The following is a 113277-nucleotide window of genomic DNA, read 5'->3' as shown; positions in this document are numbered from 1 at the left end:
TGACGGCATCGGACTGGATCACCTGGCCCTGGCTGCTGCCGAGGGTGGTTAGGTTCTTCTTGATCTGGTCGGCGGCGCCCTTGTCCATCTCGATCAGGGTGACCTGCTCGGCATAGCGCGACAGCGCCTCCAGCCCCAGGCCGCCGCTGCCGGCGAACAGATCCAGACAGCGGGTGCCACGGACATGCGGAGCCAGCCAGTTGAAGATGGTCTCCTTGACGCGATCCGTAGTGGGTCTGAGTCCTTCCACATCCCTGACCGGCAGTTTGCGGCCTCGCCACTGACCGCTGATGATTCTTACAAAGCCCGATTTCCCCTGCGGGGCTGGGCTCTTGCTCGGGCCGTTACGGCTGGATTTCACTCTGGGCATCGCGTTTCGTCGTCAGAAAATAAAGTGGTAGTATAAGGCGGTTCATTTTTATGCCGACCCGCCGAGGGACGGCTATCTTAGCAGTCAGCCTTTGATGTGAGTATTTTTAGATGGCAAAAGGTTTGTTTTCCTGGCTGGGTTTCGGCCGCAAGAAAGAAGAGGCTGAGGCTGTCCAACCACAGACACCGCAAGCCACCCCGATTACCGCTGAGCCCGAGGTCGCTGCTGCCCCCGCTCCCGTTTCCGATCCTACGCCTGCCGTGGCGGCTGAAGTGCCCGCCAGCGCACAGAATTCTGTTTTGCACGATGATTGCTGCCCACCTGCCGAGCTGGACGACCATGGTCCGCTGGTGGTGGAGGAGTGTGCCTCCGATCTGGAGCCGGTGATCGTCAATGAAGCCCTGCTGGCCGAAGAGGAGCGTGCCGCTGCGAAAGCGCAGTCTCAAGAGGCTGCCCGTGTTGCTGCCGAGCTCAAGGCGGCGCAAGAAGTTCGTATTGCCGCCGAAGCCCGCGCTGCAGAAGAGACTCGCATTGCCGCCGAGGCTCGCGCCGTAGAAGAAGCGCGTATTGCCGCCGAGGCCCGTGCCGCAGAAGAGGCTCGCATTGCCGCCGAGGCCCGTGCCGCAGAAGAGGCTCGCATTGCTGCTGAAGCCCTTGCCGCAGAAGAGGCCCGTATTACCGCCGAAGCTCGCGCCGCAGAAGAAGCTCGTGTTGCTGCCGAGGCCCGTGCCGCAAAAGAGGCTCGTATTGCTGCTGAAGCTCAGGCTGCAGAGGAGGCCCGTATTGCCGCCGAAGCCCGTGCTGCGGAAGAGGCGCGTATTGCTGCCGAAGCCCGCGCTACGGAAGAGGCGCGCATTGCTGCCGAAGCCCGCGCTATGGAAGAGGCTCGCATTGCCGCAGAGGCCCGCGCCGCAGAAGAAGCGCGTATTGCTGCCGAGGCCCGTGCCGCAGAAGAAGCTCGTATTGCTGCCGAAGCCCGCGCCGCAGAAGAGGCGCGTATTGCCGCCGAAGCCCAGGCTGCCGAGGAAGTCCGTCTCGCCAAAGAGGCCCAGCGAGCGGAAGATCTGCGCCTGGTCGCCGCGATGGAGGCTGAGGCCGCTGCCCTGGCAGCCCTGCCGCTGGCCGCCAAGGTGGATGACGACACCCAGGAGAAGCCGCAACGGGAGGGTTTCTTCGCCCGCCTCAAGCGCAGTCTGGTGCGTACCCGGGAGAATATCGGCTCCGGTTTCTTCGGCCTGTTCCGTGGCAAGAAGATCGATGACGAGCTGTTTGAAGAGCTGGAGACCCAGCTGCTGACCGCCGATCTCGGCGTCGATACCACCAGCCGCATCATCGAGGGGCTGGTGCAGCATGCGGATCGCAAGCAGCTCAAGGATGCCGAGGCGCTCTACGGCCTGCTCAAGCAGGACATGGGCGAGATGCTGGCCAAGGTCGAGCAGCCACTGGTGATCGACACCAGCAAGAAACCCTACGTGATCCTGATGGTAGGCGTGAACGGTGTCGGCAAGACCACCACCATCGGCAAGCTGGCCAAGCAGTTCCAGGCCGAAGGCAAGAGTGTGATGCTGGCCGCCGGCGATACCTTCCGTGCCGCCGCCGTCGAGCAGCTGCAGGTGTGGGGTCAGCGCAACAACATTCCGGTGATTGCCCAGCACACCGGCGCCGACTCCGCCTCCGTCATTTATGACGCCATCGAGGCAGCCCGCTCCCGTGGCGCCGACGTATTGATCGCCGACACCGCCGGCCGCCTGCAGAACAAGAGCAACCTGATGGAAGAGCTCAAGAAGGTGGTGCGGGTGATGAAGAAGCTGGACGATGCGGCGCCCCACGAGATCATGCTGACTCTGGACGCCGGCACCGGCCAGAACGCCCTGAGCCAGGCCAAGCTGTTCAGCGAGGCGGTGGGCCTGACCGGCATCACCCTCACCAAGCTGGACGGTACTGCCAAGGGCGGTGTCATCTTCGCGGTGGCCGACAAGTTCCAGATCCCGATCCGCTACATCGGGGTGGGCGAGGGGATCGACGATCTGCGTCCGTTCGTCGCCAACGACTTCATCGAGGCGCTTTTCAGTCGCGAGGAGTGATCTCCTTCGCGATGAGCAAGCTCGGGCGCCGCGAGTCGTGCGCCCCCAACCCCGACCCAGGTCGGGGTTGGTCACTGTCAGGGAACCGTTATGATCCGTTTTGACAAGGTCAGCAAGGTCTACAGCGGCGGCCATCAGGCGCTGCAGAAGGTCAGTTTTCACCTGCGCAAGGGGGAGATGGCCTTCCTGACCGGGCACTCGGGTGCAGGCAAGAGTACCCTCCTCAAACTCATCAGCGTGATGGAACGGCCCACCGACGGCCGTGTTTTCTTTCATGGCGACGACGTCAGCCATATCAAGCGGGGGGAGATCCCCTACGTGCGCCGCCAGATCGGCATGATCTTCCAGGATCACCGGCTGCTGATGGACCGCACCGTGTTCGACAACGTGGCGTTGCCGCTGGTGATCGACGGCTACAGCCATGCGGACATCAACAAACGGGTAGCGGCGGCGCTCGACAAGGTCGGGTTGCTCGGCAAGGAACGCTACCAGCCGCGCATGCTCTCCGGCGGTGAACAGCAGCGGGTCGGCATCGCCCGCGCCATCGTCAACAAGCCGCCGCTGCTGCTGGCGGATGAGCCGACCGGCAACCTGGATCCCCAGCTCTCCATGGACATCATGCGACTGTTCGAAGAGTTCAACCGCTTCGGCGTTTCCGTGCTGATTGCCACCCACGATCTGGGGCTGATCGCCCGCATGCGCTATCGCACCCTGACCCTCAAGGCGGGTCGCATGTATTCGGCAGGGGAGGAGCTCTGATGGCTATCGTTCGCCATAAACAGCCACCGCTACGGCGCTTCATGATGTACTGGGTCGACCACGCCCGGCAGGCTTTTTCCAGCCTGGGGGAGCTGTGGCGCAACCCGCTCGCCTCGCTGATGACGCTGGCGGTGCTGGGGGTCAGCCTGGCGCTGCCCTCCTGTTTCCACGTGCTGCTGAAAAACGCCGAGGTGGTGGAGGGCAGCTGGCAGACCAGCTCCCAGATCTCCCTCTATCTGCGCAAGGATCTGCCCGAGCAGAACATCCTCGACATGAAGCAGCGGATCCTGCTCTACCCGGAGGTGGAGTCGGTCACCTACATGAGCCGGGATGAGGCGCTCAAGGAGTTTCGCGAGATCTCCGGGTTTGGCGATGCGCTCGATTACCTCGACAGCAACCCGCTGCCGCCGGTGCTGAGCGTGATCCCGGATCCGCGCTGGCAGAACCCGGAAGGGGCGGCCGAGCTGCTCAACAAGCTCAACAACGAAGACGGGGTGGAACAGGGCAAGCTGGATCTGCAGTGGCTGACCCGGCTGCAGGGGATCATGAACCTGCTGCGTCACACCATCACCGGCATCGCTGTGCTGCTGCTCTCCGCCGTGCTGCTGATCGTCGGCAACACGCTCAGGCTGAATATTCTCAACCAGCGTTCCGAGATCGAGGTGCTCAAGCTGGTGGGGGCGACCGATGCTTTCATTCATCGTCCCTTCCTTTATACCGGCATCTGGTTCGGGGTCATCGGCGGCATGCTGGCCTGGTGGTTGACCGAGGTGATGGTGATCTGGAGCGAGGGGGTGGTGAAGGAGCTGGCCGGCCTCTACAACAGCAACTTCCGGCTGGTGGGGATGGGGGCGGTGGACGGGATCAACCTGATCCTGCTGGGCGCCTTGCTGGGGCTGATTGCCTCCTGGTTTTCGGTCCATCGTCACATTCGCGACATCGAACCGTCCTGATTAATTTATCAGCGTTTTAAAGCGCTGGATTTTGCGACCTGGATCAAGTAAAAGAGTGGCCGTTTCTGGCACGGCCGCCGTTCTGGGAGTAATCTGAACATTGCCGATCTTCGGGATCTTCTCTGGATCCTGTGAACCTTCTGATTTATAAGCAGTCTACAAATGCTGAAGAATTTATACGGGTGTGGCCCCTATGCCTTGCTCGTCTGACTTGGCAAGCATGTGAAGGTTGCGAGCTCCGCAACAATGGACTTAGCATGCTACTTTTCGGGGGTCCTTTATTGTGACCCCCTTTTTTTGACTGTTCATTCATGATTCATCCTGCCGGCCTAAGATAACCCCGGTTCAAACATGTTCAGCATGTTTGATGCAGGCCGCAGAATGGCGTCCGGTCAGTAGACAGGCCCTCTCAGGGTGTTAGACTGATTCGATTGAAAAGTAAGAGGTAGAACATGGGAACTTCATTGCAGCGCACTATGGCTCTGATTCCGCAAGGTAGTCTGGAAGGCTATATCCAGGCAGTAAACTCGATTCCGGTGCTGAGCGCAGAGGAAGAGCGTGAACTGGCTGAGCGTTTGCAGCAGGGTGGCGATCTCGAGGCTGCCCGTCAGCTCGTTATGTCGCACCTGCGCTTTGTCGTTCATGTCGCCAAGAGTTATGCCGGCTACGGTCTGCCCCAGGCCGACCTGGTGCAGGAAGGCAACATCGGCCTGATGAAGGCGGTCAAGCGCTTCGACCCGAGTGTCGGCGTGCGCCTGGTCTCCTTTGCTGTGCACTGGATCAAGGCCGAAATTCACGAATACGTTCTGCGCAACTGGCGCATGGTCAAGGTGGCGACCACCAAGGCCCAGCGCAAGCTGTTCTTCAATCTGCGCAAATCCAAGAAACGTCTGGGCTGGCTGAACCACGAAGAGGTGCAGGCAGTGGCTGCCGACCTCGGCGTCTCCGCCGCCGACGTCACCGAGATGGAAGCGCGCATGAGCAACTACGATCAGGCGTTCGATCTGGTCGGCGATGATGAAGAAGAGGGCGGTTTCGCACCGGTTCACTATCTGGAGGACAAATCCTCCGATCTGGCCGCGACCATCGAGAACGACAACTGGGACGATCACGCGACCCGTCGCCTGAGCTCGGCCCTGGCTACCCTGGACGAGCGCAGCCAGCACATCATCCGTGCCCGCTGGCTCGATGATGACAGCAAGACCACCCTGCAGGAGTTGGCCGATACCTACGGCGTCTCCGCCGAGCGGGTGCGTCAGCTTGAGAAAAACGCCCTCAAGAAGCTGAAAGATGCCATGGAAGCCTGATGCTTCCTCCCACAAAAACAGGGCCTGATGGCCCTGTTTTTGTTTGGCGGGGATCTGGTCGGCCTTGCCTTGGTTACCCTTGTGTATGGTATGTTGCCGCCACTGCCACAGTAGGGAGAGCAGATAGTGAAACTCTTGAACGACTTGTTTACCAACAACCGCGAGTGGGCGGAACGGATCAAGGCCGAGGATCCCGAATTCTTTGCTACCCTCTCCGCCCAGCAGGCCCCCGAATACCTCTGGATCGGCTGCTCCGACAGCCGGGTACCCGCCAACCAGCTGATGGGGCTGCTGCCGGGGGACGTGTTCGTCCACCGCAACGTCGCCAACCTGGTGGTACACACCGACTTCAACTGCCTCTCGGTGCTGCAATACGCGGTCGAGGTGCTCAAGGTGAAGCACATCATCGTCTGCGGCCACTATGGCTGCGGCGGCGTCAAGGCGGCGATGCAGAACCAGGAGCTGGGGCTTATCGACAACTGGCTGCGCAACATCAAGGATGTCTACTTCAAGTATCGCGAGCAGCTGGATGCCATCGAGGATGAGCACGAGCGCTTCGACTACCTGTGCGAGCTGAACGTGGCCGAGCAGGTGGCCAACGTCTGTCACACCACCATCATCCAGAACGCCTGGCGCAAGGGGCAGGAGCTGGCGGTACACGGCTGGATCTACGGCATCAAGGACGGTCTGCTGCACGATCTCGATCTCTGCATCAGCGGGCCCGAGCAGATCCCGGACGTCTATCGCGCCTGGCCGGACATGCGTCCGCCCCACCGCCGTCGCTGAGGAGCATCCCGTTGGCACCGGCCCTCTATCTGCAGATCAAGCAGCACATCCTGGATGGGATCCGCGAACGCCACTATCAGGCGGGCGACCGGATCCCGACCGAGGCAGCCCTGTGCGAGCAGTTCGCCGTGAGCCGGATGACGGTCAACAAGGCGCTGCGCGAGCTGGTGGCCGAGGGCTGGCTGGTGCGCACCGCCGGCTCCGGCAGCTTCGTGGCGGACAGGCGCACCGAATCGCCGCTGCTGGCCATTCGCAATATCGCCGACGAGATCGCCGAGCGGGGCAGCGAGTACAGCGGCCGGGTGATCCGGCTGCAGCGTCAGGCCGCCGACGAGAAGGTGGCGGTGCAGCTGGGCCTGCGGGTCGGCGCCCCCATCTTCCACAGTCTCATCGTCCATCAGGCCGATGGTGAGCCGCTGCAACTGGAAGAGCGCTTTGTCGATGCCGAGCGGCTGCCGGCGTATGGCGAGCAGGATTTTGCCAGCCAGACCCCCAACCGTTATCTGATGGAGGTCTGCCCCCTCTCCGAGATGGAGCACGTGGTGGAGGCGGTGCTGCCAAGTGCCGGCGAAGCCGGCTTGTTACAGGTGCGGGTCGACACCCCCTGCCTGCTGCTGCATCGGCGTACCTGGTCCGATGGTTATCTGGTCTCCTATGCCCGTTTGCTCTCGCCGGGCTCCCGCTACAAGTTGAGCTCCAAGACCAGCCTCAGTTGATTGTATATACATATTGTTTTTGACAAAGCCCGCCTCTGGCGGGCTTTTTTGTGTTTAAGCTCTAATGAACACGCTGTTATCAAGATGTGAACTTGATCCTTTCTTTCCCGTCAGAGATCGGATATAAGTTAATGTATATACATTTAGAGGTCGGTATGAACAAGGAACTGTTGAACTGCGAGCGGGTCTGGCTCAACGTGACACCCGCCACCCTGCGCTCCGATCTGGCCGACTACGGTCTGCTGGAACCCCATGCCCTCGGCGTTCACGAGGGGCGGATCCACGCCCTGGTGCCGATGCAGGATCTCAAGGGCCCCTATCCCGCCCATTGGCAGGACATGAAGGGCAAGCTGGTCACCCCCGGCCTCATCGATTGCCACACCCACCTCATCTTCGCCGGCAGCCGTGCCGAAGAGTTCGAACTGCGCCAGAAAGGGGTGCCCTATGCGGAGATCGCCCGCAAGGGCGGCGGCATCATCAGCACGGTGCGCGCCACCCGCGCCGCCAGTGAGGATCAACTGTTTGAGCTGGCGCTGCCGAGGGTGAAATCCCTGATCCGCGAAGGGGTCACCACGGTGGAGATCAAGTCCGGCTACGGCCTCACCCTGGAAGACGAGCTCAAGATGCTGCGGGTCGCCCGCCGACTGGGGGAGGCGCTGCCGATCCGGGTCAAGACCACCCTGCTGGCGGCTCATGCGGTGCCGCCGGAGTATCGCGACGATCCCGACTCCTGGGTCGAGACCATCTGTCAGGAGATCATCCCGGCCGCCGCCGAGGCGGGCCTGGCCGATGCGGTGGACGTCTTCTGTGAACACATCGGCTTCTCGCTGGCCCAGACCGAACAGGTCTATCTGGCGGCAGATCAATACGGTCTGGCGGTGAAAGGGCACATGGATCAGCTCTCCAACCTGGGCGGCAGCACGCTGGCCGCCAACTTCGGCGCCCTCTCGGTGGATCACCTGGAGTACCTGGATCCGGAAGGGATCCAGGCGCTGGCCCACCGCGGCGTGGTGGCCACCCTGCTGCCCACCGCCTTCTACTTCCTCAAGGAGACCAAGCTGCCTCCGGTCGCCGCGCTGCGCAAGGCGGGGGTGCCGATGGCGGTCTCCTCCGACATCAACCCGGGCACGGCCCCCATCGTCTCGCTGCGGATGGCCATGAACATGGCTTGCACCCTGTTCGGCCTGACCCCGGTGGAGGCCATGGCCGGGGTGACCCGCCACGCCGCCCGGGCGCTTGGCGAGCAGGAGCAGCTGGGGCAGCTCAGGGTCGGCATGCTGGCGGACTTCCTGGTCTGGAACTGCGGCCATCCGGCAGAGCTCAGCTACCTCATCGGCGTCGATCAGCTGGTGAGCCGGGTGGTCAACGGCGAGGAGACGCTCCATGGATAAGTTCAACCCGGTCGACATGTCGGTCTGGCAGGGGCGCCAGGATCCGGAAGATGGCGAGCTGGCCCTGCGCTGGCACGACAAGGTGCAACCCTGGCCACAAGCAGGCCGCGCCGCCCCGGGCGTAGCCCTGGTGGGTTTTGCCTGTGACGAGGGGGTGCGCCGCAACAAGGGGCGGGTCGGGGCCGCCGGTGCGCCGCTGGCGGTGCGCAAGCTGCTGGCCAACAGCGCCTGGCATCTGGGTCGGCCCGTCTATGACTGCGGTGACGTGAACTGCGAGGATGGCGATCTCGATGCCGCCCACGGCCGTCTGGCCGAACGGGTGGCCCGCTTGCTGGACGAGGGGCACTTCCCGCTGGTATTGGGCGGTGGCCACGAGGTGGCCTTCGGCAGCTGGAGCGGCCTCAACCTGCATCTGGCTGGTCGTGGCCGGGTCGGCATCATCAACTTCGACGCCCACTTTGACCTGCGCATGAAGCTGGAGCAGGCGAGCTCCGGCACCCCCTTCTTCCAGATTGCCGAGCAGTGCGCCGCCCAGGGCACGCCCTTTACCTACGCCTGCCTCGGGGTGGCCGAGACCGCCAATACCCAGGCGCTGTTCGCGCGCGCCGAGGCGCTGGGGGTGTGGCACGTGCTGGACGAGGCGATGACGCCGGCCGAGCTGCCGGCCTTGCTCAGCGGGCTGGATGCCTTTATCGCCCGCTGCGATCACCTCTATCTGACTATCGATCTCGACGTGCTGCCGGCGGCCGTGATGCCGGGAGTGAGTGCCCCCGCGGCCCGCGGCGTGGAGCTGGCAGTCATCGAACCCCTGATCGCCCATATCCGGGCCAGCGGCAAGCTGCGGCTCGCCGATCTGGCCGAATACAACCCGAGTCTGGATCAGGACAACCGCAGTGCCCGCGTGGCTGCGCGGCTGGTCCATCAGTTAACCAAGTAGCGGTCTGCCACCGGCCGGCCGCCACCCTGCTGCATCGATAAACAAGGAGTGTATATGTCCCAGCAACACCAGGATCCCCGCCACGATCCCAATCGCGTGATCCGCGCCCCGCGCGGCACCACGCTGACCGCCAAGAGCTGGCTCACCGAAGCGCCGCTGCGGATGCTGATGAACAACCTGGATCCCGAGGTGGCCGAGCATCCTCAGTCGCTGGTGGTGTATGGCGGCATCGGCCGCGCCGCCCGCAACTGGGCCTGCTTCGACAAGATCGTTGAGGTGCTGACCCGGCTCGAGGAGGATCAGACTCTGCTGGTGCAATCCGGCAAGCCGGTCGGGGTGTTCCAGACCCACAAGGACGCACCGCGAGTGCTGATTGCCAACTCCAACCTGGTGCCGCACTGGGCCAACTGGGAGCACTTCAACGAGCTCGATAAGAAGGGCCTGATGATGTACGGCCAGATGACCGCCGGCTCCTGGATCTACATTGGTACGCAGGGGATCGTGCAGGGCACCTACGAAACCTTCTTCGCGGTGGCCAACCAGCACTTCAACGGCGAACCCAAGGGGCGCTGGATCCTGACCGGCGGGCTCGGCGGCATGGGTGGCGCCCAGCCGCTGGCCGCCACCATGGCCGGCTTCTCGATGATCGCGGTGGAGTGCGACGAGACCCGCATCGATTTTCGTCTGCGTACTCGCTATGTGGACAAGAAGGCCCACAGCCTGGATGAGGCGCTGGCCATGATCGAAGAGGCCAGGCAGAGCGGCAGCGCCGTCTCCGTCGGTCTGCTCGGCAACGCCGCCGACGTGTTCGCCGAGCTGGTGGCCCGTGGCATTACCCCGGACGTGGTGACCGACCAGACCTCTGCCCACGACCCGGTGCATGGCTACCTGCCGCAGGGCTGGAGCGTGGCCCAGTGGCGCGCGCTGCAAAAATCCGCTCCCCAGGAGGTGAACGTCGCCGCCCGCCACTCCATGGCTCGGCAGGTGGAAGCCATGCTGATCCTGCAAAGCCGCGGTGCCGCGACCCTGGATTACGGCAACAACATCCGCCAGATGGCGCTGGAGGAGGGGGTGAAAAACGCCTTCGACTTCCCCGGCTTCGTCCCGGCCTACATTCGCCCGCTGTTCTGCGAGGGCATTGGCCCGTTCCGCTGGGTGGCGCTCTCCGGCGATCCGGAAGATATCTACAAGACTGACCAGAAGGTGAAGGAGTTGATCCCCGATGATCCTCACCTGCACAACTGGCTCGACATGGCCCGCGAGCGCATTGCCTTCCAGGGCCTGCCGGCGCGGATCTGCTGGGTCGGGGTCAAGGATCGGGTACGCCTCGGCCTGGCCTTCAACGAGATGGTCAAGAATGGCGAGCTGAAAGCGCCCATCGTCATCGGCCGCGATCACCTGGATTCCGGCTCGGTGGCGAGCCCGAACCGCGAGACCGAGTCAATGATGGATGGCTCCGATGCCGTCTCCGACTGGCCGTTGCTCAACGCCCTGCTCAACACGGCCGGCGGCGCGACCTGGGTCTCCCTACACCACGGTGGCGGGGTCGGCATGGGCTTCTCCCAGCACTCCGGCGTGGTGATCGTCTGTGATGGCTCCGATGACGCCGCCAAGCGGGTCGGTCGGGTGCTGCGCAACGACCCGGCCACCGGGGTGATGCGTCACGCCGACGCTGGCTACGAGATTGCCATCAACTGCGCCCACGAGGCGAAACTGGATCTGCCGATGATTGACGGCGCCAACGGTGTCAAAGGAAAGGTGTAACACCATGTTTGAATTGACTATTACCCCGGGCGAGCTGGATCTTGCCACCCTGCGCCGCGTCAGCCGCGAGCCGGTACACGTTTCACTGGATCCCGCCGCGCTGGCGGGGATCCACGCCTCCGCCGCCGTAGTCACCAAGGTGATCGAGCAAAATCGGGTGGTGTATGGCATCAACACCGGCTTTGGCCTGTTGGCCAACACCCGCATTCCGGTGGAGCAGCTGGACGAGCTGCAGCGCTCCATCGTGCTGTCCCACGCAGCAGGGATTGGTGAGTACATGGATGACGCCACCGTACGGCTGATGATGGTGCTCAAGCTCAACTCGCTGGCGCGCGGCTTCTCCGGCATCCGGCTGGTGGTGCTGGAGGCCCTGATGCGGCTGATCAACGCCGAAGTCTATCCTGTGGTGCCGAAGAAGGGCTCCGTCGGCGCCTCCGGCGATCTGGCGCCGCTGGCCCACATGAGCTGTCTGCTGATCGGGGAGGGCAAGGCCCGCCACGCTGGCGAGCTCATCGACGCCGCCACGGCCCTGAAGATTGCCGGGCTCGAGCCCATCGCGCTGGCACCGAAAGAGGGGCTGGCCCTGCTCAACGGCACCCAGGCGAGCACCGCCTTTGCGCTGGAAGGCTTGTTCCATGCCGAGGATCTCTACGCCGGTGCCATCACCATAGGTGCCATGAGCGTGGAGGCGGCCCTTGGCAGCCGCCGGCCGTTCGATGCGCGGATCCACGCGGTGCGCGGTCAGCGTGGCCAGATCGATGCGGCCGCCTGCTATCGCCACCTGCTGGTGGATGGCAGCGAGATCGGCATGTCCCATCACAACTGCGAGAAGGTGCAGGATCCCTACTCCCTGCGCTGCCAGCCGCAGGTGATGGGCGCCTGCCTGACCCAGATCCGCCAGGCGGCCGAGGTGCTGGTGTGCGAGGCCAACGCGGTCTCCGACAACCCGCTGGTGTTTGCCGAGGATGAAGACATCCTCTCCGGCGGCAATTTCCACGCAGAACCCGTGGCCTTCGCCGCTGACAACCTGGCGCTGGCCATCGCCGAGATCGGGTCGCTGTCCGAGCGGCGCATGGCGCTGCTGATCGACTCGCGGATGTCCGGTCTGCCGGCCTTCCTGGTCAACAACGGCGGCGTCAACTCCGGTTTCATGATCGCCCAGGTCACCTCGGCGGCGCTCGCCTCCGAGAACAAGACGCTGGCCCATCCGGCCTCGGTGGACAGCCTGCCGACGTCTGCCAACCAGGAGGATCATGTCTCCATGGCCACCTTCGCCGGCCGTCGACTGGCGGACATGGCCGAGAACACCCGCGGCATTCTGGCGGTGGAACTGCTGGCGGCAGCGCAAGGGCTGGATTTTCGTGCTCCCCTGCGCAGCACCGAGCTCATCGAGCTGGCCAAGGGCCGGCTGCGGGAAGAGGTCAGCTTCTACGACAAGGACAGGTACTTCGCGCCGGATATCGAGGCGGCCGCCGCCCTGCTGGGCCGCGCCAGCTACAACGACCTGCTCCCGGCCGGCGTGCTGCCGAGCCTGTAAGCCTTGCTCCCCCTTCTCCCCTGGCGGGAGAAGGGTAGGGGATGAGGGGGAAGCCGCTTCTTTGGCGTCCGTGAGATCCCGGAGCAGATAACAAAAGACCGCCCAATCGGGCGGTCTTTGCGTTTCTGACGTTGGTTGAACGCGGTTATTCGTGCTCGAACATCAGGAACAGGTACACCACGAACAGCACTAGGTGAGTGGCCCCGTGCAGCACATTGGTGCGGCCGCTGCTGAAGGTCACCTTGCACACCATGAGGGTGGTGAACAGCAGTACCATGTCGGCGGCGGAGAGGCCCAGGCGCACCTCCTGCCCCAGCATGGCACCGATGAACAGCACCGCAGGCACGGTGAGGGCGATGGTGGCCAGTACCGAGCCGAAGTAGAGGTTCATGGCCCGCTGCAGCTGGTTGTTGAAGGCCGCCTTGATGGCGCCGACCGCTTCGGGGGCCAGCACGATACAGGCGACGATGAAGCCACCCAGCGCCGGCGGCGCCGCCAGTACCTTGACCCCGTGGTTGATGGGAATAGCCAGGGTCTTGGCCAGCAGGATCACCACCACCAGATAGGCGAGCAGCAACAGGGTGTGGTAGACGTTGCTCTGCAGCGGGCCGTGGTGCTCTTCGTAATCTTCGTGATCGCTGTCGATGAAGAAGTGGCTGTGGCTGCGAGTCTGGATCAGCAGGAAGACGCCGTAGAGCAGCACCGAGATGATGATGAGCATCCAGGACATGGCGCTCGACATGCTGCCGATGTTGCCCCCTTCGGTGAAGTTGGGCAGCACCAGGCAGAGCAGCGCCAGCGGAATGATGGCCACCAGATAGGATTTGACCCCGTCCAGATTGAAGCTCTGGGTGTGGTAGCGCCAGCCGCCGAACAGCAGGGTGAAGCCCACCAGGCCGTTGGTCACCAGCATGACCACGGCAAACATGGTGTCGCGGGCCATCACCGGATTGGGTTCACCGGTCAGCATGACCGAGGAGATCATCACCACTTCCAGCGAGATGACCGACAGGGTGAGGATAAGGGTGCCAAAAGGCTCGCCAAGCTTGATGGCAAGGGCATCCGAGTGGCGCACCACCGAGAAGATGGCCCAGGTGACAATGGCAAGCAGCACCGCCGAGACAGGAAGATAAATCCCGAGCGGAGTGGCCTCTGTCAGCAGGTCGCTGCCGAGCGTCTTGAAAAAGAGCAGGGTGAGCAGGCCAACGGGCAGGGCAATCTCTTGCCGGATAAATGACTTCATAGGCAATGGTTCTCATCATCAGGGCGGCGTGAGCCGACGGGTAAGGAACAGGGTGGCGGCGCCACACGAGGTGGCGCGCCTGTTCATGATAAAGGGAGTTGTCCGCTCAAGGGAAAATCATTTTGTTGCTCATTTTGTTGCAAGATATGAGCGGCCGGTCTCGGCAGTGTGGATCAGCGCTCACCCGTGTGGTTCTGATACCAGGCCAGCAGCCAGATCTTCAGCTTGGTCAGCGCCATGGGCTGTGCATAGACATAGCCCTGGATCAGGTGGACGCCGCGTTGGCCTAGATAATCCACTTGAGACTGACGCTCGACCCCTTCGGCGATCATCTCCATGCCCGATTCGCGGCCGAAGGCGATGGTGGCATCCAGCACGCTGCGCTTGAGGTCGTCGGTGCCTATGGTGTCGACGAACATCTTGTCGATCTTGATCTGGCGGATGCCGAGTCGCTGCAGGTAGGCGAAGCCGCCGTAACCGGTGCCGAAGTCATCCAGCTTGAAGTGGTAGCCCTGCTGCTGCAGGGCGCCGATCTCTGCGATCGCGGTCTCGATGTCGGTGATGGGCTTGCGCTCGGTCAGCTCGAAGGTGAGCTGGGCGGGGGAGGGCCAGCCGTGCAGCAGCAGCAGGTTGCGCAGGTGCGGGTGCTCGAGATGGGCGGCCACTATGTTGACGCTGACCCACTGGCCGGGGGCGAGTCTGGGCAGGTCCGCGATCACCTTTTCCAGCAGCTGGCTGGTCATCGGCAGGATCAGCTGCTGCTCCTCTGCATAGTCGATGAAGGCGCCGGGCGGGATCAGGCCGCCGCCCCGCTGCCAGCGCAGCAGCGCCTCGAAGCCCACCACCTGCTGGCTGCGGCTGTCGACCACGGGCTGATAGAAAGGCACGAACTCCCGCCGTGCCAGCCCGGCCTGCAGCAACCCCTTGAGCGAACGCCGGTAGTTGCGCAGCCCCCAGTAGGCGGTGACCAGCAGGGCCCCGACCGCCGCGCCGCCCCAGAGCCCGTAGTGGCGGGCCTGCTGCTGGGCGTAGCGCTCGAGCGCCTCGCCCGCCCACAGGGTCTGTCTGATCTCCTGATTGGGGTCGAAAAAGCTCAGGCTCTGGCTGCCCTCCTCCTGCTTGATGGCGCTGTCGCCGCGGGGAAAGATCGGGCTTGATGCTCCCGGCTGCTGCTGGCCGAACTCCAGATAGAAGCAGTTGGTGCAAGGGGTCTGCAACAAGGCATGGCTCCAGCTGTTGTTCAGCACCCAGTAGACGATGTTGCCGCCGGTGCGGTAGTAGGCGACCAGCTCCTGCTCGGTGTGGAAGCGGGCCTGGGTGGCGGCGATCCCGAACTGCTCCTGATTGGCGTAGGGCGGCAGTTCGGCCGGGGTGAAGGGCAGATCCAGTCCCAGACTGGAACAGCCACCACCGCTGGCGAGTAGGATCCCCTGGATGCGGATATGGCTGTTGTAGTAACGGGGATCCCGCAGCAGGGCCATGTCCTGACGTCCGCAATCAAACTGGAAGCGGGTCAGCTGATGGCGGATGTTGTTGTCCAGCAGACGGTGGCGTTCCGCCAGCGCGGTCTCGACCTCCATCTTCTTATCTTGCAGCAACTGACGGGCCAGCGGGCCGCCGAGCAGCTGACTGATGGGCAGACTGGCCAGCAGGGGCAGGCAGAACAGCAGCAGGCTGAGCCAGAGGGGGGAGATGGGTCGCAAGGTGCACCTGCCTGATGTGCGGATGGGATGCATATGGGTGGCATCATCATAGTGCATTAGCTGAATCGATTTGAGCGGAACCGATCACACTTGTGCAGTGAATTTATAATCTGCTGATAAATAATGGTTTTATAAAATCGGCTGCTGAAGATTCAATCGCTGACCTGTCATAAATGACAATTGTCCAGCTTATCTGAAGTGGCTAGAGTAGCCGTGCGGTTTGACTCACCGTGTGTTCAATACTCCTGTATCTGTTTTTTTGTCAGTAGCACAGAGTGTTAGTTTTGATATGAGTGTTTCTTTTGGTCCCCTTTGTGGGACCATTTTTCTGCCCGCCGTTCAGCCAGTGCGCTGAGTTCCCTCCCGTTTCTTCTCGTCATCCGTCATTTTTTGGCCGTCACCCCGCCCGGGGCTTGGTGTTCTCGTACCGGTTTGGGTATGCTCGCCCGCTTAATTCCAGAAGCGGGATCTTCGTCCATAGGCGCGCTTCGAGGTTGGCTGATACGATGAAGCCACATGGATGTTGTCGGGCATACGGAAAGGCACATGAAACTGACCACTCAGCTTGTCTCGTTTATTACCCTGTGTGTCATTGCGGCCATGGCCATGGTGCTGCTTGGCGGGGTGTTCAGCTTTCGTGAGCTGGGCATGGAGATGCAACAGAAGAAGGTCAACTCGCTGGTCGAGATCATCGACAAGCAGCTGGAGGTGGCCGACGATCATCAGGATCTCACCCGCTGGCTGCCGACCCTGCTGCGCTCGGCCCACGTGGTGGAGCTGGAGATCCGCCAGGAGAAGCAGCGGATCTACTGGTTTCGCGACGTGCAGCAGCCGACCGACGAGAGCCTGCTGATCCCCTATCACCAGCCCATGCCCCATCAGCCGGGCATGCAGGCCGACTTCAAGCTGGAGCGGCCGTTCAAGGAGTTCGAGTACTCCATCAAGGCGATGTCCGGCATCTCCCTCGGCGTCTTCATCGTGGTATTCGGCCTCTGGTACTCCATCCGCTGGCTGCGGTTGCAGTTGCGGGGGGCCGAGCTGCTGGCAGAGCGCGCCCAGCTGATCCTCGACAACAAGCTCACCAAGCTGGCCCATGATCCGGCCGACGAGTGGCCGCAGCCGGCCAGCCAGGCCCTCGACTATCTGCTGGCCGAGCTGGCGGATGCCCGCAAGGAGCGCAGCCGCTTCGACAACTTCATCCGCAGCAACGCCTTCGTCGACAAGATGACCGGCATCGGCAACCGGCTGTTCTTCGACAACCGGCTGGAGAGCGCCATCATGGAGGCGAGCGTGATGAGCGGCGGCGTACTGCTGATCGAGCTGGCCGGCCTGGAGGAGCTGGATCCCGAGCTGAACGGCCGCCAGAGCCAGGATCTGCTGATGGAGGCGAGCGCCTCCATCGCCGCCTTCGTGCGCAAGCACAACGGTGCCCTGCAGGCCCGTTATGCCGGCCAGGTGTTTGCCGTGCTGCTGCCCAACATGTCGGAAAGCGAGATGGTGGATGGCGCCGGCCAGCTGCACAAGAGCCTGCAGCGACTGCACTGGCCCGAGGCGGTCAATCCAGACACCGCCGTCTATCTCGGCGCGGTCTGTTATCAGGCCGAGGATTCCCTGCTCAAGGTGCAGGAGGAGGCGGAGCTGGCGCTCAAGAGCGCGCGGCTGCAGGGCCACACCGGCTGGTTCCTCTACGAGAAACAGCTGGACGAGGAGCAGAGCAGCAAGGGCACGGTGCGCTGGCGTACCCTGATCGGCCGGCGCATCGAGGAACACGGCATCGATTTTTATGTGCAACCGGTGCAGCAGGAGCGGGATCAGGTGGTATTGCAGCAGGATCTGCTGATCCGGATCCACGACGAGCAGGGGCGGGAGCTGCAGGCTGGCGTCTTCATGCCGATGGCGGAGAAGGCGGGGCTGTTGCTTCCGCTGGATCGGCTGGTGGCGGAGCAGACCCTCGGCCTGTTGCGCCAGCGCTCCGAACAGAGCTGCCCCATCAGCCTGACCCTCTGTGCCCAGAGCCTGCTGCACCGGGAGTTTCAGCGCTGGCTGTTCTTCGATCTGTTCCAGCTGCCGCGCAGCACCAACGAGCGCTTGATCCTGCAACTCTCCGAGGCTCAGGTCACCCGCCACTACGAGGCGCTCAAGCGGCCGCTGCGGGCGCTGCGCATGCTGGGCTGCCAGCTGGCCATCGATCATGCCGGCCAGGATGTGGTGAGCACCCAGTACATCAAGGAGTTCGAGATCAACTTCCTCAAGCTGCACCCCAGCCTGGTGCGCGAGATCCATACCCGCCAGGTCAACCAGATGGCGGTGCGCAGCCTGGTGGGGGGCTGCGCCAACACCCGCACCCGGGTCATCGCCGTGGGGGTGGAGAGCGGCGACGAGTGGAAGATGCTGCGCCACCTCGGGGTGCACGCCGGGCAGGGCCCCTGGTTCGCCGAGCCGGAACGGCTGGTGCTGGAGCCGGCCGGCGCCTGATGGTTGCAAGAGAGGGTCGCCTGGGCGACCCTCTCTTTTTGTGGCTCAGCGCCGGTATTGCGCCCGACCGCAGTCACAGGCGCCCCTGCTCTCTCAGCCCCGCCAGCCCCTGCATGCCACCGGTGTGGATGAAGACGATCTTGCTGCCGCGCGGAATGCGGCCTGCCGCCAGCTCGCGAAACAGCCCCCACATCGCCTTGCCGCTGTAGATGGGCTCCAGCGGCAGACCCGTCTCGGCGCTGAAGGCCTGCACCCACTGCCAGAGCGCCGGACTGAATTTGGCATAGCCACCGTCGTGGTGATCCAGCGCGATCCGCCAGCCGGGCGTGTGGGCGGCGGCGGGATGGAGCCGACGCACCTCGTCGGCAATGAAGCTGCCCCCCTTGAGCACCGCGATGGCGAGGATCTGCTGTGGTGGTCGCTTGCCGGCGATGAGTCCGGCCAGGGTGCCGCCGCTGGCACAGGGCAGCACCCAGAGATCCGGCGAGAAGGGCACTTCATCGACCAGCTCGGCCACCCCGGGAATGGCCAGCGGGCTGCTGCCCCCTTCCGGCACTATCAGGGTCTCTTCATCCTCGAATTGGGCCAGCCAGGCGGGCTCCTGCCGCCGCCGGTAGCTTTGGCGGTCGACAAAAACGAGATCCATGCCCCAGCCTTTTGCAGCGCTCAGAGTGCAGTTGCTGACGGCTTCCGGCTCCCCGCGTATGATGCCGGTAGTGCGCAGGCCAGATTGGCACCCCGCCGCCGCCAGGGCATGGATGTGATTGGAGTAGGCCCCGCCAAACGAGAGCAGATGGCGCTTGCCCTGCTCTCTGGCATACAGCAGGTGGTACTTGAGCTTGCGCCACTTGTTGCCCGAGATGGCGGGGTGGATCAGATCGTCCCGTTTGCACCAGAGCTGGACTCCATAGGCGCTCAACAGCGGGTGCGAGACAGCTTGCAGCGGCGAGGGCAACTGGGCGGGCGGCAGGGGCGGCAGCGCCATCGGGGGTGATTGGGGTGACAATGAGTAATCGGTCATTTATCTGGAGGCTAATGCTCTGTTTATGCTAAGGTTTAATCCGTTTTGGGCAGCCAGGTACGGGTTTCAATGAAACAACTTTTCAGACGTTCGACCCCCAGCCGTCAGGTAGGACTCCTGCTGGCCAGCGATCGGATCATGCTGGCTTCGCTCGGCAACCCGCCCATCTTCGCCACCCGCGCCATCAATGGCCCGCAAGAGTGGCCCCAGGCCATGGCCGAGCTGTTCAGCCGCCACGGCCTCGCCAAGTCTAAGGTGCGAGTCGCCCTCGCCGCCAGCCTTTATCAACAGGTCCAGATCGACAAGCCCGCCGTCCCCGATGCCGAAATGGCCGGTGCCCTGCCCTGGGCGATCAAGGATTATGTCAGTGAATCCGTGCTGCAGCTCGCCATGGATTATGTGGATCTGCCCACCCCGCCGGCGGGCCGGCCGCGCATCAATGTGATCTGTGTGCCCAAGGTGCGGGTGCAGCAGCTGGCGGATGCGGTCAACGGCATCGCCAGCCTGGACGCCATCGTCAGCGACGAGCTGGCGATGACCGCGCTGTACGAACCGGATCAGACGGTGCGCATGCTGCTGTGGCAGCCGAAGGGGCAGGATCTGCAACTGCTGGTGTTCCATCAGGGGGGGCTCTGCTTCTCTCGCCAGTTGCGCGGTTTCGGCGCCCTCACCGGCGAGCATGAGCCTGACGCCATGCTGCTCGATTCGCTGGCGCTGGAGATCCAGCGCTCCCTCGATTACCTGGTGGGCCAGCTCAAGCTGCCGGAACTCGGCCAGATGCAGCTCGCCATCGCCTCGCCCTTCATCGGTACCCTGGTGCGCCACATGGAGCAGACCTTCGGCTTTGCCGTCTCCGCCATGGCCAACAAGGCGATCCTGTCCGGTGTGGAATATCTCTCGGCTTATGCTGCTGCTCTGGGGGAGGATGCCTGATGAAACGCCAGATCAACCTCTACGGCGCCGAGTTTCGGCCCAGACGGCAGTGGGCCAGCCTCAACCAGATGGCGCTGGTATGGGGCGGCAGCGTGCTGTTGCTGCTGTGCGCCGCCGGCGTCATCGCCTGGCAGCAACACGCTGTCGAGCGCGAGCTGGTGCAGGTGCGGGCTGCACTGGAGATCAAGCGTGGCGAGGCGCAGCGGCTGGATGCCGAGCTGGCCCGCCATCAGGCCGATGGCCTGCTGCAACAACAGCTTGTCACCAAGCAGGAGGAGCTGACCGCCAAGCAGGGCTTGATGCGGCAGCTGGGCAGCCTGGCGCTGCAAAAATCCCAGGGCTATGCCGGGCTGATGGCCGATCTGTCCCGCATTCGCGATCCGCAGCTCTCCTTGCAGCGGATCGAGATCGCCGACGGCTACGTCAACCTGTCCGGCTTCGCCGGGCGCAGCCAGGATGTGCCGGCCTGGGTCAACCGTTTCAAGCAGACCCCGTCGCTGGCGGGCAAGCAGTTTGGTGAGCTGACGTTAAGCCGTGACAAGGAGGGCCGGCTGGCCTTCCAGCTCAGCGGCATCGAGCGGGAGAAGCCCTGATGAGCCTGAAAGAGCAGTGGCAGGCCTGGGCCGACAAGATCGCCGCCCTCAGCCAGCGCGAGCGAGTACTGATCCTGCTGACCGGGGTGGTCGTGGTTGGCGCCGTTGCCATTTATGGCTGGCTGGATGGGGCCGCGGTGCGGTTGGAGCAGGAGCGGCTGGCGCTGAGCACTGCCCAGCGGGATCTGGAGATCATGGATCTCGAGAACCAGGGCAAGCAGGCCAAACTGGCGCGGGATCCGGATCTGCACGTGCGTACCCAGCTGGCACAGCTGGATGGCGAGCTGGGCAAGCTGGACGCCGAACTCAAGGCCCAGACGGTGGATCTGATCCAGGCCCACGAGATGCCGGCCGTGCTGGAGGCCCTGCTGTCGCGATCCGCCAATCTGCACATGGTGGCACTCACTTCGCTGACGCCGGAGCCGCTGATGGCGGGCGAGCAGCGCATCAACCTGTTCAAGCACGGCATCCGGCTCAAGCTGGAAGGCGGCTATTTCGATGTGTATCAGTATCTCAAGGCGCTGGAGGGGCTGCCACGCCACTTCTACTGGAAGCAGTTTGACTACCAGGTGCAGGAGTATCCCAAGGCGGTGGTGGAGATGGAGATCTACACCCTCAGCACCAGCAAGGAGTTTATCCGTGGCTAGATGGTTTCCCCTGTGGGCGTGTCTGTTCAGTCTGCTGGCCCAGGCGCAGCCCGAGCTGTTGCAGGACCCCACCGCCCCTTTGAGCGGCGCGACCAGCGGCGCCAGAGCAACCGGCCAGCGCGAGGCCGGTCTGCCCAGGCTGCAGAGCATCATGCTGGGCAACGGCCCGGCACTGGCGGTGCTCAACGGCAGCAGTTATCGGGTCGGCCAGCAGGTCGACGGTTATCGCGTGGTGGCCATAGGTGCAGATGCCGTGGTGCTGGAGAAGGGGGGCAAGCGCCAGTCGCTGACCCTGTTTGCCAGCAAGGTCCGGATCTGAACGCGCTCCACCCGGGATGGGCGGAGCCAGGTTTGTCGAGTTTAATTGCAAGTCAGGGTGCACTTATTACATGAAAAAACATCATCTCTGCCTGATCTCCGCCGCCGTGCTGACGGCAGGCTGTACTAGCTACCGGCACCCCGAACCCGTGCAGGCCAAGGACGCACTCAGGCATGCCATGACCGAGCAGAACAAGGGCGGGGCGCTGACCAGCGTACCCAAGTCGGTACAGAGCGAACTGCTGCAGCTCAATCGTCCGCCCCAGGCCATCAGCATGCCGGAAGCGCGGCTGCGCATTGCTGCCCACGACGTAGATGCGGTGGAGTTTTTCGGCTCCCTGTTCAAGGGCTCCCGCTACAGCGTGGCGGTGCACCCCGGGGTGGCCGGCCAGATCTCGGTCGAGCTCAAGGACGTGACTCTGACCGAAGTGCTGGCGGTGGTGGGCGACATGTACGGCTTCGACGTGCAGCGCAAGGGCAACGTGTTCCACGTCTATCCGGCCGGGCTGCGCACCGAGACCATCCCGGTCAACTACCTGATGATGTCCCGGCGCGGTCTCTCCCGCACCTCGGTCAGCACCGGCGGGGTGACGGCCAACGACAACAATGGCAACAGCAACAGCTTCGACAATGCCAACAACAGCACCAATAACAACAGCACCAGCAACCGCTCCTCTAACGGCAGCTCGAACAGCGACAGCAACGGCACTCGCATCGAGACCGACACCAGCAGCGACTACTGGACCGATCTGCGCGACACCCTGCAGACCTTAATCGGCAGCGGCGACGGCCGCGCCGTCATCACCAGCCCGCAGGCGGGCCTGGTGACCATCCGGGCCTATCCGAAGGAGCTCAAGGCGGTGCGCGAGTTCCTCAATCAGTCAGAGAGCCACTTGAAGCGTCAGGTGGTGCTGGAGGCGCGGATCTTGGAGGTGGCCCTCAACGAGGGTTACGAGCAGGGTGTGGACTGGAGCGGTCTTTCCGCCAGCTGGGATGGCAACAAGGGCATTACCGGCGGTGGTTCGGCCGCGCCTTCTAAACTGCCCACCACCCCCAACCAGATCTTCAGCGCCCTGGGCGGCGGTGCCGGCTTCAAGATTTCTGACGGCAACTTCAACGTGGCGGTCAACCTGCTCAAGACCCAGGGGGACGTGAATACTCTCTCCAGCCCGCGGGTGACGGCGACCAACAACCAGAAGGCGGTGATCAAGGTGGGGACCGACGAGTATTTCGTCACCAACGCCTCCACCACCATCACCACCAACTCGTCCGGGGTGTCCGACAAGACCCCCAATGTGGAGCTGACCCCCTTCTTCTCCGGTATCGCGCTGGACGTGACGCCGCAGATCGACGAAGAGGGCAAGGTGCTGCTGCATATCCACCCCTCCGTCATCGACACCGAAGAGCAACAGAAGACCATCGACATGGGCACCACAGGCGGCAAGCTGCAACTGCCGCTGGCCAAGAGCTCGATCCGCGAGTCCGATACCGTGGTGCAGGCCAACAATGGCGACATCATCGTCATCGGTGGCCTTATGAAGACCGACAAGCAGGAGATCGTCAGCAAGGTGCCGCTGCTGGGGGACATTCCCTGGGTCGGCGAGGCCTTCACCAACCGTCGCGAAAGCACCAAGAAGGTGGAACTGGTGATCCTGCTCAAGCCGACCGTGGTGGAGAAGGACACCTGGCAGAACGAACTGCAGCGCTCCTCCGAGCTGCTCGACAAATGGTATCCGCCCAAGGGCTGAGTCATGATCCTGGACCGGTTTGACCACGTGCCGGGGGCCATCACGGGCTCCCTGGCAGAGAGGGCAGGGGATTGCCCATGTACCTGAACCACTTTGGTTTGCAGGAGGCGCCCTTCGGCCTCACCCCCAACACCGGTTTCTATTACGGGCTGCCCCCGCACGAGGAGGCGCTGCAGGTGCTCAACTGGGCGCTGGCGCAGGGGGAGGGCTTCATCAAGGTGACCGGCGAGGTCGGCACCGGCAAGACCCTGCTCTGCCGCAAGCTGCTGAGCGAACTGGGCTCCGAGGAGCGGCCGGTGCGTCTGGCCTGGCTGCCCAACCCCCATCTCAACCCGGCCGAGCTGCGTATCGCCCTGGCGCTGGAGCTGGGACTGGCGGTGCGGGATCAGAGCGAGCTGGACCTGACCGATCGCATCCATCGCCACCTGATCGCCTTGCATCAGCAGGGGAGCCGGGTGGTGGTGCTGATCGACGAGGCGCAGGCACTGCCGGACGAGACGCTGGAGGCGATCCGGCTGTTCGGCAACCTGGAGACCGAATCGAGCAAGCTGCTGCAGATCGTGCTGTTCGGCCAGCCGGAGCTGGATGCCAGGCTGGCCAAGCCCCATCTGCGCCAGCTGCGCCAGCGGATCGGCTTCTCCTACTGCCTGCGGCCGCTGCGTTTCGATGAAACCCGGGCCTACCTGGAGCACAGATTGCAGATTTCCGGTTATCGCGGGGCCCCGCTGTTTGGCGGCCGGGCGCTGCGCCTGCTGTGGCGCGCGTCGCGCGGCATTCCGCGACTCATCAACATACTGGCACAGAAGTGCCTGATGCTGGCCTATGGCCAGGGGGCGCGCCAGATCGACAGCCGGCTGGTGCGGCTGGCCGTGCGCGACACCGACGATGCCCGCCGCTTCGTGCCGCGACGCTGGTGGCCACTCGTGCTGCTGCTGGGTTGTGCCCTCGCCTATGGAGTCTGGCAATGAGCGTGATCAATCAGATGCTCAAGGATCTGGAGCAGCGCCAGCAGGGGGGCGAGGGGGCCGTCTATGTGCCACCCGTGCGCCAGCAGGGTTGGTGGATGTTGCTGTTGACCCTGATCTGCGGGCTGGCGCTCGGCATTCTGGGTTGGCGTACCTGGATCTACTGGCAGCAGAGCCAGCGGGTCGTCGAGGCCCGTCAGCTGCAGGCGGCCGGCGAGCTCACACCGGATGCCATCGCCCGCGCGGTTCCCGCAGCGGTGCCGGCCAGTGCAGAACAAGAGCCGGTGGATCAGGTGGTGGCGCTGCCAACCCCGCGCCACCTTGCCGCCCCGCCTGCCGCCGAGCCGCAGCAGGCGCAGGAGCGCGCAGCCGATGACGCCGACGTGGCCGTCATCGATGAGGAGGGGCCGAGCGACGAGGAGCTGCAACCTGACCTCTATGCCGAGCTCGCGGCGGAGCAGGAGGCCCCCGCGGCCGCGCCGCGCAAGCCTGGCGTGCTCAAGATAGAGACGGTCAACCTCTCCGAGGCCGAACTGGCCACCCTGGCCGAGCGCAAGGCCACCACCGCCATGGCCAAGGGGCAGCTGCGCGATGCCCAGGACAACTACTATCAGGTGCTGGCCCACGACCCGCGCAATCAGGGGGCGCGCGAACAGCTGGCGGGCCTGCTGTACGGCGAGGGTCGGCTGAGCGAGGCGAGCCAGTTGCTGGAAGAGGGGCTCAGATTCGATCCCGAACAGGCCGATTTCCGGCTGCTGCTGGCGCGGCTCGCCATCAGCGGCGGCGATCAGCTCAAGGCGCTCGGCTGGCTGAGCGGCCATCGACCGGATCTGGCCAGCAATCTGGATTATTACGCCACCTGGGCCGGGCTCAGCCAGGAGCTGGGTCAGCATGCCGAGGCGGCGGATCTTTACGTGAAATTATTGCGCCAGCAGCCGGATCAGGGCCGCTGGTGGCTCGGACTCGGCGTGGCCGAAGATGGCCAGGGCCACAGCCAGCGGGCGCTGGATGCCTATCGCAATGCCCAGTTGCACGGCAATCTGGGCGAGGCTTCGACCAGCTGGCTCGAACAGCGGATTGCCCAGCTTGCCCCCTGACGGGCGGCCGGGATCACTTTTTTGGAGTTTGCATGGCACAACCCAGACTGAAAATGCGCCTCGGCGACCTGCTGGTACAAGAGCAGATCATCTCGGATGATCAGCTGCAGCTTGCCCTGCAGCAGCAGCGTCAGACCGGTCGCAAGCTGGGCACCACCCTGATCGATCTCGGCTTCATCAGCGAGGTGCAACTGCTGCAGTTCCTCGCCCGTCAGCTGGATGTGCCCTTCTTCGATCTCAACAACCTCACCATAGATGCGTCGGCGGTGCCGCTGCTGCCGGAAGTGCAGGCGCGCCGCTATCGCGCGCTGGCGGTCAACCTCACCGACAACAAGGTGACGGTGGCCATGTCGGATCCGGCCGATTTGAGCGCCCTCGATGCCATCGCGGCGCTGCTGCGCCCGCGGGAGATGGGGCTGGCGGTGGCGCGGGAAGGCCAGTTGCTGGAGTATTTCGACCGCCTCTATCGCCGCACCCGCGAGATCGAGAGCTTCGCCGAACAGCTGCACGAGGAGTATCAGGACGCTGGCTTCGAGCTGGGCTCCAGCAATCTGGGGGCCGGTGACGAGGGGGAGGCGACGGTGGCCAAGCTGCTGCGCTCCCTGTTCGAGGATGCGGTGCAGGTGGGGGCTTCCGATATTCACATCGAGCCGGACGAGAAAGTGCTGCGCATTCGCCAGCGTATCGACGGCATCCTGCACGAGAACATCCTGAGCGAGGTGCGTATCGCCCAGGCGCTGGTACTGCGTCTCAAGCTGGTGGCCGGCCTCGATATCTCCGAGAAGCGTCTGCCGCAGGATGGCCGCTTCAACATGAAGGTGCGCGGCCGCGACGTGGATGTGCGGATGTCGACGATGCCGGTGCAGTACGGCGAATCCGTGGTGATGCGGCTGCTGGACCAATCCTCCGGCATTCTGTCGCTGACCGAGACCGGCATGCCGCCGGAGATCCTGACCCGCTTCCGGCGCCAGCTCAAGCGGCCCCACGGCATGATCCTGGTGACGGGCCCGACCGGCAGCGGCAAGACCACCACCCTCTATGGCGCCCTCTCCGAGCTCAACCAGGCCAGCCAGAAGATCATCACGGTGGAAGATCCGGTGGAATACCGGCTGCCCAGGGTCAATCAGGTACAGGTCAATCCCAAGATCGGGCTCACCTTCTCCCATGTGCTGCGCTCCACCCTGCGTCAGGACCCCGACATCCTGCTGGTGGGCGAGATGCGGGACAACGAAACGGTGGAGATCGGCCTACGCGGCGCCATCACAGGTCACTTGGTGCTGACCACGCTGCACACCAACGATGCGGTCACCAGCGCCCTGCGCCTCATTGACATGGGGGCTCCCGGCTATCTGGTGGCGAGCGCGCTGCGGGCGGTGGTAGCCCAGCGGCTGGTGCGGCGGGTGTGCGAGCACTGTGTCGAGGAAAAGGCGCCGGATGAAGGCCAGGCCACCTGGCTGACCGTGCTCTCCGGCGAAGCACCGGGCCAGCACGTCTATCACAAGGGGCGCGGCTGCCAGAGCTGCAACTTCACCGGTTATGCCGGCCGGATCGGGGTGTACGAGCTGCTGGAGCTGGATCAGCCCATGATGGACTCCCTGCGCCGCAACGACGCCGAAGGGTTCGCCAAGGCGGCCCGCCAGCACCCGCACTACCGGCCGCTGGCGCTGACCGCACTCGATTACGCCCGCCAGGGGATCACCTCGGTGGATGAGGTGCTGCGGCTGGCTGAGGACCTGGGGTAAGTGATGACCAACTTCATCGGCAATGAACGCGGCCGGCTGGCGCGAGGCACCCCATGAGCAGCTTCGCCTACAAGGGGCGCGACAGCCAGGGCAATGCCGTCAGCGGGGTGGTGGACGCGGCCACCGAGATGGCCGCGGCCGAGCAGCTGATGCGCCGCGGCGTGATGCCGACCGAGTTGAAGCCCGGCAAGGCGAAGGCGGCCGCCCTCGACTGGTCGCTCTTGCTGGAGCGGGGCGTGCGGCTGGACGAGCTGGTGGTGTTCAGCCGCCAGATGTATGCCCTGACCCGGGCCGGCATCCCCATCCTGCGCGCCATCGCCGGGCTGGAGGAGAGCGCCCACAGCAAGCCGCTCAAGCGGGCGCTGCACGCGCTGGGAGAGGATCTGGGCAACGGTCGGCCGCTGTCGAGCTCGATGCAGGCCCACCCCAGGGTGTTCAGCAGCCTGTTTGTGGCCATCATCCACGTGGGGGAGAACACGGGTCAGCTGGAAGAGGCGTTCTTGCAGCTTGCCAACTATTTCGAGCTGGAGCTGGAAACCCGCAAGCGGATCAAGACCGCCATGCGCTACCCCAGCTTCGTGCTGATTGCCATCGGCATCGCCATGGTGATCCTCAACATCATGGTGATCCCGGTCTTTGCCGGCATGTTCGCCAAATTTGGCGTCGAGCTGCCGCTGGCGACCCGGATCCTGCTCGCCACCTCCCACTTCTTCGTGCACTACTGGTGGGTGATGCTCGGCGTGTTGCTGGCCATGGTGTTTGGCTGGCGGCGTTGGGTGAACACGGTCAAGGGCAAGCTGACCTGGCACAGATGGCAGCTCAAGTTGCCTATCGTCGGCACCATCATAGAGCGCTCCCTGCTGGCACGTTTCGCCCGCAGCTTCTCCATGATGCTCAAGGCCGGGGTGCCGCTCAACACTGCGCTGAGCCTGGTGGCCGATGCGGTGGACAACGCCTGGATGGCGGGCCGGATCCGCGACATGCGGGCCGGCATCGAGCGGGGCGAGAGCCTGCTGCGCACCGCCGGCAGCAGCGGCCTGTTCACCCCGCTGGTGATGCAGATGATCGCGGTGGGGGAAGAGACCGGCCAGGTCGATGATCTGCTGCACGAGGCGGCCGAGTATTACGAGCGGGAGGTGGACTATGACCTCAAGAGCCTCACCGCCCGGATCGAGCCGATCCTGATCGGGATCGTGGCGGTCATGGTATTGATCCTGGCGCTGGGTATCTTTACGCCGATGTGGGACATGATGCGTGCGGTGCGTGGCAAATAACCGGTCAACGAGGCGGAATATGATACGGGCGGTGTGGATAAGCGGCAGAGTGTGGAGCGAGATGGGTGAGTCGACAGTCACAACAGGATGAGCACTGGCTGGGGAGCTATCGGCGGCTGGCCGTGGGGATCCTGTTGCTGATCATGGTGGCGACCCTGGCCCGAAGCTATCTTGTCCACCGGGAGGAGGCGCTGGCCGTCAGCCTGACCCTGCTGGGGGAGCAATTTGCCGAGCGCGCACAAAGGTTGCATGGGCTCTGGCTCGATCAGCGGCGTCCCGCCGTGCTTCATGCCGATGGAATGGCCTGGCAGTTTGATGAGCGGGGCTGGCCACTGGGTGCCGGCACAGTGATGACGCCGTCGGAAAACTGCCGCTGGCTGTGGGAGCAACTCATCGGTACCGCAGCGTCGACCCAGCCGCCGGTGCAGGCCTTGGCGAGCCTGGATGGTGAAGGGTGCCAGTTCGGCTGGGAGAATAATTGGCTGATTTATCAATTTTCTGACGGCAGAGTGCACCAAAAGCCCTGAATGAGGCTTGTTTTGCGATTCAGCTAAATGATTTTTTTATATCTGCATGAAATAATGTGGGTTATTACGGAGGGTCCATGACAACAACGCGACTGGTACCAAGATATTCCGGTGTGGCGAGTCCCCATCGGGCGGAGGGTTTCTCGTTGATCGAGCTGGTGATCGTCATCGTCATCCTGGGGATCCTGGCGGTCACCGCCTTGCCCCGTTTTCTCGATGTCACGGACGAAGCCAAGAAAGCCAGCGTGGAGGGGGTTTCCGGCGGGTTTGCCACCGGCGTGTCGCTGGTGCGGGCTCAATGGGAGGCCGAAGGGCGCGCCAAGCAGGACAGCCTCAACACCGTGCTCTATGACGGTTCACGCTTTTATCTGACCACGCCGACCGACACCCAGGTCAGCAACGGCGAGCTGTCGCCCGGCTATCCCATGGATACCTCGGCCGGTGGCGGTATCGACGTGGATCCGGCCAACCTGACGGCCCCGCGCTGTCTCAAGATTTGGGAGGGTCTGCTGCAGAATCCACCCAAGGCTACCGCCAGCTTCAGCGAGGTGCGTGGTAGCGGCAATGACCTGAAATACTATGTCAGTGTGACCAATAACGGCCTGGACTCGGTCTGCCGCTACTATCTGGTCAATAGTTTGAGTAAGGGTAGTGATGGCAAGTATCAGGATCCGCAAGGTAGTACTGATGCATTCATGAGTTTCAGTTACCGTCCGGCTTCCGGTCAGGTGACCACCAATATCAATTGACAGAGGAAAGTAATATGAAAAAACAGGCGGGTTTTACCCTGATCGAACTGGTCATCGTGATCATCATTCTGGGTATCCTGGCAGTGACCGCTGCTCCCAAGTTCCTGAATCTGCAGGATGATGCCAAGAAGTCCGCCGCTCAGGGCGTACAGGCCGCAGTCAGCAGCTCAGCTCAGCTGGTTTACAGCAAGTCAGCACTGGAAGGTAAAGAGCGTGCTAGTAGCGCAGTGGTTACTGGTTCTGACGGTACAGAGATTAAAACTGTCTATGGTTATCCGGAAGCAACCGATGATGGGATTAAGAATGCAGTCACTATCGACGGTTCTTGGAGTGGTAAAGCGTCTGCTAATAACTCCTATGTCTTCTCGACCAGTAGTTCCAAATGTACTGTGAATTACACTGCTGCATCCGAAACTTCCGCCGCAGCGACAACTTTGAACGGTTGTGATTGATAGATATCAGGCGAGGCCAAGTGCCTCGCCTTTTATAAGAGATTTCAATGCGCAGAGGCTTCACTCTGATTGAACTGGTTATCGTGATCCTGTTGCTGGGGATTCTGGCCGCCTTTGCCGTGCCCAAATTGCTGGGCAAAGGCGGCTTTGAAACCCAAACCCTTCGCGATGAGCTGCTGACCAGGCTGCGGCTGGTGCAGACCATCAACATGCATGAACCTGCCGACCGCTGTACCCAGTTGGTGGTGGAGGCTTCCCGTTTTGCCCATATCACGCTGGCGGTTGCCGGTGCGGCATGCCCGGCTCCCGGCCCCATGACCGGCTGGAGCGACAATCAGCACACCCGTGGCCGCCTTGTGACCCCTTCCGCCGGTATGGCGGTCTCCCTCAATAACGCCAGCAGTTTCGTGATCCGTTTTGATCAGATGGGCAGGCCGCTCGGCAGCTGTGCCACGGGTTGTACCCTGCTGGTGAGCGATGGCCGCGAAACCGGCCGTATCAAGATAGAGTCCGAGGGCTATATCCATGAGAGCCTCTGAACGCGGTTTTACCCTGATTGAGCTGATCGTCGGCATAGTGCTGCTGGCGGTGGCACTGACCGGCATCCTCGGCCTGTTGATCAACCAGGCTCCCCAGGCGGTGGATCCGGTGCAGCAGGTGCGGGCCGCCCAGCTGGCCCAGCGGATTTTGAACGAAGTGCTGCAAAAATCCTTCGATGAACACTCGGATCACAATGGCGGCCGTTTTCGCTGCGGCGAGACCGTAGGCACGCCTCCCGTGATCTATCCCGCCTGCACCCCCGGCGCCGATTACGGTCCGGATGGCGGTGAGACCCGCCCCTACGCCTTCAGCGACGTGGATGATTTCGATACCGCAGGCAACTGGGTGGACGCCAACCAGTTTACCCAGACGAATGCCGAGGGCGTCAGCGACCAGGAGTATCGCCACTATCAGGTCAGGATCGCCGTCACCCCGGATACCCTGTTCGGCAGCCCAGGCCTGGGAGCCGAATCCATCGGCAAGCGCGTCGCCCTGACCGTGCGGCTGCCGGATGGGGGCGAGCTGGCCTTTGCCCTCTATCGGGGGAACTACTGATGGACAAGCCGCATTCCCGTTATGCCGCGTCCGATGACGCAGCTGTTACCACAACCCGTTACCGCGTCCGATTAGGCTTCGCTAATCGAACCTGCGCCCAACCTGGGCGAGGGCGGGGCTTCACCCTGGTCGAGCTGGTGATGGTGATCCTGCTGCTCGGGGTCATGGCCACCTTCTCCAGCCAGTTTATCGGTATAGGCACCCAGATTTACGGGGATGCCAGCCGCCGGGAGCAGCTGATGAGCGATGCCCGCTTCGCCCTGGAGCGGCTCAACCGCGAGGTGCGGGACGCCGTGCCGGGTTCGGTGCGCATCGAGGATGAAACGGGCAATCCTCTGGATCAGGGGATCTGTCTGCGCTTTTGGCCGATTGCCACCACCAGCCGTTATCTGGGCTCCGCGGCCAGCGCCGGGCTCACCATAGTGGTGCCGGACGAGCGGCCACGGGATAAGGACCTGGCCATCGTCTATCCCCTTGCCGATCCGGCTCTCACCCTGGACGAGGGCTGTCTTCATGGCAAGTGCATGGCCAGGGTTATTTCGGTGGGGAACCCGGTCTCGGGAGCCTTGCCGCTGACGGTGGATGGCTCCTTCGCCAGGGAGTCACCGGGGCAGCGAATCTATTTTTCCCGTCAGCAGGTGCGTTACTGCGTGACGAATGCCGTCCTGACCCGGGCCAGCGCCGCCATAGGCACTGACTTCCACGGGATCACACCGGCACTGATGGCCGAGCATATCCGCCCTGCGCCCTATTACTTCTACCTTGAGCCTGCCGCCTTCAGCCAGAGCGAGGTGGGGCTGCGGCTGGAGCTTGAGCAGCGCGGCGAGCGCGTCCTCTTCAACCACAAGCTGGAGACGCTCAATGTACCCTAGGCCACCCCGCACAATGGCGCCCCAGCGTGGCAGCGCCATCATGGTCGCCCTCTTCGTCATCGTCATCATGGCCCTGCTGGCGGCTGCCATGGGTCGCTTCCTAGTGGACAGCGGCGATAAGCACACGGTGGAGGTGCGCGGCGTGCGTGCCCTGATGGCGGCTCAAAGCGGGCTCGAAGTTGCACTGTACCGGCTCTATCCCAATGGGGAGTGGCAGGGGCAAGCCAGCCGGTGCGCGCCCATCGAGCTCGACTTCACCGAGCCCGGACTTGCCGAGTGTCAGGCCAGCATCACCTGCAACAAGGTGGCGGTGAGTGCGGCCGGCGGGACCCAGACAGGCTACAGATTCCGCAGCGAAGGGCGCTGTGGCAGCCCGAGTCAGAGCGGCGCCAACCCGGACTTTGCCGTCAGCCGCACCTTGGTGGCGGAAGCCTTTGACGGAGTGAATCCATGAGACTTTGGTTGCTGGTCTTAACAATGCTCTCTGGCATGGCTCATGGGTTTGAAACTGTCGACACTGACACCTATTTCCCGGCTGTGGTTCAGGGTCACCGCGGTAATAACAACGCGGTCTGTACTGGTCAGGATGCTGCCAAGCTGACCCAGAACAACCAGGCGAAAATAACGGGCACAGCAGGTGCTGCATTGAATTTCTGCGACTCGAATCAGGGTTCCGGCATGCCATTGGATGGTTGTGATAACGTCAATGGTTCTCGCCGGCTTTGCTCCATCAGCGGCAGCTCCATCCGAGGGATGTCTACGTCGGGCGCTAACAGCTTCCTGAGTAGTTCCGGCGGCGATGGTAGCCTAGGGTACTGTAACGCGGGACAACAGTTGACCATGGGTAGCGCCAGCCAATATCAGTTCGGTGCGATCAGTCTCTACAGCGCTTGTACCCTGACATTCTCCTCTGCCCGCAATGAATATCGGATTGAGAGCCTTGCCATAGGGGGAGGGGCCAAGGTCATTCTGCCCGCCGGGGACTACTGGATTGGCAGCTTGACTATCAACCAGGGAGGGGTGATCGAAACACAGGGCGCCGTGCGCATTTTTGTAAATGAGCAAGCCGCTTTGAACGATGGACGTCTCAATCCGGACAACCTAGGGTCAGTGTTGTTGTTTGGTTATGCAGATATCAATTTGAATGGGAGTAGTCTTATCAATGGATTGGTGTATTCGGATAAGACTCTGAACATGAATGGCTCCAGTATCATCAAGGGCAGAACAACCAGCCGATCCCTGTTCATGACTGGCTCCACAGCGATCAATGACAAGGCCCCTCCCGTACCGCTCGCCTGCTTCAGCGACGACTTCTCCGCTAGCTCCCTCAGCAACAACTGGGTGGTGGCCCGCAGCAGTGGCAACTTTACCCCCGCCATCGTCAATGGTCGTCTGGGGATGACTCAGGCCAGCACCAAACAATCCACCTCGGCCACCTATCAGCGTCTCTTCCCCGCCGCCAACAACCTGGTAACCATCGAATTCGACCAGTATGCCCACAGCGGCAACGGGGCGGACGGCATGGCGGTGGTGCTCTCCGACGCCAGGGTGACCCCCCAGCCCGGCGCCTTCGGTGGGCCCCTCGGCTATGGCTTCAAGACCGGGGTCAACGGCTTTGCCGGCGGCTGGCTCGGGGTGGGGATCGACGAGTACGGCAACTTCTCCGGCGAAGGGGGAACGATCAACAAGGGGCGGCGCCAGCAGTCCGTGGCGGTGCGCGGCTCGGGCTCCGGCACCAACGGCTACAACTACCTCAAGGGCACTTGCAACGATGGCAGCAGCAACACCACGGGCAACTGCCTCTCGCCGACCGTGGACAGTGGCTCGGACAGCAATCGCCCCCATCGCTATCGCCTGACCATAGATTCGCGCATCAGCGGCCAGTCCCTGGTCAAGGTGGAGCGCAACACCGGCAGTGGCTACAGCACCCTGATCGACAGCTTCAATGCCGCCGCCCAGAGCGGCCAGGTGGCGATCCCGGAGAACCTCCTGCTGTCGCTGACGGGGTCCACCGGTGATCTCACCAATGCCCACCAGATCGACAACGTCCAGATCTGTGCCCTCAACTCCAGCCCGGTGGGCACTCAGATCGATCACTTCGAGTTCGATCACAGCGGCAATGCCCTGACCTGCACCCCGGAGACCCTCACCATCCGCGCCTGTGCCAACGCCAGTTGCAGCACACTGGTCACGGGCCCGGTAAGCGCCGTCCTGACCCCCCTCAAGAGTGGCAGCAACGGTTGGGTAGCCGGCAGCCAGGTGAGCTACAGCGGCAACACCGCTACCGTGACCTTCAGCGGCGGCACCACCAAATTGCAGCTTCGCAACAATCTGGCGAGCGCCATGACGGTGGGGGTGAGTGGCTCGACGCCTTCCACCAAACCCCTGAGCACCACCCTGTGCCGCGCCGGCAGCGGCGCCCTGAGCGCCGCCGCCTGTACCTTGAGCTTTGCCGACAGCGGCTTCGTGTTCGATGTGCTGGATACCCTGGCCAACAGGCCACAACAGGTGGTGATGAAGGCGGTCAAGAAAGACGACGCCAGCCAGCAGTGCGTGCCGAGTTTTGCCAGCGTAAGCAAACCCGTCAGCTTCTGGAGCGACTATGTCAGCCCGGCGAGCAACGCCTTCGGCAGCAAGGTGACCGTCAATGGCAGTGTAATCGCCACCTCGCAAGGGGCGGCCACCACCAGCAACCTGAGCTTCGATACCAATGGTGAGACCACTTTTACCGTGAATTACCCGGATGCGGGCCAGATGCGGCTCAATGCCCGCCATGATGGCAGCGGCGACAGCGCGGGTCTGGTGATGACGGGGTCGGATCTGTTCGTCAGCCGTCCGGTCGGGCTTTGCATCACGCCTGCCCAAGGGGCCTGTGCGGCAGGGGATGCCAGTTGTCCGGTGTTCAAGAAGACCGGTGAGGCGTTCCAGCTGAATATCAAAGGGGTGGCCTGGCAAGCGGACGATGACAAAGACTTGTGCAGCGGCAATCTGGCAACCCCCAACTTCGTGCTGGCCAATATTGCGCTGGGCAGCGAGCTAGTGGCACCCAAACCCGGTGTCGAGGCAGTTGTCAGCACGGCTAGTTATGACCACTCCAACGCGAAAGGCAGCAACAACCTCAACTCCGTCGGCCAATCGGTCAACGAGGTCGGGGTGTTCCGGATGACGGCGACTCCACCGGTGGCAACGCCGCCAGAGGGAAGCACTGTCTCTACGGGCTATTTCGGCTACACCATCCCCCCCGCCAGCAGCGTGCCGGTGGGGCGCTTTATTCCGGTGGACTTCAACTTGGTGAGTGGCGACATAGTGCCTGCTTGCGGTGAATTCTCCTATATGGGTCAACCCTTCCTGGCAGAGTTATACATCGAGGCCCGCAACCAGTTTGGCGAAGTCACCCGGAACTATCGGTGGGCGTTTGCCAAGGGGGATGCCTATCTGACGACGGCCAACAACAGAGACGGGGAGTCGCTCTCCGCCCGGCTGCGCAGTCTGGGGTCGTTGCCCTGGGTGGAGGGGGAGGCCGACTTCAACGGGCCGACCGAGTTTGTGCGCCGTTCCGACAGCCAGCCAGATGGCCCCTACCGTACCCTGTTGTTTGGTCTTTATATGAAAGACAACGATGGTGAGCAGACCCTGATCGCCAATCCTGACTTCAGCGACGGGCAGCCTGGGTCATGCAGTGGCGCCGGTTGCAATGCTAGGCTGATCGATGAAGCGCCCATGGCGGCGTACTTCGGCCGAGTACAGGCAGGTACCCGTCAAGGGGTGGCCACGGCCGGGCTGGCGGTGCCGCTGCAACTGCAATATCACGAGGTGGGCGCCTGGCATGCCATGAGTGCGGATCAATGTACCCGGCTCTCCTTGCAAGAGGGGGGCATCGAGTTCACCGATGGCAGCCAGAGTTTCGATGAGGGAAGCGGCGATCTGGTTCTGGATGGCAACACCCGGATCCGGCTTGGTCTTGGTCAGGTCGCCCCCGGCGCCATGATGGAGAGCGCGAAGGATGGGGTCATCTCTATGCAGTTCGCTGCCCCGGACAGGGCGGTGCGCATTCCGTTCCGGATCGATCTGAGCAAGCAACCTGATTCAGAACTGCAATCTGGACGGCGACCGCTCTGGCTTTCGGACCCTGACAGTCTGGATGGCATGGCCATTTTCGGCTCCAGCCGGGGTAATGACAGAATTATTTATCGGCGCGAAGTGATGCACTGAGCGGGGAGTTGGGGCGGATCTGTCAACTTCGCCCCCTATCCCCTTGTTTATTAGCGTTTGTCGGCTTGTGCGGGTGAGTGATGACTCGCATTTTTGTCGCGCCTGATGGGTTGGCGACAGTTTGAGCGCTTGCCGATTGGGGTGGGCATTGGTAAAGTTAGCCGGTTTTCTGCACCTCCAAATTCTTAGGATTTCCCGTAGCCATGTTCAAAAAGCTCAGAGGCGTCTTTTCCAACGATCTGTCGATCGATTTGGGAACTGCCAACACCCTGATCTATGTAAAAGATCAAGGGATCGTCCTTAACGAACCCTCAGTTGTCGCCATTCGCCAAGAGCGCGGGAACGCCAAATCGGTCGCTGCCGTCGGTCATGCCGCCAAGCAGATGCTGGGTCGTACCCCTGGTAACATCTCCGCCATTCGCCCGATGAAAGACGGCGTGATCGCCGATTTCTACGTGACCGAGAAGATGCTGCAGCACTTCATCAAGCAGGTTCACGACAACAACTATTTCCGCCCCAGCCCGCGCGTGCTGGTGTGCGTGCCGTGTGGCTCCACCCAGGTGGAACGCCGCGCCATCAAGGAATCCGCTCTGGGTGCCGGTGCCCGCGAGGTCTACCTGATCGATGAACCCATGGCTGCCGCCATCGGTGCCGGACTGCCGGTCTCCGAAGCGACCGGTTCCATGGTGGTCGATATCGGTGGTGGTACTACCGAAGTGGCCATCATCTCCCTGAACGGTGTGGTTTACTCCCAGTCCGTCCGTATCGGCGGCGACAAGTTCGACGAAGCCATCATCAGCTACGTGCGCCGCAACTACGGCAGCCTGATCGGGGAAGCCACCGCCGAGCGCATCAAGCACGAGATCGGCTCCGCCTATCCGGGCGAAGAGGTGCGCGAGATCGAAGTACGTGGTCGCAACCTGGCTGAAGGTGTGCCGCGCAGCTTCACCCTCAACTCCAACGAGATCCTGGAAGCGCTGCAAGAGCCGCTGTCCGGCATCGTCTCTGCCGTGATGGTAGCGCTGGAGCAGTCTCCGCCCGAGCTGGCCTCCGACATCTCCGAGCGCGGCATGGTGCTGACCGGTGGCGGTGCCCTGCTGAAAGATATCGACCGTCTGCTGATGGAAGAGACCGGTATCCCGGTGGTGGTTGCCGAAGATCCGCTGACTTGCGTGGCCCGTGGTGGCGGCAAGGCACTGGAGCTGATCGATATGCACGGTGGCGATCTGTTCCACTACGAATAAGACCCAAAGCCGGCCAGCGTGCCGGCTCTTTTTTGACGACCCATGAAACCCATTTTTGGTAGAGGCCCTTCGCTTCAGTTACGGTTGTTTCTCGCCGTCATCATCTCCATTGCTGCCATCGTAGCGGACTCCCGCTTCGGTGTGTTCAGCCACGTCCGCGTCTACCTCAGTTCGCTCGTCAGCCCGCTGCAATACATGGCCAATGCGCCGGGGATCATGCTCGATACCATGTCGACCCAGGTGCAGACCCGGGCCGGCCTCATCGAGCAGACCAAGCAGCAGGAACAACAGCTGTTCACCCTGCGCTCGCGCCTGCTCAAGATGGATCATCTGGAGCACGAGAACCAGCGCCTGCGCGAGCTGCTGGGTTCGCCGGTGCACAAGGAGTCCCGCAAGATGGTGGCCGAGCTGCTGTCGGTGGATTCCGACCCCTTCAGCCATCAGGTGCTGATCAACAAGGGGGCGCTGGACGGTGTCTACAACGGCCAGCCGGTGATCAACGATCAGGGGGTGATCGGTCAGGTGCTGCACGTGGGTTCCACCACCAGCCGCGTCCTGCTGATCACCGACTCCAGCCACGGCATCCCGGTGCGGGTGCTGCGCAATGACTTGCGCGCCATTGCCTCCGGCAGCGGCGAGCTCGACAAGCTGGAGCTGCGCAACCTGCCGCGCAACACCGACGTCCAGGTCGGCGATCTGCTGGTCACCTCGGGCCTTGGCGGCCGCTTCCCGGAAGGTTATCCGGTGGCGACCGTGACCCGCTCCGACTATGTGGAGGGCAAGCCCTTCGCCCAGGTCGAGGCCAAGCCGCTGGTGGCGCTGGACCGCTTGCGCTATCTGCTGCTGCTGTGGACCGACAAGAAACCGGAAGTGCATGACGATGAAGAGGCGCCGACCCCTGCGGCAGCCCCGGCTGCGGCGCCTTCGGCTGCGGGAGCGACGCGCTGATGTTGCAACCCGCCAGCGGCAGGATCTGGATCTGGATCTCGATCCTGCTGGCCCTTAGTCTGTCGATCCTGCCGCTTCCTTTCCAACTCGAACCCTTCCGGCCGGACTGGCTCGCCATGGTGCTCATCTACTGGGCGCTGGCGCTGCCACACCGGACCAACGTCGGCACCGCCTGGGTGGCGGGCCTGCTGCTGGACGTGCTGCTCGGCAGCACTCTCGGCGTGCGGGCCATGGCGATGGCCATCACCACCTACCTGGCGGCGTTCCAGTTCCAGAAGATCCGCAACTTCTCCCTCTGGCAACAGGCGCTGATCATCGGCTGCCTCTCGCTGGTGGGCAAGGTGACCATCTTCTGGGCCGAGCACCTGTTCAGCCGCGCCAGCCTCAATTTCGCCTACTTTTGGTCGACCCTGAGCACGATGCTAATATGGCCCTGGGTTTTCCTGGTCTTGCGCAAGGTGCGCCGGCGCTTCAATATCAAGTGAATATGAGTAAAAACAACTCATTGTAACCGTACCCTGGCTCGCGAAGTGATTATGAACAAGCACAACGAACTGCAACTCTATCTCGCCTCGGGCTCGCCCCGCCGTCACGAACTGTTGACCCAGCTGGGCTACCGCTTCGAGGTACTCAGGCTGGATGTGCCGGAACAGCGGGAAGAGGGCGAGAAGCCCCAGGACTATGTCTGCCGGCTGGCCCGCGACAAGGCAACGGCCGGCGTGGCCGCCGCGCCCACGGCGCTGCCGGTGCTGGGTGCCGACACCATAGTGGTGCTGGGTGACCGGGTGCTGGAGAAGCCGTCCGATCTGCTCGACGCTAAGGACATGCTGGAGGCGCTCTCCGGCAAGGTGCATCAGGTGATGACGGCGGTGGCGCTGGCCACCCCGGAGCGCTGCGACGTGCGGCTGGTCACCACCAACGTGGCGTTTCGCAAGCTGGACGAGGCCGAGATCGAGGCTTACTGGCGCACGGGTGAGCCCTGTGACAAGGCCGGTGCCTATGCGATTCAAGGGATTGCCGGCAAGTTCGTCAGCCGCATCGAGGGGAGCTACAGCGCCGTGGTCGGCCTGCCCCTGCTGGAAACAGACCTGCTGATCAAGCATCATCTGGAACAGTCCCGGTAATCCAACCGCTGCCTTGTTGCGCAGGGCCGGTTCCGCGAACCGCTCGCAACAGGGCGATCAGAATTTGAAGCCATCACAGGCAAGGCATAGGTCGGTGACATGCACCGGCTGTTTCTTACTGCGTTACTCACCGGGCACGTGCCGGTTTGGCTGCCAGAATTTAAAACTAGAAAGGCAAGGTAACTTATGTCGGTAGAACTGCTGGTAAACGTCACCCCCTCCGAAACCCGGGTTGCCCTGGTCGAGAACGGTCTGCTGCAGGAAGTGCACGTGGAGCGTCAGGCCAAGCGCGGCATCGTGGGCAACATCTACAAAGGCAAGATCAGCCGGGTGCTGCCCGGCATGCAGGCGGCTTTCGTCGATATCGGCATGGACAAGGCGGCCTTCCTGCACGCCTCCGACATAGTGCCACACACCGAGTGCGTGGCGGTGAAGGAGAAAGAGCAGTTCCAGGCCGGCAACATCGCCGAGCTGGTGCGCCAGGGGCAGGACATTATGGTACAGGTGGTGAAAGACCCGCTGGGCACCAAGGGCGCCCGCCTCACCACCGACATCACCCTGCCGTCCCGCTATCTGGTGTTCATGCCTGGCAGTGCCCACGTCGGCGTCTCCCAGCGCATCGAGTCCGAGGCGGAGCGCGAGCGCCTCAAGCGCACCGTGGCCGGCTATGTGGACGAGCTGGGTGGCTACATCATCCGCACCGCCGCCGAAGGGGTGGGTGAGCAGGAGCTGGAGCAGGATGCCGCCTTCTTGAAGCGCCTGTGGCGCAAGATCCTGGAGCGCAAGCAGAAGTATCCTCCCTGCAAGATCCTCTACGAGGATCCCAGCCTGGCCTTTCGGGTGGTGCGCGACTTCGTCGGGGCCGAGCTCGACAAGATCCGGGTCGACTCGCGCCAGAGCTTCGATCAGCTCAAGCGCTTCACCGAGGAGTACGTGCCTGAGCTGGCTAACAAGCTGGAGTACTACTCCGGCGAGTCGCCGATCTTCGATCTCTACGACGTGGAGAACGAGATCCAGCGGGCGCTGGAGCGCAAGGTGGAGCTCAAATCCGGCGGCTACCTCATCATCGACCAGACCGAAGCCATGACTACGGTGGACATCAACACCGGGGCCTTCGTCGGCCATCGCAACCTGGAAGAGACCATCTTCAATACCAACGTCGAGGCGACGGCGGCCATCGCCCGCCACCTGCGCCTGCGCAACCTCGGCGGCATCATCATCATCGACTTCATCGACATGCAGTCCGAGGATCACCGCCGGCGGGTGCTGCACAGCCTGGAGCAGGCGCTGTCGAAGGACCGCGCCAAGACCAACGTCAACGGCTTCTCCCAGCTCGGCCTGGTGGAGATGACCCGCAAGCGCACCCGCGAGAGCCTGGAGCACGTGCTCTGCTCCGAGTGCCCCGAGTGCAAGGGGCGCGGTCGGGTCAAGACGGTGGAGTCGGTCTGCTTCGAGATCCTGCGGGAGATCATCCGGGTCAACCGGGCTTACGACGCGGATCAGTTCACCGTCTACGCCGCCCCGGCGGTGGCCGACTACCTGCGGGGCGAGGAGTCTCACAGTCTGGCCGAACTGGAAGTGTTCATCGGCAAGCAGGTCAGGGTGGTGAGCGAACCCCTCTGCGGGCAGGAGCAGTTCGACGTGGTGATGATGTAATTGGTCTATCGCTGGCTGAGTCGGGGCTGGTTGGCCCTCGGGGTCTTCTTCGTGCTGCTGGCCATCCTGGTCAGTCTGGTGCGCTTGGGCGGCCCCTTGCTCAATCAGCACCGGCAGGCGCTGCTCAATACCCTGCTGGCCGACAGCAAGCTGGAGGCCAGCGTCGATCGCATCGGGCTTGACTGGACCCAGCGCGGCCCGGCCCTCGAACTGCAGCAACTGGTGATCGCGCCAAATTCCGGCCGCTTCGCCCTGCGTCTTGGCAAGGTATGGGCCCACCTCGACTTCTGGCGCTCCCTCAACGAACTCAAGCCGGTATTTGGCCAGCTGATCCTGAGCGATGGCGACATAGCGCTGGATCTGGGCCAGCCTGCGGAGCCGGAAACCGGCAACGGCAGCGACCAGCAGCAGGCCCTGCTGCGCTTTCTGCTGACTCAGCTCTCCACCTTCGATATTCACGACACCCGCCTCAGCCTCACCACGGCGCTGGGGGAGGTGCGTGCCCTCGACATCGCCCAGCTGCGCTGGCAGAACCGCGGCAAGCGTCATCAGGGGGTCGGCAAGGCCTATCTCATCAACGGGGTGGGCGAGAGTACCCTCGATCTTATTGTCGACGTGGATGCCCCCCAGGTGCGGCTTGATCGGCTCAAGGGCCAGCTCTATCTGGGGGCCCGCCAGCTCGACATCAGCCCCATGCTGGCCCGTACCCACTCAGGGGAGCCCAAGGTGAGCGGCCAGCTCGACTTCCAGCTCTGGAGCGAGTTCAAGGCCGGTCAGCTGGGGGATTCGCTGCTGGCGTTTGGCGACAACTATCTGATCTGGCAGGATGAAAAACAGGGTGACCTGCACCGGCTCGGGCTGCAGGGGGGTAAGATCCAGCTGCGCCGGGACGGCAAGGAGTGGCAGTTTGCCAGCCACGACGTCACCTTCAAGCTCGACGGCAAGCCCTGGCTGCACAGCCGGTTGCAGCTCGAGCGGGTCGGCGATCGCATCCAGGGTTATGTGCCGGCCATCGATCTGGACCAGATCGCCAACCTGAGCCAGCTGGTGTCGGGGATCTATCCCGAGCTGACCGAGACCCTCAAGCGCACCCGCCCGACCGGCAAGATCCAGGATCTGATCCTGCAGGCGGATGCCGGCTGGCAGGGGCTCTCCGTCAGCGGCCAGCTGTCCCACATCCGGGTCAACGCCTGGCACGACGTGCCCGGCGTGCGCGACCTCAACGGCGAGTTCTGGCTCACCCCGACCGGTGGCAGCGCCCGGCTGCAACTGGCAAACGATGCCATAGATCCGGCCCGCCACTTCAAGGAGCCGATCCCCATCGATCGCTTCTCGGCGCGGCTCGACTGGTGGCAGGTGCCGCAGGGCTGGGTGCTCTATGGCCAGGATCTGGTGCTGGACAACCCGGACTTGAGCCTCGCCAGCCGCTTTCGGCTCGATCTGTTCGAGCACCCCTTCCTAGCCCTGACCGGCCGCATCGACGTCAAGAACGCGGCCAACGCCGATCGTTACTATCCGCTGCAGGTGATGGACAAGAGCCTGGTGGATTACCTGAGCGGGGCCATCAAGGGGGGCAAGGCCAAAGGGGCTGACCTGCTCTGGTACGGCGAGTTCCGCGACTTCCCCTACCGCAAGGGCGAGGGCATCTTCCAGGTGGCGGTGCCGCTGCAGCAGGCCTCCTATGAATTCTTCCCCGGTTGGCAACCGCTTACCGACCTGCAGATCGATCTGTTGTTCCAGAACGCCAGCCTCGACATGAACAGCCGCGCCACCCAGCTCGGCAAGGCCAGCTCCGACTCGGTGCACGCCTGGATCCCGGACCTCTATCCGGGGGCCCACCTCTACGTGGACGCCAAGGTTGAGGGCGAGGGCAAGGCCATCAGCGACTACCTGCAGGACTCGCCGCTCGGCGGCTCGGTCGGTCAGGCGCTGCGCGAGGTGGAGATCCGCGGCCCCATGAAGGGCTCGGTGAAGCTGGATATTCCGCTGGATGGCGAGAGCGAGGTCAAGGCCAGCGGCGATGCCCTGTTCAGCAACAACAAGGTGCGGGTCACCAGCCTGGATCTGCCGCTGGAGCAGGTGCAGGGGCGGCTAGAGTATGACAACGAACAGACCCGCTTCAGCAACCTCAAGGCGAGCCTGTGGAACCAGCCGATCACCCTCGACTATCAGGGCCGCCAGCAGCCCAATCGCTATCAGGTCGATCTCAAGTTCAAGGGGCAGTGGGACAGCCGCCGCCAGCGTCAGGACATCCCGGCGCTGGACATCCTCAAGGGGCGCGGCAACTGGGCCGGCAGCCTGGGGCTGACCCTGCCGAGCGATCAGCCGTTCAGCTTCCAGCTGGCGCTCGACTCCAACCTGCAGGGCATGGGGCTGGATCTGCCCGTCCCGCTCGCCAAGGCGGCCGGCAGCCGGTTGCCGCTCAAGGTGACCGCGCGCGGTCGCGACGGCAGTGCCGACATCCGCGCCGTGCTGGGGGCCGACGTGGATATGCAGAGCCGGCTGGTGTACGGCGACGGCGTGCCCTACCTCAGCAGGGTGCGGGTGGACGTGGGGCAGCCCGGCGCCCGGGTGCTGCGCGACCGGCCCATGCTGCTTGCCATCAACCAGCAGCAGGCCGACGTGGCTGGCTGGCTGGCCCGTCTCAAGCAGTGGCTGCCGGCCAGCACGGCGCCGAGCGGCAATGCGGTGGTGGGCCCCTCCTTCTTGCCGCAGGAGTGGTGGGTGGACGGCCGCCTGGCCCGCGCCGACATCGGCAGCGCCAACCTCAAGGCGGTGCACTTCACCGTGGGGCCGGTCAATCAGGCCACCGAGGTGATGATCGACAGCCCGGACGTGATGGGGGTGGTGCGCCTGCCGGTGTCCGAGCGTCAGCCCATCGACGCGAAATTTGCCCGCATCCACTGGTCCGGCAAGAGTTCGGATCTGAGCCCGGATCCCGATGCCAGACAGGACAGAGCCATCATGGATGCCATCCCCTGGCTCACCTTCAGCTGCGTGGACTGCCGCTTCGGCGAGTTGCCGCTGGGCGAGGTGAAGGGGGAGCTGATCCCGGGGGCCGACAAGCTGAGCCTCAAGGGGCTGGAGATGCGGCTGGCGGGCAGCCAGCTGAACGGCAGCGCCGAGTGGCTGGCGGGAGCGGACGGCATGCAGACCCGCGCCCGCGCCCACATCAGCAGCAACAACAGCGAGCTGCTGCTCAAGCGGCTCGGCTACACCTCGCCCATCGGCGATGCGCCCGGCAAGATGGCGCTGGATCTGAGTTGGCGCGATGTACCCTACCGACCGAACGTGCCGACCCTGAGCGGCACCGCCGACTATCAGCTGGAAGGTGGCACCCTGCGCGAGGTCAACGACAAGGGGGCACGACTGCTCTCCCTGCTCAGCCTGGATTCATTGCTGCGCAAGCTGCGGCTCGATTTTCGCGACGTGTTCGATAAGGGCTTCTACTTCGAGTCCATGTCGGCCTCCGCCAAGATCAAGCAGGGGGTAGTGGACAACCGCGACTTCTACATGAAGGGAGCAGCCGGCAACCTGCGCGGCGAGGGCATCGCCGATCTGGTGCGCTGGCGGCTCGACTACGAGCTGAGCTTCTCCCCCAACCTGGGTGGCACCCTGCCAGTGGTGGCGGCCTTCTCGCTGACCCCGATCACCGGGCTCTACGTGCTGGCGCTCTCCAAACTGCTGGAGCCGGTGGTGGACGTGGTCACCCGCATCGATTTCCGGGTCTCAGGCCCGCTCGACGATCCCAAACTGATCGAGGCGGGACGGGATCGGGCCCGCATCAAGCTCAACCAGCAGCAGAAGGAGGCGGTCGACGCGGTGGCCCCCAACCTGCCGACGCAGGAGGTGACCCCCTTCCTGCTGACCCCCAAACACGCGGGGCCCGCCCAGCGCTGAACGAGCGGCCCGGCACCATCACAAGGAGTGAGCCATGATCCGACATATCCTGCTGATCGCCTTCAAGCCGGGCACCCAGCCCGCACAGATAGACGCGGTGCGCGCCGCCTTTCTCGCCATCCCCCATCAGGTCAGCGGCGTGCTGGCGGTGGAGTGGGGGCGGGATGACAGCCCGGAGGGACGGGCCGAGGGCTTCACCCACAGCGTGCTGATGACCTTTGCCGACGAGGCGGCCCGCCAGCGCTATCTGCCCCACCCGGATCACGATGCCCTCAAGGCCATCTTCCGCCCGGTGCTGGAACGTATCATAGTGCTGGATTACACCCTGCAGGCCGGCGATGCGGTTGCTGTTGGGACGCTGTCATGATGGAGGATGAGCGCTGGGGCAAGATTCCACCGCTGCAATTGGCGTTGTTGCGAGCCGTGGTGGAACACGGCAAAGCTCATCCCGCCATTGGTGCCGGGGTGGTGGTTGGTTCGCTTGCCAAAGGAAAGGCGGACCGGGTCTCTGATGTCGATGTCTTGTTGCTGGCCGAGCCGGGCTTTCATCAGCATGGGGAAGCGCTGGTTCGTTCCATTGTCGGTGAACGTGCGGTGTTCCACTGTTGGCAAGGAAGACATGAAGATGTCTGTTCCTACTGGCGCTATATCTTCCTGGATATGTCCAGCATCGAGATCCATATCCTTGATCGCGATGCCGGTTTCCCGCTTGCCAAGCCTTACATGCCTCTTTTTGATAAAGCCCATTCGCTATCTGCGCTGGAGGTCGCGGGGCCCGCGCCCAGCCATTGGGATTTCCCTGCCTACATGGGGGACGGTAATGGTCTGGTGTGGGAGCTGTTCGATTGCCTCAAATGGGCGGAGCGGGGCCAACGGGGATTAGTCAGACATCATCTGCGTAAACTGTTGGCAGAGATGGATAAAGACCCGGATATTGTGGATCGCGAGTAACGCGGACAAGGAGAGAACCATGTGGTTAGCTGCAATACAGCTGGTATCGGGCCGTCGCTGGCAGGATAACCGGGAGCAGATTGCCGCCGAGCTGGCCCTGTTGCCGAGTGAGCGGCCGCTGCTGGTGTTGCTGCCGGAGAACTTCGCCCTGTTTGGCGAGCGGCAGGGGTATCTGGACGGGGCTGAGACCATAGGTGAGGGCCCGATCCAGCAGCAGCTGGCCGAATGGGCCAGTGACTACGGCATCTGGCTGGTGGCGGGGGCCATGCCGACCACCATCGCCGGTTCCGACCATATCCACACCAGTACCCTGGTGTTCGACCCCAGCGGCGATCGCAAGGGCCACTACCACAAGATCCACCTGTTCGATGTGGACGTGGCGGACAATCACGGCCGCTACCGGGAGTCGGAAACCTTCAGTCCCGGCGAGGAGCCTGTGCTGGTGGACTCCCCGTTTGGTCCCCTCGGCCTCTCGATCTGTTATGATCTGCGCTTTCCCGAGCTGTACCGCCGGCTGGCCCGCGCCGGTGCCCGCGTGCTGCTGGTGCCTGCCGCCTTTACCGCCGTGACCGGCGAGGCGCACTGGGAGCCGCTGCTGCGGGCCCGCGCCATCGAGAACCAGTGTTACCTGGTGGCCGCCAATCAGGGCGGCACCCACGAGACGGGGCGCCAGACCTGGGGTCACAGCATGGTGATCGACCCCTGGGGTCGGGTGCTGGCCAGCCTGGACAGCGGGTGCGGCACCGTGCTGGCGCCGCTGGACCCCGGTCTTATGGACGAACTGCAACGCACCATGCCGGTGCTGGACCATGCCCGTCTGCTATGAACATGTGCAGGTTCGACTCGCCCTGTGGCGGGGGAGTCGGACGCTTGCAAACCCGATGGTGGGTTGGACGTCCGCTGGCGTTTCGCCAAGCGAACCCACGGTCTGGGATTTAACCGTTACGACATCTCGCATCGAGAGTGGAGAGAAAGATTGAGTCTATTGAGCCAGGTTAGTGCCTCCCTGTTGGCCCCCCACGACCTCGACGAAGGGCGGCTGCAGCAGCTGCTCGGCAGCCTGATGAGCCATCAGGTGGAGTTCGGCGATCTCTATTTCCAGCGCAGCTGGCACGAGTCCTGGATGCTGGAGGACGGCATCGTCAAGGATGGCAGCTACAACATCGATCAGGGGGTGGGGGTGCGCGCCGTCAGCGGCGAGAAGACCGGCTTCGCTTACTCGGATGAGCTGAGCCTGCTGGCGCTGCAACAGTCGGTGACCGCCGCCCGTGGCATCGCGGCCGCCGGTGCACAGGGCAAGGTGAAGGCGTGGGCTCGTACCGAAGCGAATCTGCTCTACCCGGCGCTGGATCCGCTGCAGACCCTCGACAAGCAGCAGAAGATCGCCCTGCTGGAGCAGATGGACAAGTTTGCCAGAAGTCTGGATCCCGCCATCAATCAGGTGATGGCCTCCATCAGCGGCGTCTATGAAGAGGTGCTGGTGGCCGCCACCGACGGCACCCTGGCCGCTGACGTGCGTCCGCTGGTGCGCCTCTCGGTGACCGTCATCGCCGAAAAGGGCGATCGTCGCGAACGCGGCAGTGCCGGTGGCGGCGGCCGCTTCGGTTACGACTACTTCCTCGAGCTGGACGGGCTGGAGAGCCGGGCGTTTGGCTATGTGCGTGAAGCGGTGCGCCAGGCACTGGTCAACCTCGACGCCATCGATGCACCGGCCGGCACCATGCCGGTGGTGCTCGGTGCCGGCTGGCCCGGTGTGCTGCTGCACGAGGCGGTGGGCCACGGTCTGGAGGGGGATTTCAACCGCAAGGGCTCTTCTGCCTTTGCCGGCCGCATCGGTGAGCAGGTGGCCTCCAAGCACTGCACCATCGTCGATGACGGCACTCTGCCGGGTCGGCGCGGCTCCGTCTCCATCGACGACGAGGGAACGCCGGGCGGCTACAACGTGCTGATCGAGAACGGCATCCTCAAGGGCTATCTGCAGGACAAGCAGAACGCCCGTCTGATGGGTGTGCCGCTCACCGGCAATGGCCGCCGCGAATCCTACGCCGCCCTGCCGATGCCGCGCATGACCAACACCTACATGCTGGCGGGTCAGTATGATCCGGCCGAGATCATCGCCTCGGTGAAGAAGGGGATCTACGCCCCCAACTTCGGCGGTGGTCAGGTGGACATCACCTCCGGCAAGTTCGTCTTCTCCGCCTCCGAGGCCTACCTCATCGAGGATGGCAAGATCACCGCGCCCATCAAGGGGGCGACCCTGATCGGCAACGGCCCCGAGGCGATGAGCCAGGTTTCCATGGTGGGCAAGGATCTCGCGCTGGATCGCGGGGTCGGGGTCTGTGGCAAGGAGGGGCAGAGCGTGCCGGTCGGTGTCGGCCAGCCCACCCTCAAGCTGGATCAGCTCACCGTGGGCGGCACCCAGTAAGGGAAGCGAGCGGTACTCCCGTGATCGCCAAACCCCGGCCAAGTGCCGGGGTTTTGCTATCCGGGGTCATGGGAAACAAAAAGCCCCGGCAAGGGCCGGGGCTGCAGATACGGGGCTCGGTCAGTTGACCGAAATGGCGCGGGCGTCGATGAAGAAGCGCGCGTTGCCTTGTTGATCGACCCTGATCTGGGCAACCAGACGATCGCTCTGCTTGTACTCCCACCGGCTCTTGATCCGGGTCAGAGCGGGGCTGGCGGCACCGACCACGTTCAGATATTCATGAAACAGGCTGTAGCTTCCAATCTCGGTCAGCATCTTTTCCATTTGCACATCTCCTGAAGTGAGTGGGTGTCCATCCATAAACCTACCAAGCACTCTCTGAATCGAATCTGTATGAAAAACACACTAACTCATTTATGTGTCAACAACATGATCAGGCGCAAGATCAGCGACGATTCCTGCGCTTTTATGACACCGTTTTCAGTCAGGGCTGGCGCGGGTCCGGCAATTGATCAAGAGCGCCGGATACGTGTGGCAACGCGGGGGCCGTTTGTGCCGCCGGCGCACCGTGGAACACCGGATCCTGCGCCACTTCCTTGATGCCGTTGATGCAGAACTGCATACCCATGCAAACCAGCAAGAAGCCCATGATCCGGGTCATGGCATCGATGCCGGTGGCGCCGAGGATCTTGCAGACCGGATCCGCCAGCTTGAGCACCCCCCAGCTGAGCAGGCTCATCAGGGCGAAGGCGGTGACCATGGCGGCATAGATGGTGAAGCGGTTGTATTCGTCCGGCAGCTCGGCGATCTGGGCGGCGCCGCTGATCACCAGCGCCATGGTGCCCGGCCCGCACATGCTGGGCATGGTGAGCGGCACGAAGGCGATGCTCTGGTTGATGTCGACCCCGGCCGCCTGGCTCGGTGCCGGGAACAGCATGCGAAAGCCGATGAAGGCGATGATGAGACCGCCGGCCAGGCGCAGGCCGGGAATGGAGATCCCGAACAGATCCAAGATGGAGGAGCCGATGAAGAAGCTGACGCAGAGGGTGCAGAACAGATAGATGGCGGCCAGGTTGATCTGGCGGCGCACGTGCTCGCGCGACATGCCCTTGCTCAGCCCCAGCAACAGGGTGGCCGTGGTGGGCGGGTTGACCATGGGCAGCAGCGCCAGCAAGGCGAGAAATACGACCTGAAAGAACATCATGAACCTCGGATGACTAGGGTGGAGGAGTGTCCCGGGCCGTCGATGGGCCCGAGAGGGAGGCTATCTTATGTCGGCCGGGCTGAACACCAGCCATATGAAAAAAGCCCCGCACTGGGCGGGGCTCGGAATGGTTCAGGCGGCCTGCGGCGCGCTCTGGCGCTGGCTGCGCTGCTGCAGCCAGAGCTGCAGGCCGAGCACGAAGCCGAGCGCAGCCAGGCTGACCACGTAGTGGGAGGGGGCCAGCACGTCCTCCTTCATCCAGAGCGTGACCAGCATGGGCGTCAGGCCGCCGAAGATGGCGTAGGCCACGTTGTAGGAGAACGACAGCCCGGAGAAGCGCACCACCGCCGGGAAGGCGTTGACCATGACGTAGGGCACGGCACCGACGATCCCCACCGAGAAACCGGCCAGCGCATAGAGCGGCACCAGCTGGCTGGTGTCGGTCGCCAGCCCGTGATAGAAGGCGTAGCTGGCGCCGGCCAGCAGCAATGAGCCCAGCATGAAGGTGGGGCCGCTGCCGAGGGCGTCGATCAGCCGGCCATAGACGATGCAGCCGAAGGTGAGCGCCAGAATGGCCAGCGAGTTGGCGGTCAGCGCATCGGCCGGGCTGATGCCGTGCACCTTCTGCAGGTAGGTGGGGGTCATCAGGATCACCACCACTATGCCGGCAGAGAGCAGCCAGGTGAGCAGCATGGAGACCACGACGCTGCTCTTGTGGCTGCGCAGCACCGTCTTGAGCGGCAGCTCTTCCGCCAGTGCCTTGTTGGCCTGCATCTCGGCAAAGACCGGGGTCTCGTGCAGCCAGCGGCGCAGGTACATGGCGACGATGCCGAATGCCCCGCCGAGCACGAAGGCCAGCCGCCAGCCCCAGTCACTCACCTCGCTCGGGCTCATGCCGCGGTTGATGGCGGTGGCCACCAGGGAGCCGAGCAGGATGCCGGCGGTCAACCCGGCGGTGAGGGTGCCGCAGGCGACACCGACCCGGCGGGCCGGCACGTGCTCTGCCACGAACACCCAGGCACCGGGCACTTCACCGCCGATGGCGGCTCCCTGCAGGATCCGCAACAGCAGCAACAGCAGGGGCGCGGCGATGCCGAGGGTGGCATAGGTGGGCAGCAGGCCGATCAGCAGGGTCGGCAGTGCCATCAGCAGTATGCTGAGGGTGAACATCCGCTTGCGACCGATGAGATCGCCGAAGTGGGCCATGATGATGCCGCCCAGCGGGCGGGCCAGATAGCCGGCGGCGAAGATGCCGAAGGTCTGGAACTGGCGCAGCCACTCGGGAATGTCGGCCGGGAAGAACAGCTCGCCGATCACCACGGCGAAGAAGACGAAGATGATAAAGTCGTAAAACTCGAGGGCTCCGCCGAGGGCGGCCAGGCTCAGGGTCTTGTAATCCTGTCGGTTGAGGGGACGGCTGTGGTGGTAAGCTGGTGTGACTGTCGTCATATCCTTATGTTTCCCATCGTTTTTTTTAGTTATTGTTCCCCCATCCTTGCAGGGGACACGCTCATTACCGAGGGTATGCTTTTGCATCCCGTGATGTAAATCGCACAATTCGCAACACTGTCTTGCAGCTTTTTGGTGCAGTGAGACGGAGCGACACGCTCAAGCGCCGGGCTCCTCGCCCGGACGAATAATCGGGACGATGGCCGGCGCCTTGCCGGCTCCGACCTCAAGATAGCTGGAGAAATCATATGAAGACCAAGGTGCTGCTCTCCTGGAGCAGCGGCAAGGACAGCGCCTGGGCGCTGCACGCACTGCGGCAGGATCCGGCCATCGAGGTGGTGGGACTGTTCACCACCCTCAACCAGGCGTTCGAACGGGTGGCCATGCACGGAGTACGCAAGCAGTTGCTGCTGGCGCAGGCCGAGTGCGTGGGCTTGCCGTTGACCACCATCGACCTGCCCTGGCCCTGCAGCAATGAAGATTACGCCCGCATCATGACCGACTTCATCGCAGAGGTGGTGGCGCAGGGGATCCGCCACATGGCGTTTGGCGATCTCTTCCTCGAGGATGTACGCGCCTATCGGGAGCGGCAGCTGGCGGGGACGGGGATCACGCCGCTGTTTCCGCTGTGGGGCAGCAAGACCGACTCGCTGGCAGGCGAGATGATGGCGGCAGGGCTCAGAGCCAGGATCAGCACCCTGGATCCGCGCAAGCTGCCCGCCACCCTCGGCGGGCATGAGTTTGACGCGGCCTTGCTGGCGGCCCTGCCCGCCGGGGTGGACTCCTGCGGCGAAAACGGCGAGTTTCATACCCTGGCTTGGGATGGCCCCATGTTCCAGCGGCCGCTGGCCATCCGGGTGGGGGAGACGGTGGAGCGGGACGGCTTCGTCTTCACCGACCTGCTGCCCGCCACCGCCTAGTCGCGGTTGGACTCCCGCTCGCCCTTGTCGTCGTTGTAGCGCAGGGCTATCTCGTGGAATTGCTGGTGGATGCGGGCAAAGGCGTCGGTGATGTCGGGGTCGAAGTGATTGCCCCGCCCCGCCAGTATGATGGGCACCACCTCCTGGTGGGACATGGCGGCCTTGTAGCAGCGCTTGCTGATGAGGGCGTCGTACACGTCGGCCAGCGCCATCAAGCGGGCCGAGAGGGGGATCTCGTCACCGATCAGGCCATAGGGATAGCCGGTGCCGTCCCACTTCTCGTGGTGGTAGCAGGCGATCTCCTTGGCCAGCCGCAGAAACTCCACCTCCACCCCCAGCGCCTCCTCGGCATGGACGATGGCCTCCTTGCCGAGAATGGAGTGGTGCTTCATCTGGGCAAACTCGTCCGCATCCAGCTTGCCGGGTTTGAGCAGGATCCGGTCCGGCACGCCGACCTTGCCGATGTCGTGCAGCGGGGCCGATTTGAACAGCAGATCGATGGTCTTGGGGGTCAGCTCGGCACGAAAGCGGGGGTGCTCGCAGAGGGTCTCCGCCAGCAGCCGCACATAGTGCTGGGTGCGCAGGATATGATTGCCGGTCTCGTTGTCGCGGGTTTCGGCAAGCGAGGCGAGGGAGTGGATGGTGATGTTCTGGATCAGTTCGTTCTCCCGGGTGCGCCGCTCCACCTCCTGCTCCAGAAAGGCGTTCTGGTCGTGCAGCAGATCCCGCGCCGCTTTCAGCTCCAGGTGGTTTCTGACCCGGGCCAGCACGATGGCAGGAGTGATCGGCTTGTGGATGTAGTCGACGGCCCCCAGTGCCAGGCCGTGCGCCTCTGCACTTTCTTCCACCTTGGCGGTCAGGAAGATCACCGGGATCTCGCGCGCCTGCGGCATCTCCTGCAGCGCCTGCATCACCTGATAGCCATCCATCTGGGGCATTACCACGTCGAGCAGGATCAGATCCACCCGGGTGCCGGCCGAGAGGATCTCCAGCGCCCGCTGGCCGCTGATGGCGACCTTGACCCGGTAGTGGGGGCTGAGCAGGGCGCTGAGCAGGGAGAGGTTCTCCGGTGTGTCATCGACCACCAGCAGGGTGGGTTTGGTATCGGGATCCAGCAAGTTGAGCATGATGGTGGCCTCACTCTTGGTTGAACAGATCGGGTCTGAGGGCCCGGACTTGTTGCAGATGTGCCAGGGCATCGGCGAAGCGAAAACGGGTCATGGCATCGTGCATGGCCGGTGCCGCCTCGCCCAGCAGGGGGGCGAGCCTGGCCTGATTGCGCTGGAACAGGATGAAGGCTTCCGCATCGTCTTCCAGCAGCAGCCCGGTCAGCTGGTGCAGCAGGGGGGCTAGCTCGGCGGGGGTTGCCTCCGGCAAGCCGGGGGCGGCAGGGGCCGGCAGCAGCGTCAGCAGGCCGGCGGCCAGTTGCTGCTGCTGTTGCAACCCCAGTTCGGCCAGCGGCAGCAGGCTGGCGGCGTCGTCTCCCCGGGCGAGGGCGCTCTCCAGCCGGGCCGAGAGCTCCTGCAGCGACCCGGCCCCCAGCGTTGCGGCTATGCCCTTGAGGGTATGAGCCTGTCGATGCGCTTCTTCCCGGTCATTCGTCTGCAGGGCGGCCAGCAGGGTTTCCATCGGCTGACTCCCCTGGCGGGCGAAGCGTTGCAGCAGATCCCGATACCACTCCCAGTTGTGCATCAAGCGTTGCAGGGCGGTTTCGGCGTTGAGGCCGAGCGCCCGCAGCTGTGGCAGCAAGGCGGTGGCGGGGGATGCGCGCGAGGCAGTGAGTCTGCTGCTGACCTCGCGGCTGAAGGAGGTTGCCCAGCGCTGCAGGGCCGCATACAGCCTGTCGGGGTCGATGGGCTTGGCGATGTGATCGTCCATCCCGGCCGCCAGGCAGCGTTCGCGATCACCGGCCATGACGTTGGCCGTCATCGCCAGGATCGGGGTGTGTTGTCCGATGTCTTCCCGCTCGCGCAACAGCCGGGTGGCGGCCAGGCCATCCATCACCGGCATCTGCATGTCCATCAGGATCAGGTCGTAGTGGGTCTGGGCCACCATCTCCAGCGCGATGGCACCATTGCCGGCGATGCTGACATCGGCGCCGACCGCCCGCAGCAGCTCCAGCGCCACCTGCTGATTGAGCTCGTTGTCTTCCGCCAGCAGGATCCTGAGCCCGTCGAAGCGGTAGTGGTGGGTCGCCTGGGGTGGCTTGAAGGTGAGGGGGCTTGCTTGCTGACCAAACAGGCCGATGACGGTGTCGAACAGCACGGAGGCGCATACCGGCTTGACCAGCACCCGATCAAAGCCGGCAGTGTCGGCCTGGCGAAAGACCTCCTCCCGTCCGTAGCCGGTCACCATGACCCGGTAGGGACGCTGGCCCATGCCGCGGGCGATGAGGCGGCGACCGGTCTCGATGCCATCCAGCCCCGGCATGTGCCAGTCCAGCAATACCACTTCGTAGGGCTGCCCCTCCTGCTCGGCGCCGGCGATCATCTGCAGTGCCTGCTGGCCCGATTCGGCGGTGTCCACCACAAAGCTCATGCTGCGCAGTAGGGCGGCCATGATGGTGCGGGCGCTGGCACTGTCGTCGGCCACCAGCATGCGGCGCCCGCGCAGATCCAGGCTCGGCAGATAGCGGGATCTGCGTCTGCCCCGGCCGAGTCGGGCGGTAAACCAGAAGGTGCTGCCCTGGCCAGGTTCGCTCTGTACCCCCACCTCGCCGCCCATCAGCTCCGCCAGTTTGCGGGAGATGGCGAGGCCGAGGCCGGTGCCGCCGTACTTGCGGGTGGTGGAGCTGTCCGCCTGCTGGAATGACTGGAACAGCCGCTGCTGCTGCTCCTGGCTCATGCCGATCCCGGTGTCCTGTACCGAGCAGTGCAGCAACACCTCCTGGGGTTGTTTCTCCAGGCAGCTGACCTTGACCAGGATCTCCCCCTGCTCGGTGAACTTGACCGCGTTGTTGGCATAGTTGATCAGGATCTGGCCGAGGCGAAGGGGATCGCCATAGAGCAGGGTGTCGAGCTGGTGGTCGACCTCGAACAGCAGCTCTATGCCCTTGGCCTCCGCCTTTTCGCCCACCAGGGTGGCCAGATTCTCCAGCACATGGTCGAGATCGAATTCGATCCGCTCCAGATCCAGCTTGCCGGCTTCGATCTTGGAGAAGTCGAGGATGTCGTTGATGATGCCGAGCAGATGCTGGGCCGAACGCTGGATCTTGCTGACGTAGTCGAACTGCTGCGGATCGAGCCGGGTCTGCAGGGCGAGATGGGACATGCCGAGGATGGCGTTCATGGGGGTGCGGATCTCGTGGCTCATGTTGGCGAGAAAATCGCTCTTGGCCCGGGTCGCGCCCTCCGCCAGCTCATAGGCGACTTCCAGCTCCTGGTTCTTGGCCTGCATCACCGCAAACAGCTCGTCCCGGGTCGGTTCGGCGAACTGCCGCTGCATCTGTTGCAGCAGCAGTTCATCGGGCCAGCGGGGCAGGCGGTAGACCAGGGCAATGGCGTTGTCCGCGTGTGATACCAGCCGGATGCCACGTGAATGGCGGCCGTCCGGCTCGGGGGCAATAGGGGCATCAGCCGAGAGCGAGAGCCACAACTCCTGCGCGTGCGGCTCCAGCCACACCTGCAGTTGCAGCGGCTCAGCGTTCGCCACCAGCTGGCGTACCAGCTCGGAGGTGGCGCCCGCCAGCGGTGCCACGAAGGTGGGACTTCTGTCGAGGCAGGTGAGTACCTGGATCACCTTGCGCCGGGCGGTGAGTGCCGCCGCCGGGCCTGACAGCAAGGTTTCGCCGATCTGTTGCCGCATCTAGTTCTCCTCTCCTGCCAGCACCCGCAGCACGATGCAGCTGGCGTCGTCGGTGCTGCGGCCACTGTGGGCGATCACCTGGCGTGCCAGCTGGGCGGGTTCGGCGGTCAGATCCAGCGCACCGTCGCGCAGGTTGAGGGATTCGCTGATACCGTCCGAATAGAGCATTACCACGTCCCCGGCGACGAGTGGCTGGCGTTGCAGCAAGGGGGTGGGGAAACGCTCTCCCAGCACCCCATCGCGGGAGATGCCGCGCCAGGGCTCGCGGCCACGCAGGCAGATGCGGGTATTGCCGATGCCGGCATAGCTCAGCTCACCTTGCTCGCCGTTGACCAGGGCCACGCCGGCGGCGGCGCCTCGGGTGCCGATGCAGTGCTGGTGCAGCAGTTGCAACAGGCGGGCTGGTTCTTGCTCGCGGGTTTGCTGCAGCGCCGCCTCCAGCACCTGTACCAGCTTGTTGGCCGAGGTGCCGTGGCCGCTCACGTCGATCAGGATCAGCGACACCCCCTCCGGCCCTGGCCGGATGAAGGCCAGATCGCCGGAGACCCGTTCCGGATAGCAGGGGCGGTTCTCGCTGGCCCATGTTAGTTGCAGGCCGGCGTGCAGCTGGCCGGCACAGGCGAGGGGGGCGATTGGCCTGGATACCAGAGGCGCCGCGCCCAGCCACTTGCGGGCCTGCACCAGAGTCCCCCCTCCCGGCGGGGTGCTGATGGTGAGTTCCGACATCATGCGGCGCACGCCGGGCAGGCCCAGGCCCAGGGTACCCGAAGTGCTGTAGTGATCCTGCATGGCCTGATGCACGTCCCCAATGCCGGGGCCCTGATCGCGGGCGACGATGTCGATGCAGGGGCGCCCTCTGGGATGGTGGAGGGTGAGGGTGATCTCCCCCCGCTCGGCGTATTTCAGGATGTTGCTGCCAAGCTCGGAGACCACGGTGGAGAGCATGGCACGGTCCACCTCGGACAGGTTGGCGATGAAGGGGAGGCGGCGTACCGCCATCACCGTCAGGTGCAGGTCGATGTCGTGGCGCAGCGGGTAGCTGGCCTCTTGCACGCTCTGTTCCAGCTGCATGCTGCGCTACTCCTCATCCTTGAGCGTCGTGCGAACATGGGCGAAGGCATCGTCCATGTCGAGAAAGCAGCGCAGCGGCCCGGGCTCGGCATCGGCCAGCGCCAGGAAGGCGGCGATCCCCGCATTCAGCCCCACCAGCAGGCAGACGGCACCGAGCAGGCGGCACACCTCGGCCAGTTTGCGGACCTGCCTGAATTCGTGGTGATCGAGCAGCATGACCCCGGAGAAGTCGAGCAGTACCGCATGCTGGCGGCCCAGCATCAGCCGCTGGGAGAGGGCCTGCATCAGTTGCTGCATGCCCTCGTCACCGAGGTCGGGGCGCATGCTGACCACGATGCAGTCGGCCACGTCGGCGATGCCCAGATCATTGTTGAGCAGCATGCATCTCTCCTAGAGGGTGGATCCGACCCGCTTGAGGGCGATCTCGAAGGCATCCCGCAGGGTCGCCGTGGTACGGATGTCACCGACAGAGACCCCCAGCTCCACCATGGTGCGGGCGATGGCCGGCGAGACGCCGGAGATGATGGCCTCGCACCCCATGAACTGGGTTGCCTTGGTGATCTTGATCAGCTGGTTGGCGACGCCGGTATCCACGGTGGCGACCCCGGCGATGTCCAGTACGAAGACCCGGGCCCGGGTCTCGGCAATCTTGGTGAGCGACTTGTTCATCACGTCGGCGGTGCGCATGGAATCGATGATCCCCACCAGCGGCAGCAGCAGGATCCCGTCCCAGATGGGGGTGACCGGGGTCGACATCTCCTGCAGCGATTTGTGCAGCTCCTCGCGCACCCTGGCGGCCTCTTCGGCCTCCTCCATGGCGCGCTTGAGCTGGCGATGCTGCGCCACCTGGGCCGTGATGTCGGTGGCAAACTTGACGATCTTGCTGGGCTTGCCGGTGAGATCCAGCACCGGGTTGTAGGAGCCCTGGATCCAGATCTCTTCCCCCTGTTTGCCGAGCCGGCAGAACTCTCCCGCCAGGAATTCACCCCGGCGCAGAGTCTCCCAGAAGCTGCGATAGTCGGCCGACTGGGCGTAGTCAGGATCGACCAGCAGCCGGTGGTGCTGGCCCTTCAGCTCCTCCAGCTGATAGCCCACCGTCTCCAGAAAGCGGGCATTGGCATCGAGGATGATGCCATCCAGTGAAAACTCCACCTTGCCCATGACGCGGCTCAGGGCGTTGAGCTGCCCCTCGAAGTTGGCGTTCAGCTGCTTCTGCTCGGTCAGATCCATGCTGTATTCGATGACCTGGACCAGCGCGCCCTGTTCATCCAGCTGTGGGCTGCAACTGCCTCGCAGCCATATGTCCCGGCCTTGGCGATCGAGCCGGTGAAACTCTCCCTCCTGTGCCTGCCCCGTCCGCAGCGCCTGCCAACGGGCGGCCTCGTCGGCGGATTCTTCTGCCTCAGCGGGGAGCAGCATGCTGTAGTGCTGACCCTTGAGCTCGGCCAGCTGATATCCCATGATGGCGAGAAAACGGGGATTGGCATCCAGGATCAAGCCGTCTGGCGCGAGCTCGAGCCGTGCCATCAGCTGGTCGACAGCCTCCAGTCTGGCCTGGGGTGACGCGGGAGTGACTGTGTTCGAATGGGCAGCTGCGGTGTGCACGTCCATGGCATCTCCAATAAATGGTGCTATTGATTTGAATGTCATTAGAAGGCGTACAGCAGTTATAGCCCACCGGGACGAGAGCGGGGGACAAGAAGTGCCGAAAGAGCCTGCTGGTGGGTGGGCCTTGGGCCTGGGAAGTTCGTCATGAATCTCTTGTATCGCGACTACCCGCAAGGCGCGCTCACCGCCCTCCATTGTCACGGCGGCTCACAGTTTTGCTACCTGCATCGGGGTGGCGGCGTGATCAGCAGTCAGGCGGCAGGCGTGCTGCTGGTGGCGGGCCAGCTCTGCCTGATCCCGGCCGGGCTTGCCCATGAGTTCAGGGTGCTGCGTCACTCCCGGCTCAGTCTGATCTATCTGGATGACCTGGATGGGGGAAGCGAGCTGACGACCCGCCAGGTGAGCCCGCTGCTGGCCGGCTTGTTCGAGCGGCTGGCGGACATGGCGGGGCCGGGGCTCAGGGATGCCTATCTGACGGTATTGGCGGCCGAGCTGCGACAGGCGCCGGTGGCGGCCGGATTCATGCTGAGCGTGGCGCTGGACGTGCGGCTGCTGCGGGTGCTGGAGCGGGTCTGCCGGCACCCTTCCATCGAATACGGGTTGGCAGAGTTGGCGGCCGATTCAGGTGCCTCGGTGCGCACCCTCAACCGGCTGTTCAGCCAGCAGCTGGGCTGCAGCTTTCGGCAATGGCGGCAACAGGTGGTGATGGGGCGGGCCCGCCAGTTGCAGCAACAGGGCCAGCCGCTGTCGCGGATAGCCCTCGAACTGGGTTACGGGGATTTCAGCGCCTTTTCTCACGCCTTCAATCGCTTCTTGCGGGAACCTGTGGGGCCGTGAGGCGGGAGCCGAGATCCCGGTCTGCTCGTCGGTGTGGCTCAGGCGTTGGCCCTGAAAGGTGAACAGGGCGCTCACCTTGCACTCGATCCGTGCGCCGTCGTGACGCCAGGCCCGCACCCGATGCAGGGAGTGCACCCGGTTTCCCTCGGCCAGCAGCGAGACAAAGCGGATCTCGCAGCGGGCCAGGCTTTGGCGCAGGGTCAGCAGATGTTGCTCGAAGGCGGCGCGATCCAGCCGCTGGTCATCCACCAGCTGGACATAGTCCGGGCAGAACCAGTGATCGAGTTCGGCCGGGGTGAAATCGGGGTCGCAGATGACCCGGTTGAGGCAGGCTTGCAGCCGTTGCTTGTAATCCATGATGGGCTCCTGAGCGGATGGGAGTGGCCAGTATGGGTTGCAGCGTCGGCTCCGGCCTTGGCGCCCACGCCATCCTGTTTGGCGATTGCGCCAAGATGGGGGCTTGCCGTGGCGATGCGTGTCACTTGGCCCTGTTTTGTGGCGGGTTTCACGGTTTGCGGTGCCGGCATGGGGCAGGATCGGCCCCCTGTTTCCTTCATGTCACGAGCCGTATCATGTCCTTATCCCCCCGTTTTGCCCTGCTTGCCTCCCTGGTCGCCGCCAGCCTGACCCTGCCCGCCGTGGCGGTCGAAGCCCCGGCCAGCCCCGCCGGTGTCACTGCGGTGACCCTGGCCCAGCAGGCCCCCATTCACTGGGTGTCGGTGACGCAGATTGCCAGGAGCCTGGATGGGTTGCCGCCGATGGCGGTAGGTTTCGACATCGACGACACCCTGCTCTTCTCCAGCCCGGGGTTCTATCGCGGCAAGCAGGAGTTCTCTCCCAACGACGAGAGCTACCTGAAGAACCCGGCCTTCTGGGAGAAGATGAACAACGGCTGGGACGCGTTCAGCGTGCCGAAGGAGGTGGGCAAGGCGCTCATCGTCATGCACCTCCAGCGCGGCGATCACATCTACTTCGTCACCGGCCGCTCGGCCACCAAGACCGAGACCGTGAGCAAGACCCTGCAGCAGACCATGAATATTCCGGCCGACCAGCTCAACCCGGTGATCTTCGCCGGCGATCAGCCGGGCCAGAACACCAAGGTGCAGTGGCTCAAGGAGAAGCAGATGAAGATCTTCTACGGCGATGCCGATGGCGACATCAAGGCGGCGCAGGAGCTCGGCATTCGCGGCATCCGGCTGCTGCGCTCGGCCAACTCCACCTACCGGCCGCTGCCGCTGGCTGGTGCGTTGGGGGAGGAGGTGATCGTCAACTCCCAGTACTGACTTCACCCATGAATGGAAAAAGGGCCGGATCCTGTCAGGATCCGGCCCTTCTTTTGGGCGTCTAGCGGGCGGCGAAGGTATTGCAGCTGGCGGGCTTGCCGCTGTCGAAGCCGCGCTTGAACCAGGCGTAGCGCTGGGCCGAACTGCCGTGGGTGAAGCTGTCCGGGATCACCCGGCCCTGGCTCTGCTGCTGCAGACGGTCGTCGCCGATGGCCTGGGCGGCGTTGAGCGCCTCTTCCAGATCGCCATGCTCCAGCACCTGCTCCCGCTGCATGTAGTGGCCCCAGACGCCGGCAAAGCAGTCAGCCTGCAACTCGAGTTTGACCGACAGCTTGTTCTGCTCGGCCCGGCTCAATCCCTGCTGCTGTTCACGCATCTTGCGCTCGATGCCGAGCAGGTTCTGCACGTGGTGGCCCACCTCGTGTGCCACCACGTAGCCCTGGGCGAAGTCGCCGTCGGCCCCCAGCTTGTCGCGCATCTCCTGATAGAAGGAGAGATCGATGTAGACGGTGCGATCCGCCGGGCAGTAGAAGGGGCCCATCACCGACTGGCCCTGTCCGCAGCCGGTACGGGTTGCGCCGCGATAGAGCACCAGTTTGGGGGCCTGATAGCGGCTGCCGCTCTGCTGGAAGATTTCGCCCCAGGCATCCTCGGTGGAGGCGAGCATCACCGAGGTGAACCTGGCGAGGGGATCCTTGGCCGGCTGAGACATCTCCTGACGCTGGGGCTGGCTCTGGGTGGTCGGCTCGCTGAGCAGGGGGGAGAGGTCCACCCCGTAGTAGCCGGCCACCATGACCACCAGCAGCAGGATCAGACGCCCCTTGCCGCCGATGGGGATGCCGCCCCCGCCGCCCTGCTGGCGCCTGTCTTCCACATTGTTGCTCTCACGGCGATCTTGCCAGCGCATATGCTTGCTCCCCTGCTGTCCGGTGGCAGTAATGATAATGGCTGGCGGGGTGGCTTGCCTAACGGGGGCAGGCCGGCGACCGGGTCGCCGGCGGTGGTAGCGGGCGTTTATTCAGCCCAGGGCATCTCGGGCAGGGAGTCCAGAAACTGGCCGTAACGCTCGAGGTTGAAGGGGCCCTGATCCGCTTCCATCGCCATCAGCTCGGCCCCCAGGGCACAGGCGATATATTGCAGCGCCTCTTCACGGGGGGTGCCCTTCATCACCAGCCGCATCAGGGTCGCCTTGACCTGCAGCGGGTGGCCGTCGCTCAGCTGGTTGTCGACCATCTCCAGCAGGGTTTGTTCGTCGAAGAATTCGGTGGGTTCGCTCATGCTCTGCTTCCTAGTGATGCCATAAAGGGTGTCAGTATAGCGAGATAGCAATTAACACATTGAAATATTTCGATAAAAACATTTCGGTATGGGCAGTTTTTGTTATTCATAATTAATGTGGGTTTGCTGTCGGCAAACGACAACCATCATAAAATCGCATGGACGGATATCAATATGCCCACCATAGACTCGCTGTTATCCAAGCCCCAGAACCTGCCCAACGTGCCGGAAGTCATGCGCGAACTGGTGCAGACCTTCAACGAGAAAGAGCCGGATATCCTGCTGATCGCCAAGAAGATCAACAAGGATCCGGTGATCTCCGCCAAGCTGCTGCGGCTGGCCAACTCCGCCAAGTTTGGCGGCAGTCGCCAGGTCGCCACCGTCAACGAGGCCGTGGTACGGCTCGGGGTCGACGTGGTGCGCAACATGGTGCTCGCCTGCGGCCTGACAGGTTCCATCAATGCGGTGCCAGGCATCGATCTCAAACATTTCTGGGGCAAGGTATTCGACGTGGCTGAACTGGCCAGACGGCTGGCCAAGCTCAAGGGCATGAAGGGGGAGGAGGTGTTCACCTGCGCCCTGCTCTACGACATGGGACGGCTCATCATGCACGTGGGGCTGCCGGAGAACATGGTGAACCACATCAAGGATCTGGAGCCCAGCAAGGGGCGCGCCAAGGCCGAGGAGCTGGTGGTCGGCTTCAACTATGCCCAGACCGGGGCCGAGATGGCCAGGCGCTGGCAATTCCCCCTGAGCATCTGCCATGCGGTGGAGTATCACTACAACCCCTTGCTGGCCAAGGAGTTCTCTGTCGAGGCTGCCCTCATCCATCTGGCCATCGCCCTGGCGGCGCAATCCGACGTGGGGGACGAGGCGCCGCCCGAGTGGCCCGCCCAGGTGGCCGAGCGGCTCGGCCTCTCCTGGTCCGACTGTGCGGCGGTGTTCGTGGCGCTGCGCGAGCAGGGCAACGGTTATGCCGGGCTGCTGGCGGCCTGACGCGGCTGATTTCATTGACCGGGGCCGCGCTGCGGCCCTTTTTCATGGTGACAGCCTTGCCAATAGCCGGTGGCGGGGGCAGTCTTGGGGCCTGTCTCTTCTATGCGAGCCCTTGTCATGATCCTCTCCGAGCGCCTGGAACTGCGCGAACTGACCGTTGCCGATGCCCCCTTCATTGTCGAACTGCTCAACGACCCCGACTTTCACCGCTACATCGGCGATCGGGGCATCCGCACTCTGCAGGATGCCGAAAACTACATCCAGCAGGGGCCGGCGGTCAGCTATGCCCGCCACGGCCATGGCCTCTATCTGGTGGCCCGGCGCAGCGACGGCGCCAAGCTCGGCATCTGCGGGCTGATCAAGCGCGATACCCTGCCTTGTGAAGACATCGGCTACGCCTTCCTGCCCGCCTATCGCGGTCAGGGTTATGGCATCGAAGCGGCGCAGGCAGCGCTGCAGGATGGTCGGGAGCGGCTCGGCATAAAGCGGGTGGTCGCCATCGTTACTCCGGGCAACGAGCGCTCGGTGGCGCTGCTGGCCAAGCTGGGGCTGGTGCAGAGCAGGCTGGTCAAGCTGGCCGAGGATGCGGATGAGTGTCTGCTGCTGGAGGCGCAAGGTGCGCAGGCCTGCCGGGTCTGAGAGTACCGGCCAAGAGTGCGGGTGTTGGCTAGGCGATGTAGGGAAAATTTGCGGGAGTGAGACAAAGAGGCCGCCGTGAGTTGCGGCCTGTCTGCATCGGGCGCTGCCGTTGGGCAGGCAGGATCAGTTGAGGTCTTCGATGGAAAACTCGCCAGCGATGCCGTCACAGGAGATGGCAAAACCGCCGCTGAAGCGGGTGCTGAACTGGATCAGGAACCCATCGTCATCGTGCTCTTGCACGGGCAGGTTGATGGGTTTGCTGCGACGCAGGGGTTTGTGTGTTTGTACTGCTTTCATCATGGTATTTCTCTATATCAATTAGGTGTTTGCTCCTTGTATTGGCAAATGTCAGGTCAATGGGCGCGGTCAGCACGATTGCGGACGAGCGCGCAGGAATACCCAGCCCGGTTCAGGGGCGTCTGCACTTTCAAGGAATGCGCCAAGGACCACGCGGATGCATGATGCTACTTGGGAGTGGGCAGATCGGGTCTGCACCGTGAGAGCCGGGCAACGCAGGCAGACAGCCTGAACGGTTCTCAAGGCGAGTAAATCAGAAGAAGGTTATGCGGGTACTGGCAGGATTCATCGTGAGGTGAAGCATTTCAGGGTAAACATAATCAGGGCTGATTAACTAGCCGGCGCGCATTCTCTCCTCGACATGCGTAAAAAGCAAACAATTATTTGCAGTTTTTCCTTGAGGGTCGTCTGTCGGCCACAAAAAGGGCTCCCGAGGGAGCCCTTTTTCATCACCAGGTGACGTCAGCCGGTGACTCAATAGTGGCCGCTGGCCTTCTTGGCGGCGGTGATCATCGGAGTGATGGTCATGCCTTGTACCACGATGGAGAACATCACCACCGAGTAGGTCATCACCAGGATCACTTCCCGCAGGTCTACGCCGTGTTCCGGCAGCATCATGACGCCGGAGGGGAGCGCCAGCGCCATGGCCATGGCCAGACCGCCGCGCAGGCCGCCCCAGGTGAGGATCCGCACCGAGAACTTGTTGTAGCTGCGATAGCGGCGGAAAGCCATGTAGGGCAGCGACACGCTGATGAAGCGGGAGGCGAGGCAGAGCGGTACCGCGATGACCAGCAGGATCCAGTCACGCCAGGCCAGATCCAGCAGCACCAGCGCCAGACCGATCAGCAGGAACAGCAGGGCGTTGAGGAACTGGTCCATCAACTCCCAGAAGTGATCCAGGTGATGGCTGCTCTGCTCGGAGAAGCCGGAATGACGGGTCCAGTTGCCGATCATGATGCCGGTCACCACCATGGCCAGGGCGCCAGAGACGCCGATCATGTTGGCGAAGGCGAAGCCGGCGGTGGGGATGCAGAGGGTCAGCAGCAGCTCCAGCGAACCGTCGTCGGTGGCGCTGATCATCACGTGGGCGATGAGGCCCAGCACGGCGCCGAACAGGATGCCGCCGAGGGCCTCATGCAGGAACAGGCCGGCCACGCTGCCGAAGGTGGGCTCGACGCCGCCGAACGCCACGGCGAACACGGTGGCGAAGATCACCAGACCGACACCGTCGTTGAACAGCGATTCCCCTTCGATCTGGATGGCGATCTGGGGTGGCGCCTTCATCTTCTTGACGATGGCCAGTACGGCGATGGGGTCGGTGGGGGAGATCAGGGCACCGAACAGCATGCAATAGACCAGCGGCAGCTCCCAGCCCAGCAGCTTGGCGATGAACCAGAAGCCGTAGCCGACCATGAAGGTGGAGAGCAGGGTCGCCACGATGGAGAGAATGGTGATCTCCCACTTCTGGCTGCGCAGGGCTTTCAGATTGATCCCGAGACCGCCGGCGAACAGCAGGAAGCCCAGGATCCCCTTCAGCAGGAAATTCTGGAAGTCGATGCTCTCCATGGTCTTGACGGCCAGGGGTTCCAGATTGAACCAGCCCAGCTTACCGAACAGCACCAGCAGCGCGGAGATCAGCATGGAGCCCGCGGTGATGGCGATGGTGGTCTGGATCTTCACAACATACTGATTGGCAAAGGCGATAAAGATCGCCAACGCTGCCAGGAAGCAGAGTGTGTAGTAGACGCTCATAGTTATTTTTCTCTTTAGTAAACAGCAAGCACGTGTCCGGATTGAGGACGGGCATAGGGTACTCTTGGGTCACATGTTACTCATTACCTATTTATGAGTATATGGGTCACTGGTATAGACAGATAGACGGCTAGATTTCCATTTGATTTGTTTGCTGTTAGGATGCTGTTTACGCAGTTGCATGGATGTAAGAGGAACGAGCGGTGTCGAACAAAAAGTCGGATGTGACAAACAAACTGGAAGCCTGTCTCAAGGAGCGGATCCTGATCATCGATGGCGCCATGGGCACCATGATCCAGGGCTACAAGCTCGGTGAGGCCGATTATCGCGGCGCGCGTTTTGCCGACTGGCACACCGACATCAAGGGCAACAATGACCTGCTGGTGCTGACCCGTCCCGCCGTGATTCGCGAGATCCACGAGCAGTACTGCGCCGCCGGTGCCGACATCCTCGAGACCAACACCTTCAACGCCACCCGCATCGCCATGGCCGACTACGAGATGGAAGAGTTCTCGGCCGAGATCAACCGCGAGGCTGCCCGGCTGGCACGTGCGGTGGCAGACGAGTGGACGGCGAAAGAGCCCCACAAGCCGCGCTTCGTGGCCGGGGTCTTGGGCCCGACCAACCGCACCGCCTCCATCTCGCCGGACGTGAACGATCCCGGCAAGCGCAACGTCACCTATGACCAGCTGGTGGCCGCCTACACCGAATCGACCCACGCCCTGATCGAGGGTGGCGCCGACATCATTCTGATCGAGACCATCTTCGATACCCTCAACGCCAAGGCCGCCGCCTTCGCGGTGGAAGGGGTGTTCGAGGCGCTGGGCTACAGCCTGCCGGTGATGATCTCCGGAACCATCACGGATGCCTCGGGCCGTACCCTCTCCGGCCAGACCACCGAAGCCTTCTATCACTCGCTGCGCCACGTGAAACCCGTCTCGTTCGGTCTCAACTGCGCGCTGGGGCCGGATGAGCTGCGCCAGTACGTGGAGGAGCTGTCGCGCATCAGCGAGACCCATGTCAGCGCCCACCCCAACGCCGGGTTGCCCAATGCGTTCGGCGAGTACGATCTGGACGCGCACGAGATGGCCGAGCATATCCGCGAGTGGGCTGCGAGCGGCTTTCTCAATCTGGTGGGCGGCTGCTGCGGCACCACCCCGACCCATATTCGCGCCATGGCGGACGCCGTGGCGGGCATCAAGCCGCGCGCCCTGCCCGAGCTGCCGGTAGCCTGCCGCCTGTCGGGCCTGGAGCCCCTCATCATCACCCCCGAATCCATGTTCGTGAACGTGGGGGAGCGCACCAACGTCACCGGCTCGGCCAAGTTCAAGCGGCTGATCAAGGAGGGGCTCTACGACGAGGCCCTCGACGTCGCCAAGCAGCAGGTGGAGAGCGGCGCCCAGATCATCGACATCAACATGGACGAGGGGATGCTGGACGCCGAGGCGGCCATGGTGCGCTTCCTGAACCTGATTGCCGGCGAGCCGGACATCGCCCGGGTGCCCGTGATGATCGACTCCTCCAAGTGGGAGGTGCTGGAAGCCGGCCTCAAGTGCGTGCAGGGCAAGCCGGTGGTCAACTCCATCTCAATGAAGGAGGGGGAGGAGAAATTCATCCAGCAGGCCAGATTGCTGCGCCGCTACGGCGCCGCCGTCATCGTGATGGCGTTCGACGAGGTGGGCCAGGCCGATACCCGGGAGCGCAAGTTCGAGATCTGCCAGCGCGCCTACCGCATTCTGGTGGATCGGGTGGGCTTCCCGCCGGAAGACATCATCTTCGACCCCAACATCTTCGCGGTGGCGACCGGCATCGACGAGCACAACAACTACGCGGTGGACTTCATCGATGCGGTGAAGGACATCAAGCAGAACCTGCCCCACGCCATGATCTCCGGCGGCGTCTCCAACGTCTCCTTCTCGTTTCGTGGCAACGAGCCGGTGCGTGAGGCGATCCATGCGGTGTTCCTCTATCACGCCATCCAGAACGGCATGGACATGGGGATCGTCAACGCCGGTCAGCTCGCCATCTACGAAGACATCCCGAGCGATCTGAAAGAGAAGGTCGAGGCGGTGGTGCTGAACCTCAATCCGGACGCCACCGAGGCGCTGCTGGCCATCGCCGAGCGCTATCGCGGTGGCGGTGCCCAGGCGGAGGATCCGCGGGATCAGGCGTGGCGCAGCTGGCCGGTGGGCAAGCGGCTGGAGCACGCGCTGGTCAAGGGGATCACCGATTTCATCGAGGAGGATACCGAAGAGGCGCGGGCCGGTGCCGAGAAGCCGCTGCACGTGATCGAGGGGCCGCTGATGGACGGCATGAACGTGGTGGGCGATCTGTTCGGCGCCGGCAAGATGTTCCTGCCCCAGGTGGTGAAGTCGGCGCGGGTGATGAAGCGGGCGGTGGCCTACCTGCAGCCCTATATCGAGGCGGAGAAGTCCGGCGGTTCCAGCAACGGCAAAATCGTGATGGCCACCGTGAAGGGGGACGTGCACGACATCGGCAAGAACATCGTTGGTGTGGTGCTGCAGTGCAACAACTACGAGATTGTCGATCTCGGGGTCATGGTCTCTTGCGAGACGATCCTCAAGACGGCGCGGGAGGTCAATGCCGACATCATCGGCCTGTCGGGCCTGATCACCCCGTCGTTGGACGAGATGGTGCACGTGGCCAAAGAGATGGAGCGCCAGGGCTTCAAGTTGCCGCTGCTCATCGGCGGTGCCACCACCTCCAAGGCCCACACCGCGGTGAAGATAGAGCAGAACTACTCCGAACCCGTGGTCTATGTCTCCAACGCGTCGCGCGCGGTGGGGGTGGCCCAGAGTCTGCTGAGCCCGGAGCTCAAGCCCGCCTTCGTGGCCCGCATCGACAAGGAGTACGAGATTGCCCGCGAGCAGCACGCCCGCAAGCAGCCGCGTTCCAAGCCAGTCAGTCTGGCCCACGCCCGTGCCAACCGTCATCAGCTGGACTGGGTTGGCTATCAGCCACCCAAGCCCCGGGAACTCGGCGTGCAGACCTTCGAGGATGTGCCGGTCTCGGTGCTGCGCCCCTACATCGACTGGACGCCGTTCTTCCTGAGCTGGGAGCTGGCGGGCAAGTTCCCCCGCATCCTGGAAGATGAGGTAGTGGGGGAGGAGGCCACGCGCCTCTACGCCGACGCCAACGCCATGCTGGATCAACTGGAGCAAGATCGGAGCGTGCGCTGCGCCGGCATCATAGGTCTGTTCCCCGCCAACGCGGTGGGCGACAGCATCGAGGTCTACACCGACGAGTCGCGCCGCGAGGTGTGCAAGGTACTGCACCATCTGCGCCAGCAGAGCGAGAAGCAGGGCTTCCCCAACTACTGTCTGGCAGACTATGTGGCGCCGAAGGAGAGCGGCAAGCCCGACTGGATCGGCGCCTTCGCGGTGACCGGCGGCATAGGCGAGGAGGCCATCGCCAAGGCCTACAAGGCAGAGCACGACGACTACAACGCCATCCTCATTCAGGCGGTGTGCGATCGCCTCGCCGAAGCTTTCGCCGAGTACCTGCACGAACAGGTGCGTAAAGTGCACTGGGGCTATGCCCCCAACGAAGCCCTCAGCAACGAGGAGCTGATCCGCGAGAACTATCGCGGCATCCGCCCGGCACCGGGTTACCCGGCCTGCCCGGAGCACACCGAGAAGGGCGGCATCTGGGAGCTGCTGGGGGTGGAGCAGGCCATCGGCATGAAGCTCACCGAATCCTACGCCATGTGGCCGGGGGCGGCGGTGTCGGGCTGGTATTTCTCCCACCCCGACAGCAAGTACTTCGCGGTGGCGCAGATCCAGCAGGATCAGGTGGAAGATTATGCCCAGCGCAAGGGGATGACGCTGGCCGAAGCCGAGCGCTGGCTGGGGCCGAACCTGCATTAAAGGGGTGGCAACCGGGTCAATCCCGATTGCTCCTGGATGAACAACGGCGGCATCCTGTACTGGGGGACAGACCAGTCTGGTGCCGCCGTTTGACAATCTGGTGACGGCAGGATGGCAGCGCAGATTTCTGTGTGGTTTGTCTTGTTGTCAGGAGAAACAATTGGCGTTGTCTTGGCGCTGTGGCACCTTATACTCTCCCGCCCCATCCTGCCCAGGCACTGCCTTCTAGCGGAATTGTCATGAAGATCGCCATTTTATCCCGTGAGCCCAACAACTACTCCACCCGCCGTCTGGTCGAGGTGGCGCAGGCACGCGGTCATCAGGTCGAGGTGCTCGACACCCTGCGCTGTTACATGAACATCGCCTCCCACAATCCCTCCATCCACTACGAGGGGCGGGAACTGGAGAGCTATGATGCGGTGATCCCGCGCATCGGGGCCAGCATCACCTTCTACGGCACCGCCGTGCTGCGCCAGTTCGAGATGATGAACACCATGGCGCTCAACAGCTCGGTGGCCATCTCCCGCTCCCGCGACAAGCTGCGGGCCATGCAGTTGCTCTCCCGCCACGGCATCGGCCTGCCGGTGACCGGCTATGCCCACAGCACCCACGACGTGCCTGACCTCATCACCATGGTGGGCGGCGCGCCGCTGGTGGTGAAGCTGCTGGAGGGAACCCAGGGGATCGGCGTGGTGCTGTGCGAGACCCAGAAGGCTGCCGAGAGCGTGATCGAAGCCTTCATCCAGACCAACAACAACATCCTGGTGCAGGAGTACATCCGCGAGGCCAACGGCGCCGACATCCGCTGTCTGGTGGTCAACGGCAAGGTGGTGGCCGCCATGCGCCGCCAGGCCCAGCCGGGGGAGTTTCGCTCCAACCTGCATCGGGGCGGCACCGCCGAGGCGATCAAGATAAGCCCGGAGGAGCGGGCCACCGCGGTGCAGGCCGCCAAGATCATGGGGCTGGACGTGGCCGGGGTGGATATCCTGCGCAGTGCCCGCGGCCCGCTGGTGCTGGAGGTGAACTCCTCCCCCGGCCTGCAAGGGGTGGAAGCGGCCTCTGGCAAGGACGTGGCCGGCAAGATCATCGAGTTTCTCGAGCTCAAGGCGAGTCGCAAGCACAAGCCGGCGGAGTGACGCCGGGCTTGCTGCCACTCCATCACACAGGGCGCCTTCGGGCGCCCTGTTGTTTTTGGGCTGATCGCTCGGCTGGGCGTGTGGTCAGCAGGAGACTTGAACCTGCGGATGCAGCGAACGGCAAGACAGGTAACAAATGACGCTGGCTGCGGCGTTATCATCTGTTGCAAAATTGCACCACACCAATATCAAACACCATTGCTTAATTATTTTCTGGATGAAGTGACTGGATTGCCGTGCCGCACTTGCCTCCAGTTGGCACAAACGCTCTACTTGTCGCCCTTCGCAGGTCGCGAAACATAAAAATTTAATAAAACTATCTGCGGATTTTTTGCACGAATAAACCATTCGTGCCGACTTCCGTCATGATTTGACATTGTCATAGGCAGATTACGCAGCATGAATAACCAAAAATTAACATCCAGAGACATAGTCGCGTTGGGCTTCATGACCTTCGCGCTCTTCGTCGGTGCCGGTAACATCATCTTCCCGCCCATGGTGGGGTTGCAGGCCGGCGAGCAGGTGTGGGGCGCCGCCGCCGGCTTCCTGCTGACGGCAGTCGGCTTGCCAGTGCTCACTGTGGTCGCGCTGGCCAAGGTCGGGGGCGGTGTGGATGCCCTGAGTGCGCCCATCGGCCGCAAGGCCGGGCTGCTGCTGGCCACCGTCTGCTATCTGGCCGTGGGGCCGCTGTTTGCCACCCCACGTACGGCGACCGTCTCCTACGAGGTGGGGCTGGCGCCGCTGTTTGGAGACGATGGTTCGGCCCTGCTGATCTACAGCCTGGTCTACTTCAGCCTGGTGATCGGCATCTCCCTCTATCCGGGTCGGCTGCTCGACACCGTGGGCCACGTGCTGGCGCCGATCAAGATCCTGGCGCTGGCGGCGCTGGGTCTCGCGGTTCTGCTGTGGCCTGCCGGTTCTGCTATCCCTGCCGTCGAAAGCTACCAGCATCAGCCTTTCTCCAACGGTTTCGTCAATGGATACCTCACCATGGACACCCTGGGAGCCATGGTGTTTGGCATCGTCATCGTCAATGCGGCCCGCTCGCGCGGGGTGAGCAGCGCCAAGTTGCTGACCCGTTATACCGTACTGGCCGGCCTTATCGCCGGGATGGGCTTGACGCTGGTCTACCTCAGCCTGTTCCGCTTGGGCTCGGTGAGCGGTGAACTGGTGCCCCACGCCCAGAATGGCGCCGAGATCCTGCACGCCTACGTCCAGCACACCTTTGGCAGCATGGGCAGCGGCTTCCTGGCACTGCTCATCTTCATCGCCTGTCTGGTGACGGCCGTCGGCCTGACCTGTGCCTGCGCCGAGTTCTTCGCCCAGTACCTGCCGCTCTCCTACCGCACCCTGGTGTTGCTGCTGGGCGGCTTCTCCATGCTGGTTTCGAACCTGGGGCTGAGCCACCTGATCCAGCTCTCGGTGCCGGTGCTGACCGCCATCTATCCCCCCTGCATCGTGTTGGTGGTGCTGAGCTTCACCCTGCGCTGGTGGGGCAACGGCACCCGGGGGGTGGGGTCTGTCATGCTGATCAGCCTGTTGTTCGGCCTGATCGACGGGCTCAAGGCCTCGGCCCTGGCCGGCCTGCTGCCTGGCTGGAGCCTCGCCCTGCCCTTGAACGAGCAGGGGCTGGCCTGGCTGCCGCCCTCGCTGTGTGCCCTGCTGCTGGCGGCCCTCTGGGATCGCCAGCAGGGTCGTCCACAGGTGGCGTCTGTCAGCAAGAGCGCGGCCTGAATGCAAAACCGGCCTCTTGGCCGGTTTTGGTGGCGGAAACAACGAACAAGGCGCCCTCGGGCGCCTTGTTGTTTTACTCCCGCATCGCCAGTCTGGCGCTGAAGATGCCGTCCTCCAGCCGGGTCTCTATCTGCCAGCCCAGCTTCTCGCAGATGCGCTGGATGATGGTGAGGCCACAGCCATAGCCGAGGATCTGGTCTGGCGCGGCGGCGGTGGGGTTGCTGATGGTGAGCACGGGGCCGGCCAGCTCGATGTCGATGTGCCCCTCGGCGTAGCTGAGGGCATTCTTCAGCAGGTTGCCGAGCGCAATGGCGAGCAGGGAGAGGGGGGCCAGCGCCTCGCTCTCATCGTCCAGCTGCAACCGGATATCCAGCTCCTCCCGCTGCAGCAGCGGGGCGAGGCGGGCCAGCTCCTGGCGAATGAGCGGCGCCACCTGCTGGGGCGGGCGCTCCACCGGCTCCTTGCGGCCCAGCAGCAGAAAGGTTTCGGTGAGCAGCGCCATCTCGTCGGCGGCGGCGCGGATGCGGGTGGTGGCACGGGCGGCGGGCGCGGGCAGATCGCTCACCTTGCCGAGCAGGGCGGCCGAGCCCTGGATCACCATGTTGGGGGTGCGCAGCTCGTGGCTGGCGAAGCGGCTGAACTCCTGCTCGCGGGCAAACACGGCGGCCACCTCCTGCTTGCCGGCCAGCAGCGCCAGCTCGATGTCCCTGAGCTCCTGCCAGGGGGCGTCGGGCACGAAGTCCGCCTGATCCGGGGTGAGGTGGGCGACCCGCTGCTGCAGCCGCTGCAGCGGCCGGGTGATGTGGCGCACCAGCCAGATGCCGAAGCCGATGCAGCCGAGCAGCAGGGCCAGCCCGATCAGCCGGGTCGCCAGGTGCAGCTGATCCTCGTAGGGATCCAGGTAGTCATCGGCGTCGTCGTTGAACACCAGGTAGAGCAGCCCCTCACCGGACGGGTGGGGCCGCACCAGGAAGTGCTTGTCCTCGTCCCCCAGCACGTGTTCGTAGAAGCCCGGGCTCTGATAGGGCTTGAGCCAGACCGGCAGGCGGCCGGCCTCGGTCCAGTAGCTGGAAAACTGGCGCGGGCTGGGGGCAGGGGCCGCCATGCCGAGCCGCAGCCAGTCGTCGCTGTAGCGGGTCACCTCGGCCTCCAGCCAGTGGCGCAGGCTGAGCTCCTCCATCTTGTCCTCGGCCACCACCATCAGCAGGCTGATGATAACCAGCAGCAGCAGGCCGGCGCCGCTCAGGGTGAGGATCAGGCGACGGCGCAGGCTGGGCAGGCTCATGACGGCCTCCCGGCAGGCAGGTTCAGGCAGCGCTGGCGGCTCATCATGGGGTCACCAGCCGATAGCCCTGGCCGTGCAGGGTTTCCAGCATGGGAGCGGGGAAGGGCTTGTCGAGGGCGTTGCGCAGGGCATAGATGTGGCTGCGCAGGGCGTCGGAGTCGGGCTCCTCGTCGCCCCAGACGGTGTCGAGCACCTCCTGGCGAGTGACCAGCGCCGGGGCCCGGCGGGCCAGCAGGGTGAGGATCTGGAACGGGATCTTGCCGAGCTTGAGTTCGACCCCGGCCCGGGTGGCGCGGCCGCTGGCGGGATCCAGGGTCAGCTCGCCCACGCACAGCGCCCCCATGTCGCTGCGCGGGCCGCGCAGGGCCAGCGCCTGCAGCCGCACTTCCAGCTCCTCCATGGCGAACGGCTTGACCAGATAGTCGTCGCCGCCGGCCTTGAAGCCTGCCAGCTTGTCGTCCAGGCTGTCGCGGGCGGTGAGAAACAGCACTGGGGTCGGGATCCCCTGCTCCCGCAGGCGGGCCACCGTGCTGAGGCCGTCGAGGCGCGGCATCATGACGTCCATGATGATGACGTCGAAGCGCTGCTCGGCCAGCAACTGCAGAGCCGCCTGGCCGTGATAGGCGCAGTCCAGCCGGTGGCCCGCCAGCTCCAGATAATCCATGATGGTTTCCGCCACCTGGGGATTGTCTTCCACCACCAGTATTTTCATGCTTTGATCTCCTGGTCTTGACCGGCATTTCACGGTCATCTCACACCGGATAAGGCATCCTGTGTGGCAGTGTAACCCCGAGGATCCCCGATGAAGAAGTCTCTCTGCACTCTCCTGCTGCTGATCTTGCTGCCACTCGGCGCTGCGCAGTCGGCGGAGTTCAAATTGACCGGCCGCACCACCTGGCAGCTGGGCCAGCTGATGGTCAACGGCATCCCCTTTGTGCTCGACGAACAGACCCGCTTCAAGGACGGGCTGAGTGAGGATGATCTTGGCGGTACCTGGGTCGACCTGGAAGGGGTGGTCGAGGGCGAGCTGCGGCTTATTCGGGAGGTCGAGAAGCTGGAGGAGGATGACGAGATGGATCTGGAAGGGCCGGTGGAGCAGGGGCGGATCTGGGGTTATGTCACCTCGGACGACAGCTTGGCCCCGTTCGAAGGACGCTGGCTGGAGCTGGAGTGCAAGTTTGACGGCATGCGCCTGAGCCGCTGCCGCGAGGATGACTGAGTCAGGCCGGCGTGGTGCTGACGGAAAAATGGTACAGCTGGGTCCATAGTTAAACCTCGTACGGTTTGACCATGGGCCCTTTGCTATGACACGTACTTCCCTGCTGCTGCTGACACTGCCGCTCTGCGCTCTGGCCGCCGATGGCGAGCTCTGGCTGGTGGAGCTGGAACACAACGATGGCCTGCGCCTGCAGTTTCAGGGCGCCGAACTCGAACTCGGCAACGCCGCGCTGAGCGGGATGGCAGGCAGCGATGAGCTCAGACCCGGCATGCGTCTGGCCATCCTCAGTCGTGACGGAGTCGCCGAGCGGATCGGCATGGCCGACGCCATCGCCGTATTCTTGCCGACCAGCCAGTGGCGCCGGGCCGAAGCCTCCCTGCTGGCGGTCACGGGCCGCGCCCTGCGGCTGCAGGGGCTCGGCATGCTGGCCTTCGATGACGATACCCGCTGGCTGAACGGCAGCCCGGCCGACCTGCAACCGGGCCGCAAGCTGGTGCTCAGTCGTAATGAGCAGGGCTGCCTGACCGAGATCCTGATTGCCAATCCGGAAGATGAATAAAAAGCAGCGCCACGGGGGCGCTGCTCTGCTGTTTATTGAAAATGGATGTTTTCGAGAGGGATCTGGATGGCGTTCCAGGAGGTGGCGCAGGGAGTCGGACTCGGATAGGTAAACTCGAACAGTTTCTGTTTGTCCTTGTTGATCCCCTGAATGACAACCCTGGTTCGGTTGTCGGCTGCCGCATAGTTGATGAGAAAATCGCCTTGGGCAGCCAGCTTGTCTTCGTAAATGCTGGAACAGATGTCGGAGTAAATTCCATCGTCAAAACTCCAGGTTACCTGAGCCGTTTTATTCTGATTGTCGATCGCAAAGATGGCCGTCTGGCTGGTGGCCAGGTCTATGCCAGCCGGTGTCCCGGCAGGGTTGTTGAAACTTCTGCGGCCATTGTTGAACAGCATCAGCTTGCCATCTTTGGTCATGGAGACGGCATGCTGTCCTATCGGGGTCTGCCCGGAGGAGAGTGACAGCGCAAGCTTTTGCAGGGAAGGGTAGGAGTACCAGTGTTTGGTCTCGTCTCCCAGCAACCAGATCAGTTTGCCGGTGGTGTAGTCCAGTTTGACGATAAAATTCTCCCTGCTGGAGATCACCAAAGTATCATCGGCCGGGTCATAGGTAGCCGCATTCATGTGGAACCAGTCCACGCCGTCTCTGACAAAGTTGCTGGGGTCGTCTCCCTCTTGCAACATGTACTCAGAAAATATTTTCCCCAGATCCCATTCTTTGATTATTCTGCCCTTGTTGTCTATTTCACTTAAAAACGACTCTATTTTCAATGCTCCGCTGGTCGTGCCATCCAGCTCAATCAACACACCTGTTTTTCCTTGATCAATATTATGGTGGAAATAGGCATCACTACCCATGGCCGTTCCATCAACAGTAAATGAATCCATTTTTCCATAGAGGGATAATGTATCGACGGCTTTGTTTTTTGTACTGCCAGTCAGGAAGGTATTGTTCAAAAAAACAGATGATCCTGAAGCTCTGTTTATGTCTGCATCCCAACGGACCTCACCATCTATATCCATGATGATGGGAGATTTTTTTGACCCCTTTAGATAAAAGTAGCTATAGGTCGGTGTTGCACTCGGCTTGATGCTGATACCTACGTCGTCATAAATTCCTATGCTGTCTACATAGGCTGCCGTTGCGATTGTCTTATTAAATGAGTAGGTACTGTTATCAGTGAATTGTATGTTGATTGTCAGTTCATTGAGGTAGTTGCTATAAAGACCAAATATAGGGATTTGTATCCTGTTACTTGTCGTGTCATATAGACTGTTGTTTGACAGGTAGTTCCAGTCATAGGTTGCGGAGACCGACTTGGCATGATTACCCTCTTTTGTTTTTATATTAAACGAGATGTTTTTTATTTTACTTGTATCCAGGCCTGTCAGATCCAAGGCGGAGATAAACACGGAAGCATGAATATCATCTTCGATGACTTGTGTCGTTGGATCATAATCAAGTTGTTCCGCCAGTGTTTTACTGCTGTCACCACCACTACCATTGCAACCATATAGTCCGGTGCAGACGAGGCTTAACAGAAATACGTTCTTCATCATCATAAACATCATCCTTGTGTTAATGAACTGCTTTCATTGTAGTGAAGAATTCATGGTTGGGCTGGAAAGTGGGCCTAACATGCATGCCTATCTTGTCGGAGAGCTAACTGTGATCTCTCTGTAGGTTGTTCACTCGGGGTATTCCCGGAAAATTGGAGGCGCCAACCAAACCAATCATCCGAGGTGCCCCAGTGAACAACCATAAAAATGCCCGATTAACCGTCTTTGGTCGATAGCTTCTTGTCCAGCGTATCCTTGAACAGGGCCTGCGCGTAGAAGAGGCCGCTCACGCTGCCGGCGTCAGTACCCGCACCGCTTACAAGTGGCTCATTCGATATCGCCAGGAGGGGCCCGATGGCCTGTACAATCGCTCTTCTCAACCCGCATCCTACCCCCATGCCATTGATGACCTGCGCCAACAGAGGATTATCGAACTGCGCAAACAGCGACAGACCTATCGGCACATCAGCCAATCTCTAGGCATAGGGCACAGTTCAGTCGCGCGTATCTTGCAACGAATAGGCCTGAATCGACTGGCTAATCTGGAGCCTGCCCCTCCAGTACAACGCTATGAATATGAGAAACCGGGAGACTTGTTGCATCTAGACATCAAAAAGTTGGGGCGTTTCCATCGTCCCGGCCATCGGGTGACGGGTGACCGGTGACCGCCGCTAGGACTCTCCGGGGGCGGAATGGGAGTATGCGGATGTGGCGGTGGATGACCACTCCCGTGTGGCATTCAGCGCCCTGTATCCTGATGAGACGGTGCGCAGTGCCTGCCTGGCGCTATTACAAGCACTTCGCTATTACGCCGGGCTCGGTATTCGTTTCAGTCGGCTACTCACTGACAATGGCACCTGTTATCGGTCGACACGCTTCCAGAAGTTGTGTCGTCGCTTGGGACTCAAGCACCTGCGCACCAAACCTTACACACCCCAAACGAATGGCAAAGCAGAGCGGTTCATTCAGACTGTGTTACGTGAATAGGCCTATGCCCGGAGTTATGACTTATCAGTGCAACGGGCAGAACACTTACAACCGTGGCTGCATGAGTACAACTGGCATCGCCCTCATGCCCGTCTGGGCTACCAGCCCCCCCCATTAGTCGTCTTCAATCTGGTGGGTTTACACAGCTAGCTGTCTAGGCTGTGTTCTCAAAATGCTGGTTTTCTGTCTACCAATAGTTCCCGTAAGTAACGAAGGCAGAAAGCCAGCTTGATAAAAGCAGCAAAACTTCCCGCCAGCTTTTCATATCTCGTTGAGAATCGGCGAAACTTCTTCAGCCATCCGAAGCACCGCTCGACCACATTTCGCCGGCGATAACGAGCTTTGTCTAATACCAGTGGACGTCCCTTATGGCGCCGCTGCTGGTCGCTGCGCTGCGGAATGACTGCTTTTATCCTTCTGCGACGAAGTTCGGCCCGCAAAGTCCTGCTGCTATAGGCCTTATCTGCGGCAAGATGCGCTGGACGCGTGCGATAACTGCCTGATGAGGTCGGTATCCTTGCCATGGCCAACGCACTTGTCGCATATCTGATTTCCGCTGATTGCCCCGCTGAAAGGCAGAACCCCAGCGGTAAACCATTACCATCCGTGACCAAGTGAATTTTGCTGCCAAAACCTCCACGCGAGCGACCAAGCGCTTGATTCACAGGAGTTTTTTTTTACGCGCTCCGGCAGCTTCTTTGGATGCCCTGACATTGGAGCCGTCAATACACCACAGGTCGAAGTCGATAAACCCTTCTTCATTGAGATGCAGTTGCAGCGCTTCAAGGATGGCATCGATGTGACCTGTACTCTGCCAACGTCGAAAGGTGTTGTAGACCGAACTCCATGGGCCGAAACGTACTGGCAGATCTCGCCAAGGCGCACCGGTGTGGAGTATCCAGAGAATGCCATCGAGCACTTGTCGTGGCTCGCGAGTAGGACGTCCGCTTATGTGGTGGTATGGAAAAAGGGGCTCGATAAGTCCCCATTGTGCATCGGTCAACTGGTAACGACGGGACACTGCATAGATCTTAAACTGTTGAGAAGATGTGAGATTAGATCTTCATCACTTTAAGAACACAGCCTAGCGACACCGGGCTGAGAGCGTCAATCCGGAAAACCTGAACCGTTACATTGGTGGCAGGCCAGAGTGGTGGGACCGGTGACGCAGAAGATCTCGATCCTCTCCGTATCATCTGCACTCAAGAGCTGTTTGCCGACATATCCCACCGATCTGTAACCGAGTTGGCTCTCAGGCGTGAGGAAGCAGGTCGGGTGGTCGTGCCCTGATCGCCAATCCGAAGGATGAACTGGAATAAGGATCACTCCGTATAATACCATTGTATCGATATTCCTAATTTAGGAATATCATTTTTACGTATATTCATGGGGATGAATAAATGACTAATGAAATAGTAGAGTGAACACTCTGATATTATTTTTGTTAATGTTGGAAATCATCAGTTTATTATTTTATTAATATTATACATGCATTGAAATGTGGTCTGGATCGCATATTGAAGCCAATGCGACTGATATTGTCGTACTCACATGTCACCTGCTGATATATAAGCGCTGGTGAATGTATGTCAATGTTCAATATATTGGGGTTGCTATGCAAAAACTAAAAATAACTGGCTTGTCATTGATCATATCTGGCCTGCTGATGGCACAGGCTCACGCGGCAGAACCCGTCTATCCAGACCAGCTGCGCCTGTTCTCACTGGGCCAGGAGGTCTGTGGCGACAAGTATCGCCCTATTACTCGAGAGGAAGCCCAGAGCGTTAAAAGCAATATTGTCAATATGATGGGGCAGTGGCAAATAAGCGGTCTGGCCAATGGCTGGGTAATAATGGGGCCGGGTTATAACGGTGAAATAAAACCAGGGACAGCGTCCAATACCTGGTGTTATCCGACCAATCCTGTTACCGGTGAAATACCAACGCTGTCTGCCCTGGATATTCCAGACGGTGACGAGGTGGACGTGCAGTGGCGACTGGTTCACGACAGCGCGAATTTCATCAAGCCAACCAGCTATCTGGCACATTATCTCGGTTATGCCTGGGTGGGTGGCAATCACAGCCAATATGTCGGTGAAGACATGGACGTGACCCGTGATGGTGATGGCTGGGTGATCCGTGGCAACAATGACGGCGGTTGCGAGGGGTATCGTTGTGGCGAGAAGACGGCCATCAAGGTCAGCAATTTTGCGTACAACCTGGATCCTGACAGCTTCAAACATGGTGACGTGACCCAGTCTGATCGCCAGCTGGTCAAGACGGTGGTGGGCTGGGCGATCAACGACAGCGACACCCCGCAATCCGGCTATGATGTCACCCTGCGTTACGATACCGCCACCAACTGGTCCAAGACCAACACCTATGGCCTGAGCGAGAAGGTGACCACCAAGAACAAGTTCAAGTGGCCACTGGTAGGGGAAACCGAACTCTCCATCGAGATTGCGGCCAACCAGTCCTGGGCATCCCAGAACGGGGGCTCTACCACCACCTCCCTGTCGCAATCCGTGCGGCCGACGGTGCCGGCCCGCTCCAAGATCCCGGTGAAGATCGAGCTCTACAAGGCTGACATCTCCTATCCCTATGAATTCAAGGCCGATGTCAGCTATGACCTGACTCTGAGCGGCTTCCTGCGCTGGGGCGGCAATGCCTGGTATACCCATCCGGACAACCGCCCAAACTGGAACCACACCTTCGTCATCGGGCCGTACAAGGACAAGGCGAGCAGCATTCGTTACCAGTGGGACAAGCGTTACATCCCGGGTGAAGTGAAGTGGTGGGACTGGAACTGGACCATCCAGCAGAACGGCCTGTCTACCATGCAGAACAACCTGGCCAGAGTGCTGCGCCCGGTGCGGGCGGGGATCACCGGCGATTTCAGTGCCGAGAGCCAGTTTGCCGGCAACATCGAGATCGGTGCTCCGGTGCCGCTCGCGGCAGACAGCAAGGTGCGTCGTACCCGCAGCGTGGATGGCGCTGGGCAGGGTCTGAGGCTGGAGATCCCGCTCGATGCGCAAGAGCTCTCCGGGCTTGGCTTCAGCAACGTCAGCCTGAGCGTGACGCCAGCTGCCAATCAATAACGACTGCGTGTTGTGGTAATAGAACCGGGCCTCTGGCCCGGTTGTTGTTTGTACTGGTCAGGCTTGTTAAAGGCTTGTACTTTCCATTTCCCCACTTATACTGGCGCCATCTTGTCGGAGTGCTGACCGTCGAACGACGCTAAGCTGAGACCGTTAATTCGGGATCCGTGGAACCTGATCAGGTTAAGACCTGCGAAGGGAAACAAGGGTAACTTGCGGGTTACCGCGCCGGGGCAAACCCTCGCTCAGCAGGAGCAGGGCCCCACCCATCAAGGGTTTCGCCCGCGATGGTTCAGGCGCATAGAGGGGGAGGCTGTCCCGTCCGGTTGTCCATAGGGCGCCGGGTTTCCAGACTAGGGAAACACCGGGATGACAGAGCCGGGAAGATCCATGCCCGACTCACTCCCCGAGTACACCCCGCCGCAAGTTCATCTTCTCCTCGAACTCCAGACAAGCAAACACCCATAACTTCAACCAGTTAATGTGAGTTTTGCTATGTCTACCAATGTTTCTGATACCACCAAATCCAGCCGCCGCGAGCAGCGCTCCAGCGCCCAGACTTTTATCGACAACCTCAAGGGGATGGCTCACCCCAACTCCCGCCGCATCTTTATCGAGGGCTCCCGCGCCGATATCCGGGTCCCCCTGCGGGAGATCCAGCTGGCCGACACCTTTGTCGGCGGCACCAAGGAAGATCCCCGGTTCGAGCCCAACGAGCCGGTGCCGGTCTACGACACCTCGGGCCGTTACGGGGAGGAGGGGGTCGCCATCGACGTGCGCCGCGGTCTGCCGCGCCTGCGGGAGAACTGGGTGCTGGAGCGCGATGATACCGACGAACTGCCGGGGCTCAGCTCCACCTTCACTCAGGAGCGGCTGGCCGATGAGGGGCTGGATCATCTGCGCTTCGAGCATCTGCCCAAGCCACGCCGTGCCAAGCCGGGCCGCCGGGTCACCCAGCTCCACTACGCCCGCGCCGGCATCGTCACTCCCGAGATGGAATTTATCGCCATTCGCGAGAACATGGGGCGCGAGCGGGTGCGCTCGGAACTCTTGCGCACCCAGCATCCGGGCCGCGATTTTGGTGCCCGTTTGCCCCAGAACATCACCCCCGAATTTGTGCGCGATGAGGTGGCCGCTGGTCGCGCCATCATCCCCAGCAACATCAACCACCCGGAAGCGGAGCCGATGATCATCGGCCGCAATTTTCTGGTGAAGATCAACGCCAACATCGGCAACTCGGCGGTCACCTCCAGCATTGAGGAGGAGGTCGAAAAGCTGGTCTGGTCCACCCGCTGGGGCGCCGACACCGTCATGGATCTCTCCACCGGCCGCTACATTCACGAGACCCGCGAGTGGATCCTGCGCAACAGCCCGGTGCCCATCGGTACCGTGCCCATCTATCAGGCGCTGGAGAAGACCAACGGCATCGCCGAAGACCTCACCTGGGAGCTGTTCCGCGACACCCTGCTGGAGCAGGCCGAGCAGGGGGTGGACTACTTCACCATCCATGCCGGTGTCTTGCTGCGCTTCGTGCCGATGACCGCCAAGCGCCTCACCGGCATCGTTTCGCGCGGCGGCAGCATCATGGCCAAGTGGTGCCTGTCACATCACAAGGAGAACTTCCTCTACCAGCACTTTCGCGAGATCTGCGAGATCTGTGCCGCCTATGACGTGGCGCTGTCGCTGGGCGATGGTCTGCGCCCGGGCTCCGTCTATGACGCCAACGACGAGGCCCAGTTCGCCGAGCTGCGCACCCTGGGCGAGCTCACCAAAATCGCCTGGGAGTACGATGTGCAGGTGATGATAGAGGGGCCGGGTCATGTGCCGATGCACATGATCGAGCGCAACATGACCGAGCAGCTGGAGCATTGCCACGAGGCGCCCTTCTATACGCTGGGCCCGCTCACCACCGATATCGCGCCGGGTTACGATCACTTCACCTCCGGCATCGGTGCGGCGCTCATCGGCTGGTACGGCTGCGCCATGCTCTGCTACGTCACCCCCAAGGAGCATCTGGGGCTGCCCAACAAGGAAGACGTGAAGCAGGGGCTGATTACCTACAAGATCGCCGCTCACGCCGCCGATCTGGCCAAGGGCCATCCGGGCGCCCAGATCCGCGACAACGCCATGTCCAAGGCGCGTTTCGAGTTCCGCTGGGAGGATCAGTTCAACCTGGCGCTGGATCCCGACACCGCCCGTGCCTACCACGACGAGACCCTGCCGCAGGAGTCCGGCAAGGTGGCCCACTTCTGCTCCATGTGCGGCCCCAAGTTCTGCTCCATGAAGATCACCCAGGACGTGCGTGACTACGCCGCCAAGCTGGAGGCCGTGGAGATCAAGCTGGTCGGCATGGATGGCCAGCAGGAGCAGGTGGTGGCTCAGGTGGAGAGCGGCATGGCTCGCATGGCAGAGACCTTCAAGGAGACCGGCGGCGAGATTTACCATCAGGCGGCGGCGCTGAAACAGGCTGCAGGGGAGGAGGCGTGAGCAGCGCAAGCGGGGCTGTCAGCCCCGCCGACCTGTCGCCCGTGACGGACTCTCGCCCTGTGGTCTGGACCATCGCCGGCTCCGACTCCGGCGGCGGCGCCGGTATTCAGGCCGACTTGCACACATTGCACGACCTTGGCGTGCACGGCTGCTCGGTCATCTCCGCCATCACCGCCCAGAACTCGGTGGCGGTGAAGATGGTCGACCCTGTGCTGATGCAGACCTTCACCGCCCAGATCGACGCCCTCGGCGTCGATCTGCCGCCTGCCGCCATCAAGATCGGCCTGCTGCCGACCCGGCTCCATGTGGAGGTGCTGGCCCGCCGACTGGCGGCCACCCCGGCCCCCTTCGTGGTCTACGACCCGGCCCCCTTCGTGGTCTACGACCCGGTGGCCATCGCCAGCACCGGCACCCCGATGGCGGAGCCCAATATGCTGGCGGCGGTGCGCGAGCAGCTGTTGCCGCGCCTCTCCTTAATCACCCCCAACGGCCCCGAGCTGGAAGCCCTGACCGGCTTACCGGTCAGCAGCCCCGAGCTGGTGCGCCTCGCTGCCCGGCGGCTGCGCGAACTCGGCGCTCGCGCCGTGCTGGTGAAGGGCGGGCATCTGGAGTGGAGTGGCGATCTCTGCCTCGACTACTACCAGGATGAGCAGCGAGAGTTCTGGCTGGCAGCGCCGCGCCTGAATACCCGCCACGGCCACGGCACCGGCTGCTGCTACGCCAGCGCCATCGCCGCCGTGGTGGCGCAGGATTATCCGGTGGAGGACGCCATCACCCTGGCGCGTGCCTACCTGCAACAGGGGTTGGCGGCGGCGCAAGGGGTGGGGGCAGGCCCGGGCCCCATCGCCCATCTTGGCTGGCCCGCCGATCTTGCCCACTTCCCCCGCGCCGTATTGGCGGGTTCAACGCTCGATCGCCGTTTCGGACTTTATGAAACAAGCAGTGCCCGCCTGCCGAATGGCCCCTTCGCGCCGACCGAACACAACCTCGGCCTCTATCCGGTGGTGGATTCGGTCAAGTGGCTGCGCCGCCTGCTGGGGCAGGGGGTCAAGACTATCCAGCTGCGGATCAAGAATCTGCCTGCCGCTCAGGCGACATCGGCCATTCGTGATGCGGTAGCGCTCGGTCGCCGTCATGGGGCGCGGCTTTTTATCAACGACTACTGGCAGCAGGCCATCGAGGCGGGTGCCTGGGGCGTGCATCTGGGGCAGGAGGATATGGAGACGGCCGATCTCGCCGCCATTCAGGCGGCTGGGCTGCGCCTTGGCATCTCCACCCACGGCTACTTCGAGCTGATGCGGGCCCGCGAGCTGGCCCCCTCCTATATCGCGCTGGGCCATATCTTCCCGACCAACACCAAGGCGATGCCTTCGCGCCCGCAGGGGCTGGTGCGGCTGCATCGCTACCGCGCCCTGATGTGCGATTGGCCGACGGTGGCCATCGGCGGCATCAGCGAGGAGCGGGTGGCGGCGGTCAAGGGGAGCGGGGTCGGCAGCATTGCGCTGGTCTCGGCCATCACTGCCAGCGACGACTGGCAGGGGGCGGCCGAGCGGCTGCTCGCGGCCGTGGGAGTGGGGGATGAGCCGCACTCGGCACAGCTCATGACCGACTTGCAGGAGGCGACTCATGCTCTCTGATGCTGAGTATTTGCGATACGGCCGCCAGCTGATGCTGGCGGAAGTGGGGGAGGCGGGTCAGGCACGGCTGAAAGATAAATCGGTGCTGATCGTGGGCCTGGGTGGGCTCGGCTCGCCGCTCGCCCTCTATCTGGCCGGGGCCGGGGTGGGCACCTTGTGGCTGGCCGATGGCGACACGGTGGATTCCAGCAATCTGCCGCGCCAGATCCTGTTCGATAGCGAGGCCGTCAATCACTCCAAGGCGGAGCTGGCCCGCGAGCGCTTGGCGGCCCACAACCCGCTGGTGGAGCTGATTGCCATCAACCAGCGGCTCGATGCTGCCAGCCTGCCGGAGTTTGTGGCCGAGGTGGATCTGGTGATCGACTGCTGCGACAACCTCGCCACCCGCCAGGCCATCAACGCCGCCTGCGTGGGGCAGGACAAGCCCTGGATCTCCGCCGCTGCGGTGGGTTGGCAGGGGCAGCTGATGGCGCGTACCAGCTCGGAGCACGCCTGTTACGCCTGCCTCTATCCGCTGGATACCAAGCTCTCCCAGAGCTGCGAGACCAGTGGCGTCACCGGCCCGCTGGTCGGGGTGATGGGCTCCTTGCAGGCGCTGGAGGCACTGAAACTGCTGCTCGGGATGCCAAGCCCGGTCGCTGGCACATTGCGCCGCTTCGATGCTTTGACCCATCAGTGGCAGACCCTCACGCTGGCCCCCGATCCCGATTGCCTGGTTTGCGGGCAGCGCCGATGCCCGACACACGATAAGGAAATCACCCCATGACCTTGACCATTCGACTCAACGATAAAGCCCAGCCGCTGGCGGCAGGGCAGAGCGTGGCCGACCTGCTGGCCGCGGAGGGGGTCAATCCCCAAGGGGTGGCGGTGGCCCTTAACGGCGCCGTGCTGCCCCGTGGCCGCTGGGCCGAGACCCGTCTCAATGACGGGGACGAACTTCACCTCTTTACCGCCATTGCCGGAGGCTGACCCATGATGCTCGCAGTCCCATCTTCGAGCGCTCTGCCTTGTGGCGGGGCCTCATCTCTTCTTATCGCAGTGGCCGGAGGCTGACATGCTCAAGATTGCCGATCACACCTTCTCTTCGCGCCTCTTTACCGGCACCGGCAAGTTTGCCCGCCCGGATCTGATGGCCGCCGCCATCGAGGCGAGCGGCTCCCAGCTGGTCACCATGGCCATCAAGCGGCTTGAACCGGGCAAGGCCCATGACGATATCCTGAGCCCCTTGCTGCAACTCGGGGTCAAGCTGCTGCCCAACACCTCCGGCGCCAAGACCGCCGCCGAGGCGGTATTTGCTGCCCATCTCGCCCGCGAGGCGCTGGGGACGAACTGGCTCAAACTGGAGATCCACCCCGACCCGCGCTATCTGCTGCCCGATCCCATCGAGACGCTGAAAGCTGCCGAGCAGCTGGTGAAAGAGGGCTTTGTGGTGCTGCCCTACTGCGGCGCCGACCCCGTGCTCTGCAAGCGATTGGAAGAGGTGGGCTGCGCCGCCGTGATGCCGCTCGGGGCACCTATCGGTTCCAATCAGGGGCTGGTGACCCGGGAGTTTCTCTCCATCATCGTCGAGCAGGCCAATGTGCCTGTGGTGGTGGATGCGGGGATCGGTGCGCCGAGCCACGCCGCCGCCGCCTTTGAGCTGGGTGCCGATGCCGTGCTGGTCAACACCGCCATCGCCGTCAGCGGCGACCCGGTTGCCATGGGCCGCGCCTTTGCGCTGGCCTGCACCGCCGGTCGCAGCGCCTATGAAGCTGGTCTTGGCGCCCGCGCCCTGCAGGCCCAAGCCTCCAGCCCGCTTACCGATTTTCTGGGGGCGTTATGAGTCATGAAATAGGGGCGACCATGAACATCTCCCCCTTGTCCCAAGCGCAGCCAGAGGTTTGCCCCCCTCTCCCTCTGGGAGAGGGGCTGGGGGTGAGGGCTCAGGGGGCAATAGAATCAGAAACAGCCCCCTCCTTTCTCGATCGCTGGCAGGAGCTGGAGTGGGACGATATCGGCATGCAGATCCGTGCCAAGACCGCCGCCGATGTGGCACGCGCCCTGAGTGCCCCGCGCCGCACCCTGGCCGATTTTATGGCGCTGATCTCCCCTGCCGCCGAAGCGTACCTGCCACAGATGGCGGCCGAGGCCGAGCGGCTGACCCGCCAGCGCTTTGGCAACACCATCGGCTTCTATGTGCCGCTCTATTTGTCGAATCTGTGCGCCAACGACTGCACCTACTGCGGCTTCTCCATGAGCAACCGCCTCAAGCGCAAGACCTTGAATGCAGAAGAAATAGAACGCGAGTGTCTCGCCATCAAGGCGCGTGGTTTTGACAGCGTGCTGCTGGTGACCGGCGAGCACGAGCACAAGGTGGGGCTCGCCTATTTTCGCGAGGTTATGCCCATCATCCGCCGTCACTTCAGCACGGTGGGGATGGAGGTGCAGCCCCTCTCTCAGGACGAATATGCCGAGCTGAAGAGCCTCGGCCTAGACGCCGTCATGGTCTATCAGGAGACCTACCACGCCCCCACCTACGCCCGCCACCATCTGCGCGGCAACAAGCGGGACATCGCGTGGCGCCTCGCCACACCGGATCGGCTCGGCCGCGCCGGTATCGACAAGATAGGTCTGGGGGCGCTGATCGGTCTCTCCTCGGACTGGCGCGCCGACAGCTACTTTGTCGCCGAGCATCTCGCCTGGCTGGAGCGCCACCACTGGCAGAGCCGCTACTCGCTCTCCTTCCCGCGCCTGCGCCCCTGCACCGGCGGGCTGGAGCCTGCCGTGGTCATGTCGGATCGCCAGCTGGCCCAGCTGATCTGCGCCTGGCGCCTCTTCTCGCCCACGCTGGACTTGTCGCTCTCTACCCGCGAGTCGGCCATGTTTCGCAACGGCGCGGTGCGCCTTGGTATCACCCAGATGTCGGCCGAGTCGCGTACCCAGCCGGGGGGCTATGCCGAGGGGGATGCCGAGGAGCTGGAGCAGTTCGCTATCCACGACGACCGCCCGGTAGGGGAAGTGGCTGCCGCCGTGCGGCAGGCAGGGTTGCAGCCGGTGTTCAAGGACTGGGAACCGTTTTTGGGCCGATAGGGGCGGCCACGCCCCCTTTGCCGGCGGCATTCCGGCGTCCAGCCAGACTCCGTGCCTGTGGCAAGCAGGCACGGCTGCGCCGTGCAATCGTAGGGTCGATTAGCCGGTAGGCGTAATCGTCCGAGGGGATAGTCGATGGCACGGCTTTGCCGTGCAGGACGCGAGGTCGTTGGCCTCGAAGGGGGTTCGCCCGCCCTTCGGGCCGGGGCGAGTGACTTTGGAAAGACCCGCTCTTTTCAAAAAATGCACCAAAGGTCTTTTCCCCCGCTTATTCGCCCGGCTTACGTCGGGTGCCTTCGGCTCACCTGCTTGTCCGATGGTACGCGCCGATGGGCCATCCATGACCCGGCGCCGCTCGCTCGACATCCTGTCTCGCGGCCTGGACAAGCGGGTTAGCCTCAGCGAATAAGAAGGGGAACCAAAACCGTGCCCGCCATTCAGACTTGGCCTAGTGGGTGTATGTCGCCAGTAGACTCTCAGCTTCTGGTCTTGGCCGTATCGATCAGACGCCTGTTAATAGTGTCTCGCCATGCAGCCAATCTCGCTATGTCTTGCTCAAGTTCATCAGGCTCTGGGATTGGGAGCCTTCCAACAATTGTTGCGGCATCGTGCTCGAACTTGGAGCACTTAGACATTCCTACATCAACTTCCCGGTAGTCATCATCGGTCACAACGACAGACTTAAGGCGCTGTGTTGACACACCTTCACCGAACCGCTGGACCGCGCCGTTCAGCAACACCTCCTCGACACACCGCTCCCAAGCCAGGCGTAGCCGGCCGTAGCAAAATGCAGTCAGACGACGATGTTCATCCTCGTCCCCATCCTTTTGCGCTCTACGAACCTCCACGAGTTCTTGCCGGAGCCTTGCCAGGCGATCTTTGGTGCCCACAACGTCAAACGGCAGATCTTGCGAGTGCACACCATATCCTTGGGCTGTTCTGCGAATGTAGTTCTTGCTCAGCATTGACCCAAGTTCCTCGATCTTCTGCTCCAAGATGCAGAGGAAGTAGATGTCGTGGGTGAAGACGATCACCTGCCGGGTGAGTGACTCAAGGGCTAAACGATAAGCCACCTCCCAACGGCGCCTGTGATCGAGTGATGACACTGGATCATCAAACACAATCCCGCCACGTCCTTTGCCAAGCTTTATCTCTGCCAGGAAGGATGCGATAGCAATAGCTCGCTGCTCCCCCTCACTGAGGATGGCGGCAGGCGAACCTCCACCAGGCAATTGAAGGACCAGCTTGAATTGGGTCTTTCCCCCTGGAGACTCTGGCTTCATTACGACCTGAAGTTGATGCACCTTGAGGAGTTTGAGTTCATCGTTGAGAGCGTCCGCCAGCTCCTTGCTGGCCGTTGTCCGCGAAAGCTCGGTAGACTTTCTGGAGATTGCTCGTGTATCCAAACCATCAATACACGCCTGAAGCTTACGGCAGATCTCATGCTTGGTGATTGCCTCTAAGACAGCGGTCTTGACTTCCCCCAGGCGCACCCGCGCATCAAGCTCTCGCTTCTCCGCCATCATATCAGCCCGAACTTTCTCATCGGCCGTGGCCTCCAAAGCCTTGGCCTGTTCCTGTAGACCTTCAATTATGCTTACCAACCCCGGTCGAGGATCATTCGACAGTGCCAAAATCTCTTCCCACGGGAGCTCGGTCGCCGCTGCCTGCAACACCAATTGATGACGGGTATTCAGGCATTTCTGCATCGTCGAGCATCCAGCTGCGAGCTCAGGAGCAATCTCCGTCAACTCTTCCACCAAACCATCACGGAATATGATGTCCAAGGCCGCTTTCTTGATCGCTTTGTAGGCCGTTGCTGCTACCTCGCGCGCCTCGGCCGCAGCTTTTTCAGCTGCCTGCTTGATAAACGTGTCAAACTGCACCAGACGCGCAGCCCCATCTTGTCCAAGCATGTTTTGGCAGAGGGGGCATGCAGAGTCTTCGGGAAGCACCGGGAATTCATGGTCTGGGTGGCTTACTTTGGCAAAAGTTCGGGCTGCTTCAAACAGCGTTTTCCATTCTTCATTTCCAGTACCAGCAAGTTGACCCGGAGTTTGTTTGAACTCGGTCGCCGCTAGGTCTGCGGCAGCTTTGGCTGATTTTGCTTTATCAATAAGCCCTTTAAGCTGTGTGACCTTTTCATCGTCGATCAGTGTTATCGCGGCGGTAATTCGATCCTTCAACCCCTTAAGGCGCGCTGCCTTCTGATGAGTCGCTTGGGCTTTTTGCTTAGGATCAGCCTCTGCGAGGGTTTTAGTCAGCAGGGCCCGCCGATCCAGCTCGGCTTGGTTAAGCGTGGCCAAATTCTCAATGTGCTCTGGTTTTGTCTGGGTCGGGATACCAAGTAGTGCTGTGGCGACCGCAGTCTGCTCTCTCATCAGCACGGCATACGCTGCGTCACTTGGAGCATTCGCAGCCTTCTCTTGCGTAGCCCGCGCCTTGAGCTTGTTACAGGCACCGACTAGCCCCTCTAAGATGTCCAGCCCATATGGGGTGTAAGCAAAGTCCCCGTGGTTATCGATGTAAGCTCGGGCGCAGTGGGTATCGAAGATTGAGATATCCGAAAGTGGTTCAGGCGCTATCACACCGTACTGCCAAGGAAGGTCAATCGCTGTGCCATCGATTACAACCTCGAACACAGCCTGAGCGGTGCCAACGTCCTTGGGGTCTAGGTTGGCGTTGGGTAGGATGGGCTCGCGCCGATCTCTCGCGCGACACGCGTGTTTGAATATTCTGGAGTATCCCGACTTCCCGGCTCCGTTTTCCCCGTAGATAACGGTTAGACCAGCTAAAGCGATCGGGACGCTCCCGCCGTTCGCCAATGCATTGACGTTCACAAGCCCCTTGATCGCGGCTAACTGAACTACTCGGGCTGGATCGGCAGGCGGAGCAACCTGTGTGTCTTGAAGCTTCTTGGATATCCGGCCATCTGGATCTGGAATCCCCACTTCTGCCTTGGCCAATGCATAGAGGTCTTCCAGATCCGCAGTACTAAGTGAGCGATCTTGGTAGAGTCTAGCAATAGCATCTTGCTGCCAAGCAGCGAGTCCCTTGGACCACGCATAGATCTCTTGAATAATGCTCATCAATTTGCACCTTGTTGCTCACATCTGCTTTTTCAGAAAATTACCGCCATACCTCGGTGGTATATCCGGCAGTTCGCCAAGAATGGAATAATCCTATTCTCGGTAGAAGGGTCGGGCCTGGAAACTGTGTGGCTGATGGCGGTCAGTTGCATCTGGCTCAGTTCCAGATGAAGAGTGACCACCATGACTAGGTGGTACTGGATGGTCAAGGTGGATGGTGGGGGATTGTCGGCGACCTCGCACTATTCCTGTCTGTTTGATGTGCGGCCTTGCTGGCTTCTTATATTTCAATCCTCACTCTCGGATACCGGTGCGGGTTATCTGGGCCAACCTCTGTCGTCTGACCGCGGATGGCGCATCGACCCCGCCGGGGTTTGTCTCTAGCATAAGGAAGATGCGGGGCAGGGGCTCCGCCATGCGGGCGCTGGTTGATGCCCGTTTACGGACTTTTGGCGGAGAGAAAAGATGAAGCTGCGTTCCTTGTTGATGGTGGGTGCCCTGCTGCTGGGCGGTTGTGCGGTCAATCCCTACGGTGGCACTCAGGCTCCTGTCAGTAAACCGGACCAGCCAGTGAGCCAGCCGGACAAGCCGGTGACCAAGCCGGATGCCGGGGCGCCGCTGCCCAAACCGGTGGCGCCGACCGGGTTGGCGCTGGCCATGGCGGATGCCTTTGTGCAGGCCCCCGAGGTGCGGGAGCTGGCGCAAACCGGCCAGCCAGTGCTGCTGCTTACTCCGCCCCAGAACGGCACCGGCGAGCCGGTGGATACCCGCGCCATGGCGGCAGCCATGAGCAAGCGCATCCAGAGCAAGAGCGGTTTTCGCTTTGTCGACCCAGGTCAGGTGGCGGCCATCACCGGCCAGCTTGAGTATCAGCAGGGCAGGATGAACCCGGCCTCCCTGGTGCGGCTCGGTCGCCAGACCGGCGCCGGCTACATGCTCTACGGGGATCTGGTGGCCGAGGGCAGCCGCTATCGGCTGTCGATGACCCTGATGGAGCTGCGCAGCGGCGAGCTGCTCTGGAGCGGCAGTCGCTCCGCCAGCCACTGAGGATGCCGAAGGGCTGACAGGTTTGTCAGCCCTTCACGCTTTGGGCGGGGTCAGCAGGTTGAGGTAATCGAGCAGCGAGAAAGGGTGTGCAAAGCCTGTCAGCTTGGCCAGCCTGTCCAGCTCTGTCTGTCCAACTTGCTGTAACTGTGCCTGCTGAGCCGGTGTGAGCGTCGTGGCTCTTGCCTTGATCAGGGCATCGAGCAAGGCGCGGTCTCCGGCGACTGCCTGATGAAACGCCTTGATCGCCAGCGCATCTACCTCTGCGGCGGTGCAGCGTTCCATGCTCTTTTCATGCAGGTAGACAAGCACCGTCACCTGCTGCTCTCTTTCCAGCAACCAGAAGCGATCCTCTTTGGGAGGCAACGCGGGTTTGTGGCGGGCCTTGCTTGCCTCACAACGCGCAAACGCCGGATCCAGATCGTGCAACGACAGGGCCATGGCGCTCTGGCTTGTGGTCAGTAACAGACACAGTGCACCCAAGGCCGGGCTGAGGAGTTTGGGTTTGGCCTTGCCCTTGGTGGTGAGTGGCGACAGCGGCCTCATTCCTGCTTTTTCAGAAAATAGGTGGTATGCCCGGGCGGCATGTCCGGCAGCTCGCCAAAGACCTGATAACCCTGCTTCTGATAGAAGGGCAGCGCCTGGAAGCTGGTGGTTTCCAGATGAAAGTTGCTGATGCCCTTGCTTCGGGCGTACAGCTCCATGGTGGCGAGCAGGCGGCCGCCCCAGCCATCCTGGCGGATGCGCTCGTCAATCCAGAGCCAGTCCACGTGCAGCCAACCCCACTTGAGGTCGGCGGTGATGCCGCCGTGCACCTTGCCATCTTCATCCTTGATAAAGCTGGCGATGTGCTCGCGCAGGTGGATGCCGGCCTTGCCGATGTTGTAGCCCGACAGGCCGATGCGCAGCGCGTCGACATCCTGCTCGGCAGGGGGTTGAGGTGGGGTCAGGTGCATGGTCTCTCCAGAGCCGGGTAAAGGGCCTTTATCCATAACCGTTAAGACTCAATGCGGTCAAGTGGTTGCCCGACCTCAATGGCGATCAGCCTGCTGGGCGGGCAACCTGCGTCACAGCTGCGGGAAGTAGCAGGCGGCCATGTCGACCGGGTGATCGGGGCAGCCGGGCAGGTAGAAGTGCCAGCCCGCATCGGTGAAGGCGCGCAGCTCGCTCTCCACGAACTTGAGGGCGAGGCTGAGGGCCTGCAGGGCATCGACGCCATAGATGAAGGTCTTGTTGCCAAGGCCGTCCAGCTTCACCTTGCAACGCCAGTCACCGCCGGCGGACTTGGGGTCCGGCTCGGGGGCGCGGATGGTAATCTTCACGGTCAGCTGTTCTCCCTCGATGCTGATGGCATCGAAGCGGGCTTTCACTATGGCTCTCTTCATCTGGACGATCCTTTTCCGGGGGCCGGCGCCTGTCTGGCTGGTGGCTGATGGTCGGTGAGTCGGCGGTCAGTGGCAGACTCAGGAAGGTCAGCCTAATGGATGCGGGCGTCGCAGACAACGGGCGCAGCGGCTGTCTGTGAGGCAGGGTGAATATCCGAGCGCCGCTGCTCTTTTGAGCGAAGAGGGGCGGGGCAAGCGCTATTTTCCCGCATTGCTTGATGCGCATCCATGAATGGCGGGATCCCTCGCTGGCTCGGCGCCATTCCCGGCACGATAATTGGGGCAGGCGCCAGCCCGGTGTGCGCCTCTCGTCCCCGGATCCAAGGAAACCGCATGGCTCTTTCGGTCAAGCAACTATATGAAGTGATGGCCCAACTGCCCGACCCCGTCTTCATCCTGAGCGAGGATGGCTACTACATCGAATACATCGGCGGGGTGGAGCAGCAATCCTACCAGGATGGCAACCCGCTGACGGGCAAGCGACTGGCCGATGTGCTGCCGGCCGCCATGACCCGCTGGGTGATGGAGCAGGTGACCCTGGCGCTGGATTCGGGCCAGGTGCAGGTGGTGGAGTACGAACTGGCGGCGGTGGAGGTGGAGGGGATCGACGCCTCGGTCGGGCCGCAGGGGATGCAGCACTTCGAGGGCAAGATTGCGCCGCTGCCCTCCCGCTACGACGGCAAGCGGGCGGTGGCCTGGGTGACCCGCAACATCACCCGCCAGTACGAGCTGCAGCAGCGGCTCAAGCTGCAGAGCGAAACCGACCAGCTGACCGGCCTCTACAACCGCCGCTATTTCTTCGAGCACTGCCGGCAGCGGCGGGCGGGGGAAGCTCCCTGCGCGCTGGTGATGCTGGACATCGACCACTTCAAGCAGATCAACGATCGCTTCGGCCATCAGCAGGGTGACCGGGCGCTGCAGCGCTTCTGCGCTTGCGTGGCCGCCCAGCTGCGGGCGGACGATCTGTTCGTGCGCAGCGGCGGCGAAGAGTTTCTGATCCTGCTGCCCGGCATGAGCGAGCCGGATCTGCTGGCACTGGCGGAGCGGATCCGGGCGGCCGTGGCAGCGCTGCCGGCAGATCCGGCGGCCTTTACCGTCAGCCTGGGCACCACCCTGGTGCGGCCGGGGGAGGAGATCAATCAGGCGCTGGCCCGCGCCGACGAGTGGCTCTATCGGGCCAAGCGGGCCGGGCGCAACCGGGTCGCCCACTGCCCGGTGGCAACCGGCGCTCAGGAATGAAACCGGGGCCGGCAACCCTCTTATATATGGTGGCCAGCCCGGCGCCGATATATCAGGCGCTGCGGGCACTGTTCGCTGCATAATTAACTGATATTTATAGGCTGATGCTGTTAATATTAACGGGCCACTCTCTGGCCTTATTCAAGTTGTTGAACAACTCATCGAGGTTTTGTCGTTATGTTACCAGACGGAGCTGAATTGATTATCTTGAGGCCGAAATGACACATCTTATTTCCTTTTGAAACAATCCGATTCAAACAGTCATGAATTATTAACCTTGACCTTTATGGCGATTTCAACGATGGTAGCGTGGCATCCCCGTTTCCTCTTGGTGATCATGTTGATCGCAGGCGGGCTTGTTTTTTCTACGATCCGGTCGATATGCCACTGCATATCACCAGCCTAATTACACGGGCCAATAAAATAAAAGATGACAGATTAATAAGGTGTATATCGCAATGAGTGTTGCTATTGCTGAAAAGAGTAATCCCGCATCAAAGTTGAAATGGGAGAAAAGTGATTCGGTATGGACCATGGGCTTATATGCCACTGCGGTCGGTGCAGGTACACTGTTTCTCCCAATTACCGTTGGCAGTAATTCGCCGGTTATTTTGCTATTTATATTATTGATGGCATTTCCGCTTTCTTATTATTCCCATCGGGCATTGAGTCGTTTTGTATTATCCAGTTCCCACCGGGAGGGGGATATTACCCACGTGGTGGAAGAGCACTTCGGTGCGCGGGCGGGCAAGCTGCTGATGCTGGTCTACCTGATGGCCTTCTACCCCATCATTCTGGTCTACAGCATCTCCATCACCAACGCGATCCAGAGCTTTGTGGTGCACCAGTTGGGCAATGCCGAGATCCCGCGCGGCCTGCTGGTGCTGGGGGTGATGCTGGGGCTGCACCTGGTGCTGCTGGCAGGCAAGCAGATCGTGGTGTCGGCTATCAGCGTGCTGGCCCTGCCCATGGTTGCCTTCCTCATCGGCCTCTCCATCTATCTGCTGCCCCAGTGGAGTCTCTCCTACTTCAGCGAGAGTCAGGGAGTGGACTGGCGTGACCCAGCGTTCTGGAAATCCCTCTGGCTGATCGTGCCGGTGATGGTGTTCTCCTTCAGCCACGCCCCCATCATCTCCTCTTTCAGCGCGGCGCAGAAGAAGCGCTGTCAGGCGAGCGCCGACCAGCGCGCCAAGCGGATCATCAAGTGCAGCAGCCTGCTGATTTGCGGCAGCGTGCTCTTCTTCGTGGTGAGCTGCGTGATGAGCCTGAGCCAGGCCGAGATGGCGCAGGCCCGCATCGACAATATTTCGGTGCTGTCGGCGCTGGCGAACAAGTTCTCCAATCCGCTGATCGCCTATGTGGGGCCACTCATCGCCATTCTGGCCATGTCCAAATCCTTCCTCGGCACCTCCATGGGGGTGAGCGAGGGGACGGTGAGCATGGTGAACGGTGCCTGTCAGGGGCTGGGGCTGTCGCTGCGTGAAGCGACCATCGCACGGGTCTCGTCGGTCATCCTGTTCGTGGTGACCGGGGTGATTACCTACCTCAACCCGAACGTGCTGGAGATCATCGAGAAGGTGAGCGGGCCGCTCATCGCGGTGATCCTGTTCCTGCTGCCGGCCTGTTCCATCTATCGTCTGCCCGCCCTCAAGCGTTATCGCGGGGCGAGTATCCTCTTCGTGCTGGTGATCGGGCTGCTGGCCATCTCGGCCCTTATCTACGATCTGCTGTGACGGCGGATCCCGCACAAGTCAAAAAGGGCGACCCATGGGTCGCCCTTTTTCTTGGTGTTGCCGTCAGCCGAGCAGGGTGGAGACGCTCTGGCCGGCCATCAGCAGGCCGATGGCCAGGGCGCTGAACCAGACCAGGGTGGCGCTCACCAGCAGGTAGCCGCTGGCGACGAACAGGCCGTCGCGCTGCAGCATGCCGATGGCCAGCAGCAGGATGGCCCAGGCCGGCATGGCGTTGGTGAAGGGGATGGCTCCGAGCGGCAGCATCAGCAGCAGGGCCGCCAGCATGATCAGCAGGCCGTTGCAGCGGTTGATGGTACTGCTGCCGGTCAACAGCAGCAGGCGCGGGCGGATGAAGCGATCGATGCGGGCCAGCAGATCCGCCCCCTTGTGCAGGGTTGGCCTGAGCTGCTCGGCGGCGAAGCGGCGCTCCATCAGGATGGCGGGCAGCCAGGGCACCCGGTTGAGGGTGATGCCGATGCCGATGAACAGGATCAGCAGGCCAAACGGGGTGCTGACGCCGGGGATGGAGACTGGCAGCAGGAAGGGCACGGTGAGCAGCACGCAAAACAGCAGCATGCCCTGTTCGCCGACCAGGGCCAGCATCTGGCGCAGGCTGATATGGCTCTCCTCGATGGCGTGGGCGGTGGCCCGCAGGGTATCGGAGAGCTTGTTCTGGGGGTCGTTGAGTTGCGCGGCAACCATTCCCTGATGTCCTTCTGGTGAGTTGAACCGGCTCACCATGAGCCGATTGCGCGCCAGCATACGTGGCACAGGTTAATCCGGGATGAATAACCGCAGGCGCGGATGTACCGTCTGACCGGCAGGCTGCCGGTGGTGGCGACGGAGTGTGATCTCCTCGCTGAAAATCGCTTGATACAGGTCGGGTTTAGGATGGGGGCCAGTGGGCTCTGATATGCTTGACGGGCACTGATGCAGCGCACGGAGGAGCCGTGATGAAACGAGCAGGGATCATGATGATGGGGCTGTTGTTGCCGCTGGGGCAGGCCTGGAGCGCCGAGGGGGAGGCCGCCCTCGGCTGGCAGGTGACGCCGTTCTTCGGCTACAGCTCGGCCATCGACTTCGAGGCCAATGACGACCCCAAACCGACGCCCGTATCCACCCGGCTGGAGTCCTTGCAGGGGGAGCGTTCCGGCAGTTGGGGCCTGTTCATCAGCAAGGAGGTGGATGACCCCGGCATGATAGAGCTGCTCTACAGCCACCAGTCCACCCGCCTCTCCCCCGATCAGCCGGATCGGTTGACGGTGGACACCCTCCACTTCGCCGGGGCGCTCACCCTGTCGGACAACCTGATGGCCCCCTACATCGGCGCCGGTGTCGGGGCGACCCGCTTTGCCGCCTACGACAGCGACGTCGCCCCCTCCATGTCGCTGGCGCTCGGGGTGCAGCCGCGCCTGACCGAGCATCTGGCGCTGCGGGCCGAGGTGCGCGGTTATGGTTCGCTGGTCAACGACAACAGCCAGTTTCTCTGCAACCCGGACCAGTGCGTGTTCAAGGTGCGCGGCGAGCTGGTGACCCAGTGGCAGGCCAATATCGGCCTGACCCTGCGGTTTTGAGCCTGTTGCACAGCGGCGACTTGCTGCCCCTGCCTCGTGCACTGCCCTCGCTGTCGACCCCGCGACTGCTGCTGCGGGCGTTTGATGCCGGGGACAGTGCCGATCTGTTCGCCATCTACGGGGACTCCGAGGTCATGCGTTTCGTCGGCGAGCCGCCTTTCCCGAGCCTCGCTACCGTGGCGCAGATGCTGGCGAGCGTCGCGCGGTTGCTGGCCGCCGGGGCGTCGCTGGAGTGGGGGTTGGTGGCGCGCGACAGCGAGCGCCTGATCGGCACCTGCGGCCTGCACAGCTTTGCGGGGGAGGCTGGTTTGCGTCAGGCAGAGGTGGGCTGCATGCTGGCTCGCAGCCACTGGGGAGAGGGATGGATGGCAGAGGCGCTGACGGCCCTGATCGCCTATGCCCGCCAGCTCGGCATCACCACCCTGCTGGCGGATATCGAACCGGACAATCTGCCCAGCCAGCGGCTGTTTCGGCGGCTGGGCTTTGTCTGGCAGCAGGCTACCTGCTACCGCTTGTCGCTTGAGGGGATCACACCAGACCGCGAGTGAGGCGGCTGAGCGGCTCGTTGACGTCGAACAGCTTGAACTGCACCGCGCTGGCGCCCATGGCGAGCACCCGCTGCTCGTGCATGGTGGCGTAGGCGAGGGCGCTCGCCTCATCCTCGAACAGATAGATGCCGCCCGCCTCGCCGGTGCGCGGGTTTTCGGTCCAGATCTTGGAGATGAAGCCCGGCTCCTTGGTGATGGACTCGGCCAGCGGCATGGCCGCGGCGGTGAGGGCCGGCCCCATCAGCTCGGTGGGGAAGTTGAAGTGGATCTGCAGCAGGCTGGGCATGGTGAACCTCTCGTGGGCGTTGAATGACTAAGCCCGCATCATAGGAAGCCGGCATCTTGGCTGCAAGAAGGCACATTTTCGTGGCATAGTTACCGCAAAGTAACCACTCGCGAGCCATCCCTTGTCCTCACTGCCCTGTCCCGCCTACCGGGTGCTGCGCCTGCTGGCCGGCAAATGGAAACCGGCCATCCTGTTTCATCTGCGCGTGCAGACTCTGCGCTTTGGCGACCTGCGCCGCAGCCTGCCCGAGGTGAGCCAGAAGGTGCTCACCGCCCAGCTCAAGGAGCTGGAGAGCGATGGCGTCATCATCCGCACCCTCTACCCCGACGTGCCGCCCAGGGTGGAGTACAGCCTGAGCCCGCTCGGCATCGCCCTGCTCCCCCTGCTTCAGCAGATGCACGACTTCGCGCTGAGCCACGGCGACCTGCTGGCGCAGAGCGAAGCGGGGGCGGCCCGCGACGAATCCCATCTCGGCGAGCCCGGTTAATCCCGCGCCGGCCAGACCATCACCCACTCGGCGCAGCCGGTGTGGGGATCCAGGCCCTCGGCCGCCACCTGAAATCCTTGCGCGCGATAGAAGTCGCACGCGGCCCGGTTCTGTTGATAGACCTGCAGCCGCAGGGTCGGCAACTGCCGTTTGGCGTGCTCGAGCAGGGCCTTGCCCAGCCCTTGCCCCTGCCGTGCGGGGGCCACGAAGAGGGCGGCCAGGGAGCCCTCGTGCAGGGAGTAGAAGCCCAGCACCTGCTCACCCAGGCAGAGCAGCTGGCTGTCGGCGGCGGGCAGATAGATCTCCCGCATCGGCGCCAGGTTGGCGTGCCAGTAAGCGGGCTCGATGAAGTGGTGGGCCTGCAGGGAGGCCTCCAGCCAGATGGCGAGGACGGCCTCGGTGTCGGCCGGGGTGAAGGGGCGGATCTGCATGGGTGTCTCGTCTGGATGCGTTACAAGGGAGGCATGGTAACAGCACAGGCCCCGTCGTCACCCGGCGGGTGGCCAAACTGCTACTCCCATAACAAAACAGGCGACCCGCAGGTCGCCTGTTGCCGTTAGCCGGCGTAGGGGAGGGAGGAGTGGTGCAGCACGATGCGCACCTTGCCGTCGTCCCCCTTCTTGAAGCCCCAGGTCTTGTCGACCGTGGTCTGCTTGTTGTCTCGGTCGGTCAGGTGCACCTTGCCCATGGTGAGGGCCATGTCGCCGTTGATGTAGACGGCAGCGTTGTCGTAGTTGTAGCTCTGCCAGTTCTTGAGGGCGAAGCCGGTGTCGGCGGGATAGGCCTGATTGTTGCCGACGAAGTAGGCCAGCGCCCCTTCCTGATTGATGCGGAAAGTCTGTTCGCCGCCGGCCAGGGTCGGCTTGAACAGCACGGGGCCATGGTGGTAGCCGTAGGCGCCGTCGAGTACGGCGGTGGCGGTGGCTCTGGCTTTGTCGATGCCGCCGCTGCGGTAGTCGTCGCTGATCTGGATCAGGGCCTTGCCCCAGGCATCCTGCGCGGCCTTGATCTCGGCTTCGGTGATGTTGTTGTTGGCGATTTGGGCGGCGCTGAGGGAGCCGCTGGCGGCGAGCAGAACGAGGACAAGGCCGGATTGCTTGGTGAACAGCATCTTGGTGAGCAACTTCATACGGTCGTGACTCCTGGGTGTCGCGTTTAAGGAGACCCGGAGTTTATCTATCTTTGATGAATAAAAATTGAACCCTCCATTCAGCCTTGAGTGGGGAGGGATCGGCCTCCCTCCCATCCCCTGTTCCCCTCAGCGGGCCCGCAGCAGCCAGCGACTGGCTGCCCCCAGCGCCAGCAACCGGTAGCCGAGCAGGGAGAGCGCCAGCAGCGCCGGCACCTTCAGCAACTCCCACCACACCTGCTTGCCCTGCGGGCCGAAGATCATCAGCCACACCACCAGCATCATGTGCAGGCAGTAGAGGCCCAGCACCTTGGGGGCCTGGCGTTCGAGCCAGCTGCCCCGGCCCCAGCCCGGGTTGGCCAGCAGCAGGCCGAACAGCCCCAGCGCCCAGGGCAGGGAGCCGAGCAGGAAGTCGTGGCGGTTGAGGGGCACGGCGGCAAAGTGCAGCAGCCCTGCGGCCTCCAGGGCGTAGAGCCCCATCCCCGCCATCATCAGCAGGGCGCAGTGCCTGGCATCCGGCTGCCAGGCGCGCAGGCGCAGCTCGGCGCCAAGGGCCACGAACAGCAGCGAGAAGAAGGGGCCGTTGCGGGTCAGCAGGGCCCACTCGCCCCCCAGCAGCGGCGGGCCATAGGAGCCGCCGAGCAGGGCCAGCCCGTAGAGCAGAACGCCCAGCAGCAGGGCCAGCCGGGGCAGGCGGGCCTGCTGGCAGAGCGCCAGGATCAGCACCGCCAGCATCAGGGCGGGCAGGAACCAGAGGTGGATCATGCCGCCCACCCACCAGGCGTTGAGCGGATCCCCCAGCTGCATCTGCCACTGGCTCGCCATGGCCGGCAGGTAGCCCTCGCTCACCGCCGCGAGCGGGTTGAAGGGGATCAGCACGTAGAGCAGGCTCCACGCCAGCCAGAGCCCCAGCAGCGGGCAGCAGTAGCGCAGCGCCACCGTCAGAGGGTGGCCTGCGGCGAGGGCGGGTTGCAGAAAGTAGCCGGCGCAGAGGAAGAACAGCGGCACCGCGAAGCGGCAGAGCTGGTTGATGACGCCCCCGAGCCAGAAGTAGAGGGTGCCGTCCCACAGGGTGGGGTCGAAGGGGTTGCTGAAGGGGGAGAGGTGAATGGCCATCACCGCCATGATGGCCACCACCCGTCCGCATTCGATGCTGGAGATGCGCATGCTGCCTCTTGCCGCTTGGGTTGAGGGCGCACCCTAGCAGCCGCAGGCGATCCTCATCCAGCCGCCAGGCCGGCAACTGTGACCCCCATCGGCGGCCGGTTACCCTTTGTTACCCGAGGTGCGGGCAAGGTTACCGCCGCCGAGAGACAGATCCCGTTTTGCCGTCGGTAAACGCGCTAGAGCAGGGCCACCAGCACGGTGACCAGGGCGCCCAGCAGCAGCAGGGCGATGCCGCGCGCGGCCGGGCCGTGCAGCTTGTTCCACATCAGCAGGCTGGTGAGGGCCAGCAGCAGCATGGCCAGCGCCGCCAGATCCCCCACCAGCTGCCAGGAGAGGCCGGTACCCATGCCACGGTGCAGCCGGTTGAGGCTGGCGGCGAAGTTGGCCTGCTGCAGTTCGGTGCGCACCAGTAGGGTGCCCGCCACATAGCTGGCAGCCACGCTCTGGCTGAGGGTCACGCCGCGCATTTCCCAGCGGGCCGGCAGGGTGAGCGGGCCGTCGGGGGTGGGCAGGGTCTGGGGCGGGGTGAGCTGGACGCGCCCCTCCTCGAACCCTTCTGCATAGCGTTGTTGCAGCAGGCTTCTCAGCTCATCCGGACTGCTCAGCGGTACGCTCAGCACTATCTCTTCGCTGGATTTTTCGGTGTGGGGGCCGGGCAGCGGCAGCACGGCCCTGTGTTGCAGCCAGAGGCCGGTGAGGCCGTAGAGCAGCATCAGGGTGAGGGTGGCAAAGCCGGCCCAGGCGTGGATGCGGCGCACCCACTTGTTGTTGTGCAGGGGGAGTTTTCTGCGTCTCATTGCTCGGTGTTTCATAAAAATCTGGCCAGCGGAAGCTGGCCAGAGGGATCGGGAAAAGGGAGGGATCAGAAGCGGTAGGCGGCGCTCAGATGCAGCTGACGGGGTGTGCCCGGCATGATCTGGGAGGCGCTGGTGGCGCTGACGAAGTAGTCGTGATCGGTCAGGTTCTCCACGCTCAGCTGGGCTTCCCACTGCTGCCAGCGGTAGCCGGCACGGGCGTCGAAGCGGGCGTAACCGGGCAGGGTGGTGGTGTTGGCGTTGTCGGCGAAGCGATCGCCCACCGCGGTCACCCCGGTCTCGCCGAACCAGCCCTGCTTGCCGCTCTGATAGCCGGCGAACAGCTCGCCGTTCTGGCGGGAGACATTCATCGGCCGCTTGCCTTGCAGATCGGCGTCCGCCTTGATCTGCTCGGCATCCTGGATGGCGATGCCGCCGCGCAGGTAGAGCTCGTCGGTCAGCTGGGCGCGGGCGCTCAGCTCGATCCCCTCGGTGCGCTGCAGACCGGTGAGGATCACCTTGGTGGGATCCAGCGGATCCTTGCTGCGCTTGTTGTACATCTCCAGCCGGTAGAGGGAGAGGGTGGTCGCCAGCCGGCCATCCAGCCAGTCGCTCTTCACGCCGCCCTCGTACAGCCGGGTGTGCTGGGGATCCAGGTTGTTGTTCTTGTCGCCCGGGGTGATGCCGATCAGCTCGCCGCCCACCGGGGTGAAGGTCTTGCTGTAGGAGGCGTAGAAGGCGTGCTCCTCGATCGGGTTCCACACCAGACCCAGACGCGGGCTCAGGCTGGTGACCGAGACGGTCTCCTCCTTGTTGAGGTCGTTGCGGCGGCTGGTGACGGTGAAGTCGTCGCGGCGCAGACCCGCCAGCAGGTGCCAGTCACCCAGACTGAGCTGATCCTGCACATAGAGGCCGTAGCCACGCACCTTGTGGTTGGCGTCGCTGGAGAGTTTCATGGCGCCGTCGTAGGTGGGCAGGGAGCCCGGATCATAGAGGTTGCCGGCCGGGATCGCGGTGGCGTTCTGGTAGAGCTTGGGGGTGCGCTCCTGCCAGTTCTGCTCGAAGCCCACCAGCAGACGGTGCTCGACGGGGCCGGTCTGCAGCTGGCCTTCGGCCTCGGTGTTGCTGATCAGGCTGTTGGCCTTGAGATCCTGCTGCCAGCGGGAGCGGGTCACCTGATCCCCCTTCACGCTGGTGACGTAGGTGTTGTCGAACTGGCTGTCGAGGCTGGTATAGCCCAGCTGCTGGCGCAGTTGCCACTGATCGTTGATGTCCCAGGTGAGGCGGGAGCGGGTGGACTGGGCCACATCGTCGATGAAGTCGCGGCGGGTATCGCTGTAGACATACTCCTTCGGCACGTCGGCCGGCCGGCCGTTGACGCCGGGGATGCCGCGATCCGGGGTGCGGTCGTGCTCGTTGCGCTCGTACTGTACCAGCCAGTTCAGCTTGTCGCTGATCTCCCAGTTGACGGAGGGGGCCAGCAGGGTGCGTTTGCTGGTCACGCCGTTGCGAAAGCTGTCTTTGTCTTCCTGGGCCAGGTTGAGGCGCACCTGCACCTGTTCACCCGCTTCGCCGTTGAGGTCGGCGGCCAGCCGGCGGCTGTCGAAGCTGCCGACCTGGGCGCTGACGCTGGACTCCAGCCCCTTCTGCGGCTTCTTGCTGACCCGGTTGACGATGCCGCCGGTGCTGCCACGGCCATAGAGCACCGCCGCCGGCCCCTTGAGCACTTCGACCCGCTCGGTGTTGCCAAGGTCGCGGGTGTACTGCATGTCGTCGCGAAAACCGTCCAGATAGAAGTCGTTGCTGGCGCTGAAGCCGCGGATGTTGACGCCGTCGAAGCGGGTATCACCGCTGGCGTTGACGCCGGGGATGCCGGTCAGCGCCTCGCTCAGGGTGGGCTGGCCGAAGGCGGTCAGCTCGCTCGCCTTGACGCTGTCGATGGCCTGCGGCACCAGCTTGGCCGGGGTGTTGGTACGGGTCGCGGTGGCGACCTCTTCATGTTGGCTGCGTTTGCCGACCACTGTCATGGTCTCGTCTTCGGCGTGTGCGCCGGCGCTCAGGGCCAGCAGGGCGACACTCAGCAGAGTGCGCGGGTGGTGAGGTGTGTGCATGTTGCGTGTTGACTCTTGAAGAAGCGACCTGATGGTCTGAACTTATTGATTTATTTGTAATTATTTTGTTTTCTCCCATTTGAGAGGATGCTAATGATATTGATTTTCATTAGCTGTGCAATAGAAACATGTTTTGGCAATGGGACTGGGTATCGGATGGCTCGCCAGCGCCGACAGGGCGCCCTGTCGGCAAGGTGACGGGAGGAGGGAACAAGGGGGATGAGGGGCTCAGTGGTCGGCGGCGGAGGGGGCGATTTCGGCCAGCTGCTTGCCCATTACCAGCCGCGGCGCCGGGTCGGTCTGCAGCGGGATATCCTGCAGCGGGGTGCCCTGCAGGTTGCGGTGGATGATGTTGGCCGCCATCTGGCCTAGGGCCCGATAGCTGCTGATGGTGCCGACGGTGCAGCCGTGTTCGACATAGAGCTCGGCGCTGCAGATGGTGGGAATGCCCGCCTCGTTGAGGGCGGCCAGCAGTTCGGGGGCGATGGAGAGCAGGTAGCTGTCGGCGGCGAGAAACACGATGCTCTCTCTGGCGTCGTGCTGCAGCCGCTTGAGTTCGCTGGCCAGCCGCCGCTTGTCCGGCGCGATGCGCCAGGTGGTGAGCTCCCACTGGTAGCGACGGGCTTCGCGCAGCAGCAGCTCGCCGGTCAACAGGGTGTTCTGCTCGCGCGGGTTGAATGGCAGCAGCAACCCCTTGCCGGCGGGCAGATAGCGGCGGGCGTTGGCGAGCTGCAGCGCCATCGGCACCATGTTGCTGGTGCCGGCCACCATCTGGTTTTCCGTCTTGTCGTCGGACAGGAATCCGGCCCCGACGGGGTCGGACACTATGCTGAAAATCAATGGTTTGCGGTTGCCCACCAGGCTCTTGACCATGGCCGTGGCGGTGGTGCCGAAGCAGTAGATGTAGTCGTAGTCGGCGAGGGAGGGCAGCAGTTGCTGGCGCAGCAGGGTGGCCAGCGCGGTTCTGTCCTGATTGGCGTTGAAGGTGACGAAGGTGGGGTGATGACCGAGCCGGTTCAGCTCGTCGCGAAAGCCGCGCTCGGCATCGGTCTCGCCGCGCCACAGTACCATGGCGATGGTCAGCGCCTGGACGGGCAGGGCGCAGAGCAGACAGCAGCAGATGAGCAGGCGTAGCGGCATGATGATCTCCTCGTCGTGGTTCTGTTGAGCCTAGATCATGGGGAGCAGGGCACGTCGACGCGGATGCAAAAGAGCGCGCCGGCATCAGCCGGCGCGCACAGTGCAGAGGGACCCGACTTAGAAGTCGTAGCGGGCCGCCAGCTGGAAGTCATCCTTGACGTTGAGCTTGCCGCTCTCTTTGCTGTCGAGGTTGTTGATGCGGTACTCGCCGATGACGCGCAGGTTCTTGTTGAACTTGTACTGGGCGCCCAGGGTGTAGTAGTCGATGGAGTCATAGTCGGCCTTGCCGTCCTGCTCGACCTTCTGCTTGTTCCACAGCGCCATCAGGCCGAAGCCGTTCTCGAAGTTGTAGCCCAGCGCCCCTTCCCAGCCGGTGTGATCCTTGCCGGTGGCCAGGAAGTCGGTGCCGTCCGCATAGCTCAGGGCGGCGTAGACGGCCTTGTTGTCGTACTTGGCGGAAAGCAGCCACAGCTTGGCATCCTCTTCCCCGTTCTTGTCGCGGATCCCCACGTTGTAGGCAGTGCCCAGCGCCAGGTTGAACGGGAAGGTGTAGGCCACGGCGGCGCCGTAGGCGGCATCGCTGTCCTTGCTGGTGGTCTCTTCGGTGTCACCGCCGTCGAACTTGTAGCTGGTGTCTACCTGGAAGCCGTTGAACAGACCGGAGTACTTCAGCACGGAACCGGCACGGTTGGTGGCGAAGGTGTCGGTCTTGGCGCCCAGCGCGTCGTTGCCGTAACCGTCGGAGAGAGACACGTCGGTCCAGTCGGCCAGGAAGCCAGGGGCCCCTTTCTGACGACCGAAGGTGATGTTGCCCCAGTCGGCGCCAACACCGGCGAACGCCAGACGGGTGCGCAGGTTGTCGGAGTTCTCGCTGATGGTCTTCTCGCTGTCGTTGATGTACATCTGCACTTCGTACTGGGCCAGCGCCTTCAGTTGGCTGTTGATCTGGCTGTCGACCTTGGCGCCGAAGCGGACGAACTGGTTGGCGCCCTGCTTGTCGCTGTACTCCTGGGTGCCGTTCGGATGGGTGCTGTCGACCCCTTCCTTCTTGTCACCGAAGAACTGGCCGGCGTAGATGCGGCCGTACAGATCCAGGGTGGTGGTGTCATTCTTGTAAACTTCAACGGCGTGAGCCTGGAAGGCCGCGGTGAGAGCCAGTGCCACTACAGTCAGCTTTTTCATCTTAATCCCTTGTGTTGCAAGCTTTGTTGTAAAAGACGGGGGCCATGCTAGGCAGGGGGGATGACAGCGGGGTGACACTCTCGTGAAGTGTCGGTGGCGGTTTGATGTCAAATTGGTGAAAGGGCCGTGTTTTGTGTGACGAACCGCCACTTTTGCGCGCAAAGGTTTGCCCTTGTGGTAGAATGCCGCCCGTTTTCGAGCTCCAAAGGTTGGATATGCGATGAGACGTGAACTGGCAATCGAGTTTTCCCGAGTGACGGAAGCGGCTGCACTGGCTGGCTACAAGTGGCTCGGACGTGGTGACAAGAATATCGCCGATGGGGCGGCCGTTGCGGCCATGCGCCATATCCTCAATCAGATCCAGATCGATGGTGAGATTGTGATCGGCGAGGGTGAAATTGACGAAGCCCCCATGCTCTACATCGGCGAGAAGGTGGGCACGGGTCTGGGCGACGCGGTGGACATCGCGGTCGATCCCATCGAGGGTACTCGCATGACCGCCATGGGTCAGGCCAATGCCCTGGCCGTGCTGGCCGTCGGCGACAAGGGCTCCTTCCTCAAGGCCCCCGACATGTACATGGAGAAGCTGATCGTGGGTCCCAAGGCCAAGGGTGCCATCGACCTCGATCAGGCGCTGGAGCTGAACCTCAAGGCCGTGGCCAAGGCGCTCGGCAAGCCGCTCTCCCGCCTGACCGTGATCACCCTGGCCAAGCCGCGTCACGACAAGGCGATCAAGGAGATGCAGGGGCTGGGTGTGCGGGTGTTCGCCATTCCTGACGGCGACGTGGCTGCCTCCATCCTCACCTGTCTGCCGGACAGCGAAGTGGACATGCTGTATGGCATCGGCGGCGCGCCGGAAGGAGTGATCTCGGCGGCGGTGATCCGTGCGCTGGACGGTGACATGCAGGCCCGCCTGGTGCCCCGTCATCAGGTCAAGGGCGACAGCCCGGAAGTGCGTGCGCTGGGCGAGCAGGAAATTGCCCGCTGCGAGGCACTCGGTATCGACGTGAGCAAGGTGCTCAAGCTGGAAGACCTGGCCAAGAATGACAACGTCATCTTCTCGGCCACCGGCATCACCAAGGGTGATCTGCTGGACGGCATCACCAGCGACGGCGTCATGGCGACTACCGAGACCCTGCTGATCCGTGGCAAGTCGCGGACCATTCGCCGCATCAAGTCGATCCACTTCCTGGATCGCAAGGACAGCGTGGTGCGGGACATCATCCTGTAAGCGAAGCGGAATATCCGCGGGGCAACTCCCATGGTACCGCCTGAAAAGCCCGACGCTGTCGGGCTTTTTGTTGTCTGCTTGCAAGGGGACTATTTCATGGCGGGGCCGGGATAACAGTGAGGAAAATCCCCGCCCTTTGCTAAACTGGTTCGCCCTGCCGAGGAAAGCATTACATGGAATGTCGTCAAGGTTGCGGTGCCTGCTGCATCGCCCCCAGTATCAGCAGTGCCATTCCCGGCATGCCCGACGGCAAACCGGCCGGCGTGCCCTGCGTGCAGCTCGATGCGCGGCTGGGCTGCAAGATCTTTGGCCAGCCCGAGCGGCCGGCGGTGTGTGGCGGCTTTCGTCCCATGCAGGACGTGTGCGGCTATCACCGGGAGGAGGCCATCTGGCTCATCGGTGAACTGGAGCGAATGACGGCCTGAGGCTGACCCTCTCCCACGGGGAGAGGGTGGTTGCTGGTTCCCCCTCATCCCCGACCCTTCTCCCGCGAGGGGAGAAGGGAGAGCAGCCATTCGGAACAATCCCAATAAAAAGAGGCCGCAACTGCGGCCTCTTTTTATTTTGCGACGAGCTGGCGTCAGACGTCGGCCAGCTGCAATGCCTGGCGGTAGTACTCGTTGGCCTTGTTGGTGAGGCGGCGCTTGTCCATCACCTGACCGAGGGCGTGGTAGACGGCGGCGTTCGGCGCTTTTGCTACCTCCTGCTCCAGCAGGCGCTGGGCGTCGTCCAGCTGACCGGCCAGCAGGTAGACCTGGGCCAGCGCCGCATCGACGCCCGGCTGATCCTGGATCTTCTGCAACAGGGTCAGCATCGGCTGGTAGCTGGCGAGCTTGAGCTTGGGCAGACGGGCCAGCAACTGGGGTGAGACCTGCTTGCGCAGCGCATCCAGCCACAGCTCGGCGGCTTCATTGTCGGCCCCCAGCTGGCGCAGGCGATCGCCATAGGCGGCCAGCAGATCCGGATCCTGGCGCAGCTTGCGCGGCAGCTCCTGCCAGATCGGGCGCAGGGTCTCGAGGGCGCCGCTGGCGGCGTCGAGGCGACCACGCCAGGCCTGCTGCAGCAGATCCTCTTCCTGTTTAGGGGTCAGCTTGCCCACCTTGTGCAGCACCGGGATGAGGTCGATGAGGGCAGCCCAGTCCTCGCGGGCCAGGTGCACCTGGCGCAGCTGGTCCAGCACCATGGGGTGGCGCGGGTTGAGAGCGTAGACGGATTCCAGCATGGCCAGCGCGGTGTCGTACTGGCCCTGCTCGATCTGCAGCTGGGTCTGGGTCAGGGTCAGCGCCAGCTCAGCCTTGGGGTTCTCCTCCTGCGCCTTTTGCAGGTATTGGTCCCGGCGCACGTCATCGCCACGGGCCTGGGCCGCCTTAGCGGCGCTCAGGTAGTTGAGCAGCGGGGTGTCGCTGTTGCTGGCGCCCTTGAGCATCAGCTTCTCGGCCTGGCTGTAGTGCCCCTCTGCCATGGCCAGGGTGGCGGCCACGGTCTGCTGGTTGGCCTTGCGGCGCCGGCGCGAGCCGTACCAGCCCAGGGTCTTGCGGCGCAGGCCGAACACCCGGCCCAGCAGCCACTCGACGATGAGCAGGGCACCGTAGAACAGCACCGCCAGGATCACCGCGCTGGTGACCGAAGATTCCACCGTGTAGTTGCCCAGCGAGATCAGCACATAGCCCTTGTTGCCGGAGGCCTGCGGGCCGAAGATGAGGCCGGCCACCATGGCGGCCACCAGTACAATCAGACGAATCATGGTGCCCTCCTCAGTTGCTGGCCAGAATGCGCTGCAGGCGCTCGGTCAGCACCTCTTCCAGCATGGCCTGGGTCTTGAAGCGATCCGGATAGTTGAACTGGATCTGCTCCCCCTTGAGCTTGTCCAGCTCGGACTGCATGTAGTGGGTGGCGCTGTTGTCGGTGTCGAAATACTGGGTCAGCCAGCGCTGGGCCTTGTCCAGGCTGTCGTCATAGAGGGCCTGCTGCTCGCGGTAGACGGCGAGCTGGGCCTGCAGCAGCTTGGTCTTGAGGTTCTCGCGCAGGAAGATCTCCTGCTGCGGGGAGAGCAGGGCCTCCACCGCGCCGTCACGACGGCGGATGGTGATGAAGTTCTCGGTGAACTTGACCCAGTTCTTCTTGAGATTGCTCTCCCACTCGTCCGGGTTGGTGCTGACGGCCTGATCGGGCTCGCTCTTGGCTTCCGGCATGCTGACGGTGGAGAGCGGCAGCAGCTCGATCTGATCGGAGAGGGCGGCCAGCTTCAGGGTCAGCCCTTCGCGGTCGATGCGCGGCATCCCCTTGAGCTGGGCGATGTCTTCGGCCAGCGCCTTGCGGATGGGCATCAGGCTGGGATCGTTGAGCGCCTTGATGCGCTCGTCGGCATTGCCGAGCAGTGTGATGGCGGAGACGAGGTCGTGTTCCAGCCACAGCTTGCGACCGGCCATCCGCACCAGATATTCGGATTCGGCCAGCATCCAGTCGTTGGGGCGCTTGTCGTTGAGATCCAGCACCCGGGTCTGCAACCCCTTGAGCTCGTCCTGCAGCAGTTGCTGCTGCTTGCCGAGGGCGGCCAGCTGCTCGCCATCCTTGCTGTTGCTCTGGTCAAGCTTGTTCATGGCCTCGGCCAGTTGCAGCTTGAGCTGGTTCAGCTCGCCCTGCTGGGCCACGGCACTCTTGTGGCCGTGCAGATAGAGGCCGCCGGTCAGGCCGAGGGCCAGCAGGATGGCGATGCCGCCGACCACAGCACCCGAGCTGCTCTTCTTGTTGTTGACCTTCTGGCCGGGTTGCTTGTTGTCGGCCACGGAGGCCGCGGCACTCGGCTGGACTTCTTGCTGTTCAGTCATTCCATCTTCCTCAGTTCCAGAGCGGCCGTCAGGGCCTGGTTGGATGCACCCTGGGCAATCGTGATATGGGTAAAGCCCGCTGCCGCGGCCATCTCGGCCACCCGCGGGCTGGGCACCACCAGCAGGCGGTCGCGCAGCCAGGGCTGCTGTTGGTCTGGGACCAGTTCCAGCAGCCGTTGCAGCAGTTCACCGCTGGTGACGAGCAGGCTGTCGAGCCCGGCCGCCTGCCAGTGGCGAGTCAATGCGTCCCCGTCCAGTGCGGGGTAGTGGCGCTCATAGGCCGCACAATAGTGCACCAGTGCGCCGCGTGAGGCCAGCGTCCGGGCGATGAGATCCCGGCCGCCATTGCCGCGCAGGATCAGCACCTGCTTGCCGTTCACCTGTTGCAGGCCGGGCAGGGCCAGCAGCCCTTCGCTGCGCGGATCGTCCGGGCTCAAGGCCTGGATGCCCACCTCAGCGAAGGCATCCGCACTGGCCTGGCCGACCGCAAAGTAGTCAATATTTGGCCAGGTCTGACCAGTTTGCAACAGAAAATGATGAGTGAAATGAACCGCATGCATGCTGACGGCGATGACGATGTCGGCCTGGGGCAGCAGTTCGGGCAGGCGGTGCAGTTCGCTGCCCGCCACGGTTTCCAGCAGCGGGCAGCAGAGCGGTGCGTGGCCGTGCTGGCGCAGCAGCGCCGCCAGCTCGGCGGCCTGGGCGGCCGGGCGCACCACCAGCGGGATCATGCCCGGTAGACCTCGGCCAGGATGACATCGGCACCATCGGCCAGCAGGCGCTGGGCCAGGGTGTGGCCGAGGGCCTCGCCGTCGGCCAGCGGGCCGCGGATCTCGTCGCGGATGACGCGGCTGCCATCCGGGCTGCCTACCAGACCGCGCAGCCACACTTCTTCCCCCTGCACCAGGGCATAGGCCCCGATAGGGACCTGACAGCCCCCCTGCAGGGCGCGGTTCATGGCGCGTTCGGTCAGCACCCGGATCCGGGTCTCGGGGTGTTCGAGCGGTGCCAGCAGGGCGTGCAGCTCGTGATCGTCGAGGCGGCACTCGATGCCGACTGCACCCTGACCATTGGCGGGCAGGCTCTGTTCCGGCTCGATGAAGGCGGTGATGCGGTGCGCCATCTCCAGCCGTTTCAGGCCGGCGGCGGCGAGGATGATGGCGTCGTATTCACCGGCGTCCAGCTTGGCGAGACGGGTGTTGACGTTGCCGCGCAGGTCGCGGATCACCAAATCTGGACGTGCCGCGCGCAGCTGGCACTGACGACGCAGGCTGGAGGTGCCGACCACGGCCCCCTGCGGCAGCTCATCAATCTGGCCGAAGCGGTTGGAAACAAAGGCATCGCGCGGATCTTCGCGCTCGCAGATGGTGTGCAGACCGAGCCCTTCGGGGAACTCCACCGGCACGTCTTTCATGGAGTGCACGGCGATGTCGGCCCGTCCCTCCAGCATGGCGGTTTCCAGCTCCTTGACGAACAACCCCTTGCCGCCCACCTTGGCGAGAGGGGTATCCAGGATCTTGTCACCCTGAGTGCTCATGGGCACCAGCTCGACCTGTAACTCGGGGTACAGGGCTTCCAGCCGGTCTTTGACGAAGTTGGCCTGCCACAGGGCCAAGGGGCTCTTGCGAGTGGCAATTTTCAGGGTTCGGGCTGCCATATCAATCAGTTGTTTCATCTTTAGAAGGAAAACGATCTTACCACCCTTTGCAGGGGCTTTCATGGCACAGCCTGCAAAAGCGGGCTCAAGCTCAAAAACGGCTGCTGAAAATGATTTTTATTAAGTCTGGCTTTCCGGTTAATTTGTTGAAATTACAGATTTTTATTGCTTTCCAATGATACTGTTTAGTGACTTGTCATAAATAATCCGGCGATTGTGTGCGGGCTTGTTTACCACCGCTGTTTGCATTGTTAACATGATCACACTTTTTTGACGTCTCCCCGTTTTGGTGCGTCATTTCTTACCTCGGTATAGGCAGGGCATTGCTGGTAAAACTC

The 113277-nt window shown here is 62.9% G+C and carries 101 protein-coding genes, 2 pseudogenes and 1 riboswitch (2 of these 104 running past the window's edge); of the genes and pseudogenes, 65 read left to right on the top strand and 38 right to left on the bottom strand.

Annotation, left to right across the window (positions count from 1 at the left end; all coding sequences use genetic code 11):
* Window positions 1-370: the 5' portion of a 16S rRNA (guanine(966)-N(2))-methyltransferase RsmD gene (gene rsmD / locus PG900_RS11340; RefSeq protein WP_011704347.1), read on the bottom strand. It extends 260 nt beyond the left edge of the window; the window shows 370 of its 630 coding nt (coding positions 1-370); the start codon lies at window positions 368-370; its stop codon lies off the left edge, out of view.
* Between the two features lie 110 nt (window positions 371-480).
* On the opposite strand from rsmD, the gene ftsY reads away from it, so the two are divergent.
* From ftsY to hutH, 10 genes are all read left to right on the top strand, one after another.
* Window positions 481-2454 carry a signal recognition particle-docking protein FtsY gene (gene ftsY / locus PG900_RS11335; RefSeq protein WP_270801638.1) on the top strand — a complete coding sequence of 658 codons (1974 nt, stop codon included), beginning with the start codon at window positions 481-483 and terminating at the stop codon, window positions 2452-2454.
* Between the two features lie 90 nt (window positions 2455-2544).
* Window positions 2545-3213 (top strand): cell division ATP-binding protein FtsE, encoded by a 669-nt coding sequence (gene ftsE, locus PG900_RS11330; protein ID WP_011704349.1) that lies wholly within the window; start codon window positions 2545-2547, stop codon window positions 3211-3213.
* Entirely contained in the window at window positions 3213-4166 is a 954-nt protein-coding gene (ftsX, locus tag PG900_RS11325; protein WP_011704350.1) for a permease-like cell division protein FtsX, read from the top strand. The genes ftsE and ftsX overlap by 1 nt, the downstream gene beginning before the upstream one ends.
* Before the next feature lie 452 nt (window positions 4167-4618).
* Window positions 4619-5473, top strand: coding sequence for an RNA polymerase sigma factor RpoH (rpoH, locus tag PG900_RS11320; RefSeq protein ID WP_016349143.1), 855 nt, complete (start codon window positions 4619-4621; stop codon window positions 5471-5473).
* A 126-nt stretch (window positions 5474-5599) separates the two neighbouring features.
* A complete protein-coding gene (can, locus tag PG900_RS11315; protein ID WP_005308055.1) occupies window positions 5600-6259 on the top strand; it encodes a carbonate dehydratase in 660 nt (219 codons plus the stop codon).
* 11 nt (window positions 6260-6270) lie between these two features.
* Window positions 6271-6975, top strand: coding sequence for a histidine utilization repressor (gene hutC / locus PG900_RS11310; protein ID WP_017408794.1), 705 nt, complete (start codon window positions 6271-6273; stop codon window positions 6973-6975).
* Between the two features lie 155 nt (window positions 6976-7130).
* Window positions 7131-8366: an imidazolonepropionase gene (hutI, locus tag PG900_RS11305; RefSeq protein WP_041216115.1), complete on the top strand. Its 1236-nt coding sequence runs from the start codon at window positions 7131-7133 to the stop codon at window positions 8364-8366.
* Entirely contained in the window at window positions 8359-9303 is a 945-nt protein-coding gene (gene hutG, locus PG900_RS11300; RefSeq protein ID WP_270801636.1) for a formimidoylglutamase, read from the top strand. The genes hutI and hutG overlap by 8 nt, the downstream gene beginning before the upstream one ends.
* 54 nt (window positions 9304-9357) lie before the next feature.
* The gene (gene hutU, locus PG900_RS11295; protein WP_270801633.1) at window positions 9358-11067 is read left to right on the top strand and encodes a urocanate hydratase; all 1710 of its coding nucleotides are present in this window, start codon (window positions 9358-9360) and stop codon (window positions 11065-11067) included.
* A gap of 4 nt (window positions 11068-11071) precedes the next feature.
* Window positions 11072-12604 (top strand): histidine ammonia-lyase, encoded by a 1533-nt coding sequence (gene hutH, locus PG900_RS11290; RefSeq protein ID WP_011704356.1) that lies wholly within the window; start codon window positions 11072-11074, stop codon window positions 12602-12604.
* 145 nt (window positions 12605-12749) lie between these two features.
* Here hutH and PG900_RS11285 read toward each other — a convergent pair whose 3' ends face one another.
* Together PG900_RS11285 and PG900_RS11280 are read right to left on the bottom strand one after the other, a co-directional pair.
* Window positions 12750-13847: a calcium:proton antiporter gene (locus tag PG900_RS11285; RefSeq protein WP_017408799.1), complete on the bottom strand. Its 1098-nt coding sequence runs from the start codon at window positions 13845-13847 to the stop codon at window positions 12750-12752.
* 173 nt (window positions 13848-14020) lie between these two features.
* Window positions 14021-15550 (bottom strand): EAL domain-containing protein, encoded by a 1530-nt coding sequence (locus PG900_RS11280; RefSeq protein WP_270801630.1) that lies wholly within the window; start codon window positions 15548-15550, stop codon window positions 14021-14023.
* Window positions 15551-16096: 546 nt separating this feature from the next.
* Between PG900_RS11280 and PG900_RS11275 the strand changes: the two genes are divergently transcribed.
* A complete protein-coding gene (locus PG900_RS11275) occupies window positions 16097-18025 on the top strand; it encodes an RNase E specificity factor CsrD (RefSeq protein ID WP_270801628.1) in 1929 nt (642 codons plus the stop codon).
* A 73-nt stretch (window positions 18026-18098) separates the two neighbouring features.
* On the opposite strand, the gene PG900_RS11270 is transcribed toward PG900_RS11275, so the two are convergent.
* Window positions 18099-19046, bottom strand: a complete 948-nt coding sequence (locus PG900_RS11270; protein WP_408771059.1) for a 1-aminocyclopropane-1-carboxylate deaminase/D-cysteine desulfhydrase — start codon at window positions 19044-19046, stop codon at window positions 18099-18101.
* A gap of 69 nt (window positions 19047-19115) precedes the next feature.
* Here PG900_RS11270 and mshI point away from each other — a divergent pair, with 69 nt between their 5' ends.
* From mshI to tldD, 27 genes are all read left to right on the top strand, one after another.
* Window positions 19116-19979 (top strand): MSHA fimbrial biogenesis protein MshI, encoded by an 864-nt coding sequence (gene mshI, locus PG900_RS11265; protein WP_270801624.1) that lies wholly within the window; start codon window positions 19116-19118, stop codon window positions 19977-19979.
* A complete protein-coding gene (gene mshI1 / locus PG900_RS11260) occupies window positions 19979-20572 on the top strand; it encodes an MSHA fimbrial biogenesis protein MshI1 (protein WP_045528781.1) in 594 nt (197 codons plus the stop codon). The genes mshI and mshI1 overlap by 1 nt, the downstream gene beginning before the upstream one ends.
* Window positions 20572-21219, top strand: coding sequence for an MSHA fimbrial biogenesis protein MshJ (mshJ, locus tag PG900_RS11255; RefSeq protein ID WP_011704364.1), 648 nt, complete (start codon window positions 20572-20574; stop codon window positions 21217-21219). The genes mshI1 and mshJ overlap by 1 nt, the downstream gene beginning before the upstream one ends.
* Entirely contained in the window at window positions 21212-21538 is a 327-nt protein-coding gene (gene mshK, locus PG900_RS11250) for an MSHA fimbrial biogenesis protein MshK (protein ID WP_166464002.1), read from the top strand. The genes mshJ and mshK overlap by 8 nt, the downstream gene beginning before the upstream one ends.
* 70 nt (window positions 21539-21608) lie before the next feature.
* Window positions 21609-23285, top strand: coding sequence for a pilus (MSHA type) biogenesis protein MshL (mshL, locus tag PG900_RS11245; RefSeq protein ID WP_252450523.1), 1677 nt, complete (start codon window positions 21609-21611; stop codon window positions 23283-23285).
* 77 nt (window positions 23286-23362) lie between these two features.
* Window positions 23363-24253: an MSHA fimbrial biogenesis protein MshM gene (gene mshM / locus PG900_RS11240; protein WP_017408807.1), complete on the top strand. Its 891-nt coding sequence runs from the start codon at window positions 23363-23365 to the stop codon at window positions 24251-24253.
* On the top strand, window positions 24250-25347 hold the full coding sequence (gene mshN, locus PG900_RS11235; protein WP_270801618.1) for an MSHA fimbrial biogenesis protein MshN: 1098 nt from the start codon (window positions 24250-24252) through the stop codon (window positions 25345-25347). The genes mshM and mshN overlap by 4 nt, the downstream gene beginning before the upstream one ends.
* A gap of 32 nt (window positions 25348-25379) precedes the next feature.
* Window positions 25380-27089, top strand: a complete 1710-nt coding sequence (gene mshE, locus PG900_RS11230; protein WP_011704368.1) for an MSHA fimbrial ATPase MshE — start codon at window positions 25380-25382, stop codon at window positions 27087-27089.
* A 53-nt stretch (window positions 27090-27142) separates the two neighbouring features.
* On the top strand, window positions 27143-28363 hold the full coding sequence (gene mshG, locus PG900_RS11225) for an MSHA fimbrial biogenesis protein MshG (RefSeq protein WP_270801616.1): 1221 nt from the start codon (window positions 27143-27145) through the stop codon (window positions 28361-28363).
* A 65-nt stretch (window positions 28364-28428) separates the two neighbouring features.
* Complete coding sequence (locus PG900_RS11220; protein ID WP_270801614.1) at window positions 28429-28890, top strand: hypothetical protein; 462 nt, start codon at window positions 28429-28431, stop codon at window positions 28888-28890.
* 77 nt (window positions 28891-28967) lie between these two features.
* Entirely contained in the window at window positions 28968-29639 is a 672-nt protein-coding gene (gene mshB / locus PG900_RS11215) for an MSHA fimbrial major subunit MshB (protein ID WP_270697398.1), read from the top strand.
* Window positions 29640-29653: 14 nt separating this feature from the next.
* Entirely contained in the window at window positions 29654-30091 is a 438-nt protein-coding gene (locus PG900_RS11210; RefSeq protein WP_024945635.1) for a prepilin-type N-terminal cleavage/methylation domain-containing protein, read from the top strand.
* Window positions 30092-30138: 47 nt separating this feature from the next.
* Window positions 30139-30630 carry an MSHA fimbrial minor subunit MshC gene (mshC, locus tag PG900_RS11205; protein WP_270831475.1) on the top strand — a complete coding sequence of 164 codons (492 nt, stop codon included), beginning with the start codon at window positions 30139-30141 and terminating at the stop codon, window positions 30628-30630.
* Complete coding sequence (locus PG900_RS11200) at window positions 30617-31186, top strand: prepilin-type N-terminal cleavage/methylation domain-containing protein (protein WP_223951063.1); 570 nt, start codon at window positions 30617-30619, stop codon at window positions 31184-31186. Before mshC ends, PG900_RS11200 begins: the two co-directional genes overlap by 14 nt.
* Window positions 31186-32058 (top strand): PilW family protein, encoded by an 873-nt coding sequence (locus PG900_RS11195; RefSeq protein ID WP_270831474.1) that lies wholly within the window; start codon window positions 31186-31188, stop codon window positions 32056-32058. Before PG900_RS11200 ends, PG900_RS11195 begins: the two co-directional genes overlap by 1 nt.
* Before the next feature lie 13 nt (window positions 32059-32071).
* Window positions 32072-32512 (top strand): MSHA biogenesis protein MshP, encoded by a 441-nt coding sequence (locus PG900_RS11190; protein ID WP_270826897.1) that lies wholly within the window; start codon window positions 32072-32074, stop codon window positions 32510-32512.
* Window positions 32509-36270: a DUF6701 domain-containing protein gene (locus PG900_RS11185; protein ID WP_270831473.1), complete on the top strand. Its 3762-nt coding sequence runs from the start codon at window positions 32509-32511 to the stop codon at window positions 36268-36270. Before PG900_RS11190 ends, PG900_RS11185 begins: the two co-directional genes overlap by 4 nt.
* 203 nt (window positions 36271-36473) lie before the next feature.
* Window positions 36474-37514, top strand: coding sequence for a rod shape-determining protein (locus tag PG900_RS11180; protein WP_005308111.1), 1041 nt, complete (start codon window positions 36474-36476; stop codon window positions 37512-37514).
* 42 nt (window positions 37515-37556) lie between these two features.
* On the top strand, window positions 37557-38462 hold the full coding sequence (gene mreC / locus PG900_RS11175) for a rod shape-determining protein MreC (RefSeq protein ID WP_011704376.1): 906 nt from the start codon (window positions 37557-37559) through the stop codon (window positions 38460-38462).
* Entirely contained in the window at window positions 38462-38947 is a 486-nt protein-coding gene (gene mreD / locus PG900_RS11170; protein ID WP_005308115.1) for a rod shape-determining protein MreD, read from the top strand. Before mreC ends, mreD begins: the two co-directional genes overlap by 1 nt.
* A 51-nt stretch (window positions 38948-38998) precedes the next feature.
* Window positions 38999-39586, top strand: coding sequence for a Maf family protein (locus tag PG900_RS11165; protein WP_043160924.1), 588 nt, complete (start codon window positions 38999-39001; stop codon window positions 39584-39586).
* 186 nt (window positions 39587-39772) lie between these two features.
* Entirely contained in the window at window positions 39773-41242 is a 1470-nt protein-coding gene (gene rng, locus PG900_RS11160) for a ribonuclease G (protein WP_011704378.1), read from the top strand.
* Complete coding sequence (locus PG900_RS11155) at window positions 41243-45142, top strand: YhdP family protein (RefSeq protein ID WP_270831472.1); 3900 nt, start codon at window positions 41243-41245, stop codon at window positions 45140-45142. It abuts the gene before it with no gap.
* Between the two features lie 34 nt (window positions 45143-45176).
* Window positions 45177-45509 (top strand): Dabb family protein, encoded by a 333-nt coding sequence (locus PG900_RS11150; protein ID WP_270801600.1) that lies wholly within the window; start codon window positions 45177-45179, stop codon window positions 45507-45509.
* Window positions 45506-46093 (top strand): nucleotidyltransferase domain-containing protein, encoded by a 588-nt coding sequence (locus tag PG900_RS11145; protein WP_227290270.1) that lies wholly within the window; start codon window positions 45506-45508, stop codon window positions 46091-46093. Before PG900_RS11150 ends, PG900_RS11145 begins: the two co-directional genes overlap by 4 nt.
* A gap of 19 nt (window positions 46094-46112) precedes the next feature.
* On the top strand, window positions 46113-46919 hold the full coding sequence (locus PG900_RS11140) for a carbon-nitrogen hydrolase family protein (protein WP_270801595.1): 807 nt from the start codon (window positions 46113-46115) through the stop codon (window positions 46917-46919).
* A 150-nt stretch (window positions 46920-47069) separates the two neighbouring features.
* Window positions 47070-48518 (top strand): metalloprotease TldD, encoded by a 1449-nt coding sequence (gene tldD, locus PG900_RS11135; RefSeq protein WP_016349174.1) that lies wholly within the window; start codon window positions 47070-47072, stop codon window positions 48516-48518.
* 120 nt (window positions 48519-48638) lie between these two features.
* Here tldD and PG900_RS11130 read toward each other — a convergent pair whose 3' ends face one another.
* From PG900_RS11130 to PG900_RS11120, 3 genes are all read right to left on the bottom strand, one after another.
* Complete coding sequence (locus PG900_RS11130; protein WP_005308127.1) at window positions 48639-48842, bottom strand: hypothetical protein; 204 nt, start codon at window positions 48840-48842, stop codon at window positions 48639-48641.
* A gap of 160 nt (window positions 48843-49002) precedes the next feature.
* On the bottom strand, window positions 49003-49719 hold the full coding sequence (locus tag PG900_RS11125; protein WP_016349179.1) for a MarC family NAAT transporter: 717 nt from the start codon (window positions 49717-49719) through the stop codon (window positions 49003-49005).
* A 135-nt stretch (window positions 49720-49854) separates the two neighbouring features.
* A complete protein-coding gene (locus PG900_RS11120) occupies window positions 49855-51171 on the bottom strand; it encodes an MFS transporter (RefSeq protein ID WP_270831471.1) in 1317 nt (438 codons plus the stop codon).
* A 248-nt stretch (window positions 51172-51419) separates the two neighbouring features.
* Here PG900_RS11120 and PG900_RS11115 point away from each other — a divergent pair, with 248 nt between their 5' ends.
* Window positions 51420-52091 carry an ATP-binding protein gene (locus PG900_RS11115; RefSeq protein ID WP_270801590.1) on the top strand — a complete coding sequence of 224 codons (672 nt, stop codon included), beginning with the start codon at window positions 51420-51422 and terminating at the stop codon, window positions 52089-52091.
* Here the strand turns inward: PG900_RS11115 and PG900_RS11110 are convergent.
* From PG900_RS11110 to PG900_RS11090, 5 genes are read right to left on the bottom strand one after another with little or no spacing between them, the layout of a single operon-like run.
* Window positions 52088-53290: an HD-GYP domain-containing protein gene (locus PG900_RS11110; RefSeq protein ID WP_080602659.1), complete on the bottom strand. Its 1203-nt coding sequence runs from the start codon at window positions 53288-53290 to the stop codon at window positions 52088-52090. The genes PG900_RS11115 and PG900_RS11110 overlap by 4 nt on opposite strands.
* Window positions 53229-55895: a response regulator gene (locus PG900_RS11105; RefSeq protein WP_270801585.1), complete on the bottom strand. Its 2667-nt coding sequence runs from the start codon at window positions 55893-55895 to the stop codon at window positions 53229-53231. Before PG900_RS11105 ends, PG900_RS11110 begins: the two co-directional genes overlap by 62 nt.
* Window positions 55896-56966, bottom strand: a complete 1071-nt coding sequence (locus PG900_RS11100) for an ATP-binding SpoIIE family protein phosphatase (RefSeq protein WP_270831470.1) — start codon at window positions 56964-56966, stop codon at window positions 55896-55898.
* A 6-nt stretch (window positions 56967-56972) separates the two neighbouring features.
* On the bottom strand, window positions 56973-57347 hold the full coding sequence (locus PG900_RS11095; protein ID WP_011704395.1) for a sigma-B regulator RsbS: 375 nt from the start codon (window positions 57345-57347) through the stop codon (window positions 56973-56975).
* A 9-nt stretch (window positions 57348-57356) separates the two neighbouring features.
* Complete coding sequence (locus PG900_RS11090) at window positions 57357-58577, bottom strand: PAS domain-containing protein (RefSeq protein ID WP_180345490.1); 1221 nt, start codon at window positions 58575-58577, stop codon at window positions 57357-57359.
* A 141-nt stretch (window positions 58578-58718) separates the two neighbouring features.
* On the opposite strand from PG900_RS11090, the gene PG900_RS11085 reads away from it, so the two are divergent.
* A complete protein-coding gene (locus PG900_RS11085) occupies window positions 58719-59411 on the top strand; it encodes an AraC family transcriptional regulator (RefSeq protein ID WP_270801577.1) in 693 nt (230 codons plus the stop codon).
* Here the strand turns inward: PG900_RS11085 and PG900_RS23005 are convergent.
* A pseudogene (locus PG900_RS23005) lies at window positions 59377-59768 on the bottom strand (nuclear transport factor 2 family protein). The gene PG900_RS11085 and the pseudogene PG900_RS23005 sit on opposite strands and share 35 nt — an antisense overlap.
* A 215-nt stretch (window positions 59769-59983) precedes the next feature.
* On the opposite strand from PG900_RS23005, the gene aphA reads away from it, so the two are divergent.
* Window positions 59984-60694: an acid phosphatase AphA gene (gene aphA / locus PG900_RS11080; RefSeq protein ID WP_270801572.1), complete on the top strand. Its 711-nt coding sequence runs from the start codon at window positions 59984-59986 to the stop codon at window positions 60692-60694.
* A 61-nt stretch (window positions 60695-60755) separates the two neighbouring features.
* On the opposite strand, the gene ypfJ is transcribed toward aphA, so the two are convergent.
* Both ypfJ and PG900_RS11070 read right to left on the bottom strand, forming a co-directional pair.
* The gene (gene ypfJ, locus PG900_RS11075; RefSeq protein WP_270801571.1) at window positions 60756-61601 is read right to left on the bottom strand and encodes a KPN_02809 family neutral zinc metallopeptidase; all 846 of its coding nucleotides are present in this window, start codon (window positions 61599-61601) and stop codon (window positions 60756-60758) included.
* A 107-nt stretch (window positions 61602-61708) separates the two neighbouring features.
* Entirely contained in the window at window positions 61709-61972 is a 264-nt protein-coding gene (locus PG900_RS11070; RefSeq protein ID WP_005308154.1) for a hypothetical protein, read from the bottom strand.
* A gap of 174 nt (window positions 61973-62146) precedes the next feature.
* On the opposite strand from PG900_RS11070, the gene PG900_RS11065 reads away from it, so the two are divergent.
* Together PG900_RS11065 and PG900_RS11060 are read left to right on the top strand one after the other, a co-directional pair.
* Window positions 62147-62968, top strand: a complete 822-nt coding sequence (locus PG900_RS11065) for an HDOD domain-containing protein (protein WP_024945656.1) — start codon at window positions 62147-62149, stop codon at window positions 62966-62968.
* A 117-nt stretch (window positions 62969-63085) separates the two neighbouring features.
* Complete coding sequence (locus PG900_RS11060) at window positions 63086-63607, top strand: GNAT family N-acetyltransferase (RefSeq protein WP_024945657.1); 522 nt, start codon at window positions 63086-63088, stop codon at window positions 63605-63607.
* A 123-nt stretch (window positions 63608-63730) separates the two neighbouring features.
* Here PG900_RS11060 and PG900_RS11055 read toward each other — a convergent pair whose 3' ends face one another.
* Window positions 63731-63907, bottom strand: a complete 177-nt coding sequence (locus tag PG900_RS11055; RefSeq protein WP_017408838.1) for a hypothetical protein — start codon at window positions 63905-63907, stop codon at window positions 63731-63733.
* 471 nt (window positions 63908-64378) lie between these two features.
* A complete protein-coding gene (locus PG900_RS11050; protein ID WP_024945658.1) occupies window positions 64379-65656 on the bottom strand; it encodes a cation:proton antiporter in 1278 nt (425 codons plus the stop codon).
* Between the two features lie 203 nt (window positions 65657-65859).
* Between PG900_RS11050 and metH the strand changes: the two genes are divergently transcribed.
* The 3 genes from metH to brnQ all read left to right on the top strand — a co-directional run bounded on the left by metH (window position 65860) and on the right by brnQ (window position 72413).
* Window positions 65860-69543, top strand: a complete 3684-nt coding sequence (metH, locus tag PG900_RS11045; protein WP_270801569.1) for a methionine synthase — start codon at window positions 65860-65862, stop codon at window positions 69541-69543.
* Between the two features lie 239 nt (window positions 69544-69782).
* Window positions 69783-70679: a 30S ribosomal protein S6--L-glutamate ligase gene (gene rimK, locus PG900_RS11040; RefSeq protein ID WP_016349212.1), complete on the top strand. Its 897-nt coding sequence runs from the start codon at window positions 69783-69785 to the stop codon at window positions 70677-70679.
* Between the two features lie 399 nt (window positions 70680-71078).
* Window positions 71079-72413: a branched-chain amino acid transport system II carrier protein gene (gene brnQ / locus PG900_RS11035; RefSeq protein WP_270831469.1), complete on the top strand. Its 1335-nt coding sequence runs from the start codon at window positions 71079-71081 to the stop codon at window positions 72411-72413.
* A gap of 73 nt (window positions 72414-72486) precedes the next feature.
* On the opposite strand, the gene PG900_RS11030 is transcribed toward brnQ, so the two are convergent.
* Window positions 72487-73698, bottom strand: coding sequence for a sensor histidine kinase (locus tag PG900_RS11030; protein WP_168967909.1), 1212 nt, complete (start codon window positions 73696-73698; stop codon window positions 72487-72489).
* Between the two features lie 43 nt (window positions 73699-73741).
* Window positions 73742-74410: a response regulator transcription factor gene (locus tag PG900_RS11025; protein WP_010635346.1), complete on the bottom strand. Its 669-nt coding sequence runs from the start codon at window positions 74408-74410 to the stop codon at window positions 73742-73744.
* A gap of 90 nt (window positions 74411-74500) precedes the next feature.
* On the opposite strand from PG900_RS11025, the gene PG900_RS11020 reads away from it, so the two are divergent.
* Window positions 74501-74917 carry a hypothetical protein gene (locus tag PG900_RS11020; protein ID WP_039212931.1) on the top strand — a complete coding sequence of 139 codons (417 nt, stop codon included), beginning with the start codon at window positions 74501-74503 and terminating at the stop codon, window positions 74915-74917.
* Window positions 74918-75002: 85 nt separating this feature from the next.
* On the top strand, window positions 75003-75476 hold the full coding sequence (locus tag PG900_RS11015) for a hypothetical protein (RefSeq protein WP_270831468.1): 474 nt from the start codon (window positions 75003-75005) through the stop codon (window positions 75474-75476).
* A 32-nt stretch (window positions 75477-75508) separates the two neighbouring features.
* Here the strand turns inward: PG900_RS11015 and PG900_RS11010 are convergent, their stop codons facing one another.
* Window positions 75509-77041, bottom strand: coding sequence for an aryl-sulfate sulfotransferase (locus PG900_RS11010; protein ID WP_270801563.1), 1533 nt, complete (start codon window positions 77039-77041; stop codon window positions 75509-75511).
* 248 nt (window positions 77042-77289) lie between these two features.
* Here PG900_RS11010 and PG900_RS11005 point away from each other — a divergent pair.
* Window positions 77290-78175: pseudogene (locus tag PG900_RS11005) on the top strand (IS481 family transposase).
* A 17-nt stretch (window positions 78176-78192) separates the two neighbouring features.
* On the opposite strand, the gene PG900_RS11000 reads toward PG900_RS11005, so the two are convergent.
* A protein-coding gene (locus PG900_RS11000; protein ID WP_270831467.1) for an IS5 family transposase occupies window positions 78193-79046 on the bottom strand; the annotation gives its coding sequence in 2 pieces (ribosomal slippage) (window positions 78193-78698 and window positions 78698-79046; 855 coding nt in all).
* A 594-nt stretch (window positions 79047-79640) separates the two neighbouring features.
* Between PG900_RS11000 and aerA the strand changes: the two genes are divergently transcribed.
* The 7 genes from aerA to thiH all read left to right on the top strand — a co-directional run bounded on the left by aerA (window position 79641) and on the right by thiH (window position 88315).
* The gene (aerA, locus tag PG900_RS10995; RefSeq protein WP_011704412.1) at window positions 79641-81122 is read left to right on the top strand and encodes a beta-barrel pore-forming toxin aerolysin; all 1482 of its coding nucleotides are present in this window, start codon (window positions 79641-79643) and stop codon (window positions 81120-81122) included.
* A gap of 105 nt (window positions 81123-81227) precedes the next feature.
* A riboswitch (TPP riboswitch) is annotated at window positions 81228-81341 on the top strand.
* A 276-nt stretch (window positions 81342-81617) separates the two neighbouring features.
* Window positions 81618-83609, top strand: coding sequence for a phosphomethylpyrimidine synthase ThiC (gene thiC / locus PG900_RS10990; RefSeq protein ID WP_270831466.1), 1992 nt, complete (start codon window positions 81618-81620; stop codon window positions 83607-83609).
* Complete coding sequence (gene thiE, locus PG900_RS10985; protein ID WP_270831465.1) at window positions 83606-85246, top strand: thiamine phosphate synthase; 1641 nt, start codon at window positions 83606-83608, stop codon at window positions 85244-85246. The genes thiC and thiE overlap by 4 nt, the downstream gene beginning before the upstream one ends.
* Complete coding sequence (locus tag PG900_RS10980) at window positions 85236-86012, top strand: HesA/MoeB/ThiF family protein (RefSeq protein WP_270831464.1); 777 nt, start codon at window positions 85236-85238, stop codon at window positions 86010-86012. Before thiE ends, PG900_RS10980 begins: the two co-directional genes overlap by 11 nt.
* The gene (gene thiS / locus PG900_RS10975) at window positions 86009-86215 is read left to right on the top strand and encodes a sulfur carrier protein ThiS (RefSeq protein ID WP_029304448.1); all 207 of its coding nucleotides are present in this window, start codon (window positions 86009-86011) and stop codon (window positions 86213-86215) included. Before PG900_RS10980 ends, thiS begins: the two co-directional genes overlap by 4 nt.
* A gap of 85 nt (window positions 86216-86300) precedes the next feature.
* On the top strand, window positions 86301-87068 hold the full coding sequence (locus tag PG900_RS10970) for a thiazole synthase (RefSeq protein WP_024945667.1): 768 nt from the start codon (window positions 86301-86303) through the stop codon (window positions 87066-87068).
* Window positions 87069-87178: 110 nt separating this feature from the next.
* Entirely contained in the window at window positions 87179-88315 is a 1137-nt protein-coding gene (gene thiH / locus PG900_RS10965) for a 2-iminoacetate synthase ThiH (protein ID WP_442866157.1), read from the top strand.
* 476 nt (window positions 88316-88791) lie between these two features.
* Here the strand turns inward: thiH and PG900_RS10960 are convergent, their stop codons facing one another.
* Window positions 88792-91404 carry an AAA family ATPase gene (locus PG900_RS10960; protein ID WP_270831463.1) on the bottom strand — a complete coding sequence of 871 codons (2613 nt, stop codon included), beginning with the start codon at window positions 91402-91404 and terminating at the stop codon, window positions 88792-88794.
* Between the two features lie 465 nt (window positions 91405-91869).
* Here PG900_RS10960 and PG900_RS10955 point away from each other — a divergent pair, with 465 nt between their 5' ends.
* The gene (locus PG900_RS10955) at window positions 91870-92451 is read left to right on the top strand and encodes a penicillin-binding protein activator LpoB (RefSeq protein WP_270831462.1); all 582 of its coding nucleotides are present in this window, start codon (window positions 91870-91872) and stop codon (window positions 92449-92451) included.
* 33 nt (window positions 92452-92484) lie between these two features.
* On the opposite strand, the gene PG900_RS10950 is transcribed toward PG900_RS10955, so the two are convergent.
* The 3 genes from PG900_RS10950 to PG900_RS10940 form a co-directional block, all read right to left on the bottom strand.
* Window positions 92485-92994: a hypothetical protein gene (locus PG900_RS10950; RefSeq protein WP_270831461.1), complete on the bottom strand. Its 510-nt coding sequence runs from the start codon at window positions 92992-92994 to the stop codon at window positions 92485-92487.
* Complete coding sequence (locus PG900_RS10945; RefSeq protein WP_270831460.1) at window positions 92991-93404, bottom strand: GNAT family N-acetyltransferase; 414 nt, start codon at window positions 93402-93404, stop codon at window positions 92991-92993. Before PG900_RS10945 ends, PG900_RS10950 begins: the two co-directional genes overlap by 4 nt.
* A gap of 111 nt (window positions 93405-93515) precedes the next feature.
* Complete coding sequence (locus PG900_RS10940) at window positions 93516-93833, bottom strand: DUF6968 family protein (RefSeq protein WP_270831459.1); 318 nt, start codon at window positions 93831-93833, stop codon at window positions 93516-93518.
* A gap of 333 nt (window positions 93834-94166) precedes the next feature.
* Here PG900_RS10940 and PG900_RS10935 point away from each other — a divergent pair, with 333 nt between their 5' ends.
* Together PG900_RS10935 and PG900_RS10930 are read left to right on the top strand one after the other, a co-directional pair.
* A complete protein-coding gene (locus PG900_RS10935) occupies window positions 94167-95072 on the top strand; it encodes a GGDEF domain-containing protein (RefSeq protein WP_270831458.1) in 906 nt (301 codons plus the stop codon).
* 458 nt (window positions 95073-95530) lie between these two features.
* Entirely contained in the window at window positions 95531-96805 is a 1275-nt protein-coding gene (locus PG900_RS10930; protein WP_333563427.1) for an amino acid permease, read from the top strand.
* A gap of 63 nt (window positions 96806-96868) precedes the next feature.
* Here PG900_RS10930 and PG900_RS10925 read toward each other — a convergent pair whose 3' ends face one another.
* The gene (locus tag PG900_RS10925; RefSeq protein ID WP_270802149.1) at window positions 96869-97507 is read right to left on the bottom strand and encodes an exopolysaccharide biosynthesis protein; all 639 of its coding nucleotides are present in this window, start codon (window positions 97505-97507) and stop codon (window positions 96869-96871) included.
* 251 nt (window positions 97508-97758) lie between these two features.
* Between PG900_RS10925 and PG900_RS10920 the strand changes: the two genes are divergently transcribed.
* Together PG900_RS10920 and PG900_RS10915 are read left to right on the top strand one after the other, a co-directional pair.
* Window positions 97759-98379 carry an outer membrane beta-barrel protein gene (locus tag PG900_RS10920; protein ID WP_270802147.1) on the top strand — a complete coding sequence of 207 codons (621 nt, stop codon included), beginning with the start codon at window positions 97759-97761 and terminating at the stop codon, window positions 98377-98379.
* Entirely contained in the window at window positions 98376-98927 is a 552-nt protein-coding gene (locus PG900_RS10915; protein ID WP_270831457.1) for a GNAT family N-acetyltransferase, read from the top strand. The genes PG900_RS10920 and PG900_RS10915 overlap by 4 nt, the downstream gene beginning before the upstream one ends.
* On the opposite strand, the gene PG900_RS10910 is transcribed toward PG900_RS10915, so the two are convergent.
* Window positions 98908-99213, bottom strand: a complete 306-nt coding sequence (locus tag PG900_RS10910; protein WP_043160875.1) for a monooxygenase — start codon at window positions 99211-99213, stop codon at window positions 98908-98910. The genes PG900_RS10915 and PG900_RS10910 overlap by 20 nt on opposite strands.
* Before the next feature lie 121 nt (window positions 99214-99334).
* Between PG900_RS10910 and PG900_RS10905 the strand changes: the two genes are divergently transcribed.
* Complete coding sequence (locus PG900_RS10905) at window positions 99335-99700, top strand: winged helix-turn-helix transcriptional regulator (RefSeq protein WP_270831456.1); 366 nt, start codon at window positions 99335-99337, stop codon at window positions 99698-99700.
* Here the strand turns inward: PG900_RS10905 and PG900_RS10900 are convergent.
* The 7 genes from PG900_RS10900 to PG900_RS10870 form a co-directional block, all read right to left on the bottom strand.
* Window positions 99697-100131, bottom strand: a complete 435-nt coding sequence (locus PG900_RS10900) for an N-acetyltransferase (RefSeq protein WP_270831455.1) — start codon at window positions 100129-100131, stop codon at window positions 99697-99699. The genes PG900_RS10905 and PG900_RS10900 overlap by 4 nt on opposite strands.
* A gap of 125 nt (window positions 100132-100256) precedes the next feature.
* Complete coding sequence (locus tag PG900_RS10895) at window positions 100257-100829, bottom strand: hypothetical protein (RefSeq protein WP_029301822.1); 573 nt, start codon at window positions 100827-100829, stop codon at window positions 100257-100259.
* A gap of 129 nt (window positions 100830-100958) precedes the next feature.
* The gene (locus PG900_RS10890; protein WP_270831454.1) at window positions 100959-101996 is read right to left on the bottom strand and encodes an acyltransferase; all 1038 of its coding nucleotides are present in this window, start codon (window positions 101994-101996) and stop codon (window positions 100959-100961) included.
* A 176-nt stretch (window positions 101997-102172) separates the two neighbouring features.
* Entirely contained in the window at window positions 102173-102793 is a 621-nt protein-coding gene (locus PG900_RS10885) for a PepSY-associated TM helix domain-containing protein (RefSeq protein WP_270831453.1), read from the bottom strand.
* Window positions 102794-102858: 65 nt separating this feature from the next.
* Complete coding sequence (locus PG900_RS10880) at window positions 102859-104901, bottom strand: TonB-dependent receptor (protein WP_270831452.1); 2043 nt, start codon at window positions 104899-104901, stop codon at window positions 102859-102861.
* A 228-nt stretch (window positions 104902-105129) separates the two neighbouring features.
* Window positions 105130-106041: an ABC transporter substrate-binding protein gene (locus tag PG900_RS10875; protein ID WP_270831451.1), complete on the bottom strand. Its 912-nt coding sequence runs from the start codon at window positions 106039-106041 to the stop codon at window positions 105130-105132.
* A gap of 117 nt (window positions 106042-106158) precedes the next feature.
* Window positions 106159-107223, bottom strand: a complete 1065-nt coding sequence (locus PG900_RS10870; protein WP_016349239.1) for a porin — start codon at window positions 107221-107223, stop codon at window positions 106159-106161.
* 220 nt (window positions 107224-107443) lie between these two features.
* Here PG900_RS10870 and glpX point away from each other — a divergent pair, with 220 nt between their 5' ends.
* The gene (gene glpX, locus PG900_RS10865) at window positions 107444-108454 is read left to right on the top strand and encodes a class II fructose-bisphosphatase (protein ID WP_016349240.1); all 1011 of its coding nucleotides are present in this window, start codon (window positions 107444-107446) and stop codon (window positions 108452-108454) included.
* Between the two features lie 173 nt (window positions 108455-108627).
* Window positions 108628-108879 (top strand): YkgJ family cysteine cluster protein, encoded by a 252-nt coding sequence (locus PG900_RS10860; RefSeq protein ID WP_016349241.1) that lies wholly within the window; start codon window positions 108628-108630, stop codon window positions 108877-108879.
* Between the two features lie 155 nt (window positions 108880-109034).
* Here the strand turns inward: PG900_RS10860 and PG900_RS10855 are convergent, their stop codons facing one another.
* From PG900_RS10855 to hemC, 4 genes are read right to left on the bottom strand one after another with little or no spacing between them, the layout of a single operon-like run.
* On the bottom strand, window positions 109035-110198 hold the full coding sequence (locus PG900_RS10855) for a heme biosynthesis HemY N-terminal domain-containing protein (RefSeq protein WP_270831450.1): 1164 nt from the start codon (window positions 110196-110198) through the stop codon (window positions 109035-109037).
* A 10-nt stretch (window positions 110199-110208) separates the two neighbouring features.
* A complete protein-coding gene (locus tag PG900_RS10850) occupies window positions 110209-111282 on the bottom strand; it encodes a uroporphyrinogen-III C-methyltransferase (RefSeq protein ID WP_041217696.1) in 1074 nt (357 codons plus the stop codon).
* Window positions 111279-112013 carry a uroporphyrinogen-III synthase gene (locus PG900_RS10845; protein ID WP_016349244.1) on the bottom strand — a complete coding sequence of 245 codons (735 nt, stop codon included), beginning with the start codon at window positions 112011-112013 and terminating at the stop codon, window positions 111279-111281. Before PG900_RS10845 ends, PG900_RS10850 begins: the two co-directional genes overlap by 4 nt.
* The gene (hemC, locus tag PG900_RS10840; RefSeq protein WP_016349245.1) at window positions 112010-112939 is read right to left on the bottom strand and encodes a hydroxymethylbilane synthase; all 930 of its coding nucleotides are present in this window, start codon (window positions 112937-112939) and stop codon (window positions 112010-112012) included. The genes PG900_RS10845 and hemC overlap by 4 nt, the downstream gene beginning before the upstream one ends.
* A gap of 323 nt (window positions 112940-113262) precedes the next feature.
* On the opposite strand from hemC, the gene PG900_RS10835 reads away from it, so the two are divergent.
* A protein-coding gene (locus tag PG900_RS10835) for a class I adenylate cyclase (RefSeq protein ID WP_043125655.1) crosses the window boundary here: on the top strand, window positions 113263-113277 show its 5' end (the start). It continues 2520 nt past the right edge of the window; only the first 15 of its 2535 coding nucleotides appear in the window; the start codon lies at window positions 113263-113265; the stop codon falls past the right edge of the window.

This window comes from Aeromonas sp. QDB03 (assembly GCF_027707985.1).
GTDB lineage: Bacteria > Pseudomonadota > Gammaproteobacteria > Enterobacterales > Aeromonadaceae > Aeromonas > Aeromonas hydrophila.
This window is presented reverse-complemented; position numbering and strand designations above follow the sequence as displayed.

Excerpts from the sequence above, each read along its gene's own strand:
- hemC (WP_016349245.1), bottom strand. The coding sequence starts at position 112,939 with ATGGCAGCCCGAACCCTGAAAATTGCCACTCGCAAGAGCCCCTTGGCC.
- PG900_RS11195 (WP_270831474.1), top strand. The coding sequence starts at position 31,186 with ATGGACAAGCCGCATTCCCGTTATGCCGCGTCCGATGACGCAGCTGTT.
- brnQ (WP_270831469.1), top strand. The coding sequence starts at position 71,079 with ATGAATAACCAAAAATTAACATCCAGAGACATAGTCGCGTTGGGCTTC.
- PG900_RS11150 (WP_270801600.1), top strand. The coding sequence starts at position 45,177 with ATGATCCGACATATCCTGCTGATCGCCTTCAAGCCGGGCACCCAGCCC.
- rng (WP_011704378.1), top strand. The coding sequence starts at position 39,773 with ATGTCGGTAGAACTGCTGGTAAACGTCACCCCCTCCGAAACCCGGGTT.
- PG900_RS11085 (WP_270801577.1), top strand. The coding sequence starts at position 58,719 with ATGAATCTCTTGTATCGCGACTACCCGCAAGGCGCGCTCACCGCCCTC.
- mshL (WP_252450523.1), top strand. The coding sequence starts at position 21,609 with ATGAAAAAACATCATCTCTGCCTGATCTCCGCCGCCGTGCTGACGGCA.
- PG900_RS10870 (WP_016349239.1), bottom strand. The coding sequence starts at position 107,223 with ATGAAAAAGCTGACTGTAGTGGCACTGGCTCTCACCGCGGCCTTCCAG.
- PG900_RS10970 (WP_024945667.1), top strand. The coding sequence starts at position 86,301 with ATGCTCAAGATTGCCGATCACACCTTCTCTTCGCGCCTCTTTACCGGC.
- aerA (WP_011704412.1), top strand. The coding sequence starts at position 79,641 with ATGCAAAAACTAAAAATAACTGGCTTGTCATTGATCATATCTGGCCTG.
- PG900_RS10935 (WP_270831458.1), top strand. The coding sequence starts at position 94,167 with ATGGCTCTTTCGGTCAAGCAACTATATGAAGTGATGGCCCAACTGCCC.
- mshM (WP_017408807.1), top strand. The coding sequence starts at position 23,363 with ATGTACCTGAACCACTTTGGTTTGCAGGAGGCGCCCTTCGGCCTCACC.
- PG900_RS11025 (WP_010635346.1), bottom strand. The coding sequence starts at position 74,410 with ATGAAAATACTGGTGGTGGAAGACAATCCCCAGGTGGCGGAAACCATC.
- PG900_RS10845 (WP_016349244.1), bottom strand. The coding sequence starts at position 112,013 with ATGATCCCGCTGGTGGTGCGCCCGGCCGCCCAGGCCGCCGAGCTGGCG.
- PG900_RS11165 (WP_043160924.1), top strand. The coding sequence starts at position 38,999 with ATGAACAAGCACAACGAACTGCAACTCTATCTCGCCTCGGGCTCGCCC.
- PG900_RS11130 (WP_005308127.1), bottom strand. The coding sequence starts at position 48,842 with ATGGAAAAGATGCTGACCGAGATTGGAAGCTACAGCCTGTTTCATGAA.
- PG900_RS11090 (WP_180345490.1), bottom strand. The coding sequence starts at position 58,577 with ATGGACGTGCACACCGCAGCTGCCCATTCGAACACAGTCACTCCCGCG.
- PG900_RS10890 (WP_270831454.1), bottom strand. The coding sequence starts at position 101,996 with ATGCGCATCTCCAGCATCGAATGCGGACGGGTGGTGGCCATCATGGCG.
- PG900_RS10945 (WP_270831460.1), bottom strand. The coding sequence starts at position 93,404 with ATGCACCTGACCCCACCTCAACCCCCTGCCGAGCAGGATGTCGACGCG.
- thiC (WP_270831466.1), top strand. The coding sequence starts at position 81,618 with ATGTCTACCAATGTTTCTGATACCACCAAATCCAGCCGCCGCGAGCAG.
- mshJ (WP_011704364.1), top strand. The coding sequence starts at position 20,572 with ATGAGCCTGAAAGAGCAGTGGCAGGCCTGGGCCGACAAGATCGCCGCC.
- hutG (WP_270801636.1), top strand. The coding sequence starts at position 8,359 with ATGGATAAGTTCAACCCGGTCGACATGTCGGTCTGGCAGGGGCGCCAG.
- PG900_RS10955 (WP_270831462.1), top strand. The coding sequence starts at position 91,870 with ATGAAGCTGCGTTCCTTGTTGATGGTGGGTGCCCTGCTGCTGGGCGGT.
- PG900_RS11270 (WP_408771059.1), bottom strand. The coding sequence starts at position 19,046 with ATGACCGATTACTCATTGTCACCCCAATCACCCCCGATGGCGCTGCCG.
- PG900_RS10930 (WP_333563427.1), top strand. The coding sequence starts at position 95,531 with ATGAGTGTTGCTATTGCTGAAAAGAGTAATCCCGCATCAAAGTTGAAA.
- PG900_RS11120 (WP_270831471.1), bottom strand. The coding sequence starts at position 51,171 with ATGACGACAGTCACACCAGCTTACCACCACAGCCGTCCCCTCAACCGA.
- mshC (WP_270831475.1), top strand. The coding sequence starts at position 30,139 with ATGCGCAGAGGCTTCACTCTGATTGAACTGGTTATCGTGATCCTGTTG.
- PG900_RS11065 (WP_024945656.1), top strand. The coding sequence starts at position 62,147 with ATGCCCACCATAGACTCGCTGTTATCCAAGCCCCAGAACCTGCCCAAC.
- PG900_RS11285 (WP_017408799.1), bottom strand. The coding sequence starts at position 13,847 with ATGAAGTCATTTATCCGGCAAGAGATTGCCCTGCCCGTTGGCCTGCTC.
- PG900_RS11105 (WP_270801585.1), bottom strand. The coding sequence starts at position 55,895 with ATGCGGCAACAGATCGGCGAAACCTTGCTGTCAGGCCCGGCGGCGGCA.
- PG900_RS10920 (WP_270802147.1), top strand. The coding sequence starts at position 97,759 with ATGAAACGAGCAGGGATCATGATGATGGGGCTGTTGTTGCCGCTGGGG.
- PG900_RS11140 (WP_270801595.1), top strand. The coding sequence starts at position 46,113 with ATGTGGTTAGCTGCAATACAGCTGGTATCGGGCCGTCGCTGGCAGGAT.
- ftsE (WP_011704349.1), top strand. The coding sequence starts at position 2,545 with ATGATCCGTTTTGACAAGGTCAGCAAGGTCTACAGCGGCGGCCATCAG.
- mshN (WP_270801618.1), top strand. The coding sequence starts at position 24,250 with ATGAGCGTGATCAATCAGATGCTCAAGGATCTGGAGCAGCGCCAGCAG.
- PG900_RS10940 (WP_270831459.1), bottom strand. The coding sequence starts at position 93,833 with ATGAAGAGAGCCATAGTGAAAGCCCGCTTCGATGCCATCAGCATCGAG.
- PG900_RS11020 (WP_039212931.1), top strand. The coding sequence starts at position 74,501 with ATGAAGAAGTCTCTCTGCACTCTCCTGCTGCTGATCTTGCTGCCACTC.
- PG900_RS11030 (WP_168967909.1), bottom strand. The coding sequence starts at position 73,698 with ATGAGCCTGCCCAGCCTGCGCCGTCGCCTGATCCTCACCCTGAGCGGC.
- rimK (WP_016349212.1), top strand. The coding sequence starts at position 69,783 with ATGAAGATCGCCATTTTATCCCGTGAGCCCAACAACTACTCCACCCGC.
- PG900_RS10885 (WP_270831453.1), bottom strand. The coding sequence starts at position 102,793 with ATGAGACGCAGAAAACTCCCCCTGCACAACAACAAGTGGGTGCGCCGC.
- PG900_RS10950 (WP_270831461.1), bottom strand. The coding sequence starts at position 92,994 with ATGAGGCCGCTGTCGCCACTCACCACCAAGGGCAAGGCCAAACCCAAA.
- PG900_RS10860 (WP_016349241.1), top strand. The coding sequence starts at position 108,628 with ATGGAATGTCGTCAAGGTTGCGGTGCCTGCTGCATCGCCCCCAGTATC.
- PG900_RS11185 (WP_270831473.1), top strand. The coding sequence starts at position 32,509 with ATGAGACTTTGGTTGCTGGTCTTAACAATGCTCTCTGGCATGGCTCAT.
- mshG (WP_270801616.1), top strand. The coding sequence starts at position 27,143 with ATGAGCAGCTTCGCCTACAAGGGGCGCGACAGCCAGGGCAATGCCGTC.
- ftsY (WP_270801638.1), top strand. The coding sequence starts at position 481 with ATGGCAAAAGGTTTGTTTTCCTGGCTGGGTTTCGGCCGCAAGAAAGAA.
- PG900_RS11010 (WP_270801563.1), bottom strand. The coding sequence starts at position 77,041 with ATGATGATGAAGAACGTATTTCTGTTAAGCCTCGTCTGCACCGGACTA.
- hutI (WP_041216115.1), top strand. The coding sequence starts at position 7,131 with ATGAACAAGGAACTGTTGAACTGCGAGCGGGTCTGGCTCAACGTGACA.
- rpoH (WP_016349143.1), top strand. The coding sequence starts at position 4,619 with ATGGGAACTTCATTGCAGCGCACTATGGCTCTGATTCCGCAAGGTAGT.
- aphA (WP_270801572.1), top strand. The coding sequence starts at position 59,984 with ATGTCCTTATCCCCCCGTTTTGCCCTGCTTGCCTCCCTGGTCGCCGCC.
- mshI1 (WP_045528781.1), top strand. The coding sequence starts at position 19,979 with ATGAAACGCCAGATCAACCTCTACGGCGCCGAGTTTCGGCCCAGACGG.
- PG900_RS11060 (WP_024945657.1), top strand. The coding sequence starts at position 63,086 with ATGATCCTCTCCGAGCGCCTGGAACTGCGCGAACTGACCGTTGCCGAT.
- PG900_RS10850 (WP_041217696.1), bottom strand. The coding sequence starts at position 111,282 with ATGACTGAACAGCAAGAAGTCCAGCCGAGTGCCGCGGCCTCCGTGGCC.
- PG900_RS11200 (WP_223951063.1), top strand. The coding sequence starts at position 30,617 with ATGAGAGCCTCTGAACGCGGTTTTACCCTGATTGAGCTGATCGTCGGC.
- mshB (WP_270697398.1), top strand. The coding sequence starts at position 28,968 with ATGACAACAACGCGACTGGTACCAAGATATTCCGGTGTGGCGAGTCCC.
- PG900_RS10895 (WP_029301822.1), bottom strand. The coding sequence starts at position 100,829 with ATGAAGTTGCTCACCAAGATGCTGTTCACCAAGCAATCCGGCCTTGTC.
- mreD (WP_005308115.1), top strand. The coding sequence starts at position 38,462 with ATGTTGCAACCCGCCAGCGGCAGGATCTGGATCTGGATCTCGATCCTG.
- PG900_RS11145 (WP_227290270.1), top strand. The coding sequence starts at position 45,506 with ATGATGGAGGATGAGCGCTGGGGCAAGATTCCACCGCTGCAATTGGCG.
- PG900_RS11070 (WP_005308154.1), bottom strand. The coding sequence starts at position 61,972 with ATGAGCGAACCCACCGAATTCTTCGACGAACAAACCCTGCTGGAGATG.
- mshI (WP_270801624.1), top strand. The coding sequence starts at position 19,116 with ATGAAACAACTTTTCAGACGTTCGACCCCCAGCCGTCAGGTAGGACTC.
- PG900_RS11015 (WP_270831468.1), top strand. The coding sequence starts at position 75,003 with ATGACACGTACTTCCCTGCTGCTGCTGACACTGCCGCTCTGCGCTCTG.
- PG900_RS10910 (WP_043160875.1), bottom strand. The coding sequence starts at position 99,213 with ATGCCCAGCCTGCTGCAGATCCACTTCAACTTCCCCACCGAGCTGATG.
- ftsX (WP_011704350.1), top strand. The coding sequence starts at position 3,213 with ATGGCTATCGTTCGCCATAAACAGCCACCGCTACGGCGCTTCATGATG.
- PG900_RS11050 (WP_024945658.1), bottom strand. The coding sequence starts at position 65,656 with ATGAGCGTCTACTACACACTCTGCTTCCTGGCAGCGTTGGCGATCTTT.
- PG900_RS11275 (WP_270801628.1), top strand. The coding sequence starts at position 16,097 with ATGAAACTGACCACTCAGCTTGTCTCGTTTATTACCCTGTGTGTCATT.
- PG900_RS10900 (WP_270831455.1), bottom strand. The coding sequence starts at position 100,131 with ATGCAGATCCGCCCCTTCACCCCGGCCGACACCGAGGCCGTCCTCGCC.
- PG900_RS11110 (WP_080602659.1), bottom strand. The coding sequence starts at position 53,290 with ATGCCCTGGCACATCTGCAACAAGTCCGGGCCCTCAGACCCGATCTGT.
- thiS (WP_029304448.1), top strand. The coding sequence starts at position 86,009 with ATGACCTTGACCATTCGACTCAACGATAAAGCCCAGCCGCTGGCGGCA.
- PG900_RS11115 (WP_270801590.1), top strand. The coding sequence starts at position 51,420 with ATGAAGACCAAGGTGCTGCTCTCCTGGAGCAGCGGCAAGGACAGCGCC.
- PG900_RS10880 (WP_270831452.1), bottom strand. The coding sequence starts at position 104,901 with ATGCACACACCTCACCACCCGCGCACTCTGCTGAGTGTCGCCCTGCTG.
- PG900_RS11100 (WP_270831470.1), bottom strand. The coding sequence starts at position 56,966 with ATGCAGCTGGAACAGAGCGTGCAAGAGGCCAGCTACCCGCTGCGCCAC.
- PG900_RS11180 (WP_005308111.1), top strand. The coding sequence starts at position 36,474 with ATGTTCAAAAAGCTCAGAGGCGTCTTTTCCAACGATCTGTCGATCGAT.
- PG900_RS11125 (WP_016349179.1), bottom strand. The coding sequence starts at position 49,719 with ATGTTCTTTCAGGTCGTATTTCTCGCCTTGCTGGCGCTGCTGCCCATG.
- PG900_RS10855 (WP_270831450.1), bottom strand. The coding sequence starts at position 110,198 with ATGATTCGTCTGATTGTACTGGTGGCCGCCATGGTGGCCGGCCTCATC.
- PG900_RS10960 (WP_270831463.1), bottom strand. The coding sequence starts at position 91,404 with ATGAGCATTATTCAAGAGATCTATGCGTGGTCCAAGGGACTCGCTGCT.
- mreC (WP_011704376.1), top strand. The coding sequence starts at position 37,557 with ATGAAACCCATTTTTGGTAGAGGCCCTTCGCTTCAGTTACGGTTGTTT.
- hutH (WP_011704356.1), top strand. The coding sequence starts at position 11,072 with ATGTTTGAATTGACTATTACCCCGGGCGAGCTGGATCTTGCCACCCTG.
- PG900_RS11095 (WP_011704395.1), bottom strand. The coding sequence starts at position 57,347 with ATGCTGCTCAACAATGATCTGGGCATCGCCGACGTGGCCGACTGCATC.
- ypfJ (WP_270801571.1), bottom strand. The coding sequence starts at position 61,601 with ATGCGCTGGCAAGATCGCCGTGAGAGCAACAATGTGGAAGACAGGCGC.
- PG900_RS11190 (WP_270826897.1), top strand. The coding sequence starts at position 32,072 with ATGGCGCCCCAGCGTGGCAGCGCCATCATGGTCGCCCTCTTCGTCATC.
- PG900_RS10925 (WP_270802149.1), bottom strand. The coding sequence starts at position 97,507 with ATGGTTGCCGCGCAACTCAACGACCCCCAGAACAAGCTCTCCGATACC.
- glpX (WP_016349240.1), top strand. The coding sequence starts at position 107,444 with ATGAGACGTGAACTGGCAATCGAGTTTTCCCGAGTGACGGAAGCGGCT.
- PG900_RS11055 (WP_017408838.1), bottom strand. The coding sequence starts at position 63,907 with ATGATGAAAGCAGTACAAACACACAAACCCCTGCGTCGCAGCAAACCC.
- mshE (WP_011704368.1), top strand. The coding sequence starts at position 25,380 with ATGGCACAACCCAGACTGAAAATGCGCCTCGGCGACCTGCTGGTACAA.
- PG900_RS10875 (WP_270831451.1), bottom strand. The coding sequence starts at position 106,041 with ATGCCGCTACGCCTGCTCATCTGCTGCTGTCTGCTCTGCGCCCTGCCC.
- PG900_RS10980 (WP_270831464.1), top strand. The coding sequence starts at position 85,236 with ATGCTCTCTGATGCTGAGTATTTGCGATACGGCCGCCAGCTGATGCTG.
- PG900_RS11210 (WP_024945635.1), top strand. The coding sequence starts at position 29,654 with ATGAAAAAACAGGCGGGTTTTACCCTGATCGAACTGGTCATCGTGATC.
- hutU (WP_270801633.1), top strand. The coding sequence starts at position 9,358 with ATGTCCCAGCAACACCAGGATCCCCGCCACGATCCCAATCGCGTGATC.